110 protein-coding genes, 1 other RNA gene and 1 pseudogene (2 of these 112 only partly in view) are annotated in these 111,543 nt (G+C 64.7%); 37 read left to right on the top strand and 75 right to left on the bottom strand.

All coding sequences use genetic code 11. The features are described from left to right. From HPY67_14825 to HPY67_14745, 17 genes are all read right to left on the bottom strand, one after another. A protein-coding gene (locus HPY67_14825; GenBank protein NPV05991.1) for an NAD-dependent epimerase/dehydratase family protein crosses the window boundary here: on the bottom strand, nt 1–638 show its 5' portion. 325 nt of this gene lie to the left of the window's left edge; only the first 638 of its 963 coding nucleotides appear in the window; it begins with the start codon at nt 636–638; the stop codon falls past the left edge of the window. A 75-nt stretch (nt 639–713) separates the two neighbouring features. Next, nucleotides 714–1,916 carry an ABC transporter substrate-binding protein gene (locus HPY67_14820; GenBank protein ID NPV05990.1) on the bottom strand — a complete coding sequence of 401 codons (1,203 nt, stop codon included), beginning with the start codon at nt 1,914–1,916 and terminating at the stop codon, nt 714–716. Between the two features lie 196 nt (nt 1,917–2,112). Beyond that, on the bottom strand, nt 2,113–2,817 hold the full coding sequence (locus tag HPY67_14815) for an ABC transporter ATP-binding protein (protein NPV05989.1): 705 nt from the start codon (nt 2,815–2,817) through the stop codon (nt 2,113–2,115). A gap of 1 nt (nt 2,818) precedes the next feature. Next, complete coding sequence (locus HPY67_14810; GenBank protein NPV05988.1) at nt 2,819–3,562, bottom strand: ABC transporter ATP-binding protein; 744 nt, start codon at nt 3,560–3,562, stop codon at nt 2,819–2,821. Further along, nucleotides 3,559–4,557 carry a branched-chain amino acid ABC transporter permease gene (locus tag HPY67_14805; protein ID NPV05987.1) on the bottom strand — a complete coding sequence of 333 codons (999 nt, stop codon included), beginning with the start codon at nt 4,555–4,557 and terminating at the stop codon, nt 3,559–3,561. Before HPY67_14805 ends, HPY67_14810 begins: the two co-directional genes overlap by 4 nt. Then, entirely contained in the window at nt 4,557–5,417 is an 861-nt protein-coding gene (locus HPY67_14800; protein ID NPV05986.1) for a branched-chain amino acid ABC transporter permease, read from the bottom strand. Before HPY67_14800 ends, HPY67_14805 begins: the two co-directional genes overlap by 1 nt. 65 nt (nt 5,418–5,482) lie before the next feature. Continuing rightward, entirely contained in the window at nt 5,483–6,442 is a 960-nt protein-coding gene (locus HPY67_14795; GenBank protein ID NPV05985.1) for a 3-hydroxyacyl-CoA dehydrogenase family protein, read from the bottom strand. Nucleotides 6,443–6,444: 2 nt separating this feature from the next. Next, nucleotides 6,445–7,041, bottom strand: coding sequence for a helix-turn-helix transcriptional regulator (locus HPY67_14790; protein ID NPV05984.1), 597 nt, complete (start codon nt 7,039–7,041; stop codon nt 6,445–6,447). A gap of 179 nt (nt 7,042–7,220) precedes the next feature. Further along, nucleotides 7,221–8,144, bottom strand: coding sequence for a 3-keto-5-aminohexanoate cleavage protein (locus HPY67_14785; GenBank protein ID NPV05983.1), 924 nt, complete (start codon nt 8,142–8,144; stop codon nt 7,221–7,223). A 21-nt stretch (nt 8,145–8,165) separates the two neighbouring features. Further along, complete coding sequence (locus HPY67_14780) at nt 8,166–8,555, bottom strand: YkgJ family cysteine cluster protein (GenBank protein ID NPV05982.1); 390 nt, start codon at nt 8,553–8,555, stop codon at nt 8,166–8,168. Beyond that, nucleotides 8,539–9,288: a hypothetical protein gene (locus HPY67_14775; protein ID NPV05981.1), complete on the bottom strand. Its 750-nt coding sequence runs from the start codon at nt 9,286–9,288 to the stop codon at nt 8,539–8,541. Before HPY67_14775 ends, HPY67_14780 begins: the two co-directional genes overlap by 17 nt. Nucleotides 9,289–9,416: 128 nt before the next feature. Then, nucleotides 9,417–10,628 (bottom strand): hypothetical protein, encoded by a 1,212-nt coding sequence (locus HPY67_14770; GenBank protein ID NPV05980.1) that lies wholly within the window; start codon nt 10,626–10,628, stop codon nt 9,417–9,419. 126 nt (nt 10,629–10,754) lie between these two features. Continuing rightward, complete coding sequence (locus HPY67_14765) at nt 10,755–13,751, bottom strand: hypothetical protein (protein ID NPV05979.1); 2,997 nt, start codon at nt 13,749–13,751, stop codon at nt 10,755–10,757. A 9-nt stretch (nt 13,752–13,760) separates the two neighbouring features. Further along, on the bottom strand, nt 13,761–14,237 hold the full coding sequence (locus HPY67_14760; GenBank protein ID NPV05978.1) for a hypothetical protein: 477 nt from the start codon (nt 14,235–14,237) through the stop codon (nt 13,761–13,763). Nucleotides 14,238–14,252: 15 nt separating this feature from the next. Beyond that, nucleotides 14,253–14,972: a prepilin-type N-terminal cleavage/methylation domain-containing protein gene (locus tag HPY67_14755; GenBank protein NPV05977.1), complete on the bottom strand. Its 720-nt coding sequence runs from the start codon at nt 14,970–14,972 to the stop codon at nt 14,253–14,255. Further along, complete coding sequence (locus HPY67_14750) at nt 14,969–15,397, bottom strand: hypothetical protein (GenBank protein NPV05976.1); 429 nt, start codon at nt 15,395–15,397, stop codon at nt 14,969–14,971. Before HPY67_14750 ends, HPY67_14755 begins: the two co-directional genes overlap by 4 nt. Continuing rightward, entirely contained in the window at nt 15,375–15,857 is a 483-nt protein-coding gene (locus HPY67_14745; protein ID NPV05975.1) for a prepilin-type N-terminal cleavage/methylation domain-containing protein, read from the bottom strand. The genes HPY67_14750 and HPY67_14745 overlap by 23 nt, the downstream gene beginning before the upstream one ends. A 435-nt stretch (nt 15,858–16,292) precedes the next feature. Between HPY67_14745 and HPY67_14740 the strand changes: the two genes are divergently transcribed. Beyond that, nucleotides 16,293–16,709 carry a carboxypeptidase regulatory-like domain-containing protein gene (locus HPY67_14740; GenBank protein NPV05974.1) on the top strand — a complete coding sequence of 139 codons (417 nt, stop codon included), beginning with the start codon at nt 16,293–16,295 and terminating at the stop codon, nt 16,707–16,709. A gap of 198 nt (nt 16,710–16,907) precedes the next feature. Here HPY67_14740 and HPY67_14735 read toward each other — a convergent pair whose 3' ends face one another. From HPY67_14735 to HPY67_14725, 3 genes are all read right to left on the bottom strand, one after another. Beyond that, nucleotides 16,908–17,243: a hypothetical protein gene (locus tag HPY67_14735; GenBank protein ID NPV05973.1), complete on the bottom strand. Its 336-nt coding sequence runs from the start codon at nt 17,241–17,243 to the stop codon at nt 16,908–16,910. Between the two features lie 23 nt (nt 17,244–17,266). Then, nucleotides 17,267–17,554: a hypothetical protein gene (locus HPY67_14730; GenBank protein NPV05972.1), complete on the bottom strand. Its 288-nt coding sequence runs from the start codon at nt 17,552–17,554 to the stop codon at nt 17,267–17,269. A gap of 340 nt (nt 17,555–17,894) precedes the next feature. Continuing rightward, nucleotides 17,895–19,001, bottom strand: a complete 1,107-nt coding sequence (locus HPY67_14725; protein ID NPV05971.1) for an NAD(P)-dependent alcohol dehydrogenase — start codon at nt 18,999–19,001, stop codon at nt 17,895–17,897. Nucleotides 19,002–19,317: 316 nt separating this feature from the next. On the opposite strand from HPY67_14725, the gene hslO reads away from it, so the two are divergent. From hslO to HPY67_14705, 4 genes are read left to right on the top strand one after another with little or no spacing between them, the layout of a single operon-like run. After that, nucleotides 19,318–20,229: an Hsp33 family molecular chaperone HslO gene (gene hslO, locus HPY67_14720; protein NPV05970.1), complete on the top strand. Its 912-nt coding sequence runs from the start codon at nt 19,318–19,320 to the stop codon at nt 20,227–20,229. 32 nt (nt 20,230–20,261) lie between these two features. Next, nucleotides 20,262–21,245 carry an extracellular solute-binding protein gene (locus HPY67_14715; protein NPV05969.1) on the top strand — a complete coding sequence of 328 codons (984 nt, stop codon included), beginning with the start codon at nt 20,262–20,264 and terminating at the stop codon, nt 21,243–21,245. 7 nt (nt 21,246–21,252) lie between these two features. Beyond that, entirely contained in the window at nt 21,253–22,314 is a 1,062-nt protein-coding gene (locus HPY67_14710) for an ABC transporter ATP-binding protein (GenBank protein ID NPV05968.1), read from the top strand. A gap of 7 nt (nt 22,315–22,321) precedes the next feature. Continuing rightward, entirely contained in the window at nt 22,322–23,971 is a 1,650-nt protein-coding gene (locus HPY67_14705; protein ID NPV05967.1) for an iron ABC transporter permease, read from the top strand. A 246-nt stretch (nt 23,972–24,217) separates the two neighbouring features. On the opposite strand, the gene HPY67_14700 is transcribed toward HPY67_14705, so the two are convergent. Beyond that, the gene (locus tag HPY67_14700) at nt 24,218–25,552 is read right to left on the bottom strand and encodes a butyryl-CoA:acetate CoA-transferase (GenBank protein ID NPV05966.1); all 1,335 of its coding nucleotides are present in this window, start codon (nt 25,550–25,552) and stop codon (nt 24,218–24,220) included. Between the two features lie 327 nt (nt 25,553–25,879). Next, nucleotides 25,880–26,188, bottom strand: coding sequence for a glycoside hydrolase (locus tag HPY67_14695; protein ID NPV05965.1), 309 nt, complete (start codon nt 26,186–26,188; stop codon nt 25,880–25,882). Between the two features lie 170 nt (nt 26,189–26,358). Between HPY67_14695 and HPY67_14690 the strand changes: the two genes are divergently transcribed. Next, nucleotides 26,359–26,856, top strand: coding sequence for a rubrerythrin family protein (locus HPY67_14690; protein NPV05964.1), 498 nt, complete (start codon nt 26,359–26,361; stop codon nt 26,854–26,856). A 154-nt stretch (nt 26,857–27,010) separates the two neighbouring features. Beyond that, the gene (locus tag HPY67_14685; protein NPV05963.1) at nt 27,011–27,967 is read left to right on the top strand and encodes a Tim44 domain-containing protein; all 957 of its coding nucleotides are present in this window, start codon (nt 27,011–27,013) and stop codon (nt 27,965–27,967) included. Between the two features lie 87 nt (nt 27,968–28,054). Here HPY67_14685 and HPY67_14680 read toward each other — a convergent pair whose 3' ends face one another. Continuing rightward, nucleotides 28,055–28,456 carry a methylmalonyl-CoA mutase gene (locus HPY67_14680; protein NPV05962.1) on the bottom strand — a complete coding sequence of 134 codons (402 nt, stop codon included), beginning with the start codon at nt 28,454–28,456 and terminating at the stop codon, nt 28,055–28,057. A gap of 333 nt (nt 28,457–28,789) precedes the next feature. On the opposite strand from HPY67_14680, the gene HPY67_14675 reads away from it, so the two are divergent. Together HPY67_14675 and HPY67_14670 are read left to right on the top strand one after the other, a co-directional pair. Beyond that, nucleotides 28,790–30,007, top strand: coding sequence for a magnesium transporter (locus HPY67_14675; GenBank protein ID NPV05961.1), 1,218 nt, complete (start codon nt 28,790–28,792; stop codon nt 30,005–30,007). A gap of 3 nt (nt 30,008–30,010) precedes the next feature. Beyond that, the gene (locus tag HPY67_14670) at nt 30,011–31,267 is read left to right on the top strand and encodes an Nramp family divalent metal transporter (protein ID NPV05960.1); all 1,257 of its coding nucleotides are present in this window, start codon (nt 30,011–30,013) and stop codon (nt 31,265–31,267) included. A gap of 184 nt (nt 31,268–31,451) precedes the next feature. On the opposite strand, the gene HPY67_14665 is transcribed toward HPY67_14670, so the two are convergent. Next, nucleotides 31,452–31,691 (bottom strand): hypothetical protein, encoded by a 240-nt coding sequence (locus HPY67_14665; GenBank protein NPV05959.1) that lies wholly within the window; start codon nt 31,689–31,691, stop codon nt 31,452–31,454. A gap of 75 nt (nt 31,692–31,766) precedes the next feature. Here HPY67_14665 and HPY67_14660 point away from each other — a divergent pair, with 75 nt between their 5' ends. Next, nucleotides 31,767–31,925: a hypothetical protein gene (locus tag HPY67_14660; protein ID NPV05958.1), complete on the top strand. Its 159-nt coding sequence runs from the start codon at nt 31,767–31,769 to the stop codon at nt 31,923–31,925. 76 nt (nt 31,926–32,001) lie between these two features. Here the strand turns inward: HPY67_14660 and HPY67_14655 are convergent, their stop codons facing one another. The 10 genes from HPY67_14655 to HPY67_14610 all read right to left on the bottom strand — a co-directional run bounded on the left by HPY67_14655 (nt 32,002) and on the right by HPY67_14610 (nt 43,323). Further along, a complete protein-coding gene (locus tag HPY67_14655) occupies nt 32,002–32,715 on the bottom strand; it encodes a DUF3047 domain-containing protein (GenBank protein ID NPV05957.1) in 714 nt (237 codons plus the stop codon). Between the two features lie 38 nt (nt 32,716–32,753). Further along, a complete protein-coding gene (gene rpiA / locus HPY67_14650; protein NPV05956.1) occupies nt 32,754–33,488 on the bottom strand; it encodes a ribose-5-phosphate isomerase RpiA in 735 nt (244 codons plus the stop codon). Nucleotides 33,489–33,577: 89 nt separating this feature from the next. Continuing rightward, nucleotides 33,578–36,367 (bottom strand): bifunctional transaldolase/phosoglucose isomerase, encoded by a 2,790-nt coding sequence (locus tag HPY67_14645; GenBank protein ID NPV05955.1) that lies wholly within the window; start codon nt 36,365–36,367, stop codon nt 33,578–33,580. 206 nt (nt 36,368–36,573) lie between these two features. Beyond that, nucleotides 36,574–38,613 (bottom strand): transketolase, encoded by a 2,040-nt coding sequence (tkt, locus tag HPY67_14640; protein NPV05954.1) that lies wholly within the window; start codon nt 38,611–38,613, stop codon nt 36,574–36,576. Continuing rightward, on the bottom strand, nt 38,610–39,623 hold the full coding sequence (gene glk / locus HPY67_14635) for a glucokinase (GenBank protein NPV05953.1): 1,014 nt from the start codon (nt 39,621–39,623) through the stop codon (nt 38,610–38,612). Before glk ends, tkt begins: the two co-directional genes overlap by 4 nt. Nucleotides 39,624–39,641: 18 nt before the next feature. Then, on the bottom strand, nt 39,642–40,328 hold the full coding sequence (locus tag HPY67_14630; GenBank protein NPV05952.1) for a TVP38/TMEM64 family protein: 687 nt from the start codon (nt 40,326–40,328) through the stop codon (nt 39,642–39,644). Between the two features lie 9 nt (nt 40,329–40,337). After that, nucleotides 40,338–41,060: a glycosyltransferase family 2 protein gene (locus tag HPY67_14625; GenBank protein ID NPV05951.1), complete on the bottom strand. Its 723-nt coding sequence runs from the start codon at nt 41,058–41,060 to the stop codon at nt 40,338–40,340. Beyond that, entirely contained in the window at nt 41,057–41,503 is a 447-nt protein-coding gene (locus HPY67_14620; GenBank protein ID NPV05950.1) for a DUF1499 domain-containing protein, read from the bottom strand. Before HPY67_14620 ends, HPY67_14625 begins: the two co-directional genes overlap by 4 nt. Before the next feature lie 70 nt (nt 41,504–41,573). Further along, a complete protein-coding gene (gene mtgA / locus HPY67_14615) occupies nt 41,574–42,524 on the bottom strand; it encodes a monofunctional biosynthetic peptidoglycan transglycosylase (protein ID NPV05949.1) in 951 nt (316 codons plus the stop codon). A gap of 97 nt (nt 42,525–42,621) precedes the next feature. Next, on the bottom strand, nt 42,622–43,323 hold the full coding sequence (locus HPY67_14610; protein ID NPV05948.1) for a class I SAM-dependent methyltransferase: 702 nt from the start codon (nt 43,321–43,323) through the stop codon (nt 42,622–42,624). A gap of 121 nt (nt 43,324–43,444) precedes the next feature. Here HPY67_14610 and HPY67_14605 point away from each other — a divergent pair, with 121 nt between their 5' ends. Then, entirely contained in the window at nt 43,445–44,827 is a 1,383-nt protein-coding gene (locus HPY67_14605) for an MBL fold metallo-hydrolase (GenBank protein ID NPV05947.1), read from the top strand. 87 nt (nt 44,828–44,914) lie between these two features. On the opposite strand, the gene HPY67_14600 is transcribed toward HPY67_14605, so the two are convergent. Next, nucleotides 44,915–45,373 (bottom strand): LEA type 2 family protein, encoded by a 459-nt coding sequence (locus HPY67_14600; protein ID NPV05946.1) that lies wholly within the window; start codon nt 45,371–45,373, stop codon nt 44,915–44,917. Between the two features lie 65 nt (nt 45,374–45,438). Here HPY67_14600 and HPY67_14595 point away from each other — a divergent pair, with 65 nt between their 5' ends. Next, nucleotides 45,439–45,642 carry a hypothetical protein gene (locus tag HPY67_14595; protein NPV05945.1) on the top strand — a complete coding sequence of 68 codons (204 nt, stop codon included), beginning with the start codon at nt 45,439–45,441 and terminating at the stop codon, nt 45,640–45,642. Between the two features lie 70 nt (nt 45,643–45,712). Here HPY67_14595 and HPY67_14590 read toward each other — a convergent pair whose 3' ends face one another. Continuing rightward, nucleotides 45,713–45,943 (bottom strand): hypothetical protein, encoded by a 231-nt coding sequence (locus tag HPY67_14590; protein NPV05944.1) that lies wholly within the window; start codon nt 45,941–45,943, stop codon nt 45,713–45,715. Nucleotides 45,944–46,083: 140 nt separating this feature from the next. Here HPY67_14590 and HPY67_14585 point away from each other — a divergent pair, with 140 nt between their 5' ends. Both HPY67_14585 and HPY67_14580 read left to right on the top strand, forming a co-directional pair. Continuing rightward, complete coding sequence (locus HPY67_14585) at nt 46,084–46,911, top strand: SDR family NAD(P)-dependent oxidoreductase (GenBank protein NPV05943.1); 828 nt, start codon at nt 46,084–46,086, stop codon at nt 46,909–46,911. Nucleotides 46,912–47,102: 191 nt separating this feature from the next. Continuing rightward, the gene (locus HPY67_14580; GenBank protein ID NPV05942.1) at nt 47,103–47,753 is read left to right on the top strand and encodes a lytic transglycosylase domain-containing protein; all 651 of its coding nucleotides are present in this window, start codon (nt 47,103–47,105) and stop codon (nt 47,751–47,753) included. 75 nt (nt 47,754–47,828) lie between these two features. Here HPY67_14580 and HPY67_14575 read toward each other — a convergent pair whose 3' ends face one another. Together HPY67_14575 and HPY67_14570 are read right to left on the bottom strand one after the other, a co-directional pair. Then, nucleotides 47,829–48,905 (bottom strand): M48 family metalloprotease, encoded by a 1,077-nt coding sequence (locus tag HPY67_14575; GenBank protein ID NPV05941.1) that lies wholly within the window; start codon nt 48,903–48,905, stop codon nt 47,829–47,831. Nucleotides 48,906–49,171: 266 nt separating this feature from the next. Continuing rightward, nucleotides 49,172–49,639: a DUF2147 domain-containing protein gene (locus HPY67_14570; GenBank protein ID NPV05940.1), complete on the bottom strand. Its 468-nt coding sequence runs from the start codon at nt 49,637–49,639 to the stop codon at nt 49,172–49,174. A 119-nt stretch (nt 49,640–49,758) separates the two neighbouring features. On the opposite strand from HPY67_14570, the gene HPY67_14565 reads away from it, so the two are divergent. After that, nucleotides 49,759–49,914, top strand: a complete 156-nt coding sequence (locus tag HPY67_14565) for a hypothetical protein (GenBank protein ID NPV05939.1) — start codon at nt 49,759–49,761, stop codon at nt 49,912–49,914. A gap of 25 nt (nt 49,915–49,939) precedes the next feature. Here HPY67_14565 and HPY67_14560 read toward each other — a convergent pair whose 3' ends face one another. The 7 genes from HPY67_14560 to HPY67_14530 all read right to left on the bottom strand — a co-directional run bounded on the left by HPY67_14560 (nt 49,940) and on the right by HPY67_14530 (nt 56,698). Then, nucleotides 49,940–50,185 (bottom strand): hypothetical protein, encoded by a 246-nt coding sequence (locus HPY67_14560; protein ID NPV05938.1) that lies wholly within the window; start codon nt 50,183–50,185, stop codon nt 49,940–49,942. A gap of 103 nt (nt 50,186–50,288) precedes the next feature. After that, nucleotides 50,289–51,644: an FAD-dependent oxidoreductase gene (locus HPY67_14555; protein NPV05937.1), complete on the bottom strand. Its 1,356-nt coding sequence runs from the start codon at nt 51,642–51,644 to the stop codon at nt 50,289–50,291. A 66-nt stretch (nt 51,645–51,710) separates the two neighbouring features. Continuing rightward, nucleotides 51,711–52,451, bottom strand: a complete 741-nt coding sequence (locus HPY67_14550) for a hypothetical protein (GenBank protein NPV05936.1) — start codon at nt 52,449–52,451, stop codon at nt 51,711–51,713. Between the two features lie 34 nt (nt 52,452–52,485). Then, nucleotides 52,486–53,493, bottom strand: a complete 1,008-nt coding sequence (locus tag HPY67_14545; GenBank protein NPV05935.1) for an NAD(P)/FAD-dependent oxidoreductase — start codon at nt 53,491–53,493, stop codon at nt 52,486–52,488. Between the two features lie 149 nt (nt 53,494–53,642). After that, nucleotides 53,643–53,846, bottom strand: coding sequence for a hypothetical protein (locus HPY67_14540; protein ID NPV05934.1), 204 nt, complete (start codon nt 53,844–53,846; stop codon nt 53,643–53,645). Between the two features lie 11 nt (nt 53,847–53,857). Further along, complete coding sequence (locus HPY67_14535) at nt 53,858–55,360, bottom strand: bifunctional metallophosphatase/5'-nucleotidase (protein ID NPV05933.1); 1,503 nt, start codon at nt 55,358–55,360, stop codon at nt 53,858–53,860. Between the two features lie 213 nt (nt 55,361–55,573). Continuing rightward, on the bottom strand, nt 55,574–56,698 hold the full coding sequence (locus tag HPY67_14530; protein ID NPV05932.1) for a glycoside hydrolase family 3 protein: 1,125 nt from the start codon (nt 56,696–56,698) through the stop codon (nt 55,574–55,576). Between the two features lie 150 nt (nt 56,699–56,848). Here HPY67_14530 and HPY67_14525 point away from each other — a divergent pair, with 150 nt between their 5' ends. Continuing rightward, nucleotides 56,849–57,895, top strand: coding sequence for an MBL fold metallo-hydrolase (locus HPY67_14525; protein NPV05931.1), 1,047 nt, complete (start codon nt 56,849–56,851; stop codon nt 57,893–57,895). 96 nt (nt 57,896–57,991) lie between these two features. Here HPY67_14525 and HPY67_14520 read toward each other — a convergent pair whose 3' ends face one another. The 9 genes from HPY67_14520 to HPY67_14480 all read right to left on the bottom strand — a co-directional run bounded on the left by HPY67_14520 (nt 57,992) and on the right by HPY67_14480 (nt 64,627). After that, nucleotides 57,992–58,282 (bottom strand): DUF493 domain-containing protein, encoded by a 291-nt coding sequence (locus HPY67_14520; protein ID NPV05930.1) that lies wholly within the window; start codon nt 58,280–58,282, stop codon nt 57,992–57,994. Nucleotides 58,283–58,468: 186 nt separating this feature from the next. After that, nucleotides 58,469–58,777 (bottom strand): RNA-binding protein, encoded by a 309-nt coding sequence (locus HPY67_14515; protein ID NPV05929.1) that lies wholly within the window; start codon nt 58,775–58,777, stop codon nt 58,469–58,471. Nucleotides 58,778–58,919: 142 nt separating this feature from the next. Next, complete coding sequence (locus HPY67_14510; GenBank protein ID NPV05928.1) at nt 58,920–60,248, bottom strand: DEAD/DEAH box helicase; 1,329 nt, start codon at nt 60,246–60,248, stop codon at nt 58,920–58,922. Between the two features lie 83 nt (nt 60,249–60,331). After that, the gene (locus HPY67_14505) at nt 60,332–60,496 is read right to left on the bottom strand and encodes a hypothetical protein (protein ID NPV05927.1); all 165 of its coding nucleotides are present in this window, start codon (nt 60,494–60,496) and stop codon (nt 60,332–60,334) included. Between the two features lie 138 nt (nt 60,497–60,634). After that, on the bottom strand, nt 60,635–60,997 hold the full coding sequence (locus HPY67_14500) for a nitrous oxide-stimulated promoter family protein (protein ID NPV05926.1): 363 nt from the start codon (nt 60,995–60,997) through the stop codon (nt 60,635–60,637). Between the two features lie 62 nt (nt 60,998–61,059). Continuing rightward, nucleotides 61,060–62,166 carry an ABC transporter ATP-binding protein gene (locus tag HPY67_14495; GenBank protein ID NPV05925.1) on the bottom strand — a complete coding sequence of 369 codons (1,107 nt, stop codon included), beginning with the start codon at nt 62,164–62,166 and terminating at the stop codon, nt 61,060–61,062. Beyond that, a complete protein-coding gene (locus HPY67_14490; GenBank protein ID NPV05924.1) occupies nt 62,163–62,861 on the bottom strand; it encodes an ABC transporter permease in 699 nt (232 codons plus the stop codon). Before HPY67_14490 ends, HPY67_14495 begins: the two co-directional genes overlap by 4 nt. Beyond that, nucleotides 62,861–63,697 carry a solute-binding protein gene (locus tag HPY67_14485; GenBank protein ID NPV05923.1) on the bottom strand — a complete coding sequence of 279 codons (837 nt, stop codon included), beginning with the start codon at nt 63,695–63,697 and terminating at the stop codon, nt 62,861–62,863. The genes HPY67_14490 and HPY67_14485 overlap by 1 nt, the downstream gene beginning before the upstream one ends. 12 nt (nt 63,698–63,709) lie before the next feature. Beyond that, the gene (locus tag HPY67_14480; protein ID NPV05922.1) at nt 63,710–64,627 is read right to left on the bottom strand and encodes a helix-turn-helix transcriptional regulator; all 918 of its coding nucleotides are present in this window, start codon (nt 64,625–64,627) and stop codon (nt 63,710–63,712) included. Between the two features lie 159 nt (nt 64,628–64,786). On the opposite strand from HPY67_14480, the gene HPY67_14475 reads away from it, so the two are divergent. The 4 genes from HPY67_14475 to HPY67_14460 all read left to right on the top strand — a co-directional run bounded on the left by HPY67_14475 (nt 64,787) and on the right by HPY67_14460 (nt 68,972). Then, complete coding sequence (locus tag HPY67_14475; GenBank protein ID NPV05921.1) at nt 64,787–65,992, top strand: NAD(P)/FAD-dependent oxidoreductase; 1,206 nt, start codon at nt 64,787–64,789, stop codon at nt 65,990–65,992. A gap of 116 nt (nt 65,993–66,108) precedes the next feature. After that, entirely contained in the window at nt 66,109–66,963 is an 855-nt protein-coding gene (locus tag HPY67_14470; GenBank protein ID NPV05920.1) for a MoxR family ATPase, read from the top strand. Nucleotides 66,964–66,973: 10 nt separating this feature from the next. Further along, nucleotides 66,974–68,167: a hypothetical protein gene (locus HPY67_14465; protein NPV05919.1), complete on the top strand. Its 1,194-nt coding sequence runs from the start codon at nt 66,974–66,976 to the stop codon at nt 68,165–68,167. A gap of 133 nt (nt 68,168–68,300) precedes the next feature. Continuing rightward, the gene (locus HPY67_14460) at nt 68,301–68,972 is read left to right on the top strand and encodes a DnaJ domain-containing protein (protein ID NPV05918.1); all 672 of its coding nucleotides are present in this window, start codon (nt 68,301–68,303) and stop codon (nt 68,970–68,972) included. A gap of 70 nt (nt 68,973–69,042) precedes the next feature. Here HPY67_14460 and HPY67_14455 read toward each other — a convergent pair whose 3' ends face one another. From HPY67_14455 to hrpA, 8 genes are all read right to left on the bottom strand, one after another. Continuing rightward, a complete protein-coding gene (locus HPY67_14455) occupies nt 69,043–69,549 on the bottom strand; it encodes an Hsp20/alpha crystallin family protein (protein NPV05917.1) in 507 nt (168 codons plus the stop codon). A 19-nt stretch (nt 69,550–69,568) separates the two neighbouring features. Next, the gene (locus HPY67_14450; protein NPV05916.1) at nt 69,569–69,967 is read right to left on the bottom strand and encodes an Hsp20/alpha crystallin family protein; all 399 of its coding nucleotides are present in this window, start codon (nt 69,965–69,967) and stop codon (nt 69,569–69,571) included. A 13-nt stretch (nt 69,968–69,980) separates the two neighbouring features. Then, the gene (locus HPY67_14445) at nt 69,981–70,424 is read right to left on the bottom strand and encodes an Hsp20/alpha crystallin family protein (GenBank protein ID NPV05915.1); all 444 of its coding nucleotides are present in this window, start codon (nt 70,422–70,424) and stop codon (nt 69,981–69,983) included. 150 nt (nt 70,425–70,574) lie between these two features. Continuing rightward, nucleotides 70,575–71,237, bottom strand: a complete 663-nt coding sequence (locus HPY67_14440; GenBank protein ID NPV05914.1) for a hypothetical protein — start codon at nt 71,235–71,237, stop codon at nt 70,575–70,577. Between the two features lie 21 nt (nt 71,238–71,258). Beyond that, nucleotides 71,259–72,974 (bottom strand): hypothetical protein, encoded by a 1,716-nt coding sequence (locus HPY67_14435; GenBank protein NPV05913.1) that lies wholly within the window; start codon nt 72,972–72,974, stop codon nt 71,259–71,261. 121 nt (nt 72,975–73,095) lie between these two features. After that, nucleotides 73,096–74,694, bottom strand: a complete 1,599-nt coding sequence (groL, locus tag HPY67_14430; protein ID NPV05912.1) for a chaperonin GroEL — start codon at nt 74,692–74,694, stop codon at nt 73,096–73,098. 117 nt (nt 74,695–74,811) lie between these two features. After that, complete coding sequence (locus HPY67_14425; protein ID NPV05911.1) at nt 74,812–75,195, bottom strand: response regulator; 384 nt, start codon at nt 75,193–75,195, stop codon at nt 74,812–74,814. 102 nt (nt 75,196–75,297) lie between these two features. Next, nucleotides 75,298–79,290, bottom strand: coding sequence for an ATP-dependent RNA helicase HrpA (gene hrpA, locus HPY67_14420; protein ID NPV05910.1), 3,993 nt, complete (start codon nt 79,288–79,290; stop codon nt 75,298–75,300). Nucleotides 79,291–79,548: 258 nt separating this feature from the next. Here hrpA and HPY67_14415 point away from each other — a divergent pair, with 258 nt between their 5' ends. The 6 genes from HPY67_14415 to HPY67_14390 all read left to right on the top strand — a co-directional run bounded on the left by HPY67_14415 (nt 79,549) and on the right by HPY67_14390 (nt 85,688). Beyond that, nucleotides 79,549–80,856 (top strand): 4Fe-4S dicluster domain-containing protein, encoded by a 1,308-nt coding sequence (locus tag HPY67_14415; protein NPV05909.1) that lies wholly within the window; start codon nt 79,549–79,551, stop codon nt 80,854–80,856. A 33-nt stretch (nt 80,857–80,889) separates the two neighbouring features. Continuing rightward, on the top strand, nt 80,890–81,336 hold the full coding sequence (locus HPY67_14410) for a hypothetical protein (GenBank protein NPV05908.1): 447 nt from the start codon (nt 80,890–80,892) through the stop codon (nt 81,334–81,336). Nucleotides 81,337–81,418: 82 nt separating this feature from the next. Then, complete coding sequence (locus tag HPY67_14405; protein ID NPV05907.1) at nt 81,419–81,982, top strand: methyltransferase domain-containing protein; 564 nt, start codon at nt 81,419–81,421, stop codon at nt 81,980–81,982. A 562-nt stretch (nt 81,983–82,544) separates the two neighbouring features. Beyond that, nucleotides 82,545–83,933, top strand: a complete 1,389-nt coding sequence (locus HPY67_14400) for a hypothetical protein (protein NPV05906.1) — start codon at nt 82,545–82,547, stop codon at nt 83,931–83,933. 184 nt (nt 83,934–84,117) lie between these two features. Then, nucleotides 84,118–84,849, top strand: a complete 732-nt coding sequence (locus tag HPY67_14395; GenBank protein NPV05905.1) for a toxin-antitoxin system YwqK family antitoxin — start codon at nt 84,118–84,120, stop codon at nt 84,847–84,849. Continuing rightward, on the top strand, nt 84,849–85,688 hold the full coding sequence (locus HPY67_14390) for a universal stress protein (protein ID NPV05904.1): 840 nt from the start codon (nt 84,849–84,851) through the stop codon (nt 85,686–85,688). Before HPY67_14395 ends, HPY67_14390 begins: the two co-directional genes overlap by 1 nt. 86 nt (nt 85,689–85,774) lie before the next feature. Here the strand turns inward: HPY67_14390 and surE are convergent, their stop codons facing one another. The 7 genes from surE to HPY67_14355 form a co-directional block, all read right to left on the bottom strand. Beyond that, a complete protein-coding gene (gene surE / locus HPY67_14385; protein ID NPV05903.1) occupies nt 85,775–86,545 on the bottom strand; it encodes a 5'/3'-nucleotidase SurE in 771 nt (256 codons plus the stop codon). A 112-nt stretch (nt 86,546–86,657) separates the two neighbouring features. After that, nucleotides 86,658–87,848: a penicillin-binding protein activator gene (locus HPY67_14380; GenBank protein NPV05902.1), complete on the bottom strand. Its 1,191-nt coding sequence runs from the start codon at nt 87,846–87,848 to the stop codon at nt 86,658–86,660. Between the two features lie 122 nt (nt 87,849–87,970). Beyond that, nucleotides 87,971–89,887, bottom strand: coding sequence for a molecular chaperone DnaK (gene dnaK, locus HPY67_14375; GenBank protein NPV05901.1), 1,917 nt, complete (start codon nt 89,885–89,887; stop codon nt 87,971–87,973). 35 nt (nt 89,888–89,922) lie between these two features. Then, the gene (gene grpE / locus HPY67_14370; GenBank protein ID NPV05900.1) at nt 89,923–90,531 is read right to left on the bottom strand and encodes a nucleotide exchange factor GrpE; all 609 of its coding nucleotides are present in this window, start codon (nt 90,529–90,531) and stop codon (nt 89,923–89,925) included. Nucleotides 90,532–90,559: 28 nt separating this feature from the next. Further along, a complete protein-coding gene (locus HPY67_14365) occupies nt 90,560–91,132 on the bottom strand; it encodes a D-sedoheptulose 7-phosphate isomerase (GenBank protein NPV05899.1) in 573 nt (190 codons plus the stop codon). A 251-nt stretch (nt 91,133–91,383) separates the two neighbouring features. Beyond that, nucleotides 91,384–93,585, bottom strand: coding sequence for an anaerobic ribonucleoside-triphosphate reductase (gene nrdD / locus HPY67_14360; GenBank protein NPV05898.1), 2,202 nt, complete (start codon nt 93,583–93,585; stop codon nt 91,384–91,386). 70 nt (nt 93,586–93,655) lie between these two features. Then, nucleotides 93,656–95,074, bottom strand: a complete 1,419-nt coding sequence (locus tag HPY67_14355) for an HD domain-containing protein (GenBank protein NPV05897.1) — start codon at nt 95,072–95,074, stop codon at nt 93,656–93,658. Nucleotides 95,075–95,197: 123 nt separating this feature from the next. Between HPY67_14355 and HPY67_14350 the strand changes: the two genes are divergently transcribed. Next, the gene (locus tag HPY67_14350) at nt 95,198–96,190 is read left to right on the top strand and encodes a potassium channel protein (protein ID NPV05896.1); all 993 of its coding nucleotides are present in this window, start codon (nt 95,198–95,200) and stop codon (nt 96,188–96,190) included. Nucleotides 96,191–96,415: 225 nt separating this feature from the next. Here HPY67_14350 and purE read toward each other — a convergent pair whose 3' ends face one another. The 5 genes from purE to HPY67_14325 all read right to left on the bottom strand — a co-directional run bounded on the left by purE (nt 96,416) and on the right by HPY67_14325 (nt 101,422). Beyond that, the gene (gene purE / locus HPY67_14345; protein ID NPV05895.1) at nt 96,416–96,922 is read right to left on the bottom strand and encodes a 5-(carboxyamino)imidazole ribonucleotide mutase; all 507 of its coding nucleotides are present in this window, start codon (nt 96,920–96,922) and stop codon (nt 96,416–96,418) included. 116 nt (nt 96,923–97,038) lie between these two features. Further along, on the bottom strand, nt 97,039–98,604 hold the full coding sequence (purH, locus tag HPY67_14340; protein ID NPV05894.1) for a bifunctional phosphoribosylaminoimidazolecarboxamide formyltransferase/IMP cyclohydrolase: 1,566 nt from the start codon (nt 98,602–98,604) through the stop codon (nt 97,039–97,041). Between the two features lie 102 nt (nt 98,605–98,706). Continuing rightward, on the bottom strand, nt 98,707–100,032 hold the full coding sequence (gene purD / locus HPY67_14335; GenBank protein NPV05893.1) for a phosphoribosylamine--glycine ligase: 1,326 nt from the start codon (nt 100,030–100,032) through the stop codon (nt 98,707–98,709). 200 nt (nt 100,033–100,232) lie between these two features. After that, nucleotides 100,233–101,285: an IS256 family transposase gene (locus tag HPY67_14330; GenBank protein ID NPV05892.1), complete on the bottom strand. Its 1,053-nt coding sequence runs from the start codon at nt 101,283–101,285 to the stop codon at nt 100,233–100,235. Continuing rightward, nucleotides 101,282–101,422, bottom strand: coding sequence for a hypothetical protein (locus tag HPY67_14325; protein ID NPV05891.1), 141 nt, complete (start codon nt 101,420–101,422; stop codon nt 101,282–101,284). The genes HPY67_14330 and HPY67_14325 overlap by 4 nt, the downstream gene beginning before the upstream one ends. A 182-nt stretch (nt 101,423–101,604) precedes the next feature. Between HPY67_14325 and HPY67_14320 the strand changes: the two genes are divergently transcribed. Genes HPY67_14320 through HPY67_14310 form a run of 3 tightly spaced genes read left to right on the top strand, consistent with a single transcriptional unit; the run spans nt 101,605 to nt 104,985 of the window. Then, nucleotides 101,605–102,870 (top strand): HlyC/CorC family transporter, encoded by a 1,266-nt coding sequence (locus tag HPY67_14320; GenBank protein ID NPV05890.1) that lies wholly within the window; start codon nt 101,605–101,607, stop codon nt 102,868–102,870. Continuing rightward, complete coding sequence (locus tag HPY67_14315; protein ID NPV05889.1) at nt 102,867–104,171, top strand: HlyC/CorC family transporter; 1,305 nt, start codon at nt 102,867–102,869, stop codon at nt 104,169–104,171. The genes HPY67_14320 and HPY67_14315 overlap by 4 nt, the downstream gene beginning before the upstream one ends. Before the next feature lie 40 nt (nt 104,172–104,211). After that, nucleotides 104,212–104,985 (top strand): NTP transferase domain-containing protein, encoded by a 774-nt coding sequence (locus HPY67_14310; GenBank protein NPV05888.1) that lies wholly within the window; start codon nt 104,212–104,214, stop codon nt 104,983–104,985. Between the two features lie 106 nt (nt 104,986–105,091). On the opposite strand, the gene HPY67_14305 is transcribed toward HPY67_14310, so the two are convergent. Further along, a complete protein-coding gene (locus HPY67_14305; GenBank protein ID NPV05887.1) occupies nt 105,092–106,453 on the bottom strand; it encodes a phosphoglucosamine mutase in 1,362 nt (453 codons plus the stop codon). A 171-nt stretch (nt 106,454–106,624) separates the two neighbouring features. On the opposite strand from HPY67_14305, the gene dusB reads away from it, so the two are divergent. The 7 genes and pseudogenes from dusB to HPY67_14270 form a co-directional block, all read left to right on the top strand. After that, entirely contained in the window at nt 106,625–107,701 is a 1,077-nt protein-coding gene (dusB, locus tag HPY67_14300; GenBank protein NPV05886.1) for a tRNA dihydrouridine synthase DusB, read from the top strand. Between the two features lie 9 nt (nt 107,702–107,710). Continuing rightward, complete coding sequence (gene zapB / locus HPY67_14295; protein NPV05885.1) at nt 107,711–107,974, top strand: cell division protein ZapB; 264 nt, start codon at nt 107,711–107,713, stop codon at nt 107,972–107,974. A gap of 10 nt (nt 107,975–107,984) precedes the next feature. Beyond that, nucleotides 107,985–108,209, top strand: a pseudogene (locus tag HPY67_14290) (cell division protein ZapA). Nucleotides 108,210–108,245: 36 nt separating this feature from the next. Continuing rightward, nucleotides 108,246–108,422: non-coding RNA, 6S RNA (ssrS, locus tag HPY67_14285), on the top strand. A gap of 155 nt (nt 108,423–108,577) precedes the next feature. After that, nucleotides 108,578–110,134, top strand: a complete 1,557-nt coding sequence (rny, locus tag HPY67_14280; GenBank protein NPV05884.1) for a ribonuclease Y — start codon at nt 108,578–108,580, stop codon at nt 110,132–110,134. A gap of 10 nt (nt 110,135–110,144) precedes the next feature. Next, nucleotides 110,145–110,930: a TIGR00282 family metallophosphoesterase gene (locus tag HPY67_14275; GenBank protein NPV05883.1), complete on the top strand. Its 786-nt coding sequence runs from the start codon at nt 110,145–110,147 to the stop codon at nt 110,928–110,930. A 129-nt stretch (nt 110,931–111,059) separates the two neighbouring features. Next, nucleotides 111,060–111,543, top strand: the beginning of a protein-coding gene (locus HPY67_14270) for a tyrosine--tRNA ligase (protein ID NPV05882.1). The gene runs 800 nt beyond the window's last position; only the first 484 of its 1,284 coding nucleotides appear in the window; the start codon lies at nt 111,060–111,062; its stop codon lies off the right edge, out of view.

The following is a 111,543-nucleotide window of genomic DNA, read 5'->3' as shown; positions in this document are numbered from 1 at the left end:
TAAAGGGCGGGGCAGCGTGTTTCGGGAGCGCAGTTGATCTCGTAGGGGAGCCCCTTGAGGGGATACTCGATGGCCCAGGCGTTGTAGATGGACATGTGCGCCGTCTTCGCCCCCGGCCCCACGATGGAGGGCAGGCGAACGCCCCGGAAGTCCAGGCCGAAGCGCCGGTGGTACCACCTCCCCGCCAGCTCCCCGAAGGTCTTCGTGATGCCGTAGAAACTCGACGGCCGCTGGATGGTGCGGTCGTCGATCGTGTCGCCCGGGATGTCCCGGCTGTAGGTGGCGATGGTGCTGCCGTAGACGACCTGCTTCATCCTCTTGATGCGCGCAGCCTCCAGGATGTTGTAGGTGCCGACGACGTTGGCGTCGAAGGCCGCCGGGTGATTGTTCTCCGAGGGCAGCGAAAGCATTCCCCCCAGGTGAAAGATCCGGTCGACGCCGTGCCGCTCGATGCAGTCCATCAGGACGGGCAGGTGGGCGAGGCTTCCCTGCTCGTAGATGAAGCGCCCGAGCTGCCCGGCCAGCGGGCCCTCGACGGGAGCGATGTCGAATACGACGGGCTTCTCCCCGTCCTCGATGAGGAGTTGCGCGAGGCAGGACCCGATGAACCCCGCCCCGCCGGTGATCAGTGTGGCCATGGTTTACCTTGTGGATCTGCTGTCGGCCCGGGACGGGGCGCTCCTGCGACCCCGTCCCGGCGGCGCCGAACATCGTTACTTCATCTTGCAGCCCGTCTGCTCGCAGGGCACCGAGACGTCCTTTGCGGGGATCATCGTGGCGGGGCCCTCGAAGGCGTGCTCCTTGAAGAACTTGTTGTTCTTCACGATCTCGACGACCCAGTAGGGCGTCTGGGCCTGGTGGTCGCAGGCCCGCATCGTCCAGGTCCCGGCGATGCCGTCATAGGAGAGTCCTTCCCAGGCCTTGATGACGGCGGCCACGTCGGTCGTGCCCGCCTTTTTCACCGCCTCGGCCCAGAACATGGTCGCCATGTAGGCCTTGCCGCGCAGCCATGTCGGGTAGTAGCCCTTGTCCTTGTAGAATCTCTGCACGAACTCCTGGTTCTTCTTGTTGGGGATGGACAGCACGTAGACCTCGGCGCCCATGTCGCCGACGATGAGCTTGTCGTCGCCGAGCGTCTTGATCATGACCTCGTCGTTGATGTAGTAGGAGAAGACCTTCTGCTTCATGCCCATGGGGCGCCCCTGCTTGAGCAGCAGCGTCAGGTCGTTGCCCCAGTTGGGCGTGAAGATGACCTCGGGCTTGGCCGCGATCAGCTGGCTGGCGTAGGGGGCGTAGTCCTTCGTCCCCGCCGGGTGGTACAGCTCGGCGACGATTTTCGTCTTGGGCGCGATCTCGGCGAGCTTCTTCTTGAAGGCGGCCACGGCCTCCTTCCCGAAGGAGTAGTCCTGGGCGATGATGCCCACGCTCTTGTAGCCCTTCTGCGCGATGAGCTGCGCCAGCGCGAAGGAGCGGCCGTCGGTGCTCCCGCCGGGCCGGAAGAAGTTCTTGTTGCACTTCTCGCCGGTCATGCTGGAGGCGTCCATGCCGTAGGTGAACATGATGACGTTCTGCTTCTCCGCGAGCTGGGCCATGGCCGCCCCGACGGAGCTGCCCGTGCCGCCGGCGAAGAACTTCACGCCGTCCTTGAGGATCAGGTTCTGCGCCTTGCGCGTGGCCACGTCGGGCTTGAGCTCCGAGTCGATGGGGATGACCTCCACCTTCTTGCCGAGTAGCCCGCCGCTCTCGTTGATGACCTTGGCCGCGTACTGCACGCCCTCGAGGTAGCGCTCGCCGATGTCCTTGAACGTCCCGGAGAGCGGCTCCGTGACCCCGATCTTGATGGTGTCCTGCGCCGCCGCGGACCCCGCGAGCGCGAGCAGGACGGACAACACCGCCAGTCCGAACAGTTTCTTCATAAATCCATACCTCCCGTTTCTTTGACCCAAAGGCCTTGCTGTTATTCCTTCAAACCCCCAAAGGGGCGGGAAACAGTTTCTCAACGCCCGTTCAGCGCGACCCTGCCGCGGCCGGCGGTCGCTCCCCGGAACGGAAGCGAAGGACCGATCCCGCCTCCTTGCGGGATGCAGACCGTTGTCGGAATCGGCCTCTCGCTTACACCTCCAGATAGTTCTTCCGGATCTCCTCCGCCGCCAGCAGGGCCTCCGTGTCGCCCTCGAAGACCATGTGCCCCTTCCCCATGATGTAGAAGCGGTCGGCCACCTTGATGGAGGCCTTGAAGTTCTGCTCCACCATGAGCACCGTCACCCCCGATCTGCGGACGGCGGCGAGCATCTCCAGCACGTCGCGGACGATGAGGGGCGCCAGCCCTTCCGTGGGCTCGTCGACGAGGATGAGCCTGGGGTTTCCCATGAGGGTCCTCGCCACGGTGAGCATCTGCTGCTCGCCGCCCGAGAGGTGGCCGCCCTTGTTGTTGCGGCGTTCCCTCAGCTTGGGGAACTTTTCGTAGACCTGTTCGATGGTCCAGGCGCCGTTGCCGCCGCCCTTCGCCTCTTTCACCCCCATCAGGAGATTCTCATGGACCGTGAGGCTCCGGAAGATCCTCCGGTCCTCGGGAACGTACCCCACGCCCAGGCGGGCGATCTCGAAAGGCTGTTTCCCGACCAGCTCCTGCCCGCGGAACAGCACGCTCCCCTCGCTGGGCTTCACGAGGCCCATGATGCTCTTGAGCGTGGTGGACTTCCCCACGCCGTTTCGCCCGAGCAGGCATACGAGTTCGCCTTCGTTCAGCGACATGGAGACACCCTGCAGGATGTGGCTCTTTCCGTAGTAGCTGTGGATGTTTCTGACTTCCAGCATGTCATCCGTCCCCCAGGTAGGCGTCCTTCACCCGCTGATCGTTTCGGATCTCGTCGGGCTTGCCCGAGACGAGAATCGTGCCGTAGTGAAGGACCGAAATCGTGTCGGCCAGCGAGAACACCACGTCCATGTCGTGCTCGATGATGATCAGCGTCCGTCCCGCCGTGACGCGGTCGATCATCCGGATCGCCTGGCCCGTCTCCTCGCGGGTCATCCCCGCCGTGGGTTCGTCCAGCAGGATGAGCTCCGGCTCCGTGGAGAGGGTGATGCCGATCTCGAGGGCGCGCTGCTGGCCGTAGGACAGGGCGCTCACCGGCATGTGCATGACGTCCTTCAGCCCGACCTCCTCGACGATGGCCAGCGTGCGCTCGTTGATGTCCCGGTTGTGGTCGGGCCTGCGGAAGAAGTGATACCGCATGCCGTACCGGGAACGCACGCCGGAGCGGATGTTGTCGAAGACGGAGAGCTCCTGGAAGACGTTGGTGATCTGGAACGACCGCGAGAGGCCGATGCGGTTCAGCACGTGGGCCGGCTTGCCCGAAATGTCCTCGCCCTTGAACAGGATCGCCCCCGAAGACGCCTTGAATTTCCCGCTGATGATGTTGAAGAGCGTCGTCTTGCCCGCCCCGTTGGGGCCGATGACGGCGTGCCGCTCCTTTTCCCTCACGGTGATATCGACGCCGGTGAGGACCTTGAGCCCCGAGAAGTCTTTGTGAATGTCCTTGACGTGAAGGTATTCGCTCATGATGACGCTTCCTTGGCTGCCATGGGTTTTCCCGTCCCGCGCCTGCCGGCGATCAGGTCCCTGGCGGACTGGATGATCTGCGACAGCCCGCCCGGGATGAAGAGGACCATGAAGACGAAGATCAGTCCCATGAACAGGGGCCAGCGGTCCGTGATGTCGCTCAGGTAGTTCTGGAGGACGATGTAGACCAGCGCCCCCAGCATCGGTCCCCAGAAGGTCCCCGTACCGCCCACGAAGGTCATGAGCAGCACCGTCGTCGTCATGTCGACGCTGATGGCCGACTGGGAGCAGAACTGGAAGTGCAGCGTGTAGAATGCCCCCGCGAGCCCCGCCACGGCGCCCGTGAAGGTGAAGAGGATCAGGCGGCTGATGTTCGTGTTGTAGCCCAGAAACTTCATCCGCTCCTCGTTTTCGCGCATCATCAGCACCGTCTGCCCCATGGCCGTCTGCGTGAAGTACCAGCAGAACGCGATGGCCGAGCCGACGATGACGAGGGTGAACCCGTAGAAACTCTCGATCCCTGCCAGGCTCACCGTGGTGAACCCGAGCGCGAGATCGGGCCGCGTGACGCTCAGCCCGTCGTCGCCGCCCGTGATGGTGTGCCACTTCGTCGCCACGGCGTAGAAGAGCGAGTTGAAGGCCAGCGTCAGGAGGGCGAAGTAGGACCCCTTGTGCCGCAACAGCAGTCCCCCCGTGACGAAGCCGACGGCCGTCGTCATGGCCAGGGCCAGGCCGATGGCGCTCCAGATGGAGAGGCCCGGGATGTGAATCAGCGAGACGGCGACGGTGAAGGCGCCCATGCCGAAGAACATGGCGTGCCCGAAGGACAGCAGCCCCGCATAGCCGAGCAGGAGATTGTAGCTGACGGCGTAGAGGGCGAACAGGATGATCTCCGTCAGCATGTTGAGGTGGTAAGGCTTGAGCACGAACGGCATCGCGGCCCCCAGGACGAAGAGGGCGGCGATGAGGACAACGGGTGCGTTTCTCTGGTTCATCATTGTTTCTCACCAAAGAGTCCGGACGGTTTGACGATCAGGACGGCGGCCATGAGGAGGTAGACCAGGGCCACGGAGAGCTTCGGGAAGAGCAGGACCCCGAAGGACTGCAGCTCGCCGATGAGGAACGAGGCGACCACGGCGCCCCCGAGGCTGCCGAAGCCGCCCACGACGATCACCACGAAGGCGTCGATGAGGATGTCATGGGCCATCCCCGGGTACGTCGTCAGCAGCGGCCCCGCGATGACGCCCGCAAAGCCCGACAGGGCGGCGCCGAAGGCGAAGACGCCCATGAAGATGAGCGGCACGTTGAACCCGAGGGCGTTGACCATCTCGCTGTCGTTGACGGCGGCCCGGAGGATGATCCCGAGGCGCGTCTTGTACAGCACGAGGGCCATCACGGCCCCCACGAGGACGGCGCAGATGAAGATGAAAATCCGGTAGACGGGGTAGGTGATGCCGATGATCTCGACGGTGTCGCCCAGAAGGCCGCCGATGTTCACGGCAAGCGGGAAGTTGCCCCAGACCCACTTCACCACCTCCGTGATGATGTAGGCCAGCCCGAAGGTCAGGAGCAGCTCGTGCAGGTGGCCGAAGACGTGGACGCGCCGCAGCAGGAAGCGCTCGATGAGGGCGCCGATCGCAAACAGCAGGATCGGGCAGACCATCAGGGAGAGCCAGAACCGGTCCGTCGCCTGCAGCATCGTGTAGGAGAAGTAGGCGCCCAGCATGTACATGGCCGCGTGGGCGAAGTTCAGGACGTTCATCATCCCGAAGACCAGGGTCAGGCCCGCCGAGACGAGGAACAGCAGGCCCGCGTAGGCCAGTCCATGAAGGAAGAACACGGGGATGTCGCTCATGTGTTGAACCTCTTGGCAATGCCCTCCGCCCCTTGCCGGGGCCGGGGCGCCGATCGTTTTTCTGTTCAGCCCTGCTTCACGCCCCCGATGATCTCGCGGAGAATGCGCAGCAGGACCGTGTCGCGCTGCCGGATGATCTGCTCGATCTTCTCGGGCGTCCACTCGTAGAACCCCCGCCCGGCCTTGACGCCCGTGGCCCCCTCGGCGATGAGCTTCTCCAGGACAGGCGCCGGTGTTGTCGCCGATTCGAGATGGGGGAACAGGTACCGGTGGATGTCGCGGGTCAGGACGAGCCCGGCCAAATCCGCCGTCTCCATGGGGCCGATGAAGGGCATCCGCGCGCCGAAGCCGTACTTGACGACCTTGTCGATGTCCTCGGCGCTGGCGACCCCCTTGTCGCACAGCGACACCGCCTCCCGCCACATCGCGTGCTGGAGACGGTTGCCCAGAAAGCCCGGCACGTCCTTGAGGACGCGGACGGGCACCTTGCCGACCGCCTCCATGAGGGCGACGATCGTCTCGAAGGCGGCCTCCCCCGTCTCCTCGCCGCGGATCACCTCCACGCAGGGCAGAACGTGCGGGGGGTTCCAGAAGTGGGTCCCGAGGAAGCGGTCCCTCCTGTCCAGGGCGACGGCGATCTCGGTGATGCTGATGGCCGAGGTGTTGCTCGAGAAGATGGTGTCGGGGGCCGAGCAGCGCTCGACCTCGGCGAAGACCGTTCTTTTCAGCTCCAAATCCTCCAGGATGGCCTCGAGGATGTACTGGCAGCCGCCGCACAGGGCCTCGAGCGATTGACAGAGGGTGACCCGGCCGAGGCAGGCCGCCACATCCTCCGGGCGGGCCAGTCCGAGATCGATGAACACCTTGAAGTTTGACTCGATTCGTTCCTTCGCGGCTTCGAGCGTTTGCCGGTCCGAGTCGTAGAGGTTCACGTCGTAGCCCGCCGATGCAAAGACCTGCGCGATGCCGTGCCCCATGAGGCCGGCCCCGATGATGCCGATGCGCCGGATGTCCTTCACTTCCACGGCTACGCGTTCCTTTCCCTGCCGTTGGTGGGGTTCCAGATGACCATGAAACACTTCACCTCTTCAGGGCCGATGGCCTCCCCCCAGTGGGGAATGCCCGAATCGAAATAGATGCAGTCGCCCTCCTCGACGACATACTCCTCGTCGCCGTGCAGGAATCGCATCGTTCCCTGGATCACGAAGAGGATCTCCTCCCCCTCGTGCTGGTACAGGGTTCGCTTCTTCGGCTTGACGGGGAGGGTCAGGATAAAGGGTTCCATGGTCTTGTTCGGGAACCGGTAGGCCATGGCCTCGTAGGAATATCCGAAGGCCGTCCCGTTCCTCGCAATGAGGGGCCTCTCGTCCTTTCGAACAAGACAAAAGGATGTGCGGGGGGCCTCCTCGCCGAGGAGGGCCGATATGGTGACGCCGAGGGCACGGGCTATGATGCCGAGGGTGGAGACGGGGGGGGACTTCTTCGACTTTTCGACTTTCGAGAGGTAGCCCTTCGTAAAGCCCGTTTTCTGGGCGAGCCCCTCGAGGGTGATCCGCTTCTGCGTCCGGAAGGCCTTGATCCGCTTGCCGATTTCGGCCTCGACGATCGCCTGCTCCCGTTTCATTATAGATTACTTTCCTGGCTCACAAAGGCGCTTATTTTCGTAACTGCTTTATTTTATGAATGAAATGGATAAACAGAATGTATCCTGACAGGAAACTTCATAGTCCCAACAGGGCGGTTCTGTCAAGAATTATTTGACGGGCGATTCATTTTTTCGGATTGCGCTGGGATCTCGAAAAGCTAGAAATGAACCCGGTCAAGCCCTTTGAGGCCTAGGATCCGGCGCGCCTCGTCCGGCGTCGCCGGCTCGCTGCCGAGTTCCCGGATGATCCGGGCCATCTTCGACACCTGCTCGGCATTGCTCTTCGCGAGCCGTCCCTTTTCGAGGTAGAGGTTGTCCTCCAGCCCCACGCGGCAGTGTCCGCCCAGCAGGACCGACTGGGTGCAGATGGGGAACTGCGCCCTTCCCGCGACGCAGACGGAGAACTCGAATTCGCCGATCAGCTTCCGGGCATAGTCGTGCAGGAACATGAGGTTCTCGGGGCTCGGCGTGATGCCGCCGAGGACCCCCATGACGAATTGCAGATAGACGGGCCGCCCGATGTGGCCCCGCTGGATCATGACGGCCAGGTTGTTGACCATCCCGGCGTCGTAGATCTCGAACTCGGGCTTGGTCTCGTTCTGCCTGAAGATCCGGCAGAACTCCCGGATGGACTTGAAGGTGTTCGGGAAGATGAGGTCTTCCGTCATGGCGAGGTACTGCGGCTCCCAGTCATGCTTGAACTCCTTGTACTTGTCCAGCGCGGGGAAGAGCGCGAAATTCATCGAGCCGCCGTTCAGGGAGGCCATTTCGGGCCTATACAGCGCCACGGGGGCCACGCGCTGCTCAACCGTCATGCCGAGGCCTCCGCCGGTTGTGATGCAGATCACGGCGTTGCACGCCGCCTTGATCCTGCGGACGATCTGTCCCATGAGTTCCGGGTCAGGGGACGGCTGTCCCGTCTCGGGGTTTCTCCCGTGGACGTGAACGACGGCCGCCCCGGCCTCGCAGGCCGCCACGGCATCGTCGGCGATCTGCTCGGGCGTGATGGGCAGGTAGGGCGACATGGTGGGTGTGTGGATGCTTCCGGTGACGGCGGCGGTGATGATCGTCTTCTCCCTCATTCTCTCCCTCCTTGCGCGGCATCAGGCCTTGGAATCTTCTTCCGGAAGCGGCGGCAGTCCCAGGCGCCGCCTCGCTTCGAGGCATCGCGACCCCTCGCCCCCCGCCCTCCAGTGCGGTTCGAAGCTGCGGCACACGGATGGCCGGCGGTCGTATATGGAGCAAAAGACGCTGCGGCCCGGCTCCCCGCGGAGCGCCGCGCAGCGGCCGTCGGGATCCCGGCGCATGGCCCTGCGCAGGGCCCCCACACGCACGGTGAGGGCCGCGGGCACCCCTCCCCGGGTCGCGTCGTCCGCTTCGGCCCAGTAGAAGGAGGCACGGAAGACCGTGCAGCAGGCGCCGCAACGGAGGCAGGGGTTCTGCGGCGGCCGTCCGTCGGCGGTTCCCGCCCGGTTTTCACGAGCGTCGGCCATGACCTGCCATCCTCTGTTTTCCTGCGGCTATCACCTGATAGACGCGTGCCGCGAAATACAGCACCGCGACAAGGTAGGCCGGCACGAACAGCCACCAGGCAAAGGGGTTCGGGATGCCGCTGTACGACGTGCCGTCGGGCACGCGCAGGATGTTTCTCCAGTCCCAGCAGAAGGAGATGATGAGCAGTGCCGCGCAGCCAAGGGTGATGCCCCAGTCACCCCAGCGCCAGCGGATGCCGTATCCCCTCTCCTCGAGGAAGATCAGCAGCGTGCCTGCCGCCGTCATCGTCGCGGCGATAAGCACCGGCGCGATCACGGGTCCGACCCAGGGCAAGGGAATGTAGAACAGAAGGTCCCAGGTCATGAGGCTCTCGGGCCACCCGAGGATGACCTTCAGCCACAGGTAGTAGAAGATGTCCCAGACGCCGAAGGCGATCATGAAAAAGCAGAAACGCTGCAGTCCGTTTCGCCCTGCCAGGATCCCCGCCGCGGCGAGCATGACCAGGGTTGCCGCCTCGCGCCCCATCTCGACGGGGATCAGGGGGTCCACGATGCGGCGGCCGCCCTCCCAGACCGTGGCGAGGGGAAAGTCGAAGGAGCCCCCGAAGTAGATCTTGCGCAGGTAGACGACGACGGCGCTCTCGACATAGGCAAAGGCGATCGCGAACACCACGACCCAGGCCCACCTGTGCCGTGTATCGCGGGTGGAGCGAACGTCTCCTGCGTTCATCATCCGTCCTCTTCGGCCTTTGACGGGTCGTGAACGAGCGATGGAAGGATGTCACGCTGAAAGGATTATAAGGCAGGGCCACCCTGCGGTCCAGCCGGAAAATCGGCTGCGGCGCCCGCTCCGGGGTGGTCTCAGTGGACCGTGAACGGGTGCGCGGCCTTCCCGACGAGGACCCACTGGCCGTTGACCAGCTTCCAGGCATGCACCAGGACGGTATAGCGGCCGGGCGTCGTGACCGTCAGGTTTTGCGTGCCCGATGGGTTGCTGAAGGTCACGGGGCCCTGCGGGTCTCCCACGGCGCCCCAGGTGTACCCGTATGTCTGGCCCGGCACCTCGGGGGTGATCCTCGCTTCAAAGGTGCCCCGCGCCGCCCCGTCGCGGATCGTCATGGCCGACGGCCCCGCGATGGAGACGGTCGGCTGCACGCGTGCCCTGCCGGCGATCGCGCGGGAGGCCTCGGCCGCCTTGACCCACTGCCCGCCCGCCCATCTCCAGGCGACGACACGCACCGTGTTGGTCCCCTCGCCGGGGATCGCCGTCTTCACGCGATCCCCGTTTCCCCCGAAGACCTTACCGTTGAGGCTCCATACAAAGCCGTATTGCGCCCCCGCGACCGGCGCGGTCAACCGGGCGTACAGTGCGATCTCGTCGCCCACGAGGGCCTCCGGGGCCGAGACGGCGATTTCCAGCGCCGAGCGGGCTGCCTCGGGGTCGCGGGCCATCGACTCCTCCATCGCACGGCAGCGGGCTTCCTGCTCTTCGATCTGTCCATCTGCGGGCCGGTCCGCCCGGGCGACGTAGTTTCGCCGGGACTGCAGGTTCATCTGCAGAACGGACAGCGTGTTTTCCGCCTCCTGCCGTTCCTGCGCGAGGCGCGGCAGCTCGCCCCTCAGGCGGGCAAGCTCGGGGGGCAGCTCCTCGTGGAGCCTCCGTGCCGTCCGGTCACGGCGGCTGCACGCGCCGGACAGCGAGGGGAGCCATGCCTGCCTGCACTCCTCCTCGGCCCTCGGCAGGTCGGCCGAGAGGGCCTTCTGCTCCGATTCCAGCGCGGTGAGCCTCTGCACGGCGTCCCGGTGCCTCGGGATCAGGTCGCTCAGCCTCGCCTGCAGCTCGGCGGCCTGGGTCTCCATGCCGGCCAGGTCGGCCCGCATGCGGTCATAGTACCGGGCCTCGTCGATCATCTGGGCCAGCCTGTGCCGGCAGGCCACGGCCTCGACCCTGCCCGTGCGGGCCAGTCCGTCGTTTTTCTGGGTTTCCGCGGGTCCCGGACAGGGAAAGACCGCCAGGCAAAACAGGGCGAGCAGGACGAACGAAACCATGGATCGCGACCGGGCACGGATCATCGGCAGCCTCTCGGGCGGGGTTTATGCGCTCTGCCGCGGTTCATGCAGGAGCGGTGCCATCTGCACACTGCGAAAGGCAGCGCATTCTGCAGGGAAAGCAGGAAGATGACCCGGCCCTCTCGACGGCTACTGGATGCGCCGGTCGCGCCATAGCAGGACGTTGGCCCGGTTCGTCATGGCCGGCGGGTTGATCCCGATGCGGCGCGAGTGCACGCCGCCCACGGCACTGCTTGCCGTGACGAACAGGTCGGGCGATTTCGTGCTCGGGTTGTAGGAGATCATCGGCGCCGACGGCACTCCCGCCCCCAGGCTCATGCTCTTGGCCGACCCGGGCAGGATCCCCGTGCCGCCGACGAAGTCGATCCCGTAGAGAAGGCCCGTCCCGCCGGAGCCGCAGGCGCTCGCGGCCCCCGCGGTCGGCGTGAAGGTGGTGAAGTAGACCACCCCGCCGAAGACCGCCGAGTCGGAGAGCACCTTCTCCCCCGTGCCCGTCAGGTTGACATACCAGCCCTTCCGGGTGTCGCTGTCCGTGTAGCCCGACGAGGTGATGTTGATCAGGTCCGCGAGCGCCCGGGGCGCGGCGGCATCGGTGTCCTTGACGGCATAGAACTTGTCGGCGACAGTGGTGCCCGTCACGTCGACGCGGTCCCCCGTGCCCCAGAAGACCCAGAGGTTCCCCCTCGCGTCCCGGGCCGCCGAGGGGATGGCGTAGACGGCGCCCGCCGTGCCTGCGAAGAGCCGCCCACCCGTCCAGTGGGATGTGTTGCAGGAGGCGCCGCTCGCGTAGGAGCAGAACGTGAATCGCCACATCGTGCCGCCGAGGTCGCCGATGTAGACCCGGTCGATGAAGCCGTCGTTGTCCGTGTCGACCATGGCGGGCGAGCCCGGCAAAGCATAGTTCATGTTTGAGTCGTTTGCCCGGGTGTAGCTCCAGAGGATGCTCCCGTCGGCCAGGTCGACGACGAAGAAGCCCTTCCCCCGCTTGTCGCAGTCCGTGCCCGTGCAGGAGGACAGGTTCTGCCCCCCGCCCATGAAACCGACCCACTTCTCGAAGCCGTTGATCTTCACGCGGCCGATGTAGACCTTGCTCCAGGGCTCGCCCAGGTAAGGGGCCTGGGCCGCCGTGGGGTTGAGGCGCCACTTGTAGACGGGGGCTGCCGTGGTGTTCGTGATGTCCAGGGCGTGGTAGCCGCAGTAGTACGGGTAACTCGTCGAGTAGTTGCTGTCGAAACCGGAGGTGCAGTCGCTCGAGGAGCTCCAGAGGTAGCTCATGGCGCCGCGCCCCTCGGCGAGGATCAGCAGCGTCCTCCACTCCGACAGCAGTTTCACCCCTCCCGGGACGGCCGGGGGCACCGACGGCAGCCACACCTCGGCCACCGAGATGGGGCCGTCGACGAAGTACTGGTGCGACAGCCCCGTCGGGTGGACCTTGTGCGCGATGTTCTTGAGCTTGTGCAGGAAGTTAGGCGGGATGAAGCTCCAGAGCTCCGCCCCGTCGCTCGTCCGGAAGGCGTGGAGCTGGCCGTCGTTGGCCCCCGCCACGACGATCCGCTTGCCGTTGGCCGAGGTCCGCACGTTGGCCGTTCGGAAATCGTCGTAGGCCGTCGGGTTGCGGGCATCGAAGTTGTCCCGGAAGTACGGCGTCGGGGTCCCCACGGTCACCGGCGAGGAGCGGAAGATGTCGCCCAGCTTCCAGTTCTCGATGTTGTACGTGCTTTCGCCCCGCACATAGCCGACGATGTCGTCGCGCTCGCCCGTCGTCGTCACGCCCAGGTCCGCCGGGGCGATGTTCGCCGTGGTGAAGGCCGTGAGCGTGCTCGAGCCCTTGTAGGTGTAGATGTTCCGGCTCGCCGCCGTCGCGTTCTTGAGGACGGCCCCAGCGTCCCAGAGGGCCGCGCCCACGGACCCGTCGGCATTCAGGGAATACTTGGTCAGGTGCCCCGTCCACATGGGGTCCGTGCCCGCGGGCTGGAAGGAGGCCTCGTAGAGGTAGTTCTCGTCGGAGGCGCGCGCCGAGGCGACGGAGGCCGTCGCGAAGGACTGGCTCGACTCGCGGATCAGGTTCAGGGCCTGCTTGAGGGCCGTCTGGAGCTCGCCCCCGTTGTTGGCCATGAAGGCGTATCCCCCCAGCGGGATGTTGCCCGGATCGTTGTTGACGGCGAAGCAGAAGCCGTTCCCGTCGCACTGCCCCGTGAGCTGGGTCTCGTTGACGGTGCAGGGATCGGGCGAGAATGCCGCGAGATTGAGGGCCGACGTGCTGCCCGTGTTCGGCGCCAGCGGGTTGTCCGTGCCGGCGTGGTAGGCCATCCACTCGAGGGTGTACTTCTCGTGGGCCGGCATGTTGGAGCCGAAGCCCACGACGAAGACCTTGTACCCGGCATCCTTCAGGGCCTTGGCCCGCAGCACCGAGAGTCGCCGCTGCTTGTACTGCGTCACGCCCGTCCCGTCTCCGTAATCGCAGGAATTCGTGTCGCCCCCGTCGGATATGAGGATGACGAACTTCTGGCGGCAGTCCCGGTCGGGGTCTGCGGCCTTGTGGGCGTCGAGGTAGATCTTGGCGTCCCGCAGGGCGTTGTTCATCGGGGTGTTGGTGTAGGTTTTCTCGCAGTAGAAGCTCTTGGGCAGGCCCAGCGAGGCCATGGTGTCACAGACCGAGTCCTCCTTGGTCTTCGTGCAGGCCGTGCCGTTGTTGTTGGAATTGCAGTACAGGTCGGCGTAGGGGGTCCCGATGCCCCTGCGGATGCCCGTCACCTCGGTCCAAAAGTCCAGGTCCACGTAATACGCGACGTAGCCGAACCGGACGTTGAGGCTCGTTTCGTCGCTCGAGTCGATCTTGCCGTCGCGGTTGTCGTCCAGGAGGTTGAAGACGGCACGCTTGGCGATGATGTAGCGCCGGCAGTCGGTCCAGCCCATCCCGTCGACGATCGAGCAGTCCTCGTTTCCATAGATTTGGAAGACGCCCGCAGGGTTGCGCTTCATGCTGCCCGAGAGGTCGAGAAGGATGAGCACGTCCGGCGGGGTGGAGTTGAACAGGGCCGTCTCGTCCCCCCCGTGGCTCGCGGCGGGGGCAAACAGGCACGTGATCGCAAGCAGGGCTGCCGCAAAACGGTTCCGCAGGGTCATAAAACGCTCCTATCGGGACATGGTGGAGATCTCGACGGGGCCGTAGCCGATCTCCACGTCGATGGTCACGCTCGTGTTGTATGCCGTGTTCCTGCCCGTCACGGCGGCGCTGTAGCGGGACTGCCCCCACATCTGGGCCCCCCCGATGGCGTAGCCGTTGAGCTGCAGGGTCGACGAGCCCGTCTGGGGCACCGTCGGCTGGGCGATCGAGTACTGCGTCGTCGCGTCCTGCCCGCCGCTGAGGGACTGGAAGTTCACGGGAAACACCGTGCCGCCGAAGGCCGTGGCGGGGTCGAAGATCCTCGTGAGCTCGTGCACGCCCGTCTCGGCCGCATGGAGGGCCTTCTTGTCACCCACGGTCCGCATGCTGACCCGGATGTCCCCGCTGGAGAGGTTCACGGCCAGGATCCCCACGGCCAGCAGGATCAGGTTGGCCAGCAGTGCCGCGATGAGGGCGAAACCGTTTTCTCGCGCCAGGGCTCTCATTTCATCAAAACCCTCTCAGTACACGATGCCGTGGTTCCGGGGAACCACACCGGTCGAGTAGATCATCCTGCGCCGCTGGCCGCCAAGGGAGGGATCGGTGTCCTCGCTGTCCACGACGAGAGTGATCTCGATCCGCCGGATCTGGCCGATCGCGCCGGGCAGGCTGGCCGTGATGTCCGTGCCCGCGCTGTTGAAGTACCGCAGCAGCGGGGTCCCCGTGTCGCCGTTGACCACCCGGACCGTCTTCACCTCCCCGGCCGCCCCCCCGAGAAAGGACTGGGCGCCCGGCGTTGCGGGGGCGCCCGAACAGGTCCAGGTCTGCCTCGTGATGCGCTGGTTCGCCGTGTCGAGGGCGTACACGATGATCTCGTTTGCCACATCCCCGCAGGAGCCGTTCCCGTTGAGGTCCATCTGGATCTGGATCGTGTTGGCCGCCGCGTTCTGGATTCCGCGCCGCCCCGCGTCGCCCGCGTTGCAGCTTGAGATGTCCGTCCAGGGGTTGGTCACGGTGGAGTAATTGGGGTTGTAGGAGGCCATGCGCAGCTCCATGGCCATCACCTCCAGGGCCGCCCTCGCGTCCTGACCCGTCGTGACCTTCCGGTCGATGCCCGTGGCGGAGCGCTGCCCCGACCACACGGCCGTGTAGACGGCTGCGAGGATCGCCATGCCCACTGCGACGGCGATGATGCACTCGACGAGCGTGAACCCGCGATTGACGGTGATCGTCTTCGTCATTGCCGGAAGGTCTCCTGCCGGGTCACCGTCATCGATTCGGCGATGCCCCGGTTGTTGCCGGGCCAGGTGACCCTCACGTCCACCCGCCAGGCCGTCGGCCCGAGCGACGAGATCGTCGTTGCCACCGTGTAGGCCACATCGCCCGTCTGCGGCGTCGTGCCGCTGGTGAGGTTGCTGGGGTAGATCGTGCGGGTCGTCGTTCCCGTCGACACGGGGAGCAGAGGGTTCATGATCCGGATCTCGTTTCTCTCCAGCTCGCTCTGGAGGATGCCTGCCGCCCGTCCCATGAAGTCCGATCGCCCCGCCGTCTGCCACGAGATGGGCTGCATGGACAGCAGCGCCATGATGCCGACGGCCGTCAGGAAAAGCGTGATCAGGACCTCGATGATCGTGATCCCTTTTTCACTGCATGGTGTACTGGACATGAGTCCTGCCTGCCAGGTTCGAGGTGATTTGCGCCGTCGAGTTGCGGCTGTTTCTCAGCGTGATGGTCCTGTTGTCCTCGCTCAGGAGTCCGCGCGCGAGGAAATTCACCTGGTTTGCGGTGAACGTGGATGCCGTGATCCGAATGCCGCCCCCGTGTTCCGCCAGGGTCCGGTTCTGCGTCGCAGCCGGGGCCGTCACGCGTTCCACGGTGTACGTGTTCGCCGGATCGAGGCTCAGGGTGATCCGGTACTGCGCGTTTTCCGCCTTGGCGCGTTGCTGCGTCTCGGCGATGTCCGACATGATCTGTCGGGCGGCGGCCTTGAGCTTCGTGTTTTCGATGTACCCCCGGAAGGAGGGCAGTGCGATGGCCGTCACGATGGCGAAAAAGATCAGCGCGAGCACCAGCTCGACGAGAGTGAAGCCGTTCCTGCTGGAGATCACACTCCGGCCGTTTTCCATGTCCCTTCTTCCACCTCGGGTGCCCCGGCAGCATCGGGAACTCGAGCGCCTGAAACCCGGCCGTGCGGGGGAGCGGGCGTACGTTTCCGATCCCGGGCCGTGATGTCTCTACGTCTGTTATTCGGAAGGGAAGGGCCCGTACTTAAAGAAAATGTTTCACGTCGGCGTCCGTCTGGGTCTGCTGGCCCGAGCGCCGATGCAAAAACAGGGGCGTGTCAGTCAGCATCCGCCCGGCGCAGAGGCATAACTGCTTGGAAAGCAGGATGAAATGCCTCCGATGTCGCTCTTGGTTCCCGATGCTCCCGTCCGGAAAATGACCGGAGTCGCCGGACGCGTGATATCCGGCCGCACGCCGATCCCGCCCACCAGGTTGGTATTGTGCTTGCAGGGCAGGGGGCGGGGTTCGAATCACCCAATCCGCTGAGGAGGTTTTTCATGTCTCGCAAATCGATCGTTTTCTGTTTAACCCTCACCTTTGTCCTGTTCGCAGTCGGCGGCGCCTTTGCCGCAACGCTGAGCGGCACCGTCACCACGAGCAAGAAGGAGAGCCAGATGTCCCTGCCGAAGGATGTCCCCCTGGCCGGTGCGCAGGTCATCATCGGGAAGGACCTGCAGCTCGATGTCGGCGCCTCCGGCGCGGACACCGTCCGGGGCAAGGTGGCCGCCAAGGCGCTGACCGACGACAAGGGGAAGTTCACCGCCAATGTGCCGAACGGAAAGTACACCGTGATCGTGTGGAAGACCCGGTACACGCCTGCCACCTACACCGTCACCGTGCCGAAGACGGACTTCAATGGGCACATCAGCATCCAGAACGAGCGGATTCTCCACACGAGCCTGTCGTTCCGGTAGTCCGCCTGCCGACCGGTTCTCCGTCCGAGCGAATCGAGCGGGGCAGGGACGGCTGCGGCCGAACCTGCCCCCGCTTCATTGTCCCGTTGCTTTCCCGGGTCAAGGGTGCAGGGCCCGGAAGACGGCCCGGCGGTTTGATCGCGGTGAATCCCCCGCCATGACGATCCGGGCATCGCGTCGACGTCCGGCGGCTGCCCGTCATCGCCGATAAGCGCAGGCCGAAAAGTAGGAAAGAAAGACCGGGTTGCTTGTGAAGTCGAAGCCCTGGTTGCGCATCTTGAACTGGTGGAGGCCGAAGTCCACCTCCCGGTAGAGCTCCTTTGCGCGCAGTTCGCCGCGGAGAAAACGGATTTTCGTCTCCTCGATGAAGCCGATGAGCTCGACGATGTCCCGCCGCGTGGAGAGGGCCGTCACCCCATCATCGACGGGTGCGAGGATCCGGGCGATTTCGCGGGCCAGATCCCCCTTGAGATCCGTGTTGTCGATGTAGCGCAGGATCTCGTCGCGGATGACAAAAAGCTGTTCGAAGCGCATGGTTCCGGTACCCCTGTTTTCCGTCATTTCTGCCTAGGGAAGCCGAAGAAGAGGCAGATGCGCATGAAGAGCTTGTGCAGTTCCCTCTCTTCGGTGACCTTCACAGACACCTGCTTGCCCCTCAGGATCGCCTTCTGCAACTCGCCGACGCACGGGGGGTTCTCCTCGCCCATGATGACCGTTACCGCGTCGCCGGGCTTTTCCAGCACGATCAGCTCTCCCGACGGGCAATGCTCTTCCCCGACCAGAGATCGCAGTTCCGACGCTGTGTAGAAACGGGGAAACGGCAGGCTCTCGTTCAAATAGACCATGGAAACTTCCTGTTGCACCTTGACACCTCCCGGCGTTTCAAGCCGGCCGCTACGCCTGCGGCCGCTCCTGCTTTGCCCGTCTGCAAGGGGCAACCTGTGTGCCGTTGGGACGGTGTCGATGAATCTGCAATGATATCAAACGAGTCAGAGCGTTCCGGCTGGAAGTCACAAGTCCCCTTGAGGGACATTCCGCTCCACGATGGACTGGAAATTTTTGATTCTCAATACATTACGGCAGGTTACGCTGATGTGCCAAGAAGGGACAGTCTGTTTTGGGTCGGTTACCCCGAACAGCCCCGCCCGCTTCCACACGCGGGGGTTGTCCGGCGGGTCTGCACCTCTACGGTGCGCCGAACACCAGTACGGGCTTGACCGTCCGCCCGCACCGCGCATCGGCGATCGCCCGGTTGATCTGGCGGAACTCGTAGTGCCGCTGGAGACGCTCGAAGGGGAAGAGCCTCTTGAGGTGCAGATCGATGAGCTTGGGGATGAAGACCTGCGGGACGGCGTCACCCTGGATGACGCTCAACGCCCTGCGGCCCCCGGGCAGGGGGTCGGGCCCCTCCACCCCCGCCAGGTAGGCTGCCGTGCCGCCCGGGTTCAGCAGGACGACGGCAAGCCGGTAGAGCCTCTGGTTGCCGGAGGTTTCCACCACGTAGTCGACCCCGCTTCCGGTGATCGCCCGGATGCGGTCGGTCACGCCCTCGCGGCGGGTGTCGATCACGTCGGTCGCCCCGAGCTCCCGGGCCAGCTTGAGCCGGGCCGGGACCCTGTCGACCCCGATGATGGGGTGCGCCCCGGCGATGCGCGCCGCCATGACGGCCGCCAGGCCCACGGCCCCCGTGCCGAAGACGGCGATGCTCGCCCCCGCGGGGACCTTCAGGGAATTCATCACCGTGCCGGCCCCGGTCTGCATGCCGCAGCCCAGGGGCGCCAGGATTTCCAGCGGCAGCGTCTTCGGGACCTTGACGAGGTTGCGCTCCGTCGCCAGCGCGTGCGTCGAAAACGAGGACTGGCCGAAGAAGTGCCCCCGCACGCCGCTGCGGCGCAGGGCGTTGCTGCCGTCGGCCCGGTGGAACCCGAAGTTCAGATCGGCCAGGGACTCGCAGTCCGCCGGGTGCTCACGGCTGCAGGCCTCGCAGTGCCCGCAGGACTGGTAGGACAGGACGACGTGATCGCCGCGTTGAAAGCCCTTGACCCCGTCCCCGACACGCTCCACGACGCCTGCGCCCTCATGGCCCAGCACGAGCGGCCCGTCGGCATCCTCGTGCCAGTCATCGACATAGCGGATGTCGGTGTGGCAGATGCCGGTTGCGACGATGCGCACGAGGACTTCATCCTCCCGCGGCCCTTCCATCTCGAGGGCTTCGAGCGTCAGCGGCCCCCCTCTTCTCCGAAGGACGGCGGCACGGATCGGCACGGCGGCTGTGTCGTGTCTGCTAAGCATGGCGTTTGCCTTCTGCGGCAATCGAAACGGCCGGTTCGGACCGTGGCGCTGCTGACGGGGAAACCCCGCCTCTCGGCGCGAGGCATGGGGGATGCTGGATCCTGTCCACGGCCTTCTCCTTCCGGAGGGCTGGGAGGTTGGGCTGGTCGGGTTGACGGGTTGAGAACCGGCAGGTCTCATTAGAGGAAATCGCGGGGGGAAAGTCAAGGGCTTCGTGCCAGCCCCTTCTTTCATTTCCCCGCCCGGCATGATATGAAGATGACCTTCAGGAATTGGACGAACTCCCGAAATCCCTGTCCCCAATTCCTTCTTGGCGATGTCCGACTACCTCTTGCGCGTGCTGAGCGACAAGGCCAACGTCATCGGGCTGGCGTGCCGGACGACGGAACTGGTGAATCTCGCCTGCCGTCTCCACGGGACGACGCCGACGGCCTCGGCGGCCCTGGGGAGGGCCCTGACGGGGGGGCTGCTCCTGGGGGCGCTCGCAAAACCGGGCCTGCGCGTCGGGCTCAAGTTCGAGGGAAACGGCCCCCTGAAGAAGATCCTCGTCGAGGCCGACAGCGAGGGAAACGTCAGGGGCTTCGTGGGCGTGCCCAACGTCGACGTGATGGTGAAGGACGGAAAGCTCCATGTCTCGGGGGTCCTGGGGAAGGAAGGCCATCTCACCGTCTTCAAGGACGTCGGGCTCGACAAGCCCTACCAGGGCATCGTGAAGCTGCGCACGGGCGAGATCGCCGAAGACATCGCCTACTATCTGGCCGAGTCCGAGCAGATCCCGTCGGCCGTAGGCCTCGGGGTGTATGTGGAGACGGACGGACGCGTCTCGGCGGCCGGCGGTTTTCTCGTCCAGTCGCTGCCCCCCTCGGAGGAGGCGACCCTTGACCGGCTGATCGACAACATCGGCCGGGTCCGCTCGGTCACCGATGTCCTCAGGGACGGCAAGGCGCCCGAGGACCTTCTCGGCCTCATCTTCGAGGGGATTCCGTACAAGATCCTGGAAAAAAAGGGGCTATCCTTCCGGTGCAACTGCAGTCGCGACCGCATCGAGGAGGTCCTGATTTCACTCGGCTGCACCGAGCTGAGGCGCCTTGCCGAGGAGAAGGGCGAAGCCGAGGTGACCTGTGAATTCTGCCGGGCGGCGTACCGCTTCGACCGGACCGATCTCGAGCAACTGATTCGCGACATCGAGTGCGGCGGGACGCCGGATGCTCCGGTGCCGCCGAAATGAACAGACAGCATGTCTTCGGGAAGGAGGAAAAGATGAATCGAACCATCCGCACATTGGCCGCCGTCGCAGCGGCAATCTGCCTCGTCCTGCCGGGCGCGGCCTGGGCCGCAAAGGAAGTCGTCCTCTACTCTTCCAACCCGCCTGAGGCCATCGACCTCGTGAGCAAGGGCTTCGAGAAGAAGACGGGGATCAAGGTCTCCACGGTGCGGCTCGGCACCGGAGAGGCGATGAAGCGCATCCAGGCCGAGAAGGACCGGCCCCTGTGCGACATCTTCTGGAGCGGTGACGTGGCCGTCCTCGACGCGGCGAAGGAACACTTCATGCCCTACCGCTCGCCCCAGGCGAAGGTGCTGCCCGCGGGCTACGTCGACAAGACCGATCGCTGGACGAGCACCAACACCCACGTCATGATCATCATGGTCAACAAGTCCCTCGTGAAGGACGCCGATCGGCTCAAGGCCTGGAAAGACCTGCTGGATCCCAAATGGAAGGGCAAGGTCGTCATGGCCAACCCCGAGAAATCCGGCTCGGCCTACGCCCAAGTCTACGGGATCTGGAAGCTCTACGATTGGGACGGCGTCAAGAAGCTCATCGCCAACGCCAAGATCCTCGACAGCTCGAGCCTGATCTACAAGGGGGTTGCAGCCGGCGAGTACCCCGTGGGGATCACCATGGAGTACGCCGCCCACCGCTACATCGCGGGCGGCGACAAGAACGTGGCCATCGTCTATCCCTCGGACGGGGCCTTCCTCGCCCCCGAAGCGGCGGCGATCATCAAAGGTGCCCCGCATCCCGAGGAGGCGAAGAAGTTCTTCGACTACCTCCTCACCAAGGAGGTCCAGGACGAGATCTTCCGGCAGTTCTCGCGCCGTCCCGCCCGGCCCGACGCGGCGGCCGTCAAGGGGCTGCCCGCCCTCAAGAGCATCCCGGTGCTCAAGTCCTTCGATCCCCTGGAGGCCACGGCGAAGGAGAAGGAGATCCTCAGACAGTGGAAGCAGATCATCCTCTCGAAGTAGGCCGGGCATGCGGGTCGTCCTGAAGGGCATCAGCAAGGTATTCGGGAAGCTCAGGGCCGTGGACGATGTGAGCCTCGAGATCGGCGACGGGGATTTCTTCACCCTGCTCGGGCCCAGCGGCTGCGGCAAGACGACCCTGTTGCGCGTCATCGCCGGCTTCTACACCCCCGACGGGGGGGAGGTCTATTTCGGCGATCGGCTCGTCAACGACGTGCCGCCGCACCGGCGCGAGACGGGCATGGTCTTCCAGAGCTACGCCCTCTTTCCCCATCTGACCGTGTGGGAGAACATCGCCTACGGCCTGAGGGTCCGGAAGGTGGGCCGTGCCGAGATGGATGCCCGGATCGGGGACATGATCCGCAGCGTGCGTCTCGAGGGGCTCGAGAAGCGCTTCCCGAGCCAGCTCTCGGGCGGGCAGCAGCAGCGGGTGGCCCTCGCCCGGGCACTCGTCATCTCGCCGCAGATCCTTCTGATGGACGAGCCGCTCTCGAACCTCGACGCCAAGCTGCGCGTCGCCATGCGCGAGGAGATCCGCCGCATCCAGAAGCAGCTCGGGATCACCACGATCTACGTGACCCACGACCAGGAGGAGGCGATGGCCGTCTCGGACCGGATCGCCATCCTGAACCACGGGAGGCTCGAGCAGCTCGGGAGCCCCGACGAGATCTACTTCCGCCCCCGCAGCCGGTTTGCCGCCGAGTTCATGGGCGGCAGCAACATCCTCGAGCTGAGGGTGCTTTCCTATGACGAGGCCGCATCGACGCTCCGCGCGGAGACGGGAGGCAAGGTCCTCACGATGAGAGCCCCGCGGCCTGCCGGGGAGCGGGCGTATCTCTCCGTGCGGCCCGAGTGGGTCCGTATCGTCGACGGCAACGGCGGGGATGCCGTCGAGGGGACGGTGGAGAGCACGACCTTCCTGGGGGCCCTGGTACGCTACCGGGTGAAGGCCCTGGGCGGCAGGAGCATCACCGTCGAGGTCCACAACCCCCGCGCGGAGGACATCCGGCGGGAGGGAGCAGCCGTGCGGCTCCGCTTCGACCCGGAGCGCCTCGTGATCCTGGGGGATTGAGGAAGCCATGCCGCGCATCGTGAATGCCTGGAACGGGGTGTACGCCCTGGCCTTTGCCGTCATCGTCCTGGCCGTCGTCTACCCCATGTTCACCATCTTTCGGGCGAGCTTCGTGAGCCCCGAGACGGGCGCCTGGTCCCTGGAGAACTACCGGGCCATCTTCCTCTACCCCTTCTACCGGCGCTGCCTCGAGAACAGCCTCTTCGTGAGCGTGGTGTCCACAGTGCTCTCCGTGGCCATCGGCGTGCCCTTCGCCTTTTTCCTGTCGCGCTACGAGATGCCGGGCAAGAACGTCATCAAGACGCTCGCGACGCTGCCCCTGATCCTCCCCACCTTCATCGGGGCCGAGGCCTGGCTCCTTCTGGCCGGCCGAAACGGCCTGTTCTTCAACCTGTTCCAGAAGGTGGGGATCGAGCTGCCCAGCATCTACGGCTGGAAGGGAATCGTGCTCGTCTTCACCCTGCAGTTCTTTCCCTACGTCTTTCTCATGGTCTCGGCCGCCCTCCACTCCATCGACCGCACCCTCGAGGAGGCGGCCACCAACCTGGGTGCCGGCCGTTTGAGGGTTTTTCTCACCGTCACCGTTCCGGCCGTCACCCCGGCCGTCCTTGCCGGGGCACTCATCGTCTTCTATCTCTCCATCGAGAACTTCGGCGTGCCCATCCTCATCGGCGAGGACTTCCGGGTGCTCTCCGTGCAGGCCTACAATGAATTCATCAGCGAGATGGGCGGCAACCCCTCCATGGCGGGGGCCCTCAGCACCGTGCTGCTCGCGATCACCATGGGCCTCACCATCCTCCAGAAGTACTGGGTCGAGCGAAAGAGCTACGCCATGTCGGCCGTCCAGCGGCCCGAGGTCCTTCGCGCAAGACCCCTTTCCACGCTCCTGATGTGGCTGTTCTGCGCGGGGATCGTGTTCACGGCCCTCTTCCCCTTTGCCGTCGTCATGGTCTCCTCCGTCACCAAGACCTCCGGGCCCGTCATGTACTACGGGGAGTTCAGCCTGGAGAACTTCGTGAAGGCCTTCACCATCGCCCCGCGGCCCATCGTCAACTCCTTCTTCCTCGCCACGGTCTCGACCCTCGTGGGGATCGTCTTCGGCCTTCTGGTGAGCTATCTGCTGGTGAGGCGGCGCGGGAAGTTGAGCTACCTCCTCGACGCCATGGTCATGCTGCCCCTGGCCATCGCCGGGACCGTGCAGGGGATTGCCCTGGCGGCGACGTACAACACGGGGCTCATCGTGCTCACGGGGACCTGGATGATTCTGGCGCTGGCCTACTTCATCCGGAAGGTGCCCTTCTCGATCAAGACGACCTCGTCGCTGCTGGAGCAGATCGACAAGTCCGTCGAAGAGGCCTCGATCAACCTCGGAGTCCCTCCCTTCCGCTCCTTCCTCAAGGTCGTGGTCCCCACGATGCTTCCCGGAATCGTCGCCGGGGCCATCATCATGTGGGTGACCACCCTCGCGGAGCTGAGCTCCACCATCGTCCTGTACTACGGCCCCTGGGCGACGATGACCGTGGAGATCTTCCAGCGCATGGGCAGCGGCGAGTTCGGCCCCGCCTCGGCCTATGCCACCATTCTCATCCTCTCCGTCCTCGTCCCGCTGTTTTTCCTGCAGAGGGTTCTGGGCAAGGACTTGACGACGGCGCTGTAGCCGCGGGCCGCAAGGCATTGCGGCCTCGTCCCACGATGAGTCGTTCCGGACACAAGGGGAGGGAAGGGAAAAAGGTCTCGCCATCGGCCGGGAACAGTCGGCGGGCGGGCTGCAAGAAAGGGCCGCAGCTCTGCGGGTCAACGCCCGTGGGCGCAGCCGTTTGCCGCGCCGCATCGAAAAAAAGAGCCCCCGGGCCCGCAGACCCGGGGGCGTCGTATTCGCCGAGACGATGCGGCGGGATGACGATTACTTGTTGGCCTTGCGCCAGATGTTCATCTTCTCCGCCTCCCGGACGAGATCGTCGCGCAGGTCGGGGTGGGCGATGTTGATCAGGGCCTCGGCGCGCTGCCAGGTCGTCTTGCCGGCCAGGTCCGCAATGCCGTACTCGGTGACGATCATGTGGGCCTGTGTGCGCGGCACCGTCACGATCGAGCCGGGAGGCAGCGTGGGGACGATACGGGACTTCGTGTTGCCCTGCTTGTCCTTGTAGGAGGAGTTGCAGCAGATGAAGGACATGCCGCCCTCGGACATGTAGGCGCCGGTGGCGAAGTCGAGCTGCCCGCCCGTGCCGCTGATGTGCCGCGGCCCGGAGGACTCGGACGAGACCTGCCCGAAGAGGTCGACCTCGATGCAGGCGTTGATCGAGATCATGTTGTCGTGCTGGCACATGACGTGGGGGGCGTTGGTGTAGGACACGGGGTAGGAGGCCAGCGACGGGTTCCGGTCGATCCAGTCATAGAGAAATTGGCTGCCCGCGGCGAATGCGTAGGCGCTCTTCTTCTTGTCCACGCCCTTCTTCTTATTCGTCAGCTTGCCCGCCTGGGCCATGTGGTAGTAGGCATCGACGAGCATCTCCGTGTGGCAGCCCAGGTCCTTCAGGTCCGATTCGGCCAGCTGGCTGCCGATGAAGTTGGGCAGCCCGCCGATGCCCAGCTGGATGCAGGCGCCGTTGGGGATCATGGGGACGATATAGCCGGCGATCTTCTTGTCGATTTCCGTCGGGGCGGCGGGGGGGATGACCTCCACCTTGGATTCGAACTCGACGATGGCGTCGACTTCGGAAATATGCACGACCTCGTCACGCCCGCCCAGCGCCCAGGGAAGGAGCGGGTTGACTTCGAGGATGATCTTCTTGGCAACGTCGAGGGCCGCGCGGACCGATGCGTTCCCCAAGTGGAGGTTGAAAAAACCGTCCTTGTCCATTTTCGTCACGCGGATCATGGCCACGTCGACGCTCTTGATGCTCTTCTTGTAGAACAGGGGCTGGTTGCGGAAGATCATGGGGTGGTAGTAGCACCGGCCCCGGTCATGGAGCTTCCGGGAATAGCCCGAGAAATGCCAGTCCTGGAGGGTGAACACGTCCCCCTCGGGATCGGCTTCGATGCAGGCCTGGGGTGTCAGGCTCAGCGTGTGCCGGATGTTGATGTCCTTCAGTTCGTCTTTGCGAGCAGCAAGAGCCTTGTCCAGAGCGATCGGCTTGGTGTGGCCGAACCCGTAATCGATCCAGTCTCCGCTTTTCACCACCTTCACAGCTTCTTCCGGGGTTGTCAGTTTCCTCTTGTACTCTTCTGCGTACGACATCCTCTACCTCCCTGAAATATGGCGTCTCCCCCGACGGGCTCGGCGGTCCGGCCGATGCAGCGGGCCCTTCCCGGGCGCGCTTGCGGCATCGCACAGCCCGCCTCGGGGATCGCGGTCCGCTATCACGGGAACGAAAAAAATACAAGATTGCATTTCCTTCTCCGGCGTGATATTCGCGCTTGGCTCCCGTTTCCCCCGTGCGGCACGGGGGTGCGGATCGCCAAGCGCAGCCATGCCGGAGGGCGCACGCGCAGCGCGTTCGCCAAAACTCCTCAGGCAGGGTATCGCGCAGGGACGTGAGTGTGTGGCGAGGCGGTGAGGGGACGCCTACTCGACGACGAGGATGCAGTTCTCGCCGCCGTACTGGTTCCAGCAGCGTGTCGTGCAGCAGGGGTCGTCGGTCCAGATGCCGTCGACGACGAACCGGTATTCGTACCGTCCGGGCGGGAGATAAAAGACCGCCTTCCAGGTTCCCCCCGCCTCTCTCTTGAGGGGCCGGCTCGAGGGGTCCCAGTCGTTGAAGGTCCCGGCGACCGACACCTCGCGGGCGTGAGGGGCGTGCATGGAGAAAGTGACCCGTTTCTTGCCCATCCCGCCTGCCGACGCGCCGCCTTTCCGTGCACGGGTACGTGCCATGGCACACCTCCTTTTCTCATTTCCATCATAATCAGCCGTACCGAAAAGTTCAACCGCTTTGATGCATCGCAAGCGGTCCGGTCTACCCCGGGGCCGATTTGCGGGTTGCCGGAAACAGGGAAAAAAGGTTAAATGGTGGTTCCCGGCCGCCGGCCGAAAGGAGGACCCCCATGACCGAGCAGACGCGGAAGAATGTGGAAGCGGCCTTTGTCGGAGAGGCGAAGGCCTATTTCCGTCTCCTGGCCTTTGCCGGGAAGGCTGATGACGAGGGGTACCCTCAGGTGGCCCGGCTCTTTCGCGCCGTGGCGGCCGCGGAGGCCGTCCACGCACAGAGCCATTTCGAACTGCTGGAAACGGTCCGATCGACCGAGGAAAACCTCAAGCTGTCCTTCGAGAAAGAGACCTTCGTCAACGGGGTCGCCTACCCGGCGTTTCTGAAGCAGGCGTGGGCCGACGAGGACAAGCTCTCGGTCTGGTACTTCACGAAGGCCCGCAATGCCGAGGAGCGGCACGCCCACCTCTACAAGCTGGCCCTTTCCGACATGGCCAGTGACAAGGAAACGAAGTACTTCGTCTGTTCCTACTGCGGATGGATCGAAACGCTGTCCCGGCCCGAGACGTGCCCCAATTGCGGGCGCGCGCCGGAGCTCTACAGGGAGATCACCTGACGGGCGGTCAAGCCCACGCACGTTTTGCCGATAGGATGCAAGAAAGGGCCCCGTGTCATTTAACAAGCCTTGCGTGGCGTGTCAGGCACGACCGCCGGGACTGGATCAATGAAACGAGACGAAAAACGAGATCAACGAGTTTTCCGGAGGTGTTATGTCGAGCAATCGTTGGGTGACGAAAGGGATCATGTTCCTCACGTTGTTTTTCTTCCTGTGCTTCCTGATCCCCGATGAGGTCTTCGCAAGGGCGGGAGGCGGCCGTTCCTCCACCGGAAGCCGGGGATCGCGTACCTATTCGGCGCCCGCGAGCCCGTCTACCCCCTCGCCGGCGTCGCCTTCGCGCTCGGTCACATCACCGTCTTCTCCGACGGCTTCTGCGCCGTACAGCTTCTGGCGCAGCATGGCAGGCGGTATGGTGGGCGGACTCATCGGCGGCATGCTCTTCCGGAGCCTCGGGTTTGCCGGCGACGGTGCTTTCGGCGGAGGGGTCGGCCTTCTCGACATCGTCCTGATCGGGGCCATCCTCTATTTCATCTACCGTTTCATCAAGAGACGCCGCGAGCAGGAGGCCATGGCCGGCGCCTACTACCAGGGCGGCCCCGCGGGGACGTCCACACCGGGCTACACCCCGCCCATGGGAAGCCCTGCCGTTGAGGGCAACGACGTGGAGCGCGGGATTTCCCATGTCCGCCAGATGGACGCCGGGTTCGACGAGAAGGCGTTCACCGACGCCTGCATGGATGTGTTCTTCCGGGTTCAGGGGGCCTGGGCCAACCGAGACATGTCGACGGTAAGGGAGGTCCTGACCGACGAGATGTACGGGATTCTTTCGGAGGACGCCCGGAAGCTCAAGGCCGAGAGAAAGATCAACCGGCTGGAGAACATCGCCGTGCGGTCCGTCGAGATCACCGAGGCCTGGCAGGAGTCCGGGCAGGATTACATCACGGTGAAGTTCGCCGCCAACCTGCTGGACTACACGATCGACGAGTCGACGAAAGAGGTGCTCTCCGGCAGCCGGACGGAGCCCGTGAAGTTCGAGGAGTTCTGGACCTTTACGCGCCCTGTCGGGAGAAATGCCTGGAAGCTCTCGGCCATCCAGCAGCCGCAGTGACAACAGGGTCACGCGTACAGCAAAAAAAGCCCCCGCCGTTCCCGGCGGGGGCCCGTTTTTCTTGTCCCAAGTTTGACCCGGACCCTTTCAGTGCGTCTGCCTGATGTTGGCCTTGGCCCAGTCGATGAGCTCCTGAATCGTCGTGCCCATGGGGAAGAACTGCACGATTCCGACTTCCTTGAGTTTCGGGATGTCGTCGTAGCTGAGAAACCCGCCGGCCGTCACGCCGATATCACGCGCCCCCGCCTGGTCCAGCAGCTGAATGACGCGACGGATGTCGTCGATCTTGGCGCCGGGAAGGGTCGTGATCCCAATGTGGTCCACGTCCTCCTGGATGGCCGAGTTCACGATGGACTCCGGTGTCTGGGTCTCCGTGTAGATGATCTCGAAGCCCGACTCGCGAAAGGCGAGGGCGAGTCTGACCACGGCGTTCTCATGCCCCTCCCCGAACTTCGCCATGAGGATCCTCACCCGCTTCTCGTCCTGCATCTGCCCCTCCCTGAGGCCGCGGCGGAAAAGACACCCCGCGGGATGCCGGGTCCTTCGGTCCGCGCCTGATGGTTTTATAGAAAACCGCCTCTGGGGTGTCAAGCAAATTGAGGCCCGTCGCCCCCGGTGACGGCATGCGGCGGCCGACCGGGGAACAAGACGATTGACTTTCCCCTCTCTTCGGCTTATAGCCTTTCTCTGTCTTTGGGCCGGATCGGCGCCCAGCACCCAAGAAACATGACTTTTCCCGGGTCGATGCGGCCGGCAAAGACGGTGCTGCCCGGCGGCCGCGGCGATCGGCAGCAGCAGGATAACCGAGTGGGGGCGACCCGCATGATCACGGACAGCATTTATCTCAGCGAACTCCTGAACCGCCAGCTTCTGGACAGGAAAGGGGACCCGATCGGGAAGATCCGTGACCTCAGCGTCGCACCGGGCGACCCCTTCCCCTGCGTGGAGGGCCTCTACGTCAAGACCCCGCGGGGGATGGCATACATCCCGATGCCCGAGGTCCAAGTCCTGAACAAGCGCGTCGTCACGATCCGGGGGGACGCGGCCTCCATCACATACGCCGAGCCGCGCGAGAAGGAGATCCTCATCGCGAAGCACATCCTGGACAGGCAGATCGTCGACGTCAACGGTGTGAAGGTCGTCCGCGTCAACGACGTGCAGCTCGGCCGGGTCAACGACCACTTCGGCGTGCTCGCCATCGACGTGGGCTTCGGGGGGCTCATCCGGAGGCTCGGCTTCGGGAAGGCCCGAAAGGGCTCCCTCATCCCCTGGCGCTACGTGACGACGCTGGAACCCGGCCTCGACCGGCTCACGCTGACGATGACCCGCAAGAGCCTTGCCGAGATGCACCCCGTAGACATGGCCGAGATCCTCTCCCAGGTCTCGATGCAGGAGAGAACGGCCCTGCTGAGCAAGCTGGACGAGGAAACGGCGGGCGACGTCATCGGCGAGCTCGACGACAAGACGGCCGCCAAGATCATCAGCGAGATGGAGCCCGAGAAGGCCGCCGACGTGCTCGAGCACATGGACCCCGACGAGGCGGCCGACGTCCTGGGCGACCTGCCGGAGAAGAAGGCCGTGGAGCTGCTGAGCCGCATGGAGAAGGAAGAGGCCGAGGAGGTCCGGGAACTCCTCGAGCACGACGAGGACACGGCGGGCGGCCTCATGACGACGGACTACATCTGCTTCCCGCCCGACATGACGGCCGAGGAGGTCATGAAGGAGCTTCGGCTCGTGGCGCCCGACATCGAGATGATCTACTACCTCTACGTCGTGGACCGGGAGGAACGCCTGCTCGGGGTTCTGTCGCTCAAGGACCTGATCCTCGCCCCGCCGAAGGCGCCGCTCGAGAGCTTCATGGTGAGCAACCCCAAGAGGGTCGTCGCCACGGAAAACAAGAAAGAGGTGGCCGAGATGGTCTCGCGGTACAACCTCTTCGCCATCCCGGTCGTTGACGAGACGAATCGCCTGCTCGGCATCATCACCGTGGACGACGTGGTGGACATGCTTCTGCCCACGCCGCTGAGGAGGAAGCGCTAGGCCATGCTGAAATGGCTGAAGAGGATAGACCGGAAGAGCCTGCTGTTTTTCCTCAGCATCGTCGGTCCGGGGTTCATCACGGCCAACGTGGACAACGATGCCGCGGGCATCACCACCTACTCGGTGGCCGGCTCCCACTACGGCTACGCCCTGCTGTGGTCCTTCATCCCCATGCTCGCGCTGCTCGTCATCGTGCAGGAGATGGTCGCGCGGCTCGGCGTCGTGACGGGCAAGGGCCTCTCGGACCTGATCCGCGAGGAGTACGGCGTGAAGACCACCGTGTTCGTCATGCTTGCCCTGCTCCTGACCAACCTGGGGACCTGCGCCGCCGAGTTCGCCGGGCTTGCGGCCAGCCTCGAGATCTTCGGGGTGAGCCGCTACGTCTCGGTGCCCCTGGCCTGCGGCGTCATCTGGCTGCTCGTCGTGAGGGGAAACTACAGGACCGTCGAGCGGGTGTTTCTCGGGGCCTGCATCATCTACTTCTCCTACATCCTCTCGGGGTTCATGGCCCGGCCCGACTGGGGGGAGGTCGCCCGTCACACGGTCTGGCCGACGTTCCGCATGGACGCCGCCTTCATCGGGCTTCTCATCGGCATGGTGGGGACGACCATTTCGCCCTGGATGCAGTTTTACCAGCAGGCCTCCATCGTCGAGAAGAACGTCCGTATCGAGGACTACCGGTTCGTGCGCTGGGACGTGATTCTCGGCTGCATCATGGCCTCCACGGTGGCCTTCTTCATCGTCGTGGCCTGCGGGGCCACGCTGTTCAAGAGTGGGATCCTCATCGAGACGGCCGAGGACGCCGCCATGGCCCTCGAGCCCCTGGCCGGCGAGTTCGCGAAGACGCTCTTCGCCGTGGGCCTGGTGAACGCCTCGCTCTTCGCGGCGACGATCCTCCCCCTTTCGACGACCTACACGATCTGTGAAGGTATGGGGTGGGAGTCGGGCGTCAACAAGGACTTCAGCGAGGCGCCGCAGTTCATGGGCCTCTACACGGGCCTGATCCTCGTCAGCGGCGGGCTCATTCTCATCCCCGGGGCCCCCCTCATCAAGATCATGCTCGTCTCGCAGATCATCAACGGGATCCTGCTGCCCTTCGTCCTGATCTTCATCCTTCTGCTCATCAACAAGAGGGACCTCATGGGCCCTTATGTCAACGGCCGGCTCAACAACTGGGTCTCCTGGGGGTCCGTCGTCATCCTGATCGGTCTGAGCCTCGCGCTGATCTACCTCGGCGTTGCACAGATGCTGGCGGGCTGAACGCGGCCGATGGGGCCTGTTCCGTTTTGCCGGTCAAGCGTTTGTTCCGTTCGGCTGCCGGGAAGCGAAACCCGGCACGCGAAACGGAAAAAGAAAGCCCTGCCGGCCCCGAACACCGACGGGATGCTCACGGTCCCGGCAGGGGGCCTTCCACCCGCTGCCGCCGCCGGGAGAGCCCCGGCCGTCAATCGAGCTGCCTGTCCGTCCAGAACTCGTACTGCTCACCCCGGTCGTTGACCAGGATCGAGGTCACCTCGCCGAACCGGAGCCTGACGCGCTTTCCCTCGAATTCGTAGCCCCAGGGGCACCAGCCCCTCTTGGCATCGAGGAGCCATCTCTCCCCGTTTGCACGCTCGATGATCAATTCCCCCGTGTGGAGGTCTTCGACGAGGATCGCTTCCTCGAGGGCCTCGGCATCATTCATGGGCGCATTCCTCGCGCGGATTTCCGTTGACGGTTCGACCGCCGTCCGTTACAGAGAGATGCGAAGGGGGCCGCGATGAAAACCGGCAGCGACAAAACCTGCGAGAACTGTGTGTTCCACAGTCCCCGGACCGAGGCCGAACCGGAGAAGTGCTGGCGTTTCGCCCGCTTTGTCGAGCACGTCCTCAGCGACGCCACGAGGGACTGCGAGTACTGCACGCCCGCGGCGCAGTGAGCGCGGCGGGCGGCGGCCGGGGGCGCGTCCGCCCGACGCTTCCTGCGGCCGTTTCCCCGACGTTGCCGCGTTCCGGTCACCGAAAGACCTCGATGAACCCCACGTAGGCGACCGACGCCTCCCCCGTGTTGTCCGAATCGCTCATGATCCCGAGGGTCGCCCTGGCCGGCGGGTCGGTCCCGAAGGCCATGCGGTAGTCGTCGAGGATGTTGCGCTCCTCCACGATCCACCGACCGAGATTTCTCTTCCCTTTTTGCAGGACGATCATCTTCGCGCTCGACGCGTAGGGGTTCGTGAGGATGCCTCCTTCGTCCTCGCGGCTGGCCCAGACGTAGTTGAGCGCGCTGTGCGGCGGGTATTCCCCGTAGAGGGCCTTGGCGAGACCGTATTTCGCCCGGTCGAAGGCCGAGGCCGTCGACGGGTCGTACTCGAACAGGACGTAGATCCTCAGCGGGTAATCGTCCCCTTCCCTGGTGCGGGCATTGCCCTTGGCGTAGACGTTTTCCACCTTCCATTTCCAGCGCAGGCGGGGGTAGTCGTAGACGCGGAAGGGGCTCCGGTAGACGATGGCCGAGGCCGAGGCACGGCTCTCGGCCCTGAGCACCGACTCCCGTTCCTGTTGCTCGATCGTGTAGTGGGTGTGTTCCCGGATCTTCGGGAACGTCACGGGACGCCAGTTGGCCAGATCGGTGAATTCCTCCCGCAGCAAAACCCCTTCCTGCGCGGCCCCGAGGGCCGGCAGCAGCGCGAGACCCAGCAAAACCAGGATCGCCCCTGCGGCGCGGTTCATCGTTTTGCGTTTCTGCCCGGCTGCAGCCGTGGCGGGCTTCAGAATTCCTTGCCGAAGTCGCTCGGCGAGACCCCACCCTCGCCCCGCTTGATGTGACGCACCCCCTTCGGGCCCGCGATGACCACGTCGGAGGCCAGGCCCATGAAGAGCCCGTGCTCCACGACCCCGGCGCGGGCCTTGATCCGCTCCGCCAGAACGTGGGGCCTCTCGATCGGCCCGAAGTTGCACTCCAGGATCCAGTTGCCGCAGTCCGTGTGGTAGGGGCTCCGATCGGCGTTCCGGCGCAGCGAAACCTTGGCCCCCAGGGACTCGAGGAACATCGCCTGGGAGCGCCAGCCGAAGGGGATCACCTCCACGGGAACGCAGCGCTTCCGGCCGAGGACGGGTGTGAGCTTGGATTCGTCGACCACGATCACCTCGCGCCGGCTGGCCTGGGCGATGATCTTCTCCCGCAGCAGCGCCCCTCCGCCCCCCTTGATCATGTTGAGCTGCGGGTCCACCTCGTCGGCGCCGTCGATCGTGAGGTCGATGACGGGGATCTCGTCGAAGGCCCTCAGCGGCATGCCGCACCGCATGGCCTCCTCCTCGACCTGGTACGAGCAGGGCACGCCGATCACGTCCTTCAGCTGTCCCGCTTTCAGCTTGTCCGCGAGGATTGCCACGGCGTGGATGGCCGTGCTGCCGTGGCCGAGCCCGACGATCATCCCCGACTGCACGAGATCGGCGGCGTACGCCGCCGACTGCCGCTTGAGTTGGATCGTGTCGATGGTCATGACTGCCTCCTTTTTTCTGTTCCTTGCCGCCTCCGGGGCGGATGCACGCGGATGTCCGGCCCGCGCGTCCCTGTGCCGGCGGCCCGGGGCTACTGGATCCCCTCGGTGAGCAAGGCAAGCCGCCCGCCGATATCCGGGCCGAGGTGCAGCCGCATGACCCTGCGCCCCCGGGCGAGCAGGGCCTGCCGGTCGCCCGCGGCCTGGGCGGCCTCGAGAATGCCGAACGTCAGGGCAGGCGCCGTTGCCCCCGGGCCGTCCGGGATCGGGACATCCTCCTCGAAATCCGCCGTGAGCTGGATGAAGACCCCCCGGCCCCCGTCGCCCTTGTGGAGCTGACCCGTGGAGTGCAGGAAGCGGGGCCCGTAGCCCACGGTCACGGGCACCCGGTAACGGTCACGCAGCCTCGTGCGGAAGATCTGGAGCAGGACGTCCGTCTCGTCCGTGGGCGGCAGCCAGGCCATGATCGAGATGTAGCCCCCGCGCGGGATGTCCTCCAGGAAGCTCTCCAGAGCACTCATCGTGTCCGCCCCCTTCACGGGGCCGTACACCTCGATGCCCCCGAACCTCAGCGACGGCTCCTCGTGCGGCAGTCTCCCGCTGGTCCGGAAGGCCTCCATGGCCTCGCGGGCGCCGGCCTTGGCGGCCTCCACGTCGGGCTGGTCGAAGGGGTTGACCCCGAGAAAGCGGCCCGCCACGGCGGTGGCCATCATCCACAGGAAGAACTGGCCGCCCAGGTCGACGGGGTCGCGGACCCGGATGATCTCCACGGGGTGCCCCGCATCCTCGAGCGAGCGGATGAACGTTGCGCGAAGCGGCTCCCCGGCCGCCTCGAGCCCCACGAAGAGGCGGTCCGCCCCGTACACCTCCGGCCTGCCCGGCGCCTCGCGCAGCACCGGGAGGATCCCCTTTCCCTCCTTGCCGGTGCTCTCGGCGACGAGCTGCTCCACCCAATCGCCGAAGTGCTGCAGCGAGGGCGAGGTGATGAGCGTGAGCTTGTCGCGGCCGAGCTGCGCGAGCCTTCCCAGGTATGCGCCCAGGCGGGCCCCGCGGTTGTCGCCCGCCACGGGGCAGTTGCCGGCGTCGCAGTTGGCGGCCATCGTCGCCGCCCGCCCGAGGATCGTCCGCACGTCGACGCCGATCAGCGCCGCGGGCACAAGGCCGAAGAATGAAAGGGCCGAGAACCGCCCGCCGATGTTCGGGTCGTTCAGGAAGACCCGGCGAAACCCGTGCTCCCTGGCGAGCCCCTCGAGCGCGGAGCCCGGGTCCGTGACGGCCGCAAAGTGCCGCCCGGCCCTGTCCCGGCCCAGCCTCTCGACGGCCCACCGGTGAAAGAACGTGAACAGCGAGAGGACCTCGACGGTCGTCCCCGATTTCGACGAGACGATGAAGAGCGTCCGGTCGGCGTCGAGATCGAGCGCGGCGCGCAGCACGGCCCCCGGGTCCGTGCTGTCCAGGATGGAAAGCCTCGGGCAGCCGGGCGCGCTGCCGAAGGTCTTCGCGAAAACCTCCGGTGCGAGGCTCGATCCTCCCATCCCCAGGAGCAGCACCCGCGTGAACCCCTCCGAGCGGATCTCCTTCGCAAAGGCCTCGATGTCGTCCACGTGCTCCACCATGTCCGAGGGGCTCGAGAGCCACCCGAGGCGGTTCGCGATCTCCCTGGGGTCGGGTTTCCAGACGGTGTGATCCTTCGCCCAGATACGGCCCATGACGCGCTCCTTCCGCAGCTCGGCCAGCGCTTCGTCGATCCGGTCCTGCAGGGAGCCCGCCTCGGTGGACTCGGGCATCCAGCCGGCCCTGAGCTCGTCGCGCTTCGAGCGGATGCTCCCCATCAGGGCGTCGAAGGACGTCTCGAAGGCCAGCACGCCCTCGCGCTGCAGCGCCTCGGCGATCTCGTCCATGCGGATCCCCAGGCTCTCGATCCGGTCGAGCACCCGGCGGGCCTCCCGCACGCCCCGGCAGAGCGTGGGCGCGACCTTCCCGTGGTCAAGGAAGGCCTCCAGGGTCGCAGGCGGAAGGGTGTTGACCGTGTCCGGGCCGATGAGCCCGTCGACGTAGAGCGTGTCGGGGTAGAGGGGGTTTTTCGTGCCCGTGCTTCCCCAGAGCAGCCGCTGCACCCGGGCGCCTTTCGCCGCGAGCGTCTTCCATCGCTTCCAGGCGCAGATCGCCCGGAAGCGGCTGTAGGCGAGCTTCGCGCAGGCGATGGCTGCCTTCCCCTGCAGCGCCCTGTCCCCTAGGGCCTCGAGCCTCCGGTCCACGGCCGTGTCGATCCGGCTCACGAAGAAGGAGGCCACCGAGGCCACGCGCCGCAGATCGCCCCCTCGGGCGGCGAGCTGCTCGAGCCCCGCGATGTAGGCCCGGACAGCGGCCTCGTAGTGGGCCAGCGAGAAGATGAGAGTCACGTTGACGTTGACCCCCAACCCGATCAGGGCCTCGACGGCGGGGATGCCCTCCGGTGTCGCGGGGATCTTGATCATCACGTTGGGCCTGTCCAGGGCCTTGAAGAGCGTCCTGGCCTCGGCGACGGTCTCCCCGGTGTCGCGGGCGAGCTTCGGGTTGGCCTCGAGGCTCACGTAGCCGTCGGCGCCCCCCGTGGCCTCCCAGACGGGCCGCAGGCAATCGGCCGCGCGGCGGATGTCGTCGAGGGCCAGGGCGAGGTAGATCTCCTCGTTGGTCTTGCCCTCCGCCGCGAGTTCCCGGAGAGCCCCGTCGTAGTCCGCGCTGCCCGCGATGGCCTTCTCGAAGATGGTGGGGTTGGATGTGACGCCGGAGACGCCCCGGGCGACGAGGGCCTCCAGCTCGCCGGAATCGAGCAGCGAGCGGCGGATGAAATCCAGCCAGATGGACTGGCCGAGCCGGTTGACGTCCTTGATCGTGTTCATCCGGGGGCCCTCCTCGGGCAAGACGGGCACTCAGGGTGTTCAGGCATGGAAGGTCCGGTGCGGGAAGCGCGGACACCCGCGGGTCGACATCCGAGCAGGAAAAAGCAGCGCACCGGCGCGCTGCTTTCTGTATACACAATCTTTTCGGATTCGGCAAGCGGACCGACGGCGGTTTCCCCGGGGCCGACGCGCCCGGTCCGGGTTTCCTAGTCCCTGCCCAGGAGCTTGAGCGCCCTTGCGACGACGTTCTCCACGGTGAACCCGAACTTCTCCATGAGCACGTCGCCCGGTGCCGAGGCCCCGAAGCGGTCGATCCCGATCACGTCGCCCTCGTCTCCTACCCATTTCCACCACCCCAGGGTGGCCCCGGCCTCGATGGCCAGCCGCTTCTTCACCGCGGGGGGGATCACGGCGTCGCGGTAGCCCCTGGGCTGCTCGCCGAAAAGCTCCCACGAAGGCATGGAGACGACGCGGGCCCGCACTCTTTTCACCGCCAGCTCGTCGGCCGCCCGGAGCGCGAGCGCCACCTCGGAGCCCGTCGCGATGAGGACGATGTCGGGGCTGTCGCCCCCGTCGACGAGAACATAGGCCCCGCGGGCGACCCCCTCGGCGACGGGGTACTTCGAGGCGTCGAGGACGGGCAGGTTCTGACGGGAGAAGACGAAGACCGTCGGGTTGCGCCGCCCGAGGGCCACCTTCCAGGCCGCCAGCGTCTCGTTGGCATCGGCCGGCCGCAGGACCGTGAGGTTCGGGACGGCCCGCAGGGCCATGAGGTGCTCGATGGGCTGGTGCGTGGGACCGTCCTCGCCCACGCCGATGCTGTCGTGGGAGAAGATGAACAGGACCTTGAGGTGCGAGAGCGCCGCAAGCCGGATCGGCGGGCGCATGTAGTCGGAAAAGACGAGGAAGGTCCCCGTGAAGGGGAGGATCCCGCCGTAGGCGGCAAGCCCGTTGGCGATGGCGCCCATGGCGTGTTCGCGCACCCCGAAGTGGATGTTTCTCCCCCCGTAGCCCCACTCGCCGCCGACGGCGCCCTGCACGCCGGCGGGCTTCTCCCCGGGCCGCTGGAAGTCACCCATGCCCTTGAGCCAGGCGAAGACGGAGTTGTTGAGATCGGCCGTGCCGCCCATCAGCTCGGGGATGTTCCTCCCGAGGACCTGCAGGATCTCCTCGGAGGCCTTGCGCGTGGCGATGGACTTCCCCGCCGGGTACGCGGCAAGCCCGCTGTCCCAGCCCTCCGGCAAAAGGTCGGCCTTGCGCCGCTTGAACTCGTCGGCCAGCTCGGGGAAGGCCTTCTCGTAGCGTTCGAGCAGGCCCGTCCAGCGGCCCTCGAGCTGCCTGCCCCTCGACTGGGCCCAGCGGAAGACCTTCAGGGCCTCGTCGGGCACGTGGAATGGCGGCTCCGGGGGCCAGCCGAGATTCTTCCGGGTTTCCTCGGCCTCCTGGGGCCCCAGGGGCGCGCCGTGAGCCTCGTAGCGGCCCTGCTTGTGGGGCGCACCGTACCCGATGACCGTTCGGACGCAGATGAGGGAGGGCCTGCCCGTTTCCTTTTTCGCCGCCTCGATCGCCTCGTCGATGGCGGCGAGGTCGTTTCCGTCTTCGACCGCCTGCACGTGCCAGCCGTAAGCCCCGTAGTGCTGGGCCAGGTTCTCCGTGAAGGTCAGATCGGTTGTGCCGGCCAGCGAGACCCGGTTGTCGTCGTGCAGGACGATGAGCTTGCCCAGGCCCAGGTGGCCCGCCAGGGCGCAGGCCTCGTTGGCCACCCCCTCCATCAGGTCCCCGTCGCTGGCCAGCACGTAGGTGTAGTGATCAACCAGGGGGAACCCCTCGCGGTTGAACCGGGCCGCCAAGTGGGCCTCGCCGATGGCCAGCCCCACGGCATTCGAGATTCCCTGCCCCAGCGGCCCCGTGGTGACCTCGACCCCGTTGTGGCCGTGCTCGGGGTGACCGGGCGTGAGGCTGTCCCACTGGCGGAATTTCTTGATTTCCGCAAGCGAAAGCTCGTAGCCCGACAGGTGCAGAAGCGCATAGAGCAGCATGGAGCCGTGCCCCCCGGACAGAACGAAACGGTCCCGGTTGGGCCAGCGGGGGTTTGCCGGGTTGAACCGCAGGTGCCGCGTCCACAGGACGTAGGCCATGGGCGCCGCCCCCAGCGGCAGGCCGGGGTGCCCGGATTTCGCCTGCTCGATGGCATCGACGGCGAGCATGCGGATGGTGTTGATGCAAAGCGTGTCGGTCTGGTTCATCGGGTCGATCGGCTCCTTGCTCTGGTTTCGGCCCCGAGCCCCTGCACCGCAGCCCCCAGGAGGGCCGCATCCGGGTTCGTGATTACATGCACGGGGATCCGCGCGACGAGATCCCGCATCCGTCCCTTCCGCAGGAAGGCCTCCGTGAAATCCCTCTTTTTCAGGAAGGGGAGCACCCGCGGCGGGATCCCTCCCCCGAGGTAGATGCCGCCCGTGGCCAGGGTTTTCAGGGCCAGGTTGCCCGCCTCGGCGCCCAGGATGGAGGCGAAGAGGTCGAGGGCCCTGACACAGATATCACAGGGATTTTCCGGGTCAAGCGCTTTTTCGACGATGACGGGCACCGGGTCGGGGGCCCGGGCCAGCGCCTCGGCGAGATGCGGGGGCTCTTCGGCGCGGCCTTCGTCCCGTAAAAACCGGTAGAGGTTCGCAATCCCGATGCCCGAGCAGACCCGCTCGACGCTCACGTGGCCGTGGACGCCCCTGAGGAAGGCAAGGAGAGCATCCTGCTGCGGCGTGGCCGGGGCGAAGTCGGCATGCCCCCCCTCGGTGGCGAAGGCCCGGTAGCGCTTCCCGTCCCAGGTCACGAAGGCCTCTCCGAGGCCCGTCCCCGGCGCGATGACGGCCCGGTTTCCGCGTCGGGCGGCCGTGCCCTCCCGCACGCGGGTGAGATCCGACCGGCGCAGGAAGGGCAGGGCCATGGCGATGGCCTCGACGTCGTTGAGCAGGGTCACCGTCGCGACACGGAGCGCCCTGCGGATGCGTCGCCCGTCGACGACCCACGGCAGGTTCGTGATCTTCGCGCGCCCCCCCAGCACCGGACCCGCCACGGCCAGGACGGCCTTCGTTGCGGCATGGCCCGCCTTGCCGAGGAAATGCCGGGCTGCGCCCTCGAGGCTGTCGTGATCGGCACTGCGGTAGACCGCCTGGGCCAGGGGGCGGCGCGGCCCCCGCTGCCTGGAGAAGAGGCCGAAGCGGAGATGGGTGCCGCCGATGTCACCGGCCAGCAGCATGAGTCACCTCCTTAGCGGTTATTCCTGCAGCCGCCCCCGGGCGATGCGCACGGCCAGGACGACGACGGCAAGCGCGGCGACGAACACCCCGGCAATCGCCCAGGGGACCTCTCCCGTCGTGACGGCGCTGATGACGGCGTCGGTCCCCGCGAGATAGACGATGGTCCCGGGGAGCATGCAGAGCCACGACCAGAAGACGAACGTCCAGAAGGGGACGCGCGTAAGGCCGAAGCCGTAATTGAGCAGGTTGAAGGGGAACAGGGGCACGAGGCGGGTGAAGGCGACGATCAGCGCCCCGTGCTTCTCCGTCAGCCGGTCGAGGCGCTGGAACTTCTCGTTTGCCGAGAGCCAGCGCGCCACGGCGTCGCGGGCGAGGTATCGGGCCGTGAGGAAGGCGAGGCTCGCCCCCACGGTGGACCCGATGCTCACCAGGATGACCCCGCGGAAGGCCCCGAAAATCGCCGCCCCGGCGATGGAGATGGGCAGTCCCGGCAGGGCGGCCAGGACGGCCACGATGTAGAGGCCCACGTAGAGCGCCATCCCGCCCGGGCCCATGGCCGCGATCCAGTCGCGAAGCTCCTGGATGCGCCCGCCGAGCCCGAAGAAGCGGGCAAGGGCGATCAGCGACAGGACGATCGCTGCGAAGAGGGCGAATTTCCAGAGGTCTCTCCTTCGCGCCCCCGATGCGTCCTGCCCGCCTGCCATGCCCTTGCCTCATTGGTGCTTGCGATAGAACCGCGCCAGCCGCCCGGGCGAAACCCCCATGCAGTAAAGGGCGATGATCACCCAGTTTCGCAGGGTGCAGTACAGGACGCCCTCGCTCTCCTGGCGCCGCGCCGATGTGACCACGGGATCGGGCAGGATGCAGATGCGCCCGCCCCGGGCCTTGATGCGGCGCATGATCTCCACGTCCTCCAGGAAGGGGATATCCGCGTAGCCGCCGTTCGCCTCGAAATAATCCCGCCGGAAAAAATGAGCCTGGTCGCCGTAGGGGATCCGCGTGATCCGCGATCGCAGGCAGGCCGCCCGGGCGATGATCCGCACCGACGGCCTGTCCGAGTCGTAGCGCAGATCGAAGGCGCCCGCCGCATGGCGGCCGTCCGACAGGGTCTCCGCGATGCGCCGGAAGGCACCCGCCGGGAGTCGCGTGTCGGCATGGAGGAAGAGAAGAACATCCCCCTGTGCCGCGGCGGCACCCGCGTTCATCTGGTGCGCCCTGCCGGCCGGGGCCGTCAGGAGGGTCACACCCCCGCGGGTCACGGTGCGGATCGAATCCCCGTCGGGGCTCCCGTCGACGAGGATCAGCTCGACGGGCTCCGCACCGGCAATCTGCCGGACGTGGTCGATGAGCGGATCGAGGCGGCCGGCTTCGTGCAGGACGGGGACGATGACGGAAACCGTGGGGCTTTTCCCCGGTAACAGCCCGTCGAGGCTCATCGGGGCCCCGCGAAGCGCTTGCGGATGTCCTCCATCCGCTTGCGGTTTACGTTGAAATCATAGTACCCCGTGCGCGAGGCGGACCGGAAGTGGATGAGCTTGGCGTCGTCGTCGAAAAGGAACTCCACGTCGTCCACGAAGCGGAAGAACGCCGAACGGAACTCGGCATGCAGGTACCCGGCATCGGCCTTCACGAGGGTCGCGCGATCCATCTGCCGGATAACCCCCAGGAGCCTTTCCCGGGCCTCCTCCTTCGCGCCCGCGTAGCGGATCGGCTCGATGCGGTGACGGTCGCCGGTATCCTGCGTGGAGACGCAGTTGGGCTTGTCCGGGCAGGGCCGGAGCCTGCCATCCCTCAAGCCCGCCGTTTCCGCAACCGACTTGCTGCAACCGCTCAGCGTCATCAGAACAATCATCAGGAAAGGAACGAATGGGTGTCTCATCGCTCACCCCCGGCAGCGGCCGTCTCCCGGCGATCACGATACCATCAAGCACGGTCTGGTTCAACGGGTCTCACTTGCCCTGATCCCGTGCGTTCGGCGGCCGGCCCACGTCCGCCTCCGCCCGTTCCCCTTGCGACGGGGACGGGCCCCGCCTTTCCTCCGCGGCGCTGCCTTCCCTCTTTTCCGGGTCGGTGTCCCTCCGCCCGGCCGTATTCACCGCCCCGGAGGTCTGCCCGGGGGGCCTGGGCGCGCCCGTGTCGGCAGGAGGCTCATCGGCCGGCGACTGCATGAGATCCTCGTACTCCTCGACCACGATGCCCCGCCTCACCATGATCCCGTAGACGATCTCGGCCCGCTTCTCCACGTACTTCGACGTCCCCGCCGGATTGAGCTTCAGGGGATTGGGCAGGACGACGGCGAGCCGCGCCGCCTCCATGGGCGACAGGTCGGCGGCCGATTTCCCGAAATAGTGGCGCGAGGCGGCCTCGATCCCGAAGATCCCGTCGCCCCACTCGGCCACATTCAGGTAGATTTCCAGGATTCGCCGCTTGGACAGGTTGTTCTCGATGCGCCAGGTGAGGATGGCTTCCTTGAGCTTCCTCAGGGGGTTTTTTGACGGTGAGAGGAAGAGGTTCTTGGCAAGCTGCTGGCTGATCGTGCTGCCGCCGTACTTGAGCCTGCCCAGCTTGATGTCCTTCTCGATGGCCTTCTGCATCGCCTCGAAATCGAACCCCTCGTGGGCGAAGAACTTGTCGTCCTCGGCGATGAGGACGGCCTTGACGGCATAGGGCGAGATGTCCGGGAGGGACACCCAGTGCTGCTGGATTTTCTTGTTCTTGAGACCCTTGAATTCCCATTCGATCTCCCTGTGGGTCATGAAGGCGGTCTTGCCGGGGTTCTTTCTCTGCAGCGACGCGACGTCGTCATAGTAGAAGGCCGTGGAGACGTAGACGAGCGCCGCCCCCGCGATAAGGAAAAAACCGACGACGAGAAAACGGAACAACTTCTTCAGCAGGGCCATGTCTTGCGTTCACCTCGGGTGTGGACGGCAGGTTCTATCGTCATTCTGCAAGAAAATCAACCATCGAGTCTCACGGCCGCGTGAAGGCCGGCAGGCTTTACCCGGGACGGTTCCCGGTCGGGGTGAGGCGGCGGTTGCCATCGGGCCCTGGCGCGAGAACGCGCGAGTGATCGGGCCGGGCGGCGATGAGCTGGAACACCCCCATCGGTCCGCAGCGCCGGCTCTCCACGATCTCGAGACCGGCGGCGCGCGCGAGCTCCTCCGTCCGGTGGGTGATGTGCTCCGCGGCGAACCGCACGGTGAGACGGTTGAGAAGATCCATCAGGGGGCCGATGAGCGGGCGGTCGACCCGGACGTGGTCGAGCAGAAGGATCCGGCCGCCGGGCCTCGTCACCCGCCCCATCTCGCGCAGGCACGGGACGGGGTCCTCGAGGGAGCACAGGACGAAGGTCTCCGCCGTCGTGTCGAAGAGGCCCCCGGCAAAGGGCAGGCTGCACAGGTCCGCCTCGTGGAACGTGATGCGAAGCGGCATCCCGCGGGCTCGCTCCCGGGCCTTGCGGAGCATGGCGCCCGAAAGGTCGCAGGCCGTGATCTCGGCGCCGGCCGGGTAAAATTCGAGGTTGAGCCCCGTGCCGGCGCCGACCTCGAGGATCCGGCCCGACGCCTGGCGCCAGAGCACCGCCCGCCAGGGACGAAGGTGCCGCTCCGAGAGCATCTCGACGAGGCCGTAGTGCCGGGCCAGGCGGTCCCAGCGCGCCTTCGTTTGGCGGGGATGATTCACGCACTGCCTGCTGTCCACGTGTTCCTTCTCCGGCTTCAATTCGGTTGCACGCCCGCGCTATCTGGTATATGAATCATTTGTTGCCGCCTGTCCAGCTTGCATCTCCACGGCACCCTGCAACCGACTGCGAGGCTTCCCCATGAAGATCACCTTCCTCGGCGCGGCGCGAAAAGTCACGGGCTCGTGCTTCCACCTCTCCGTCGACGGCCTGCAGTTCCTCGTGGACTGCGGGATGCACCAGGGTCTCGATTCCGACACCCTGAACCGGCAACCCTTCCGGTTCGACCCGAAGGCGATCGCCGCCGTCTTCCTGACCCATGCCCACATCGACCACACGGGGCTCGTCCCGCGCCTGGTCCGCGAGGGCTTCAAGGGCAGGATCATCGCGACGGCCGCCACGGCGGAACTGTCCCGGGTCATGCTGGCCGACTCGGCCCACATCCAGGAGATGGACGCCCGGTGGATGACGAAGAAGAACCTGCGGGCGGGCATCGACACGCCTGCCGAGCCTCTCTACACCGTCGAGGATGCCATCGCATCCATCCCGTTTTTCGAGAGGAAGCAGTACGGCGAGATCTATGCCCTCGACAGCCTGATCCGGTACCGTTTCTGCGACGCGGGACACATCCTCGGCTCCGGGACGCTGGAGGTCTGGTACCGGGACAACCCCGAGAGGAAAATCCTCTTCTCCGGCGACATCGGCAAGAAGGGCAACCCCATCTTGCAGGACCCCCAGCACGCGGCCCGGGCGGACTACGTTGTCGTCGAGTCCACCTACGGCAACCGGCTCCACAAGAGCGCCGAGGACAGCCTCGAGGAGCTCGCCGATGCCGTCCGCACGACCTTCAAGCGGGGCGGAAAGGTCCTCATCCCTTCCTTCGCCGTGGGCCGCACGCAGGATCTGCTCTACATCTTCAACAAGCTCGTTCGCGAGGGGCGGCTCTCCGTGCCGCTGGACATCTACATCGACAGCCCCCTGGCCGAGGAGGCCACCAAGGTCTACTTCGCGCATCCCGAGCTCTTCGACGAGGAGGCGAAGAGCCTCTTCGGCACGAAGGCGAAAAAGACCGTCCGCGTCCACTACACCACCTCCGTCCAGGAATCCATGAAGATCAACCAGATCCCCTCGAACATCATCGTCATGGCCGGAAGCGGGATGTGCGAGGGGGGCCGCATCCGCCACCACCTCAAGCACAACCTCTGGCGGCCGGAGTGCAGCGTCGTCTTCGTCGGCTTCCAGGCTCGCGGCACCCTCGGGCGGCTCATCGTGGACGGCGCAAAGGAGATCAACATCCTGGGCGACCGGGTTGCCGTCCGGGCACGCATCTACACGATCGGCGGCTTCTCGGCCCATGCCGACCAGAAGGAGCTGCTGGAGTGGCTGGGGCTGTTCCGGAACAGGCCCGAGGTCTTCATCGTCCACGGCGAGGAGGCGAGCGTCCTGGAGTTCGAGAGGAAGGTGCAGGAGACGCTGGGCTTTGCGACGAAGGTGCCGGCGATGGGGGACACCTTTGAAATTTGAAGCTGGGAAATTGCGAAGCCGTGAAGTTGGGAAATGGAGAATGGGAAGCATGTTCGATTGTTCCGAACTTCTTAGCTTCTCAACTTCTTAACTTCCTGTCTTTTTAGGGGAAAGCGTACCGGTCCGGGAGAAGGGGAAGGTCCGGTCGAAGAGGCCGGCCTTCACGAGCGCCTTGCCCTCGATTCTGTAGGGCAGTTCCCGGCCGGTGACATAGAGCTTCACGACGCCCCCCAGGCTGCCGAATCGCGCCGTGACGGGGATCTCGACGGGGGCCGAGGAAGAGGCGGGGACGGCAACCTCCCTTTCGAGCGACCCGCTGCCGGCCTCGCGCCCGCCGAGGTGGACCGTGTAGTCGAGCGATTTCAACCGGAGCTCGTAGCCGTTGGGGTTCCGGATCTCGGCGACGAAGACGAGCGAGGCGTCGTTCAGGGTGAGCTGCCGCAGGTGGATCTCCTTGAGGGTGATGACGGGCTCCTCGAAGAAAAGACCCGCGCAGCCCGCAAGCAGCAGCGCAACCAGGGGGATCGAACGGTTTGCCTTTCGCATGGCAACCGTTCTAGGGGAAAGAGGGCGGGCTGTCAACACGCAATCCGATTTGTCGAGGTCCTGTGATGGAACCCCGCTGGCGGTCATGGCTGAGAAACGCGAGATTCGCCTACTGGCTGATCGTGTGGGGGCTTGTGTTCTTTGCCGTCGTGATCGCCCTGGGGATGGCGGGGATCCTCTCGACGCAGCAGATCCTGCTGATCGGCCGGGTGTATTTCTTTCTGCTCATCGCCGGCACGGTGCTGCAGATGATCGCCAGGAGGCTCTAGGCCCCTCGCGGGCGGGTCAGCCGGGTTGCCGCACGGCCGAAAACCGTGCAGCCTGCAGACGCTGACGGAGTCAGTCCTCCTGCAGGATCTTCACCTTGGCCACGATGGACGTGTCGATTCTCTGGTTGAGCTCGGCGTACTGCCACTCCATGTCCTCCACGTAGCAGCGGATGTTGCTGTGGCCGGGGATGCTTAGGCAGATCCGGTCGCCGTTGCGGGGCAGGACGGACGTGGGGATTTCGCAGTTGTAGAGGAAATTCCTGTTCGTCCCCGAGAAGATCACGTTGACTCTGTCGCTCATGTTCTCTCCTTGCGCGGTTTGCGCAGACAGTGCGAATCGCCGGGTCTCTTGAAGGGTATATCGGCAACCGGTTCGATTTCATTAAGGATTGATTCAGGCCGTCCGGGTCGGGGAGTTGAACCCGGGAAGGAGGGGATCGAATGGATCTGAAGGGCAAGGGGGCCGTCGTCACGGGCGGGGCCATGGGGATCGGCCTGGCCACCTCGAAGAGGCTTGTCCGGGAGGGATGCGCCGTGACCCTCTGGGACCTCAACGCCCCGGCGCTGGAGGGGGCAAAGAGTGAGCTGGGGGCGATGGGCGGGAAGGTCTTCGCCCACGTCTGCGATGTGACGGACAAGACCCGTGTCTACGAGCTGGCCAAGACGGCCGCCGCGGAAATGGGACAGGTCGACATCCTCATCAACAACGCCGGCTACGTCATGGGGGGAGATTTCCTCGATCAGCCCGACGAGGCCTGGGAGAAGACCATCGCCGTCAACCTGACCTCCATGATCTACACGATCCGGGCCTTCCTGCCCGCGATGTACGAGCGCAACAGCGGCCACATCGTGAACATCTCCTCTGCCTCGGCCACCCTTGGGGTCCCCTCGCTTGCCATGTACGCCGCCACGAAGTGGGCCGTCTGGGGCCTCACGGAGTCCATGCGCTTCGAGGCATGGGAGCGGGGAAAGAAGGGCGTGCGGTGGTCCTCCATCCACCCGAGCTACATCGCCAAGGGGATGTTCGAGGGCGCAAAGCTCGGTTTCCTCGGCAACCTGATCGCGCCGCTGCTGAAGGATCACGACGTGATCGCCGAGGCGATCGTGGAGTCGGCCCTGAAAAAGGGCAGGTATTCCCCGAAGCGCCCCCTCACGGTGCACCTGATCCCGCGGTTGAGGCTTTTGCCCGATTCCTGGTTCCAGGCTCTCGTCGTCATCCTGGGTGTCACGGGCAGCATGAAGACCTGGGTGGGACGGGGGCAGAAATAGAGGGCAAGAAGGCAAGAGGGCAGGACGGCATTCAGGTTATGGCCGCTTGTGCCGATAACCATAGAGGTGGTACGGTTCTTGAAGCCTTTTTCGCGCGGAAAGGACCTCGCATGTTTCGGCTTTCTCCGAAAGCCTAAATTTGATAGAAGAAGCAGCCGGATATGAACACCTCGAACCCGTCGGGGCGTCGAATGCGCCTCATCGCCAAACCCGTTTTCTGCGCCGCGGTGCTGGTCGGCATGACGCTGGGGACCCTCTTCCCGGCTGCGGAGGCCCGCGCCGACATCTACCGCTACACCGACGAGAACGGGGTCATGCACATCACCAACCTGCCCACCAGCCCCAACTACAAGCTCTGGATCAAGGAGCGGCGGGTGATCATCAAGGCGGGCATCGACATGACCAAGTACGGGCCCCTGATCCAGAAGGCCTCGGAGAAGTACAAGGTCGACTACTCCCTCGTCAAGGCCGTCATCAAGGCCGAGTCCAACTTCAACCACAAGGCCGTCTCGCCCAAGGGTGCCCAGGGCCTCATGCAGCTCATGCCCAAGACCGCCTCGACCCTTCAGGTGAAGGACAGCTTCGAGCCCGAGTCCAACATCGAGGGCGGCGTCAAGTACCTGCGCTATCTCATGAACGTCTACAACGGCCACCTGCCCCTGGCCCTCGCGGCCTACAACGCGGGCGAGAAGGCCGTGGCCCGGTACGGCGGCATCCCCCCCTACGCAGAGACGCAGGGCTATGTCAAGCGGGTCCTGGCCCTGTACAAGCAGTACAGCGCGGAGCCCAAGGAGGGCCGGACGGCGATCGTGTCGATGCGGCCCGAGGTCGTCTCGGATTAGGGTGTCGACTGCATGTAAAAAAAGAAATGACAAGATCGGAGACTCTGTGCCATCGATCTTGTCATTTTTTTGTTTTTATTCCGATCGTTTATCGGGAATCAACGGCTTGTTTTCTTTACGCTTAGATTCGATTTCGATAATCGTTTTTTCCATGGCAAGGTAACGCTCTGGAGAACTCGGATGGCTTGAGAAATAAGATTTTTCCTTGATGCTTCCAGGATTCAAAACAGCCATCTTTCTCCACATGTCCGCAGCCTGTTTTATGTCAAACCCAGCACGTGCGGACAAATACAACCCCATGTAATCCGCTTCACCCTCAAATTCTTTTGAATATACTGTCGCCCCAACATTGGTGAACGCACCTCTTGTGCTAATCGGTGTTCTTGCTGCGAATGAAAGTAAGCCGGAAACGATGACATCCGCAACTGTTCCAAGCGCTGCATTACCCCGTGTCTTAGAAACATGTTCGAGTAAATTGTGTGCCACTTCGTGTCCGACAATGATTGATATTTCTTCATCAGAAAGCGCATTCATAATACCCATGAAAATTACAACATTTGTCCCATCTGCATATGCGTTAATTCTCTGATCAGAACTGAGCAATACTGCTGAAGAATAAGATGGAATACCATTCAATGTAACGCTCTTGACTTCTTTTTCTCTGGAAACAGTGAGGTTAATGTTTGTTGACTTCTTTCTTTCCTCTGCCCAAATTTTGTAAATTTCTTTTCCATTAAAGGATTTGCCATTGATTTTCAAAATCTCATCACCGTTTTTGATACCTCCTTTTTCTGCTGGAGAATCAGGAGCTATATAGAGAACTTTTGGATTTTCACCAAGCCCATACATCCTCACAAATGTATTTTTCATTTCCTGCGAAATGATGTCCTTGTGGATAAAAAATAAACCATAATATGCATTCACCTTTTCAGCAGGTGCAAATTCGGCCGCAGAACATAAAATTGGCCCAGATATTCTCATGAGACGGGATTGTTGTTTTAGGAAATTTTCGGCGAGTAACTGCTGTTGTTTTTCACGTTCCGCTCTTACCGCGGGATCCGAAATGTCAATTTTCTTCAATTTAGGTCCACAGCCAAACAAAACAAGAAGAGAGAGCCAAACAATAAGCAATTTGATTGAAAATTTTATCATACTTTTCCCCCCCTCGAAAAAGTAATTAAAATTCTCATTTATGATCCATAAGTCACTTAAGTAATAGAAATTCCCCTTGGTTTTCTAATGTGCCTCCCTTTTTATTTATTGATAATGAGAGCATATAATTTTTGAATACTTTACATTTGAGGACATGGACGAATGCGGTGATTTGCAAAGGGGGTGCCATTCCCCCCTCATCCTATTCAGCATACAACTTATTGTGGGCGGGATTTTTCACGATCTATACGTGACCAATCAATGAACTATTTGACTCTTGTCCATGTGTTTGTCTTTCCCAACAGAGAGAATCCAATAAATCCACGAACATTCAAAATATCTGGCGATTCTAATGTCATTTTGCATTTGTATGTTTTACCATCGCGGGGGTCATAGATGGTTCCGTTTTCCCAAAGGTTGTCCCCAGTATAGGTGAAGTTTGATAGCAAAACTAGCCCTATTAAAGGGGTATTTCTTTTATTTACGTCTGGATTCTTCCTGTCTACTTTCGTTTTTCCCGCCATCCCTTCCGGATCATTTGCGGGATATACAGGTTCTTTCAGATAGACGATTTTCCCAAAATATTTACCATCGGTTTTGTAAATTTCGATCTGGGATTCCTTTTCCTGGTTCCACCATTTCCCCACAATTGCATCCGTGTCTGCTGCATGGACCGCGGAGTACGCGGACAGACACGCCACGATCAACCCCAGAGCGATTCCAATCCTCTTCATCATTCCCCTCCTTATCAAGAGATACGGCGGATTTTCCTTGACACGGGCCGCTTCCTGCGGCAAAACGCTGCCGGGTCTGTCAGGGGTGCGCCGCCGTGCAGACGGCAGGGAGGACCCCCATGACATTCGTATCGATCGACGAGCAGCATACCGAAGAAGCCCTCGAAAAGAAAGAGAAAAAGCTCAACCTGTGCGGTGCCTGGGAGATCCGCGATCTCTTCGACGGGATCGACGGCGACCTGCGGATCAGCCTGGTCCTCAACGGGCGCCTGTAAGCAGGCCCTCCCGGGAGTCATCCGGCTAGCGCAGGACGAGCGGCACCAGAAAGGCCGCCAGGACCGCAAGGGCGGTGACAATCAGGGCTGCCATGAGGAACCGGTGCGGCACGAATCGGACCGGGGCGGTATTCATTTCTTCCGCTTCGGCTGCACACCCCGTGCCCCACTGCCGAAGCAGGGCGAACGCGACCAGGCCGAGTAGCAGGGCGAAGCCGAAGAAGAGCGTGGCCCCGCCGACGTCGCCGGCCTGAAGGGCCGAAAAAACCATCCACAGACTTGCCAGGCCCGCAACGGCGAGCCATATCCCCAGTCATCTCATCGACACACCTCCGTCGCTTCGTGAATCCCGAACGTCATGCGGCGGCCGTGACCTACCCGCTGAGACCGAGACGCGCGGCGATCGCCCGCGCGGCCAGGATGCCGCTGGCCGAGGCCTGCAGAAGCCCCCGCGTGATGCCTGCCCCGTCGCCGACGGTGAAGAGGTTGGCGACTCGCGTCTCGAGTTCCTTCGACACTTCGATGCGGTTTGAATAGAACTTGACCTCCACCCCGTAGAGCAGCGTGTGGCGGGAACTGACGCCCGGGGCCAGGCTGTCCATGGCCTGAAGCATCTCGATGATGTTCTTGAGGTGCCGGTACGGGAACACGAAGCTCAGGTCCCCCGGGGTGGCATCGCCCAAGGTCGGGCGGGTGAGGCATTTCGCGATGCGGTCCTTCGTGGATCGGCGGCCCTGCATCAGGTCGCCCAGACGCTGGACAATGACCCCCTGGCCCAGGAGATTCGCGAGCTGGGCGATATAGCGGCCGTAGGCGATGGGGTCGTCGAAGGGCTCCGTGAAGGAGCTGCTCACCAGAATCGCGAAGTTGGTGTTTTCGGACTTCCTGGACGCGTAGCTGTGGCCGTTGACCGTGACGAGCCCCTCGTTGCTCTCGGCCACCACCTCCCCGTACGGGTTCATGCAGAAGGTGCGCACCCGGTCGTCGAAGCTCTTCGAGTAGTAGACGAGCTTCGACTCGTAGCTCACGTCGGTGAGAGGCTTGAGGACCGTGGCGGGAAGCTCGACGCGGACCCCGATGTCGACGGCGCTGGCCCTCGTCCGGATCCCCAGGGCTTTTGCCTCCTCCTTCATCCACGCGGCCCCCGAGCGGCCGGGCGCCACGATCACGTGGCGGCCGCAGCGGGTCTCGCCGTCGGCGAGCTTCACCCCGGTGACCCGGCCCTCCCGGGCCAGGATCGACTGCACACGGCAGTCCGTGCAGATCTCGATCCTGCCCGCGAGCGACTCGTACATCCTTCCCAGCACGTTGACGCAGTTCTCCGTGCCGATGTGGCGGATCCGGGAGGGGATGAACTCGAGACCGGCAAGGCGGGCCTTCTCTGCAAGCTCCTCCACCGCGGGAGAGAGATCGCCGAACAGCCGGTCCGGGGCCCCGTGCTCCACGTAGATGCGGTCGGCCTCGGCGAGGAGGGCAAAAAGGGACTTGTCGTCGAGAAATTCCCCGAGGTGCCCCCCCACCTCCGTCGAAAGGGTCAGCTTGCCGTCACTGTAGGCCCCTGCACCGCCCCAACCGCAGAGCATGTCGCCGGCGCAGCTGCGGCTGCGGTCCCCGATCCCCTTGCCCTGTTCGAGCAGCAGGACGTCCCTCGCGCCGCCTGCGGCCAGCGTCAAGGCGGCGAAGATCCCCGCGGGGCCGCCGCCGACGATGATGACCTCGTACTCTTTCATGACCGCCTCCCGCTGGAAGGGTGACCCCACCCTTCGGGCTCGTGCATGGACTGTGCCCGTATCGGTTCAGGGAGGGCCTGCAAGCGCGTTGACGCGGGCCGTGACGACATTGAGCTCGCCGAAAAGCCCGAGCACGGCACCGGTGCTCAGCGCGGCCGCGGGCATGAACACCGCGGCGAAGTGGTGTCTGCCGTCCAGGGGACTGCCCGGGTTCCTGACGATCCCCCTCATGCAGTTGATGCCGAGCCGGTCCAGAGCCGCCGCAAGGGATTCCCCCAGCGCCGCGTCACGGAAGGGCAGGAAGATCAGGATCGACGCGCTGCGCCTGCGTGCCGCGGCTCTGGTGATGACTCCCTCCCAGTCGGCCCATGTGTCGCCGTAGGGGTCGAGAAAGATCAGGTCAAAGGGATCGTCCGTTTCGAGTATATCACAGCCCGACCGCATTTCCAGCAGATCGGCGTGCCCGGCGGGGAAACTGGCGAGGGCCTCGGGATCGGTGTCGAACAGAAACGGCCTGAGGCGGCCCTCCGCGGCCAGCCCGGCGAGGGTGACGCTGCCGGCGTACTTCCCGCGGGCGAGGAAGGGCTCCTGGAGCCTGCGGAAATGCAGGACGTGGAATCGTTCCCGGATGCGTTCCGCCAACGCCGCTGCGATGTCATACTCCGCATAGCCGCAGAACGTGTCGGCATACCGCAGGGGGATGCCCGGGCTGTGCCGATCGAGGAACCGGACGATCTCCACGAGCCAGCCGTGCTTGAGCAGATCCCCGAGATTGCCCGGCTTGTAGCGGACGTTTGTGCTCTTCATCTTTCCGATGCCCGGTTCCCTCATCCCCCGACTGTTAATATCCCATGTAGGCCTGCATCCACGGCCTTTTCATCATCGTGAGATACGCGGCCAGCAGCGTCTTCTGCGCCCGGGGCAGGGCCTCGAAAAGGCCCCAGTATCTCTCCTGCCTGCGCTTGAAGGCGAGCATCCGGGAAAGCTCGGGCATCCGGTAGCCGGGCTCGAGCAGGGCCCGCCCGATTTCACGGCCACTCACGAGGGCGAACGGGATGCCTTCGCCGGTTGCCCTCGACGCCAGTCCCGCCGCGTCGCCCGCGAGGAAGATGTTCCCGAAACGCAAGCCCCGGTACAGGTGGCTGATCGTCCCGCCCTTGAGGCGGACACCGTCTGCGGCAAACCCCATCTCCTTGACGAACTGCTGGAGGATCACCTTGGCAAGTCCCGCCGTGAGCCTCTCGGGGTTGAACCCGATCCCGACGTTCGTGCAGTCGCGGTGCGGGAAGACCCACAGGAACCCCGAGCGGAAGATCGTCGGCTTGAAGTGAAACCGGACCTCGTCGGCAAGCCGGGGCACTTCGTAGTACAGGCCGACGCCGAACCGGGTAGGGAGCCCGAGATGTCTTCTCACGAGGGACTGCGAGCCGTCGGCGGCCACGAGGTGCCGAAAGGAAAAGGCACCCCGGGTGGTCGAGACCGTGCCGTCGGAAAGGCCGGTCGCTTTCACCCCCGCAGCGATTTCGATGTTGGGAGCCTTTTCGAGCCCGGCGAGGTGATGACGGGCAAGATCCGCCCGGCTCACCGTCACCATCGGGTGGTTCAGCGCGATGCGGAAGGGCGGCAGGTCCCCGATGCAGATGACCTGCTCGGGAAACAGGCGGGCGCGGTCCCGCGGGACCCCGAACCCGACCGCCGTGCGTGTCAGACCGCCCGCGCAGGCCTTGGGGCCGATCGTCTCGTTCTTCTCGAGCACCAGGACGCTGAGGCGCGAGCCCGCCAGCGCTTGCGCGCAGGCGATTCCCGCCGGTCCCGCACCGATGATGATCACGTCGAACCGGTTGCCCACCTGCTCACCAAGACAGACAAGAGAGCTTCCTCAGGCTGGTCAAAAAGGGCCATATGCAAGGCGTCCGTCATTTCGAGGAGCGCAGACGTACGTCGAACGAAGGGGGAGGGGAACAACGCAGCAGATGGCTCTTTTCCTCCAGCCTGCCTTCACTCGTCGGGCTTGCCGGTAAAGAGCTTCGCCCCGTCGCGCAGCGACCCCTCGAGGCCCACGACGAACCCGCTGGCGTCGCGCACGGCCAGCTCGCCGGATTCCGCGGCGTCGTAGAGGGACTGGTCGCAGGCAATGAGGGCGTGCTTCACCTTCATGCCCCGGTGGAGCTCAACGGCGCTGCCGTTGACATAGACGGTGATCTTGTCTGTGCTCATGGCGTCACCACGATCCTTCCTTCCGTTCGGGGCGAGACGGGGGAGTGTCTCTTGAGGTAATCGAGAAACGCGTCCCGCACGTTGTCCCCGACGACGGCGTTCTTCCCCTCGCGGAACATGCCGAAGCGGTCCCCGCCTGCCGCGAGGAAATCGTTCGTCGTCACCCGGTAGGTTTTCGAGTGCTCTGCGGGCTTCCCGTCGATGAACAGCTCCTTGACCCGGGAACCTTCCGGCGCCGCCATGTCGTACACCACCCTGAGCCCCGACACCTGCAGCATGCCCTCCGTCTTCGCGTTGTGCTCGAGGATCTCCGCGACCTGGGACCCCGTGAGCTCCAGGGTCATGAGGTTGTTGTCGAAGGGCAGCAGCATGTAAACCTGCTCCAGGGTGATCTTCCCCCTCGGCACGGTCGTCCGGATCCCCCCGTTGTTCTGGATCGCCGCATCGGCTCCCGTCGCCTCGCGCATGGCATCCGTGACGAGGTTGCCCAGGTTGGACTCGAAGGGCCGCTTGGCAAGGTCGACCCGTGTCTCTCCGACGATGCGCCCGAATTCCTCGCGGATCTGGCTGTCGTACCTCCTCACGATCGATTCCACCTTCTCATCCACGGGGTCCGCCGGGCCCGACCGGACCTTCCGCAGGATCCCCCGCGCGGGGTGCCGGACGATCTTCCCCGAAGCCTTGTCCACGGATATCTTCAGGACCCCGAGGTGCTGCCCGTAGTAGCCGGCCTGGACGATGATCGTCGAGCCGACGACCACCGGCGTTTTCACCTCGGTGTGGCTGTGTCCGCCCACGATGAGATCGATGCCGCCGACCTTCGAGGCCATCTCCCTGTCCTCGTCGAGTCCCAGGTGCGACAGGACGATCACCGTGCCGGCCCCTTCCTGCCTGACTTTCCCGATCAGCGCCGGGAGGACCTTCTCGACGGCGATCACCCGATACCCCTGGAGATTCCCCGGCTTTGTCGCGTAGTGCGTCTCGGGTGTCGTGATGCCGATGACGGCGATCTTCAGCCCCTTTCTGGGGACGAGGATATAGGGCTTGACCCCCGGCAGCAGTGCCCCCTGACCGTCGACGATGTTGGCCGACAGGAAGGGGAAGGCCGCCGCCTGCCTCAGGTCGTGGAAGGCCTCCATCCCCCAGTCGAACTCGTGATTGCCCACGGTCATGGCGTCGAGCCCCATGCGGTTCATGGCCTCGATGACGGGCCTGCCCCGGAAGAGGTTCGAGATGGGCGTGCCCTGGAACATGTCACCCGCGGAGAGCAGGAGCGTTCCGTCGGGGTTCTGTTCCCGCTCCTCGGCGACCATCTTCGCGATCCGGGAGATGCCGCCTGTTGCCGGCCTGCCCTCCTTGCCCGGCTTGGGGAGGAGATTGCCGTGGAAGTCGTTGATGTGAAGGACGGTGAGGTCGACCGTTTCGGCCGCCGCCGCGCCGGGAAACGAAGAGGAGAGGAGGATCAGCAATGCAGCGAGAACCGCGGGGATTCTTTTCATGCCGTGACACCGCCCGTGTGGTTGTTTCCTGCGAACGAGATGCAGTGCCGACCCGATGCAAGGGCCGCGCCGCAAGCCTCACTGTAATTGACGGGATTCGGCGGATCAAGCAAAAAAGCCCTGGTTTTTCGACACCGGCCGCCGGGCCCGGGGGACACATCCCGTGACGGAAACGAGACGCGGTCGTTCTGTTTCGCTGCTCCCTGCGCTCCCTCACCTCTTTCGCATGGACAGGCGTTCCTTGAGCTTCATGATCCGCCGGTAGGACTCGTCGATCCGCTCCCGGGGGATCACGCCCTTTTCGACGAGGGCGCGGATCGCCGCCGCGGCCCGGGCGGCGACGTCTTCCTCGTAGACGGAATTGTTGGCGAACAGCAGGATGTCGGCGCCGGCGAGGATCGTCCGCCCGATGACCGTCTCGAAGTCGTAGCGGGCGGCGATGGCCCTCATCTGCAGATCATCGGTGATCACCACCCCCGCAAACCCCATGTCGCGCCGCAGCAGATCGGTCAGGGTCTTCCGGGAGAGGGTCGAAGGCCACTCGGGGTCGAGATCGCCGTTGAAGACATGGGCGGTCATGATCAGGTCGGCCCGGCCGCTGCGGATCAGGCGCTCGAAGGGCTTCAACTCCACGGCCGACCAACGGCCCGTCACGTCGACGAACCCCTCGTGGGTGTCCCCCGCGGCGCTCCCGTGACCCGGGAAGTGTTTCGGCGCCGTCAGGACGCCGTGGCGCCGATGGGCCTCGATAACGGCCAGGGCGTGGCGGCTGACCGTATCGGGGTCGCGGGAAAAGCTCCTCTCGAGCTTTCCGATGACCGGGTTTGCCGGGTCGAGATCGAGGTCCACCACGGGGGCGAAGTTGAGGTTGATGCCCAGACCCGCCAGCGTCTTCGCCGTGCGCTCCGCCTGTCTTGCCGTGCCGCCGGGGTCGCCCCGGGCGCCGAGTCTTTTCTGGGACTGCGTCGCGGGAAAGCCTGCCTTCTCCTTCAGCCGGGCGACCTTTCCCCCCTCCTGGTCGACGGCGACGAACAGGGGGGTCGCAGCCGCTTCCTGCAGGGCGCCGATGAGCCGGCGAAGCTGGCCGGGGGAAGCGATGTTGCGACCCCAGGTGCCCGTTGGGACGTCATAGTCGAAGAGGATCACGCCCCCGATGTGACGCTTGCGGATATCCTGCACGATGGGAGCCCCGTCGGTCACGCTGAGGCCCCGGAACCCCACCATGATCATCTGGCCGATTTTTGCATCGAGGCTTGGCTCCGTACCGGTGCCGGCCGCCGCGGGCGCTGCCCCGAAAAGCAGTGCGAGTGCGATCAGAAAAGGGATGAGCCGACGCATGGACCTTTCTTAACGGATAACCGGCCAAAAAGATAGGGGGTCGCGCGGTGACGGAAGATTTCTGTTGCCTCAGGCGGCCTCGGGATTGTAATAAATGCCCTGTCGCCGGGGACCGGCGGGTTCAGGGACATTCCAACGGGACACAGGGGCATGCAGGCACGGTCGGCACTGATCGGGTTCGTCCTACTGCTGGCGTTCGTTTCGTGCACAGCGAATCCGGCCTGGGGGCAGACAAAGGATATCGAGACGCTTGCGCGCGAGAGGGCCCATCACACCAACCCGGGCTTTCGCAATCCCTGGCTGCCGGAAGAGCGGGCGGGAAGCACGCTGCGGCTCCTCGAATGGAAGTTCAGTCCCAACCCCTTCCGGAAGGAAAAGCGCCAGCGGCCCTACTTCCCCGTTACACGGCCCGACGTTCCCGCCATCTTGAGCGCGGAGGACTCCGTCACCTACCTGGGGCACGCCACCCTCTGGATACGGGTCAACGGCCAGAACATCCTGACAGACCCCGTGTTCGGGGATATCGTGTATTTCATCAGCCGCCATGCGCCGTTTCCGCTGCCGCCGGAGGAACTCCCCCCGATGCAGGTGATCCTCATCTCTCACAGCCACTACGACCATCTCGACAAGGACAGCATCCGGAAAATCGGCACGGGGCCGCTCTACCTGACGCCTCTCGGCTACCGGGACTGGCTGGAGAGTGTCCTGCCCGGCGCGAGGGTCATCGAGCTGGACTGGTTCCAGAAATACACGATCCACGGTGTGACCTACCGGCTCCTGCCCGCGCAGCACTGGACGAAGCGGACCCCCTGGGACACCAACAGGCGGCTCTGGGGGTCCTGGCTCATCGAGTCGGCGAACCGCAAGGTTTTCTTCGCGGGAGATTCCGGCTATTTCCCGGGTTTTGCCGAGATCGGCCGCAAGTTCGGGCCCATCGACGCGGCGCTGCTCCCGATTGGGGCCTACGAGCCCCGCTGGTTCATGTCGGTCTACCACATCGACCCCGAAGAGGCCGTGCTGGCATCCAAGGAGCTTCGGGCCAGGGTGCTCATCCCCCAGCAGTGGGGGGTCTTCGACCTGACCGACGAGCCGATGGATCTTCCCGTCAAAGACTATCGCAAGGCGGCCGAGAGGGCGGGGCTGACGGAACAGCAGGCGCTGCTGATCCCCCACGGGGGCACCTACTATTTTCCGTGATTGATCGACGGAAGAGTTGAAAAAGGCCCCGGTCGATCCCCGGCCGGGTTTTTTGATGCCCTGTCGCCTCGATCCGTGCCGCTCGAGGCTGTCCGCTTACAGGACGATCTTCACGGCGGGGTGACGGCGCAGACCCTCGTAGATCGAGAGGCGGCATTCCTCGCTTGTAACGACGATCTCCACGTCGAGGCAGTGGTACTTGCCCGTAAGGCTCCGGTGGGACGGGGTGACGGTGTGCGGAAGCTCCTGGAGCACCTCGGCGATGGCGTTTTGCAGGCGTTCCAAGTCCGCGCCGATCACCTTGTAGCCCCAGGGGCAGGGGTACTGGATGTCGGGGCCGCGGCCCCAGCGGCTGATGATCATGAAGCGGTCCCGGGGTGGTTTCACGGAATGAATTCCGGCGTTGCATCCCTGTCAAGGGAGGCGCGGCCGCCGCATGCATCTCGATGCACGGGGCCGTCCGGATGACAACCCTGCTGCAAGACGGGAGTCTGCCTATGAGACGTTCCGGGGCCTCCCGTTTCCGGGAGACCCCGAGTTCCTGCGGTTGATGCGAAAGAGAAAAGCCGGGGTCTAGTAACGGGGCCTTCCGCCACCGCCGCCGCCGGGGCGCCGCATGCCGCCGCCGCGCCCGTCGTCCTGGCGGGGACGCGCCTCGTTGACGTTGAGTTTCCGTCCCTTCATATCCTTTCCGTTCATCCCGCTGATGGCGGCTTGGGCCTGGTCTGCCGAGCCCATTTCGACGAAGCCGAAACCCTTGGACTGTCCGCTCATCTTGTCCTTGATGATCGTCACGGACTCAACCTGCCCGAATGCTTCGAAGGCCTGCTTGAGATCCTCTTCCGTGATGCTGTAGGGCATGTTCCCGACGTAAATCTTCATCGACCTCTCCTGGATAAAGTCTGTCCTGTTCTGATACCCCGATCCTGTTACCGGCTTCGACGACAAGTTCAACGAGTGGTTATCACAACCGGGGCCCGACTGCAATGCCAATCATGGCCCCCCTTTTTTCCGCACGGCCTGCTCAGCGCACGCTGCGCAGCCGGCGTGATCTCGATCGGGGCGTCGAAAAGAGGGTGACCTTCCGAGCCTTCTCCGGGAAGCCCGCGGCGGCGTGGAATCCGGCGAACACCGACAGATCGCGCTGCATCGGGAGGGGTCTCGGGGCCTCCTCCTCACGCTCGCGGCCCGGGTGCCTTCCGCGCCCGTCCCTGCCGGCGGGTCTCGGCGGCGCGGTGTAATCGAAGTCTTCCAGCGTCCGCCGCTCGATCTGCTCGCCCAGCACCCGTTCGATCTCCCAGACGAACGCCCGGTCCTCGCGGGTGACGAAGGTGAAGGCGTCCCCGGTCCGCTCGGCCCGTCCCGTCCGCCCTATGCGGTGGATGTAGGCATCGACCGTGTCGGGCATGTCGTAGTTGATCACGTGGGAGATCCGCGAGATGTCGAGACCCCGGGCCGCGATGTCCGTAGCCACGAGGATCCTGTATTTCCCCTTCCGGAATCCGTTGATCGCTTCCTGCCGCTGGCTCTGGGAGAGGTCCCCCTGGAGGAACGTGACGGGGAAACCCGCCTTCTTGAGGTGCTTGGCCACGCGCGTCGCCCGGTCCTTCGTGCGGGTGAACACGAGGACGGAGTCCGTGTCCGTGCGCTCCAGGATCTTCACGAGCAGCGCCGTCTTGAGGTGCTGCTCCACGGGGTACAGGGCGTGGGAGACCGTGGACACCGGGGCCGCCTCGCCCACCTGCACGGTGACGGGGTCTTTCAGGATGTCCCGGGCCAGCTCGCGGATCTCCTCGGGGATGGTGGCCGAGAACAGCAGGGTCTGCCGTTCGGCGGGGATCCGGCTCAGGATTCTTCGGACATCGGGCAGGAATCCCATGTCGAACATGCGGTCCGCCTCGTCGAGGACCAGCACTTCGATGTGGGACAGGTCAATGACCCCCTGGTCCATGAGGTCCAGAAGCCTGCCCGGGCAGGCCACGACGATCTCGGCACCCTCCTTGAGTTTCCTGACCTGGGGGTTCTGCTTCACGCCGCCGTACACGGTGACGCTCTTCACTTTCGTCTTGCGGCCCAGCTGGCCGATGGCCTCGTGGATCTGCTCGGCCAGCTCACGGGTCGGGGCGATGATCAGGGCGCGGACCCGCCTGCGCGGCCCCGACATCAGCCTCTGCAGGATCGGGAGGCCGAAGGCGGCCGTTTTCCCCGTCCCGGTCTGGGCCATTCCCATGACGTCCCGGCCCTGCAGGATGAGCGGGATGCACTGGGTCTGGATCGGCGTGGGTTCCTCGTAGCCGAGGGCCTCGACGCCCGCTAGAATCTGTGGATGCAACTCGAACGACTTGAAACTCATGAACGAAAAAACCTCTTTTCTGACAAAGCCGACGGGATGAAACCCGCGGCGCCCGCCTCCGGCGGGCCATGATGCATCTTTGTTTACGCCTCGGCCTCGGCCGCTACAGGTTCCGTGCCGGCGGCCTCGACCGCGGGCTCGCCCCTTGCGCGTTTCCCCTGGCGCCGGGCCATCTTCTCGGCTGCTTTTCGCTGACGTTCCAGCTCTTTTTGCCGCTTGATGAACTGGTTGTGATTTCTTTTTCCCATTTTCCTCCTGTGGTGAAACGGTCAGGCCCGCATCGCCGGGGCCAAAAAAAATCCCCGAGGCCTCTCACGGGCTCAGGGGACAATATGTGTCAAAACCGTTTCAAAGCACGCATAACATAAAGATTTTTCAAGGACTTGTCAAGGGTTATTTCGCGGTCCCGTCCTGCGGGCCGGAAGTGGCGGCGCTTCCCTGCGGCCGTCCACAAGGTGAAGGGCGGCCAGGACGGGGTGTCTCCAGATCATGCGCGGCCCCGCGTATCGCATCACCTCCCGGACCTGTTCACGCATGTCGACTCTGTAGCAGTGGATCGGGCAGTTGGCGCAGGTGGGTTTCCCCGCGCCGAAGGGGCACTTCCCAAGACGCCTTTCGGCATAGGCGCGAAGCTCCGCGCATTGGCTGCACAGCTCCCCTGTGCTGCCATGGCGACCCCGGCAATAGATCCGGATCATGGCCCCAAGGGTCTTGATCTCTCGTGCGATTCGGGCGCTGGTTTTTGCCATGGGTCTCATAACATGCCGCCGGCGGGCGACGGGGCCGTTTCCCCGGGCGGGGTCCCTGAAGCTCAGCGCGTGCCGGCGGGGCTTCTGCCGTGCCGGATGACATGGATGGCCGTCGCCTTGACAAAGGCCGCGACCTGGAGGCCCTCGATCAGCCCCATGCCATCGAGGGATTGACTGGTCACATAGGCCACGAGAGGGAACCCGCAATCGAGGTGGACCCGCTGGTACGGCCCCATGGGCACGATCCGCTCTATCCTGCCGGTGAAGGTGTTCCTTGCACTCGTCGCCTTGGTTTGCCCGCTCATCGCCAGCGTCACGTTCTCCGGACGGATGCACAGGACCACCTCTTCCCCCGGCGGGGCCTCGCCGACCGCCTCGATCTCCGTGCCGTTGACCGTGATTGCGAGGGTCCCCCGGCGGTTCTCCCTGATTCGCCCGGACAGGATCGTCTCCGTCCCCACGAAGGAGGCAACGAACTCGTCGACGGGCCGGTTCATGACGGCTGTCGGGCGGTCGACCTGCGCAATCCGCCCCCCCTGCATGACGGCGATGCGGTCCGAGAGGCGCAGGGCCTCGTTGCGGTCGTGGGTGGCCATGATGGTGGTCGTCCCCGTCTCGGCCAGCACTCTTTCCAGGTCCGAAACGATCGCCTCCCGTGTCGGGGGGTCCAACGACGCGAAGGGCTCGTCGAGGAAGAGGATCTCCGGCGAGACGGCAAATGCCCGGGCGAGGCTTGCCCGCTGGGCCTCCCCCCCGGAGAGGGTTTTCGCCGACCGGTCGCCGAGGTGCGCGATGCCGAAGCGCTCGAGCTGCGACTCCGCGATGCGACGCGCTTCCTTGCCCCCGATGCCCCGGATCCTGAGCCCCGAGACGACGTTTCCGAGGACCGTCGTGTCGAACAGCAGCGGCTCCTGGAAGACCATGGCGATCCGGCGCCTGTATTCCAGCACGCGCTGCTCCGCCCCCACCGCCCGCCCGCGGAACACGATCTGTCCCGCCGAGGGTTTCGTCAGGACGGACAGGGCCTGCAGGAGGGTCGTCTTGCCGGCCCCGTTGGGCCCGATGAGCGAGAGCGTCTCGCCCTCGAAGATCGTCAGCTCGGGGACATCGACCAGCGAATGTCCCCCGCGGGTGACCTTCAGGTTTCTTGCCTCGAGGATCGTCGTCATCGCGGCCTCTCCCTCTGCTGAATGCCCGTGAGGACGAGATTGATCAGGTAGGCGAAGAGAAGCAGGATGATGCTCAGCGCGATGGCGAGGTCGAAGTTGCCCCGGCTCGTCTCCATGACCGTGGCCGTCGTGAGGACGCGGGTGTAGCCCTTGATGTTGCCGCCCACCATGATGGAGGCCCCCACCTCGGAGATGACGCCCCCGAAGCCCGCCATGACGGCTGCCAGCAGGGGGAGACGGGCCTCGCGGATGAGGATGCGGACCATCTGCAGCCGCGTGGCCCCGAGGGCGAGGATCTGCAGACGGAGCTTTTGCGGCAGCTGCTGCATGGCCGCAAGGGAGATCCCCGTGATGATGGGGGTTGCGATGACGGCCTGGGCGAGGATCATGGCCGCCGGGGTGTAGAGGATCTCCAGGAAGCCCAGCGGCCCGTTTCGCCACAGGAAGATCGTCACGAAGAGCCCCACCACCACGGGGGGCAGGGCCATGCCCGTGTTGATGAGGCTCACGACGAACCGGCGGCCCGGAAACTGCGTGAGGGCCACCATGGTCCCCACGGACATCCCGATCAGCAGGCTGATCAGGGTCGCCGTACCCGAGACCTTCAGGGAAAGCCACGTGATCCCGATGACCTCGGGGTCGAAGGTGAAAAGCAGGACGAAAGCCTGGCGGATGCCTTCCAGAATGATTTCCATTACCGGCCCAGGGCCTCCTCTTTCTTTCCGGCATCGGGGGAGAAGAGCGGCGTGCCGAATCTCTCGACGCCGAAGGTCTTGATCACGGACTGGGCCTCCTGTGAGACCAGGAAGTCGGCGAAGGCCCTGGCCCCCGTGAAGTTGGCCCTCGGCCACTTCCCGGGGCTCACCTCGATGACATGGTAGATGTTGCGCAGGATCCCGTCGCCCTCGGCAAGGACATCGAGGCCGAGGCTTTTCTTCAAGGCCATGTAGGTCCCGCGGTCGGTCAGCACGTAGGTCTTCTTCTCTGCCGCCACGGCCAGCGTCTGACCCATGCCGAGGCCCGTCTGCTGGTACCATCTCCTGCCTTCATAAGGCACGCCGGCGGCTTTCCAGATCTCCTGCTCCTTGGCGTGGGTGCCCGAGTGGTCGCCGCGGGACGTGAATAGGCTTCCCGATGCGGCGATCTTCCTGAAGGCCTCCGCGGCGGTCCTCGTTCCCCGAATCTTTGCCGGGTCGGAGGGCGGGCCCACGATGACGAAGTCGTTGTGCATGACGAGCCTGCGTGCCACGCCGTTGCCGTCGGCCATGAATTTCCTTTCGGCCGCGGGCGAGTGGACGAGCAGCACGTCGGCCTCGCCCCTGGCGCCCATGGCCATGGCCTGCCCGGAGCCCACGGCGATCGTCTTCACGAAGATGCCCGTCTGCCTCTCGAAGATCGGCAGCAGGACGTCGAGAAGGCCCGAGTCCTGGGTGCTCGTCGTCGTGGCCAGGATCAGGCTCCTCTTGGCCCAGCAGGGGCCCGGTGCGAGTAGCAGCAGGCCCAGCAGAAGACAAACCAGCCTTTTCCCCATCGCGCGCCTTTCTCAGATGTTCGAATAGAGAATCCTGCCCGAGTCCTCGAACCCGTAGCCCCCGAGACGCTCGAAACGCTCGCGGAACGCCGGCGAGCGCAGGGTCTCCACGAGCGCCTGAACGGCCCTGTGGAAGAACGTCGACTGCCCCAGGGCCATGTCGAAGTCCTCGCGGGCGACGGGGATGAAGTGAAGCCCCATGAGCCGCGAGACGGCCACCGTGGCGAGCCCCGCGTCGGCCTCGCCGGCGAGGATGGAGAGCCCCACCTCGACGTGGGTGCAGACCTCCCGGTCGTACCCGCTGACCTCCCCGGCCGGGATGCCGGCGCTCTTCAGACGGTCATCGAGGAGCACCCTCGTTCCCGAGCCCTCCTGCCGGTTGACGAACCGCACCCGTTTGCCTGCGATGTCCTCGATGCCGGCGATTCCGAGGGGATTGGCGGGGGCCGTGACCAATCCGATCTCCCGGCGGAAGAGGTGCACGAGCACCACTTTCATGTCGGGCAGGTATTTCGGGAGGAAGGGGACGTTGTAGCGGCCGCTCTCCCGGTCAAGGAGGTGGGTCCAGGCGATGTCGGTGTAGCCGCCGCCGAGCGCCCTGAGCCCGTCGGTGCTCCCCGTGTTAGCGCAGAAGAAGTAGAATTCCGGGTGCGAGTGCCGCATGCCGGAGAGCAGAGAGTCGAGCACCGGGTCGTTGCTCCCCGACGCCAGAAGCGCCCCCTCCATGCCGCGGCTCTTTTCCCGCGCCTCCTTGAGCCCCCTGCGGGCCCCGCCTTCAATCCACTCGTCGACGAGTTTCTTCGGGAAGACCCACTTCCCCGTGAGCCGTGTCCCCGGCATCCGCCCAGACTTGATCAGGGCATAGACCTGTTTCTCGTTGATCCCGAGATAGGCGGCGACCTCCCTCGTGTTCATCATCTCTGCGGACATGCTTCCCTCCGGCTGACAGAGCATAAGAAATAAAATGACATAAAGCAACTAAAAATTACATAATATAACCAATTCTTACCAATTGTGGCGGCTTGACGGGTCGTCTTCCGCGGTGTAAACTGGCTGAAACTCAAGTGCCTGAAAAAAAAGGAAAAAGAAATGAGCCGTTATGTGATCGTCGGCTGCGGGGCGGCGGGCAATGCCGCCGCGGAAACCATCCGGAAGCTCGAACCGGAAGCGGAAATCCGGATGTTCAGCCGGGAGGGCCGTCACTACTATTACCGGCCCGCCCTGCCCGAGTACCTGGCGGGCGAAAAGACCCTCAGGGGCTTTACCCTGCACGACGGCGCCTGGTATGAAAAAAACGGCATCGAGGTCCACCTCTCCACGGAAATCGTCGATATCCGGGCACCCGAAAAAACCGTTCAGGCCTCTGACGGCAAGACCTACCCCTACGACCGGCTCCTGTTGGCGACAGGCAGCCGTGCCGTCGTTCCCGACGTACCGGGCAGGGACATCGAGGGGGTCTTCACCCTGCACACCGCCGACGATGCAGACGCCATGCTGAGGCGGGCCGAGACGGCGATGAGCCTGGTCGTCATCGGCGGGGGAATCCTCGGGATCGAGGCGGGCAACGGGCTCCGCAAGCGCGGCCTGCAGGTGGCCGTCGTGGGCCGCAACAAGCGCCTGCTGCCCAAGCAGATGGATGCCGCCGGCGCCGTTTTCCTCCAGAGACGCCTCGAGGAGATGGGCTTTACGTTCCATCTCGGCGTCACGCCCCGCGAGATTGCCCGGCTCGACGGGCGCCTGGCCGTCCGCCTCCAGGACGGCAGGGCCCTGGAGACGGACATGGTCCTGCTGTCGGCGGGGGCCGTACCCGACCTTGCATTGGCCAGGAAACTCGGCCTTGCGATCGGGAAGGCCGTGCAGGTCGACGACCGGCTCCGGACGAGCCTCGACGATATCTTTGCCGCCGGGGACCTGGTCGAGCACCGGGGCGTCTATTACGGGATCTGGCCCGCCGCCATGGCCCAAGGCCGCGCCGCCGGGGCCAACATGGCCGGCAAGGAGACGATCTACGAGGGGACGCTGCAGTCGCACCGGCTCAAGGTCGCGGGGATCGATCTCGTCTCCATGGGCGACATCGACGCCGAGGGCGGCGATGCGTGCGTCGTCCGGTCGGACGAGGAGAAATGCATCTACCGGAAGCTCGTCATCGAGAACCGCACCGTCGCCGGGGCCATCCTCCTGGGCGATCTGCAGGGCGTCAAGGAGATCCAGGCGGCCGTCGAGGGACGCAAGGCCCTCGCGGCGGTCCGCGAGACGATGCAAGAGCAGGGGTTCGATCTCTCCGGGATTGAGTGACGCCCCCCTGTCCGATATGGAAAAATTCCCGGTTTTGGAGTAGAACCATTCACCCCCGGGGCCTCTCTCCGGGGGTTTGCCGTGCCGCCGCACGAAAACCGAAGCAGGAGCGAACCATGAAGGAGCAGGAAAAGACCCCCCGGGCCTTCCGGGGCGCACCGAAATACGTGCTCGACGAGGAGCTTGCGAAGATCGTGAACGTCTCCATCGCCCTGGAGATGCCGCTTCTTCTCAAGGGCGAGCCGGGCACGGGCAAGACGATGCTGGCCCACGCCATCGCCGAGAGCCTCGGCATGCCGCTGATCACCCTCAACGTCAAGTCGAGCATGAAGCTCGTCGAGGCCCTGTACCAGTACGACACGCTCACGCGCCTCAACGACAGCCGCTTCGGCGACTCCCGGCGCGATGTCAGCGACATCGAGGCCTACATCCGCATGGGCAAGATCGGGCAGTCCTTCGTCGCCGACGAAAAGACGGTCCTGCTCATCGACGAGATCGACAAGGCCGACACGGATTTCCAGGACGACATGCTCGACGTGCTCGACCAGATGTCCTTCGACATCATCGAGATCGACAAGACCGTGAGGGCGAAGCACCGACCCGTCGTCATCATCACCTCCAACGCCAAGAAGGACCTCTCGGACCCCTTCCTGGGGCGGTGCAATTTCCACCACATCGCCTTCCCCGAGCCGGAGATGATGCGCCGGATCGTGGACGTCCACTTCCCGAGGCTCAGCGAGGAGACGGCGCAGGCCTGCATCCAGACGTTCTACCGGCTGCGGGAGATCGGGGGCGTCGAGAAGAAGCCCGCCACGCGGGAGCTCATCAACTGGATCCGGGCCCTGCGGTCGGACCCCGATTTCCGGCCGGCCCTGCTCCAGAGGGGCGAGGTGCCCTACCTGGGGGTTCTCTACAAGAAGAGCGCCGATCTCACCCTCGCCGCCAGGGCCATCGCGAAATTCAAGCGATAAAGGGGGCGGTGTGTTCGTCCAGTTCTTCTACACGCTGCGCGACAGGGGCATCCCCGTGACGCCCACCTCCTACCTGCGCCTGCAGAAGGCGCTGTCGATGGGGCTCGTGACCTCGCTCGACGATTTCTACACCGTCGCCCGGGCGCTGCTGGTGAAGAGCGAGCGCTACTTCGATCTCTACGACCAGGTCTTTTTGCACCACTTCCGGGGCGTCGAGCTGAAGGACCCCGAGACCCACGAACTCACCGACATCGCAAAGGCCCTGCTCGAGGAGTGGCTGAAGGACCCCGGCGCGGTCGCCTCGGCCTTCGGGGTGGACGAAAAGAAATTGAAGAAGATGACCCCCGAGGAACTCATCCAGTATTTTCTCGACCGTCTCAAGGAGCAGACCGAAGCCCACCACGGGGGCAACCGCTGGATCGGCACCCGGGGCACCTCGCCCGTCGGCCACTCGGGCCATCACCCGGAGGGGATGCGCGTGGGCGGCGTGTCGCGCGGCAAGTCGGCCGTCAAGGTGGCCATGGACCGGCGCTGGCGGGACTACTCGCAGGACGGGCCCCTCACGCAGGCCCAGATGGGCGAGGCCCTCAAGCGGCTGCGCCGGATGGTGCCGGCAGGCCCGAAGGACCTCGTCAACGTGGACAAGACCATCCGCGAGACGATGCGCAACGCCGGCGAGATCGAGATCGTCTTCGACCGCAGGCTTACGGACCGGCTGAAGGTCATCCTCATGATCGACAACGGCGGCTGGTCCATGGAGCCCTACGCGGACCTCGTGCAGACCCTGTTCAACTACGCCCGCTCGCAGTTCAAGGACCTCCGGACGTACTACTTCCACAACACCGTCTACGACGTGGTCTGGCAGGACCCCCAGAGGTACTACCGGCCCGAGCGGCTTGACGATTTTGCCCTGCGCGACCCCGAAACACGGCTCATCATCCTCGGCGACGCCAGCATGTCGCCCTATGAGCTCATGTATGCCGGCGGCGCCATCGACTACACGCAGCGCAGCACCCGCCCGAGCATCGACCGGCTCAAGTTTCTCGCGAGCCTTTTCCGTCATGCCGTCTGGCTGAACCCCGCCTCGCCGTGGGAATGGGAGAGGGTCCGCACCATCGGCATCGTCCGCCAGGTCTTCCCCATGTACGAACTTACCCTCGACGGGCTGGAAGCGGCGGTGCGGCGCCTCCTGGCAAAGAACTAGCGCGGCGGGTCCTGGCAGGACAACGGATGGCGGAAAACCGCGCCCGCCTTCCCCCGGTGAGGTCCCGGTCTTGACAGCGGGCGTCCCTTCTTTTTATTGTTAACGTGAAAACGCTGCCGGAATGAAGGGCGCCGTGGCGACGAGGAAGAAGAATTACTACAAGGTGCTGGGGGTCTCCCCGCAGGAAGGCGAGGCCGGCATCCGCCGGGCATACCGGGAAAAGGCCAAGAAGCACCACCCCGACAGGGCCGGGAAGGATTCCACGGCCCGGTTCCAGGAAATCGCCGAGGCCTACGAGGTGCTCTCCAGCCCGAAGAAGCGCGAGGAATACGACCGCGACCTTGCGGCATCGCGAAGCCGACCGCGTGTGCAGCCGAACCCCGTGTCGGCCGCAAGAGTGCGGCCCGAGCCACTCGTGCCCCGGCGGGGCGGGCATCGGGGCCCGGGATACCGCACCCCGGCGGAGGAGATCTTCCGGTTTCTCTTCGAGAGAGAAGCGCCGGGGTATGGCGGCGTTGCCGAGACCCTGGAATTCGAACTGATCCTGGACCGTCTGGAGGCCGTGCCCGGCGCCATCGTCGAGTTCGAGCTTCCCCTCCATGCTTCCTGCCGGTTCTGCGGCGGCACGGGCCGGGACTGGATGTTTCCCTGCATGGCCTGCCTGGGAAGCGGGACCGCGGTGTCGTCGCCGCGCATCGCCCTGCGTCTGCCTGCGTTTGTCCGGGACGGGTCCCGGCTGGAAATTCCCGCCGAGGCCGCCGGTCTCGATTCGGGCATCATCCGCCTGGTGTTGCGGATTGCATGAAAAAAAAGGGCCCTGCCGCCCTGCGGCAGGGCCCCTGCGCAAACATCGCGCGCGATTGGCGGCTGCTGCGCTAGTGGGTCTTGATGGGGATCTTCTTCATCTGCTTCTTCGCCTCTTCCGTCTTCGGCAGGGTGATGGTCAGCACCCCGTCCTTGAACTCCGCTTTGACCTTCGACTCGTCGACCCCGCCCTCCGGCAGAGGGATCTCCCGACGGAAGGATCCGAAGCGTCTCTCGGAATGCCAGTAATTCTTTCCTTTTTCCTCTTTCTCCTCCCTCTTCTCACCCTTCAGGATCAGGGTGTCTTTCTCGAGGGTGATCTCGACGTCCTTCTCGGAGAGCCCCGGAAGCTCGGCGGTGACCTTCACCAGCTCGCCGCTGTCGGAGACGTCGATCTCGGGCCAGAAGGCCCCGGGCCACTCCGCCGCCACCCTCGAGGGAGTCCAGGCGAAATCCCTGAAAAAGGAATCGAAGAGCTCATTCACCCTCTGCTGCAGGGGATAGAAGGGGAATTCCCGGTCGCGGGCGATCGGGATATTTTCGGTCTTACGCCAAGGAATCAGGTCTCTGAATGTCATGACGCAAACCTCCTCTTGCTCAGTGGATTGTCTTGACGGGGATCCTCCTGGCGCGGGCGGCCTCGGTTTTCGGGAGGACCAGCCGCAGGACCCCGTTCTTCACGGTCGCCTCGATCCGATCCTGGTCGATCTCGTCGGACAGGGTGAAGGCGCGCTCGTAGTCGCCGATTTCGTACTCCGCGTAGGCGATCTTGCGGTCCTTCACAAAAGCCGGTTCGACTTCGCCCAGGACGGAGAGAACGCCTTTCTCCAACGTTACGCTCACATTCTTCTCGTCCACGCCCGGCATGTCGGCCGTGAGAATGATGGCATCATTCGACTCGACGATGTCCACGGGCGGGATGAAGACCTTGCGGTCCCTGGTATGCTCGGCCCCTGCCGGGGACTGTGTTTTGACTGCCTGAATCTCGTTTGCCATCGCACTCACCCCCTCAGGTCGATTTGATCTGGATCTTCTTCGGCTTCTCTTCCTCGTGCCGGGGCAGCCGAACGCTCAGGACGCCCCGTTCGAAGGTGGCTTCGACACCCTTCTCATCGACGCGGAACGGCAGCTTGACGATTCTCGTGAACCGCCCGTGCCTGCGTTCCTGGCGGTGATAGGTCTCGCCCTCCCGCAGGGTTTCCGGCTCCCGGGAGCCAGAAATGGTGAGGGTGTCTCCCTGGGCGGACAGCTCGATCTTGTCGGGATCGACCCCGGGCAGCTCCGCGGTCACGACCGCATCGTCCTCGCCTTCCCAGATGTTGACGGCGGGGAAGCTGCGCTCATAGGGCAGGCTCAGGCCTGCGAAGAGACGGTCCATCTCCCGCTGCAGGCGTTCCACCCCGTTCCACACATCCGGAGACAACGCCATTCTTCTGAATTCGGGCCAGAACATAGATCCAACCTCCCTTCAAGAGATGATTGACACAAATTGTAGCGGTTAGTTTTCCTGCAGGGCATATCGACAGCCAGATACATCTAACATGCCGATATGGTTGAGAAACTTCTGATTTTGCCCTTAATATTAATCACGGATCGGCGGTTGTCAAGGGCAGCGTGCGTCCGATCTGCCCTTGCCTTCCACCTTGCTGATGACGGTGATGTGATCTTCCGTCTGCGCCGAGGTCGGGCCCTTGAGATGAAGGCTGTAGCGGCTCAGCAGCCAGATTTCGGGCAGGATTTCCGAGACGATCTCCCCGTTGTCGAAGATCCGCACGATGGAGCTTTCTGAGACGACGATGGCGATCGCATTGGTGTGCTTCGTGATCGATGCGGCCGCCATGTGACGGCTGCCCAGTCCGAGCGGGAGCGAGACGTCACGGGACGGGGCATCGATGTAGCGGCAGGCGGACAGGACGATCCCCTCGTCCGAGACGACAAAGGCCCCGTCGAGCTGGGCGAGCTCCTTGACCGTCTCGCGGAGGTCCGGGTCGTCGATGTGCCGCTTGCTTTCCGGATGACCCATCAGGGGGTCCAGGATGAGGCAGCGCGAGTTCGCCATGACGGCATCGGAGTCGGAAATGACGAACATCGTTCCCACCTTCCTGCCCTCGCGCCCCTCCCGGGCGATCTCTACGGCCAGGAGGATGACCTTCTCCAGCGTCTCGTTGTTGATCCCCCGGGCATCCGTGAGAATGTCCTGGAGGAGGTGGCTCGGCGCCGTGGCCGATCCCTTTCTCTGCGTTGGGCTTTTTTTTCTTCTCTTCACGGCGAACCTCCCGAACGGGTGCTACTCGATGATCAGGAAGGGGTTGTGCCTCATGTCCGTGTCGGCCGGGGGGACCTCCTCGTACTCGGAACGGAAGGCCTCCCAGATTGCGGAGAGCTCCTCCCGGAGGGCTGACCGGAGATCGTCGGGCAGCGACGGGGCAAGGGAGAGCATCTCCTCGAGGAAGACGTCCCGGAAGCGGGCCATCCGGTAGGGAGGCGCCGTCTCCCCCTCGCGGAGCATCGCAAAAAGGGCACGGGCCTCTTCGCCCGAGATGGCCGCGACGTCCGGCCCTAGACCGAGGCGGAGCCGTGCCCAGTAGGTCAGCAGCAGGTGAAAGCAGGTCGATTCGCCACGGCCCGCCGGTGCGCGCTCAATCGGGACCTTCCGTGCCAGGGCATCCATGAGCCCGTCCAGCGCGATGAGCCGCATCAGCGCCTTGCCGGCCCCCGACAGGTCCTCGGCCCCGGCAAAGTCCCGGTACAGGGCGCCGTCCTTTTCCGCCCAACCCGCGTAGAGCAGGGGCCTCTTCATCAGAAGGCCCGACAGCAGGCCCGCACGCTCCTCCCCCCAGAAGCCGTGATCGAAGCCCGACTTGCGGAACCAGGCGATTCTCAGCCAATTCTCCGCCACGTGCTTCAACCGCAGAACGAATCCGAATCCGACGCGAAAGACCGATTCCAGCGGGTTCTTCTCCAGCAGCGCCGCCGCCCGCAGCCGGTCCCTCCCCGCCAGTTCCTCCAGGGCGATGTTGAGATAGCCCGCCGTCCTGCGGGCCGTCCCCACGAGCCCGTCCATCTCCATGCGGGCAAGGCCCTCGACCGACGCCAGCCGGTTCGCCAGTCCGGCGAACTCCAACTGCAGCCGCTCCAGGACAAGAGGGTTCTGTACGGCAGCGAGGGCCTCCCTCAGGAAGCCCACCTGTCCGCCCTCGTGGAGCGGCAGGAAGGGGATGAGCGCCCCGGCTTCGCCGTCGGCCGCGACGTCGATGACCGGTGCGTCCGGCTCCCCCTCACGGTTCAACTGCTCGGGGGTCAGGGGGGAAAAAACGGAAACGGCCTCCTCGAAGGGCAGAAACCCGCACTCGGCCAGGCGCACGCTGCGCATCCGGTACATCCCCTCCTCCACCTCGGCCGGCACGGCGGCGGCGAGACTCGACAGGAGAGTCTGATAGGCCGGCAGGCTCGCCGCGGCGATGGCGCCGGTCAATTCGCGGATGAAGGGCTCCTGTTCCGGGTCGCGCACGCCGAGGTACAGGACCCCGTCGTGGGTGAAGAACCCCTCGGGAATCTCGAACTCCTTGTCGTCCTCCTCCCGGACCATCACCTCGATGCTTTTCTGAAGGATGAAATAGACCAGGGCGTTGCCCTCGTTGAAAAGCCACTGGACGGTCCTGCGCGGATCGGCCTCGAAGAGGCGCCTGAGCCAGCAGAGGGCCTCTGCGCAATTGATCTCGTCGCGGTCCCAGATCTCCAGGTCGAGCAGGTACTGCCACTGGTCCGTGGTGGCCAGCTCGAGCAGGGCGAGGCTGTCGTCAGCCCCGACCTTCTTGACGATCCAGTAGAGGTCTTGGGCGGGGAGCATCTCGACCGCCTCGCGGGGGCTGCCCGCCCCGAGGATCCGCTCCAGGATCTCACGGCCGCCGAGACGGTCGAATTCCCGGAGAAGCGCCTTCCCCTGCGTGTCGGGCTTCCCGGCGGCATGGTCCATGGACGGGGATTTTGCTTCGGTAGGCATGGTTCGTCCTGTTGCTCCTCCCGGGCGTCTTGACTGTTCGTTGAGAGAGGAGCCCCCGGGGAGGACCGGGCCTCCCCGGGGGCAGGAACGCTTCTAGCGGTACTGATGTTTTCTGAGGTTGCTAGGCCCTGGCTTCCTCTTCCTTCTCGGCCTTCTTCCCCACCATGGTCCGCGTGGTGATGAGCAGCGAGGCCACCGACGCCGCATTCTGAAGGGCCAGCCGCGTGACCTTGGCGGGGTCGATGATGCCCGCCTTCATCATGTCGACATACTCGCCGCTGTCGGCGTCGAAGCCGAAGGCCCCCTTCTTCTCGCGGACTTTCTCCACGACGACGGAGCCCTCGTAACCCGCGTTTTTCGCGATCATCTTCAAGGGCTCCTCGATGGCCTTGCGGACGATCTCGATGCCGTAGCGGGCGTCGCCCTCGAGATTGGCCTTTTCGAGTGCAGCGGCGCATCGGATGAAGGCCACGCCCCCGCCCGGCACGATTCCCTCCTGGACGGCCGCGCGGGTCGCATTGAGGGCGTCTTCGATGCGGGCCTTTTTCTCCTTCATCTCGATCTCCGTGGCGGCGCCCGCCTTGATGATCGCGACGCCGCTGGTGAGCTTGGCGAGGCGCTCCATCGCCTTCTCGCGGTCGTAATCCATCTGGATGGTCTCGATCTCCTTCTTCAGCTGCCGGACGCGCTCCTCGATGTCCGCCTTCTTGCCCGCCCCGTCGATGAAGGTCGTGTTGTCCTTGTCGACGACGATCCGGCGAGCCCTTCCGAGGTCTTTGATGGTCGCCGACTCGAGCTTGACCCCCATCTCCTCGGAGATCACCCTGCCTCCCGTGACGACGGCGATGTCCTGCAGGGCCCCCTTGCGGCGGTCCCCGAAATACGGGGCCTTGATGGCGCAGCTCTTGAGAACGCCGCGGACCTTGTTGACGACGAGCGTCGCCAGGGCCTCGCCCTCGACGTCATCGGCAACGATCATGAGGGGCTTGCCGGTCTTCGCCACCTGCTCGAGCAGCGGCAGGATCTCCTTCAGGCTGCTGATCTTCTTGTCGGTGATCAGGATGTGGGCGTCTTCGAGGACGGCCTCCATCTTCTCCGTGTTGGTGACGAAGTACGGCGAGATGAACCCGCGGTCGAACTTCATGCCCTCGACGTATTCCAGCACCGTGTCGATGGACTTGTTGTCCTCGACGGTGATGACGCCCTGCCTGCCGACCTTGTCCATGGCATCGGAGATGATGGTGCCGATCTCGGTGTCGTTGTTGGCCGAGATGGTGCCGACCTGGGTGATCTCCTGCTTGTCCTTGACGGGCTTGGCGATCTTCTCGAGCTCTTCGACGATCAGCTCGACGCCCCGGTCAATCCCTTTCTTGAGCTCCATGGGGTTCATGCCCGCCGCCACGAGCTTGGCCCCTTCGCGGAAGATGGCCTGCGCGAGGATGGTCGCCGTCGTCGTGCCGTCGCCGGCCTCGTCCGACGTCTTGGAGGCCACTTCCTTGACCATCTGGGCCCCCATGTTCTCGAAGATGTCCTCCATCTCGATTTCCTTGGCCACCGTGACGCCGTCCTTGGTGATCGTGGGGGCCCCCCACTTCTTCTCCAGGACCACGTTTCGGCCCCTGGGGCCCAAGGTCACCTTGACCGCATCGGCCAGGGTATTGACTCCCCTGGCGATTTTCTCCCGCGCGTGAGCGTCATACAGGATTTCCTTCGCTGGCATGATCGACTCCTCCTCCGTGTTCTGCGATGTGGGATGATATTGATGTTCAGGCGCAAATGAGCCGGGCGCAGTAAAAATAATGACGACTTGCCGGTTGTCAAGATGGGGTCGGGTGCCCTACCGCTTCCGCCATCGCTCGACCCGTTCGAAGGCGTCCGCGACGGCCTTCTCGAGCATCCCGAACTCCACGGGCTTGATGAAGAAATCGTCGAAGCCCGCCTCCCGGCACTCCTCGACCTCGAAGAGGCCGGCCCACCCCGTGATGGCAAAGAGGATGGACAGGGGCTTTTCCCTCCGGATCCTGCGGCCCAGTTCGAGCCCGTTGGTCCCGAACAGGCGCAGGTCGAGGAAGATCACATCGACATCCTGTTCGTTGAGGATCTCGATGGCGTTGTCGGCCCCTTCCGCCGTCAGGACCCGGTACCCGGCGGCGCCGAAGAAATCCTTGAAGATCTCACGCACGGTGATCTCGTCGTCCACGATCAGGATCGATTTTTCCACGGCCCGCCGTCCTCATCGGCCGCCCCGGCACGACCCGGGGACCGCCGGTCTTGAAAACGTTATCTTTTATTATATCCGCCCCCGAAATCCCAGCAAAATCTTTTACGCCGTTTGCTCGATCTGCCGCAGTTTCTCGCGCAGCCGCTTCGGCGACACCGGGTAGGGAGTCCTGATCTCCTGGGCAAAGACCGACACCCGGTACTCTTCGACCATCCATCGGTACTCTTCGACGGCCTTGACCCTTTCAGGCGACGCCCCGCGGACGGTAACCTTCTGGAGCTCTTCGAGTTTTTCCTCGAAGGGCCGGATCTCGGCGGCCCGGACCCTGTCCCGGTCGAGATGGACGGCGCCCCTGTCCGCCCGGATCTGCAGCGCCTTGAGGTAGCGGGGGAGCTGGGCGAGGCGATCCGGGTCATACCGCTCCAGGAACGAAAGAGGGACGATGCGGTCGAGCTCGGCGCGCATCTCCCCGAGGAAACCGGTCACGCTGCGGTTTGCCCGGTTTGCCGCCTCGAGGGCGGATAGGGCCTGGCGTGTTTCGTGATAGGCGCGCAGTACGGGTTCCACCTGCGCGAGCAGCTGCCCGGGCGCTTGAAGCAGCACCGGCCTCAGAGAACGGGCGTAATCCTCGAAATCCTGTCGCGTCCGGATATCCTTCTCGAGCAGGCGGCGGATCAGCCCCTGATGGAGGATGTCCTCCAGGGCCGCGGCCCCCCCGAAGTAGACGGACCAGACCTTCATCTCGCCCCGCAGGGCGAGGCAGCGGCGAATCGCCCCGAGCTCCTTCCGGAATTGCAGGGCCAGAAGCGTCCTGACGCCGGCCCGGTGCGCCGCCTCGGCCTCCCCGCGGTCTCTCAGCAGTCGCAGATCGACGGCCTCGCCCGCCGGCACGAGGGCCGGGTAGGCGACTCCCTCGAGGACGTTGTGTTCATCCAGCGGGATTTCCGCCGGGATTGCATCGGGCAGCCCCGGCGCCTCCCAGCGGGTGACCCCCGTCCGTTCCCAGGCCTCCTTCGCCCGGTGGAAGGCCCGCGATGCCTGCTCTTCCAGGCGGTCCCTCTGCAGGGACTCGATGTCCCTCGCCGACCGGATCTCCTTCCCCTTGGCGTCCACGACGGCATAGCGGAGTTTGAGGTGATCGGGAAGCCCCTCCAGGTCCCATGCCGAGGGGGGCACGTCGAGCCGGAACCGGCGCTTGAGGCTCTCCGAGAGGGCCGCCGGAAGCGGGCCTTTGCTTTTCTCGACGTCCCGCACGATGAGCTCCGCCGACTGCGGGAGCGGGACGAGATGCCGCCTGACCTCGCGGGGAAGGGCCTTGAGGAGGGCCGTCACCCTCTCGCGCAGCAGTCCCGGCACGGCCCGCTCCAGGATTTCGGCCCGGAGGCCGGCAAGCGCGCTGGCCGGGAGCTTCAGCGTCACGCCGTCGGCGGCATCACCCGGGCTGAACCGATAGCTCAGGGGAAGCGAAAGCCTCCCCGCCTGCAGGGCATCGGGGTAGAGGGCAAGCTCGCCGGGGTCGGGGGCCTGACGGAGCACGTCCTCCTCGGTCATCCGGAGAAAGGCGTCGCCCCCCCGCTCGCGGATGATCCTCTGGAGGGTCCGTACATCGGAGACGTCCCGCAGCCTCTCCTCGTAAAAGGCGGCCAGGACGTCGTCCGTGGCGAGCAGGGTGCGCCTGCGGAGCCTGTTTTCCATGTCCCTCACCCGTTCGATGAGGGCGCGGTTGTGGGCGAGGAAAGCCGGGGGCCTGTCGATCTCCCCGGGCACGAGGGCCTCGCGGATGAACACCTGCGTGGCCGCGGCGGGGTCGATGCGGCCGTAGGAGACGCGTCGCTCCTCGACGATGACGAGGCCGTAGAGGCTCACGCGCTCGGTGGCCGTCACCTCGCCGCGCCTGCGGTCCCAGCGGGGGTTGAGATAGGTGGAACGGCAAAGGCTTCCGCCCAGGGGCTCGAGCCAGTCCCGGTCGATGTTGGCGGCCGTCCGGGCGAAGAGCTGGGTCGTCTCCACGAGCTCCGCCGCCACGATCCAGTCGCCGCCGCGGTTGTAGAGGCCCGAACCGGGAAAGAGCACGACCTGCCTCCCGCCCGCGGCGGTGTAGGTGTTCTTCTCCTTCTTCACGGCGATGTTCGAGAGGTAGCCGCTGAGCACCGCACGGTGGATCCGGCCGTACCAGGCCTGGGGATCGCCGCCGCCTGTCTTGCCGCGGGTCTTTTCCTGGGGCGCCGGGCCCTCCTCCTCGACGATCTCCTTGAGCTGGCTGTGGACGTCCCGCCACTCCTTCATCCGCCGGAAGGAGAGGAAATGGTCGCGGCAGAACCGCCTGAGCCGCCCTGCGGATCTTGCGTTCGGGGCGTTTTCGTGGAAGCGCCCCCAGAGGGTCAGCAGGGTGAGAAAGTCCGATGCAGGGTTGACGAATCGGGCATGGGCGGCGTCCGCCTCCTTCTCCTTCCCGGCGGGGCGCTCCCGCGGGTCCTGGGTGCCGAGCGCCGCAGCGAGAACCAGGATTTCCTCAAGACAGCCTTCCCTTTCGGACTCGAGGATCATCCGCGCGATCCGGGGGTCCAGCGGCAGCCGGGCCATCCGGCGGCCCCGCTCGGTGAGACGCCAGCGGGCCGCGCCGCTGCCGTCATCCGCGCGCTCGATGGCGCCGAGTTCCTCGAGGATGTCGTATCCGCCCCGGATGCTCTTCGGCGCGGGCGGGTCCACGAAGGGGAAGGCCGCGGGGTCGTCGATCCGCAGGGCGAGCATCCGGAGGATGACCTCGGCGAGGTTGGAGCGCAGGATCTCGGGCGGCGTGTAGAGGGGTCGGCTCTCGTAGTCCTCGCGGGAATAGAGGCGGATGCACACGCCGTTTTCCACGCGGCCGCAGCGGCCCGCCCGCTGATCGGCGCTGCTCCGGGAAATAGGCCGGACGGGCAGCCCCGAGGTCCTCGTGCGGGGGTTGTAGTACGAGATGCGGGCCAGCCCCGTGTCGACGACATAGCGGATCCCGGGGATCGTGACGGACGTCTCGGCGACGTTGGTGGCCACGACGACCTTCCTCTCCGGGATCGGGACGAAGACGCGCCGCTGTTCCTGCGAGGGCAGTCTCGCGTACAGGGGCAGAATCTTCACGCCCCGGCGGCCGCGCCCCTCGAGCATCTCGCAGGCATCGCGGATGTCCTGCTCCGTGGGCATGAAGACGAGGATGTCCCCGCCCCCGCCGCCGTCGAGCAGATCGTCGACGACGCGGACGGCGGCCTCGACGTGGGTGACCTCCTCGGGGTCTTCCTCGAGGGGCTCGTAGCGGATCTCCACGGGGTAGAGCCGCCCCGAGACCTCGATGATGGGCGCACCCCCGAAGGCGGCGGAGAATTTTTCCGTGTCGATCGTGGCGGAGGTGATGACGACCTTGAGGTCCCTGCGCCTTCGCAGGAGGGTTTTCAGCATGCCCAGGACGAAATCGATGTTGAGGCTGCGCTCGTGCGCCTCGTCGACGATGATCGTGTCGTACTCGTTGAGATGGGGGTCGGCCTGGGCCTCCATGAGGAGGATGCCGTCCGTCATGATCTTGATGAACCCCTCGGGCGAGGTGCGCTCCTCGAAGCGGATCTTGTAGCCCACCGAGCGGCCGGGCTCCTCGCCCATCTCCTCGGCGATGCGCTGGCTCACCGTGACGGCGGCCACCCTGCGGGGCTGCGTGCAGCCGATCCGGCCGTCGATGCCCCGGCCCGCCTCGATGCACATCTTGGGGATCTGCGTGGTCTTGCCCGAGCCCGTCTCGCCGGTGATGACGACGACGGGGTTTTCGCGGATGGCCTCGACGATGTCGGCCCGCCGGGCTGTGATCGGCAGGGCCGCGGGGTAGCGCACCGGCGGGAGGCCCGCCCGGCGCCTGTCCTTCTTCGCGGAAGCCCGCTCGAGCCGCCTCTCGAGCCGGTCGATTGCGTGCTCGAGACCCTCGGGGCTTTTCGCGGACTGCAGCTTTCCGATCTCCCTCAGCAGGGCGACGCGGTCGGCCCGCATGACGGCGTGCAGTCTCGCCCGGAGGCGCTTCAGTCTGTCCGATGGCGACGGCAATGGTCTCAACCCCTTCTTTGCTTTGGACCTCATATAGGTTGACGGGGGATCTGTCAACGGGTGTCGCCTGTCCATGTTCGTCCTGCTGATGACGAATGCTGACATGCAAATCAGAAAGTGAGAGGGTAAGAGGGTATGAAGGTTGGAGCAGCGGGGAGAAATCTGTTCACCCCTGCCATATCCACCCTTCTCACCTTCTTACCGTCTCAACCTCGTCTGTTCATAGCCGGTTGTAAACGGGCCTTATTCTGGTAGAATGATGAAACTCATCCCAAGGACCGGAGCCCGGCCGTGGCCCATCAGCGACTCAAAAACGCCTACCACCGTCTCGCGGAGCGAATCAACCAGTTCCCCCAGGGTGCCCCGCCTTCGGAGCTTCTCTACGGAATCCTCCGCATGCTCTTTTCGGAGCGGGAGGCAGAGCTCGTCTCGCTGCTGCCCATCCGGCCCTTTGATGCGAAGAAGGCCGCCGCGGTCTGGAACATGCCGGAGAAGAAGGCCGCAGGCGTCCTGGACGGACTTGCCGACCGGGGGATTCTCCTCGACATCGAGCGGGACGGCGGCCGCGTCTATGTTCTGCCGCCCCCGATGGCGGGTTTCTTCGAGTTCTCGATGATGCGCCTGCGGGCCGACCTCGACCAGAAGGCCTTGAGCGAGCTGTACTACCAGTACATCAACGTGGAGGAGGATTTCATCAAGGCCCTCTTCGTGGCGGGCAAGACCCAGCTGGGGCGCGTCCTCGTTCACGAACCGGCTCTGCCGACCGACAGCGGCCTTCACGTCCTGGACTACGAGCGGGCCAGCCGCGTCATCCAGACGGCGTCCCACATCGGGATCGCCATGTGCTACTGCCGGCACAAGATGGGTCACGTGGGAAGGGCCTGCGACGCCCCCATGGACATCTGCATGACCTTCAACCGCGCCGCCGATTCCCTCATCCGCCACGGGATCGTCCGGCCCGTCACGGCGGCGGAGTGCATGGGCCTGCTGGAAACGGCCTACGAGCACAACCTCGTCCAGTTCGGCGAGAACGTCCAGCGCCAGGTGAGCTTCATCTGCAACTGCTGCGGCTGCTGCTGCGAGGCCATGATCGCCGCCCGGAAGTTCGTCCACCTGCACCCCGTCCACACGACGAACTTCCTGCCCGTCGTGGACGGGAGCAAATGCACGGGCTGCGGCCTCTGCGTCGGCGTCTGCCCGGTCGGGGCGGTCGCCCTCCGGTCCGCCGCGGACCCGAAGAAGCGCACGAAGAAGAAGGCCGCGGTGGACGACGACGCCTGCCTGGGTTGCGGCGTCTGTGTCCGGAGCTGCAAGACAGGCGCCATGGCCCTGGCGAGCCGCCCCGAGCGGGTGATCACGCCCGTCGACTCGGCGCGCAGGCTGATTCTCATGGCCCTGGAGCGGGGAAAGCTCCAGAACCTGATTTTCGACACCCAGGCCCTGCTGAGCCACCGCGTGATGGCGGCGATCCTGGGGGCCGTCCTGAGGCTGCCCCCGGTGAAGCGGGCGCTTGCCTCGACACAGATGAACTCGCGGTACCTGGATCGCCTCATCGAACACTATGACGAATACCGGCTTGCAGAACGAAACGAGGCGTGAGATAATAAAAAATTGGAGGGGGACTCCATAGCCATGAACGCAGCCCGCTTCGGGAAGGCCCTCTGTTTGCTCCTGCTGACAGTCCTGTGCGGTTGTGCCGGCGTCCTGCAGGAGGAGCCTGTGAGGGCCCGGGAGCCGTCCGTCCCGCCGGCCGCCGTTGCGCCGCCCCCGGCCGCCCCCGTGCCGGATGAAGCGGAGACGGCAAGGATCCAGGCCCGGGAGATGCTCCTCGGCAAATGGGTGCGGATCCAGGGTGCCGACACGATCGAGTTTCTCGAGGACGACACGGTCAGGCTCTACAGCGCCGTCGAGAAGGTCGCCTACACGGGGAGCTACAGGGTGATCGACCGGCACCAGATCGAGATCACCATGAAGAAAGGGGATCCCCTGACATGGGGATACGCCTGCACGAAGGGAGAGCTCACCCTCACGACCCCGACGGGGGTGGGCATGAGGTACAAACGCTACAGGGGGAAATAAGGGGTTGCGCCCGCTGAAGGGCCGGAAGGGCATTTTGACTCGCCCCTTCCGTGCACCCCGCCGATGCGCCAGGAGTCCGATTATGACCGCATTCGCCTATCTGAGCAATCTGTTGCAGGACCGGTATATCGCTTCCGTGATGCCCACGTCCCGGTTCGCCGTGGAGAAAATCTGCTCCCGCGTCGATCCTCAATCGGCTCGAATCGTGATCGAGTACGGGCCGGGGACGGGGGTCCTCACGCGCTCGCTCCTGCATCGGCTGGGCCCCGACGCCCGCCTGATCGCAATCGAGCGTAACGAAGCCCTCGCCGAACTGCTGCGCCGGAATTGCAAAGACCCCAGGTTGCAGATTTACCAGGAATGCGCGGGGAACGTCCTCGACATCGCCAGCCGCAGCGGCATCGGGGAGGTGGACTGCGTGGTCTCCGGGATTCCCTTTTCCTTTCTGTCGGCCGAGGCCCGCATGGGGATCCTCCGGGACACGCACAGCATCCTCCGGCAGGGCGGCAAATTCCTTGCATATCAGACCTTTTATCAGCCCCCCAGTTGTCTCCGGGCACCGCTGCGGGAACTTTTTTCCACGGTCAACACGGACTTTGCCGTCCTCTGCGTTCCCCCGCTTCTGCTCGTCGAGGCTGTCAAGTAGCCCGGCCCCGGCGGCGACAGCCGCCAGCGCGTCCGGACCTTGCACGCGGGTTGCGCGCTCAAGGTTCGGTGCAGCGATCCGATGTAAAAAGAAGGGGCTGTCCGGGACCGCCTGATTCGAAGCGGTTTCTCCCGGGCGAATCGAAGTCGAGGTGCAACACGTGAGGCGAAAGGCGATCTACTGGCTGTTCTGGCTGTTTCTCATGGGGGGGATGATGCTCTCCGTGATTCACTCGTCCCCGTTGTAGACGATCGGCCGGCGTGCGCAGGGGCGAGCGGCCCCCCGGTTATTCCCGCTGCCCGAATGCCCCGAAAGGCCTGTTCGGCGCCTCCCTTTTTATCATCTAACCCTTTGAGCTGAATAGCGAAAAGGCCTCTCTTTTTTTTCTCGACAGTCCCATCGAAATGCGATAACCTTCAGCCATCCATGATATGAAACCAACACGAAAGGGGGTCTGTCATATCAGGATGTAGAGCCGCAGCGCCGGCTCGCCGAAGTGCCGCCAGCCGGGGGCCGTCGGCGCGAGGCTTTATGTTCGATTGCAACAGGAGGTCATCCAGACATGTCAACGGCTGATCGCGGAGGTTCCCCCTCCGGGCAGGGCGACGCTTTCGAAAGCCGGGTCGCCCGGATCATCGATTTCGATCTGGCCCGCTGCAGGAGGATCATTTCCGATCTCCACTACCGGCTTACCCGTTTTTCCAATTCCGACCGGTTTTACGAGGAGTACGAACTCGCCCTCTATGAATACTTCGAGGGGCGCGGCGTCTACGGCGAAGACGAAGACGATCTCTACGATAATTTCCAGAGCGAGGAAGAGTTTTCCCGGTTTCTCTCCTGGTATTCGCTGTATTTCGTCACCGACGAGTACGACAAGACGTTCCCGGAGCTATATCTCGATCGCCGCAGGAACCAGCTCTCCGCGCTCGAGAGGGAGATCCTGCAGAGTTATTCCCGCTCCGTGCTGAGCGTGTACGAGGTGCAGCGGATCGACCCGGGACAGGGGGTCGAGATCCGGGATATCTTCGCCGACCGGGCCTTTTCGCTTGCCGACCCTGCCGCCGCGCAGACGCTCTGCAAGTGGGATCTCTTCTACGGCGGCCTGATCGAGGTCCGCGGCTACCAGATCCTCGGCGGCATGCCCATCACCGTCATCCCGCAGAAACTCAGGCGCTTCATCGAGGTCAACCTCCTCGAGATCTACAACGAGGAGCGGGAGAACTACCGCAACTTCCGGGATTACCTGAAGCGCGCCACGGCGGAGATCTGCGCCCTCGTCGAAAATGCCGTGCGAAACCTCGAGCGGCCCGAGACGGCGGCCGACCCCGAGGCGGAAAAGGCCTCCCTCACAAGCCTTCTGTACCGGGTGGACGACTACGATGCCTTCCTGCAGATCATCGATCGATCCCCCGTGTTTGCGGCCGCGGAGCCGCGCAAACCCGGCGCTGCCCTGCCGGCCAAGGTGCTGCGCTTCCATTGGCTCCCGAGGGAAGGGGCGGTCGGGCCCTCCCGCGGTGCGCCGGGGACCCTCTTCCTCAAGCGGGACTCCCTGCTGGCCCAATGCGCGTCGGCCCAGCGGGCAGAAACCCTGCGTTCCATCCTGGACAGGATGTTCGGCAAGGCGATCACGTACCGGACGACCGTCCACAAGAACGTCGACAGGCAGGCAGACCCGGCTGCGCCGGACCGGGCCCCCAGTTCCCCGGAGGGCGTCTTCGCCGGGCGCGAGACGCCGGAGCGGCCCTTCGACAACTGGATCGACGAGAAGATCTCCGCCATCGGCAACATCACACCGCGGGAGGCCGTCAAGACCCCCGAGGGCAAGAGGCGGCTGATCGATCTCCTCAAGGAGTTCGAGAACCAGAACGAGAGGGCCCTGCGCAGGGGGCTCAAAGGCCAGGACACCGTCTTTTTCCCCGTCGAGCAGATACGCAAGGAGCTGGGGCTGTAGCGGCTACGTTCTGCACGAGCGGAAGTTGTGCAGTGGAGAGGGTGAGAAGCTCGGGCGGGCCGGGAGACCACCGTCTGCATCCCGTTTGCCCAAGTTCCTCCCTTCACAGCTTCGAGGTTTTCTTCTCGCGCGCGCCCCGTATCCGATCGACGTCCATGCTTTCAAGGAAACGAACCGGCCGGCCATGAAATGGGATTTCTTCGCCCCGCGACGCAAGGACGGGGAACATCTTTCCTATTACCGCAAGGGACAGCTGCGCGAGAGGCGCAACTACCGGAAGGGAAAGCTCGACGGAATCTACGAATCCTATTACGAGAACGGCCAGCTCCTCGTGCGGATGTCCTTCAAGGCCGGTCAGCGGCACGGGGAGGCAACGTCCTATTATCGCGACGGCACGCTCCGGGAGAAGTGCACCTTCGAGAAGGACAAGATCGTCGGCGAATACACGTCCTACTACGAGACGGGGCAGCTTCGGGAGAAGGAGTTCTACAACCGCGAGGGGCGGCTCGAGGGCGAGTATCTCCTCTACTACCGCAACGGCCAGCTGAAGGAAAAGGAGACCTTCGTCGACGGGAAGTTCGAAGGGGACTACGTCTCCTACTACAAGAACGGGCAGATCCGCGAGAAGGGCACCTTTCGCGGCGAAAAGCGCGAAGGCCCCTACGTCGCCTATGACCGCGACGGCCGGCTGCTGGAGCAGGCGGTGTTCAAGGCCGGCAAGCCGGTCGGCGCCCACACGCTGCTGGCCGCAGGGTCGGCCGCGGCCCTGACCATCGGCCAGGGCGACGAGGACCTCGACGAGCACGAGTTCGACCGGATGCTCAGGAAGATGGGCGACTTCGGGAAAAAGACCGACAACGGCGCAGCGCCGAAGGCGTTGACGGACGAGGACGAGGACGAGGAGGAGGACGGCTGATGTTCCGCAGCATCCTCATCCCCACGGACGGGTCCGATTACAGCCGCACGGCACTCGAGTACGGGATCTACATTGCGAAGAAGCTCGACGCCCGCATCACCGGTCTCCACGTGATCGACATCAAGGTGCTCCAGGGGCCCGTACTCAACGACATCTGCAGCGCGGCAAGCCTCTGTCCCGGCCCCGAGTTCTTCTCCGTGATCGAAAAGGCCCTCGAGTCGCGTGCGGACAAGATCCTGCGCGAATTCCGCGAGCGCTGCGAGACGCAGGGGCTCACCCCCGACGTGAAGAAGGTGTCGGGGATCATCGACGAGGAGATCATCCGCGAGGGGCAGGGGGCCGATCTCATCCTGCTCGCCCAGCGGGGCGAGCACTACCCCCTGAGCCGCAGCGTGCTGCTGGGATCCACGGCCGAGGCGGTGGTCCGGAAGGCCGGCAAGCCCGTCCTGGTCACTCCCGCTTCGTTCATCGAGATCGAGAGCATGGGTGTCGCCTACGACGGAAGCCCCCCCGCCGATCGCGCCCTCAAGATCGCCGCCGAGCTTTCCGACAAGTGCCGCTGGCCGCTCACGGTGCTCATCGTGACGGACCAGGCAAGGGTCTCGGCCGACCTGAGCGCGAAGGTGGAGGCGGCCCTCGACGAAACCCTCATCGACAAGGACACCATCGTTCTCGGGGGGAAAGAGGAAAAGGAGATCCTCAAGTTCATCGACGAGGGGGCCGTCGAGCTGATGCTGATGGGCACCCACGGGCACAGCCGGTTCAAGGAGCTCCTGCTCGGCAGCACCACCTCGCACGTCGTGCGCAAGAGCAAAATCCCGGTCCTGCTGACCCGCTAAAAAACCCCCTCATTCCCTCTTTTCTAGAGGGGGACGCAAGGGGGATTTTCTTTGCCTTGTCGCTTGCTGCTGAGCGCTTGCGGCTCTCAGGGCGTGAGATTCCCGATGACCCCCCTGAGCTCCTCCATCACGTCATAGCGGGTCAGGTCGTAGTAGATCGGCGTGATCGAGATCATGCCGCTGCGCAGGGCGAGGAAATCGGTCCCGTTGTCCTCCTGGTCCGTGATCTGCGTCTCCCCCGCCAGCCAGTAGTACACATTCTCCCGGGGATCGGTGCGCCGCTCGAACTGCTCCATGAGCCGGGCCTGCCCCTGGCGGGTCACGACGACACCCTTGATGTCCTTCTCCGGGATGGCCGGGACGTTCACGTTCAGGGGGATGTGGCGGTTCGGGTTGTGGTCGAGCATGAACCGGGCGACCTTCCGGGCGAAGCGCGCCGCAAAACCGAAATCCGCGTCTCGGCTGTGGGTCCCCAGCGAGACGGCGATGGAGGGGACCCCCAGGATCGCGCCTTCCGTCGCGGCGGAGACGGTGCCGGAATACAGCACGTTGATCCCCACGTTGGCCCCGAGGTTGATGCCCGAGACGACGAGGTCCACCGGCCTGTCCGAGAGCTCCCGGATGCCGATCTTGACGCAGTCCGCCGGTGTCCCGGTGACGGCCCAGCCCAGGAACTGTCCGTTCTTCCTGGCGGGCCTGACCATGAGGGGCCGCGAGATGGTGATCGCGTGCCCCACGGCGCTCTGCTCCACCTCAGGGGCCACGACGAGGCAGTCGGCGTCTTTCGACAACTCCTGGTACAGCGCGCTCAGCCCGCGCGCGTAGATCCCGTCATCGTTGGTCAGCAAGAATCGCATCGCCTGAATGCACAGTCCTTTCTGCGTCTACCTGTTACCTGTCATCTGCCACCGGCCACCTGATACCTTCAGCGGTATCAGAGCGCCCGGGTGACCATGGAGTGTTGAGTCATCAGTACGCCGGAGTGATATCGACGATGGTCTTCCCCTCCACCTTCAGGATGAACGACCGCCTGAGCATTTCCCCCGCCTTGTTGACGCTTACCGAGCCGGTCACGCCTTCGAAGGCCTCGATCTTTTTAAGGCGGTCCCGCAGCGATTTTCGATCCCTGACGCTCCGGTCCCGGAGGGCATCCCCCAGCATCCTGGCCGTGTCGAAGGCCAGGGCTTCGCGGTAATCCGGCTCCCGCCCCGTCGCCCCGAAGAGGGTGTCCGAAAAGTCCCGCACCGCCGGTTTGTCGCTTTCGGCGAAGAAGGGCGCCGCCAGGATGGCGCCCTCGAAGACGTCCGCTTCCCTGCGGATCCCCTCCGGGGAGTACCACAGAGACGTGCCGAGGAGCTGAACGCCCCGGACGTCGTGAAACGCGAGCTGGGGCAGGATCATCCGCAGCCTCGGGAAGGCATCGGGGATGAAGAGCGCCTCGAAATCGGGCGCCGGCGGCGGAAGGGGCTTCGCCGCCTCGGCCCCTTTCTTTTTCGCCGGGGGGCGCGGGGCCTTGAAGGCCGCCAGCTTCCGGATCTCGGCCGAGAAATCCGTCTGGTCCGTCCTGTAGGGCTGGACGCGGCGGACCTTGCCTCCCAGCCGCTGGGCTTCCGCCCGGAATGCGTTCATCATGGCCGTTCCATATGCATTGTCCGGGTAGAAGATCGCGAGGCGGGTCAGGCCGAGGTCCTTGACGGCATAGGATGCCAGGGTGACGGCTTCACGCAGCTCGGAGCGATGCTCGCTGAACACGAAATCCCGGTGACCCTCGGGCAGGTCAACGGGGCCTAGGACGAGCAGGGGGATCTGTGCCGCCTGCGCGGCACGGGCGGCCTGGCGCGCCGCCTCGGTCTCGGGGGGGCCGATGACGGCCATCACGGCCGGCACGGCGGCGAGGCGTTCCACGGCTCGTGCCGCGGCCGCGGGGTCGTCGCCGTAGTTCTCGATGCGGAGCGTCACCGGCACGCCCCGTTTCCCGTCGAAGAGCCCCAGCCCCGCGATGATCCCGTCTAGGGACCGGTTTCCCAGGGCCGCCGGCTTTCCCGTCAGCGGGAGCACCGCCCCGACGGCGGCCCGCTCGTCGACCGCCGCGGCTGTCCCCGCGGCCGGAATCGAAATCGCAAGGGCAAGGAGAAAAATCTGAAGGGGGTTTCGCGTCATCTTGGGCCTTCTATATACCCTTTTGCGGGGGGATTTCAACCGCTCCTTCCCCTTCGCCTGACGCCGGCCGACAAAAAAGCCTGACACCCCGGAGGATGTCAGGCTTTTTCGGTGAGGCCTGCTTACTTGTTCTCTTCGAACTCGGCGTCGACGACGTTGTCGTCCTTCTTGCCGCCTGCGGCCTTGGGCCCGGCCCCGGGACCCGCGCCCGCCGACGCGCCGGCCTGCTGGCCGGCCGTCTTGGCGTACATGGCCTCGGCGAGCTTGTGGGATGCACGCGCCAGCTCGTCCTGGGCGCTGCGGATGGCACCCGCGTCATCGCCCTCCATGGCCTTCTTGACCCGGGCGACGTGCTCCTCGATCTTGGCCTTCTCCGAGGCGTCGATCTTGTCGCCGAATTCCCGGATGTTCTTTTCGATCTGGTAGACGAGCGAATCGGCCTGGTTGCGAGCCTCGATGAGATCCTTCTTGCGCCTGTCCTCCTCCATGTGGGCCTCGGCCTCGCGCACGAGTTTCTCGATCTCCTCCTTGGAGAGACCGCTCGAGGCGGTGATCCGGATGCTCTGCTCCTTGCCGGTGCCGAGGTCCTTGGCGGAGACGTGCACGATGCCGTTGGCGTCGATGTCGAAGGTCACCTCGATCTGCGGCACCCCCCGCGGCGCCGGCGGGATCCCGACGAGCTCAAAGCGCCCGAGCGTCTTGTTGTCCGCCGCCATGGCCCGTTCGCCCTGGAGCACGTGGATGCTCACGGCGGGCTGGTTGTCCGCGGCCGTGGAGAAGATCTGGCTCTTGCGGGTGGGGATGGTCGTGTTCTTCTCGATGAGCTTCGTCATCACGCCGCCGAGCGTCTCGATGCCCAGGGAAAGGGGCGTGACATCCAGCAGCAGGACGTCCTTCACCTCGCCGGCCAGCACCCCCGCCTGGATGGCGGCGCCCACGGCGACGACCTCGTCGGGGTTGACGCCCTTGTGGGGCTCCTTGCCGAAGATCTCACGGACTTTCTGCTGGACACGGGGCATGCGGGTCATGCCGCCCACGAGGATCACCTCGTCGATGTCCTTGGGCGTGAGGCCCGCGTCCTTCAGGGCCGTCTGGCAGGGGGGGACGAGCTTCTGGATGAGCTCCTCCACCAGCGCCTCGAGCTTGGCCCGGGTGAGCTTCATCAGGAGGTGCTTGGGCCCGGAGGCGTCGGCCGTGATGAAGGGCAGGTTGATGTCCGTCTCCATGGCCGTCGAGAGCTCCATCTTGGCCTTCTCGGCGGCTTCCTTGATCCGCTGCAGGGCCATGCGGTCCTTGCGCAGGTTGATGCCCTGCTCCTTCTGGAACTCGTCGCAGATGTAGTCCATCAGGCGCTGGTCGAAGTCCTCGCCGCCCAGGTGGGTGTCGCCGTTGGTCGACTTCACCTCGAAGACGCCCTCGCCCAGCTCGAGGATGGAGATGTCGAAGGTCCCGCCGCCCAGGTCGAAGACGGCGATCTTCTCGTCCTTCTTCTTGTCGAGGCCGTAGGCCAGCGACGCGGCCGTCGGCTCGTTGATGATGCGCAGGACGTTGAGACCGGCAATCTTCCCGGCGTCCTTCGTGGCCTGGCGCTGTGAGTCATCGAAGTAAGCGGGGACGGTGATCACGGCGTCGGTCACCTTTTCTCCCAGGTAGTCCTCGGCGGTCTGCTTCATCTTCATGAGGATGAAGGCCGAGATCTCCGCCGGGCTGTAGTTGCGGCCCCGGATGGTGACCTGGGCATCGCCGTTGGGCGCCTCGGTGATCTTGTAGGCGACGATTCCCTTGTCGTACTGGACCTCCTTGGAGGTGAACTTGCGGCCGATGAGCCGCTTGATGGCGTAGACGGTGTTCTCGGGGTTTGTGACGGCCTGCCGCTTGGCGGCCTGCCCCACGAGCCTCTCCCCCTTGTCGGTGAAGGCCACCATCGACGGCGTGGTCCGGCTGCCCTCCTGGTTCGGGATGACGACAGGGTCACCGCCTTCCATGACGGCCACGCAGGAGTTCGTCGTGCCCAAATCGATTCCGATCACTTTTCCCATGATGCTCAAACCTCCTGTACTGCTCAAATGCTGGGTTACTGTCCCTCGCTGTCCCGTGCAACGTTTTTCGAAACGGATACCTTCGACGGTCTCAGCAGGCGTCCGTGCAGCGTGTAGCCGCTCTCGTATTCGTCGATGACCCGGTTGCTCTCGACCTCCGGCGTCTCCACCTGCAAGAGCGCCTGGTGCCTCTCCGGGTCAAACGGCTCTCCCTTGGCCGCGATCTTCGCCACCCCATGCCTCTCCAGGCAGCCGAGGATCTGCGTGTGGATCATCTCGAGCCCCTGCAGGAAAGCCTCGAAATTGTTCCGCGCCTGCAGATCCGCTGCCTGCTGAAGGGCCCGGTCGAGGCTGTCCAGAATGGGGAGGATGTCCCGGATCAGTTTTTCGTTGCCGTACTTGATCGCCTCTTCCCTCTCCCGCGCCGCCCGCTTGCGGTAGTTGTCCAGCTCCGCCGCGGCCCGCAGGTAGCGGTCGTAATTCTCCGCGGCCTCTTTCTCCTTGGCCTCCAGGCGCGTGCGGAGATCCTCATCGGGCTTGGTCTCCGGGGCCGCGGTCTCGGCCGCCGTCTCCACGGGCGTCGCCTCCGGCGCGTCGGTCTTTACGGTTTCGTTCTCCTTGCGGTGCTTCGATTTGCTTCCCATGATCCTCCGGTGTCTCTTCCCTTTCCTGCTATCGGTGATCGGGCCGCTGGAACAGGCGCCAGTCCACCAGCTCACAGATCGCGTGCGCCGCGACGATGTGCACCTCCTGCACGCGGGGCGTGACGCTGGAGGGCACATTGAGGTGATGGTCCGCAATCATCCCCACCCTGCCGCCGTCGCGACCCGTGAACCCGATCGTGACGAGCCCCATCTTCTTGGCGGCCTCCAGGGCCCGGATGACATTGACGGAGCCGCCGCTGGTGCTGAACCCCCAGGCAATGTCCCCCTCTTGACCCAGGGCCCGGATCTGCTTGGAGAAGACCTCCGCAAAATCGTAGTCATTGCCGATGCTCGTGAGCACCGACGTGTCCGTCGTCAGCGCGATGGCCGGCAGCGGGGGCCGCTCGATCAGGAAGCGGTTCACGAACTCCCCGGCGACGTGCTGCGCATCGGCGGCGCTGCCGCCGTTTCCGAACAGGAGGATCTTGTTGCCCTTCTTGAGGGCTTCCGTGATCACGTCGACGACCCGGGCGATCCGTTCGAGGTTGTCCCGAAGAAACGTTTCCTTGATCTGGACGCTCTCCCGGAAAATTCGCCTGATGATGTCGTCGACGGTCTCCATTCGGGGCCTCTGCGCAAAAAATTCAGCCCGCCCGATCCCCCCTCCGTGGAGAGGGCGATTGTATGTCGTTGATTTGAGTCGGGTTTGTTCCTGAGCAACCGGAGTGCCCGGCGTTCTCGACCTGCAATTTAGGCATCGGCAGGGGTGATGTCAAGGAAGCCCGGAACATGAAAGCGGATTCATCGTCCGGGGTCGGAGGTGCCGGCCGTTTCGTCGCACGGCCCGGCCGCCTACCGGAGGGTGCCGGTGCGATGGGTTTCGCGCAACTCGGCGAGCTTGCCCCGGTTGAGCCGGGAGGTGTGCGTCAGGTACCCGCCCACGCGGCTGATTCCCTCGACGCGGGTGGAGCCGCAGCGGGGGCAGGCCGGCTTCAGGCCCCGCGCCGTCTGCCGGCAGGAGGGGCAGACGGTGAATTCGGGCGAGAAGACGATCTGGCTGCTCGTCGTTTCGCGGAAGACCCGCTCGACGAACCGGGCGAGAGCGCCGGCGTCCGGCCTGGATTCCCCGAGCCATATCGAGGTGATGGCATTGCCCTCGATGAAGGGGTGGAAGAGGCCCTCGCTGGCGACGCGGGCAAAGGGCTCGGTCTTTGCCGCGATGTTGAGCTGCGTCGAGTTGGTGTAGTAGAGCGCACCCCGGGCGACATCGCCCCGGACAAGGCTCCCGGACCGCGGGGAGTGGTACTTCAGGTCGAGCCGGGCGAAGCGGTACGCGGTGCTCTCGGCGGGGCTCTGCTCGAGGATGAACCGCAGGTTGTGCCTCCGCCCGAGCTTGGCCGCCGTCTTTTGAATGTGGCCGAGCACCCGGAGGCCGAACTGCAGGGCCCGATCCCCCTCGTGGAGCTGCGTCCCCCGGTGCGCCTGGACGAGCTCGTTGAGGCCCACCATGCCGATGAGATGGGTGGCGTCCTCGAGCCGCAGGTAGGCCGAGCCCTCGCAGTCCATCGACAGAAGGGCCAGGGGGCCGCCCTCGCCGAGGGCGAGGAGCTTTTCGATGAACTGCCGCTTCTGGGCATGGGCCCGGGCGATGAGCTCCATGCGTTCCGTGAGCAGGGAAAAGAGAAGCCTGTCGTCGCCCCCGGAGAGCATCCCTAGCCGCGGGAGGTTGAGGGTCACGTTCTGGATCGACGCGTAGCGCATCTGCCAGGGCTTGCGGGCGTCCTCCCGGGCCCGGGGATCGCCCTTGAAATCGAGAAGGCGGCAGCGCAGGATCTTGTGCGTCCCGTCCCGGTCGAAGAGGAAGTGGGGATTTCCCTTCTCCGCGGCTGCCTCGCAGACGAGCAGGAGAAACTCCTCGTGCCCCGGCGTTTCGAAAAAGTCCTGCGTGATCCTCAGCAGGGGCTTGGGAAAGAAGAAGGGGCTTCCCATCGCGTCGCCCTCCCGGTAGATCTCGAACAGGGCGCGTGCGAACCGCTGGGCGGCCTTTTCGTACTCCCCGTAGGTCCTGCCCGTGAACGCACCCCCTGGCCCGATGGCCGGCACGTCCCGGAGGTGCCGCGGAACTTCCCAGCAGATGCCGATCTCGGTGAAGATGGCCTGTCCGCCCCGCGAGACGGCGAGCTGGGAGAACTCGAAGACGAGCATCTGGGCGATCTGCTCGATGTCCCGGTCGGACAGGGACTCCAGGTAGGGGGCGAAAAAGACGTTCAGCGCCTCCCAGCCGATCGTCCCCGAGAAGTGCCCCTGCAGGACGGCGCTGTAGCGGACCATGTGGGCCAGGAGGACCTCGGCGTGCCGGGCCGGCTTCGAGGCCGAGAAGGTGTTGGGGAGGCAGAGGCCGAACCGTTTGACGAACTCCAGGGTCTGGCTCGAGCAGTAGGGCCTGTCGACATAGCCGAGGTCGTGCAGGTGGATGTCGCCCCGGACGTGGGCATCCCCGACCTCGTGGGTGAAGACGCCGTGCAGCGCGTACTCCTTCTTGATGCCCTCGGCGAGAATGAGGTTGGACGCCTCGGGACCGTGGGGCAGGTTGGCGTTCTCCTTGTTTTGGTGGAGGAGAATCTGGCTGACGTCGTAGAGCGGGAAGCCGAGGCGGGTGTGCATGCTGCGGGCCTGCTCGAGGCCCCTCTCCATCAGCTTCGCGTCGACGAGCTCGCGGATCAGGGGTGCCGTGAGGCGCGTGAGCCCGGAGGCCATGATCTGCTTTTCGACGTCGAGACTGATCGCCTCGGCCGTGGGGGCATCGACGTTGGTTTCCAGCAAGAGGGCATCGACGATGCGCCTGCGGTCCCAGTGGGCGATCTCCTCGTCGGAGGTGCGGACGAAGAGCGTGATGTCGGTGGATTCCTTTACGGCCACGTGGTTTCCTCTCGGCAAACACGATCTTGTAACAGCTTGGAGGAGGGCTGTCAATTGCGGGTGCAGAATGTAAGAGGGTATGAAGGTGAGAAGGTTGGAGAAGCAGAGAGGACAGAATTCCGGCTGCCGACTCATCCAACCGTCTTACCCTCTCACCTTCTTAGCTTCTCGGATTGGCCGGATGAGGTCCTGTGTCACCAGCTTGTCAGATATTTGTCCTGGACTGTCCCGCCAGCGACCCTAGTGCCTTCTCGGCGGCCTCGGCCATCGCCTCGTCGTGCTCGTGGGTGAGGGCGAAGACCCGGAAGTGGACGACCCGCGCCGGGATGAACCGGTAGAGGTCGACGAGCGGCTCCGGCGACGTGATTCCCGTCGCGGGGTTGTAGATGTTGATCCGCTTGTTTTCCTCCGTGATGGGATTGAGCGGCCTTGGGTCCTGCGTGGCGAGATCGACGCGGAACGGCTTCCTGCGAAGTTCACGGGGCAGGTGCCTGCGGATCTCGTCCTCGTAGTCCTTTTCCCCGGAGAAGCGGATGCCGCGCGGCAGCTCGTCGATGGAGAGCTCCGTGACGAAGGACATCTTCCACTTGACCTCCCGGTTGTGGAGCTTTTCCCACTCCCGTCCCAGCGCCCGCTTCTGGGGGTCCTCGTCGCGCGGCCACCGCTGGACATCGCGGAAGAGGGTCCACTCGTCGCACTCGAGGTAGTCGTCGAGAAACTTCGAGGGGTCCCCCGGCAGAAGGCGGTTCATCGTGTCGCGGAAGATCTCCTGCAGGTGCAGGTCCAGGGCCCTCGTGGTGCGGTGGTAATACACGTTGCGGTAGAGGTTGAGCCTTGCGTTGAGGAACCGCGAAAGGGCGGAGATGCCGGCCTGGTGGAGGGTGATCCCCTTCTCGGTGAAGAACGTGTAGAAGCGCAGGCGCGAGATGTCCACCATGTCCAGGGAGAAGCCCGTCATGAAGGCGTCCCGCTGAACATAGTCGAGGTTGTCGGCCGTGTAGACGCCTGAGAAGAGCTGCCGGAGAAGCTCGAGCCACCGCGGCTGCCTGCCGTCCCGCCCCTCGGGCATCTTGATGAGGTAGGCCACGTGGGCCGGGTCGATCGCCTCCCCCTGTTCGAAGGGGCCCGTCGGGCTGCGCCGCAGGGCGGCAATCGTTTTGGCCAGCTTCTTCAGGATGATTTTCTGGCCGAGGTCTTCGTGCGTGATGCCGTACTGATCGAGAAAATGATCGTCGAAGAAGTGTCCGAAGGGGCCGTGCCCCACGTCGTGCAGGAGCCCTGCAAGGCGCGCCAGCTCCTCGATCAGGTTGACCGAGGGGGCATCGGGGCAGACGCTCTTGAGGCTGGGGTAGAGATGCCGGCTGAATTCCCCGGCCATGTGCATGGTGCCCAGGGAGTGCTGGAACCGGCTGTGCTCCGCGGCGGGATAAACCCAACGGGCGCTCTGGAGCTGGTGAATTCTCCTGAGGCGCTGGAGCCAGGGCGTGTCGAGGAGGTCCTTTTCCGTCTTTTCGCCCGGGCAGGCGGGGTCGGGCACGGTGAACCATGCGTACTGGTGAATGGGGTCGGCGATGAGCGCCTTGCCCGCGTAAATGTTCGCAAACTCGAGGCCCTTCCTGCGCATGCCGGATTTTGTATCGGAAATCGGCGCAATCTTCAATCGCTAATCGCCCCAGGGCGGAAAAAGGGTTTAAATCCGCTGAATTGTCTGATAAATAGACGGCAGGCGAAGGGGGGAACGGACAGGATGCCCACCAATCTCAAGATCGCCCTCATCTTCATCGGGGTCCTTGTCGCAATCGGAACGGCCGGTTTTCACGCCATCGAGGGATGGGACTGGCTCGAGTCCGCCTACATGACGGTCATGACCCTCACCACCGTCGGCTACGGGGACTTCGCGCCGCAGAGCCGCGCCGGCAAGGTCTTCACCGTGGCGCTCGTGGCCATCGGCGTCGGCACCATGCTCTACACGGTCGGCCTCGTGGCCCAGACCATGGTCGAAGGCCGCCTGATGAATCTCTTGGGGAGGGGCAGGATGGAAAAGACCATCGAAAAGATGAGCAACCATTACATCGTCTGCGGGTGCGGCCGCATCGGTACGCTCATCGCCCGGGAACTGGCCGCGGAGAAGGTGCCCTTCGTCGTCGTGGACAACCGGCCCGGGGTGATCCAGAGGCTTCAGGAGGAAGGGTTCCCTTACTTTCAGGGCGACGCCACCCACGACAAATCCCTCATCGGGGCGGGGATCCGGCGGGCCAAGGGGATCGTGTGCGTGCTGCCCACCGATGCCCAGAATCTCTACGTGATCCTCACGGCCAAGGAGCTGAACCCCGACATCTGGGTTCTCGCGCGCTCCGAGGAGGAGGCCTCGGAGCGCCGGCTGCTTCGGGCCGGCGCCGATCGGGTGATCTCACCGTACACGCTGGGCGGCAACCGGATGGCCATGGCCATCCTGCGGCCCGCCATGCTGGATTTCATCGAGATCACCACGCGCAGGCAGAGCCTGGAGCTGCGCATGGACGAACTGGCCATCGGCGACCGGTCCACCCTGATCGGCAAGACCCTCGAGGAGTCGGGGATCCGGCATCGCTACGGGCTCATCATCGTCGCGGTGAAGAAGGACTCGGGCAAGATGATCTTCAACCCTGCGGCGGGCTACACGATCGAGAGGGGCGACAAGCTGATCGCCCTCGGGGAAGAGGACAACGTCTCGAGGTTGTCGAAAGAGTGTCTCGCATGAGAATCGGGGGATCACCCCGTCATGTCCCCTCGAGGGGACGTGAGCGCATCCGCCGCCGAAGCGCACGCCGGCGCGCCTGCGACTCGAGCGCGCGGCCGTCGGCGGTCCTCCGGGCTCACCGGCATTTCACCGGCGACGGGGCGGCCGGTGATCCGGGTGCCGATCCTTCACCGCCCGCCGAGCAGTCTCTTCCCTTGCCTTGAGCCCCGTGCCCTTCTTCGCGTCTCACAGACACTCCAGCTTCCTGTGCTTCTCCTCCACCTCGCGGGCCATCTGCTCGGTGTGCTGCTGCAGCTTCCCCCGCAGCGCCTCGTCGTTCAGGGCGAGAATCCTCGCCGCCATGAGCGCGGCGTTGCGCGCCCCGGCCTTGCCGATGGCCATGGTTGCCACCGGGATCCCTCCGGGCATCTGTACGGTGGAGAGAAGCGCGTCGAGGCCCCCCAGGGAGGTCGAGTCGATGGGCACGCCGATGACGGGAAGCCGGGTCAGCGAGGCGACGACCCCGGCCAGGTGGGCGGCCGCGCCGGCGCCCACGATCAGGACCTTCACGCCCCGGCCTTCCGCCTTCTGTGCGAACTCCTTCGTTCGATCCGGCGTGCGGTGGGCCGAGGTGAGGTAGAGTTCATAGGGGATGCCGAACTTCTTGAGCGTCTCCAGGGCATCCTTCATGACGGAAAGGTCCGAATCGCTTCCCATCAGGACGCTGACCAGCACGTCACCTTTCTTTTTCATACGCTCGCTCCGCTCGATGGCTTGGGGCAAAGGGCTGAAGGCTAGAGGCAAAGGGCAGCGGCGGTGAGCATCGTTCTTCACCTTATGCCTTATGCCATCAGCCTTTCGCCTGCTTTTTAATGTTTGAAATGCCTGACGCCGGTGAACACCATCGCAATCCCGTGCTCGTCGGCCGCCTGGATCGACTCCTCGTCGCGGATCGAACCGCCGGGCTGGACGATGGCCGTCACGCCGGCCTTCGCCGCCGTGTCGACGACGTCCCGGAAGGGGAAGAAGGCGTCGGAGCCCATCACGGTCCCCTGCGTGGGGGCCGTGGCCTTCATGATGGCGATCTTGACCGAGTCGACGCGGCTCATCTGGCCTGCGCCCACGCCCACGAGCCTGTCCTTCGTGGTGAGCACGATGGCGTTGGACTTCACGTGCTTGACGACCCTCCAGGCGAAGTCCAGGGCCTGGTACTCCTCCTCGGTCGGCGCGCGCTTCGTCACGACCTTTGCCTTCCGGATGTCCGTGGCGTCGGCGTCGCGCTCCTGGACGAGGAGCCCGCCGACGACTCGCCGGAAGTCATACCCGGCCTTCCCGGCGGCGCAGGCGGGGTCCACCTCGATGAGGCGCAGGTTCTTCTTCGACGCGAGCACCTCCAGGGCCTCGGGCTCGAACTTCGGGGCGATCACGACCTCGAGGAAGAGCTTGGCGATCTCCTCGGCGGCCTTCCGGTCGACGGGCCGGTTGACGGCCACGATGCCGCCGAAGGCCGAGACGGGGTCCGTCTCGAGGGCCTTCCGGTAGGCCTCGCAGATGTCGCCCGCGGACGTGGCGGCCCCGCAGGGGTTGGCGTGCTTCATGATGACGGCCGTCGGCAGCTCGAAGTCGCAGGCCATCTGCCAGGCGGCATCGCTGTCCATGATGTTGTTGTACGAGAGCTCCTTGCCCTGCAGCTGCCTGCCGCCGGCGATGCCGGCCGCCAGGGGGGCCTCTTCCCGGTAGAAGACGGCCTTCTGGTGGGGGTTCTCGCCGTAGCGCAGGTCCTGCGCCTTCCGGAACTGCAGCGTGTAGACATCGGGGAAGTCCTTCCTGCCGTCTCCCGGCACGATGGTGCCCAGCCAGTTGGAGATGGCGGCGTCGTAGCGCGCCGTGAGCTGGAAGGCCTTGGTGGAGAGGGCGAAGTTGGTCGTTTCGGAGACCTCGCCGCCCGTGCGCTTCATCTCGTCGAGGATCATCGGGTAGTCCGCGGGGTCCGTGACGATGCTGACGAAGCGGTAGTTCTTTGCCGCCGAGCGGACCATCGTCGGGCCGCCGATGTCGATGTTCTCGATGGCCTCATCGAGCGTGCAGCCCGGCTTGGCCACGGTGTCCTCGAAGCGGTAGAGGTTGACGACGACCATGTCGATCATCTCGATGCCATGCTCCTTGGCCGACTGCATGTGCTCCCGGTGGTCGCGAAGGGCCAGCAATCCCCCGTGGACCTTCGGGTGCAGGGTCTTGAGCCTTCCGTCCATCATCTCGGGGAACCCCGTGTACGCCGAGACGTCGGTGACGTCGATGCCCGCCGCCTTGAGCTGGGCCGCCGTGCCCCCCGTCGAGAGGATCTCGACGCCGAAGGCCTTCAGCCCCTTTGCAAACTCCACGATGCCCGTCTTGTCGGTGACGCTGATCAACGCCCTCTTGATCTTGTTGCCCATTCGCTGCTCCTCTGCTTCTGAATCATGGAATGATGGGGTGGTGGAATGGTGGAATCATGGGGCGCGGACAATGTCTTTGCCCCGTATTCAGGAATATTCCAATCACCCCCGTATGTTCTTCATGTGGTCGATGCGTCTCTGGATGAGCGCCCTCGTGCCGATGTCGGGCCGGTGATCGACGGGGCCCTTCACGGCCGAGATGGCGCTCTCGGCGATCCTTTCGGCCTCGTCGAGGCTCTCGGCGATGCCGACGACGCCGATGGCCCTCGAGGAGGTCATGTAGAGCCCGTCGACCCGCTTGTCGACCGATGCGTAGTAGAGCCTCGCGTCGCCCACGTCGCCCACGTCGATCTTCGCCGACGTCGACTTTGCGTCGGGGTGGTCCTTGGGCAGGCCGTAGCCCTTCGGCACGATGTACTTGCACACGGTGGCCTTTCTCTCGAACTCGACGGCGAGACGGTCGAGCGTGCCGCTCACGACGGCCCGGCAGATCTCGACGAAGTCGGTCTTCAGAAGCGGCAGGATGTTCATCGCCTCGGGGTCCCCGAATCGGGCATTGTATTCCACGAGCCGCACGCCGTCGCGGGTGATCATGAAGCCGCCGTACATGATGCCCTTGTAGTAGTCGCCCGTCTCCCTGTGGATGGCCTCGGCCACCCTTTGCGTGATGGCAAGCCCCTCTGCCGCGTCCTCGGGCCGCATGAACGGCAGACTGTGGTCGGCGTCGGAGTAGGAGCCCATGCCGCCCGTGTTGGGGCCCCTGTCGCCGACGAAGCGCCGCTTGTGGTCCTGCACGGGTGGGGTGGCCACGACGGTCTTCCCGTCGGTGATGCACTGCAGGGAGAACTCCTCGCCCTCGAGCTTTTCCTCGATCACCACGGCGGGGTGCTCCCGAAGGACCTCCTTGCAGTACTCGAAGGCCTCTTCCCTCGTCTGGAAGTGATCGCCCTGGACCTTCACGCCCTTGCCGCCGGTCAGCCCGTCGGGCTTCACGACGATGCCCGGGAGGTCTTTCAGGAACGACTCGATCCCGGCAATGGACGTGAACGTCTCGTAGCGGGGGTTGCCGGGGATGCCGTATTTCCGCAGCAGGTCCCGCGTGAAGGACTTCGATGTCTCGAGACGCGAAAGCCCTTTCTTGGGGCCCACGGCGGGAATCCCGGCGGCGAGGAGCGCGTCGACGGCCCCGAGATTCAGGGGGTCTTCGGGCCCGACGACGGCGAACTCGCAGCCGTTGGCCTTGGCGAAGGCCATGAGAGCCGGCAGGTCCTCGTAGGGCCCGACGAGGAACTTCGCGGACAGGGCGGCGATCCCGGGGTTGTTTGTCTTCATGTAGGAAAAGAGTTTCGGGTCATGGCGGGAGCGCATGATCGCCTCGGCGATGGCATGCTCCCGGGCCCCGTTTCCGACCAGCAGCACACCCGGCATGAAACACCTCCTCCCGGTCGCCCGTTGACCGCGGAAATTATTGAATATAAAGGGGAAATAGTCAAAACGATGGGCTGCATCATAGCGGAAACGGGCCGTCAAGTCAATGAAAACGGTTGCGCACGCGTCGCTGGAGACAGGCCTCGTGCGGCCTGTGGGGGCCTTCCGCCCCGCCCGGCTTGCCTCCGCAATCGGTAACGTCAAGTGTTATGTGTCATGACGAGGAAAGGGGTCATGGTTTTTTCTTTCAGGTTCTCATGGGTAAAGATGGCATAGAGGATTCTCTCCATGCTGGTTCGATCGGAGAAGACGCCCATGGGGCGGGTTCTCCTGCGGACCTCGCGGAATCTGCGTTCGATGAGGTTGGTGGTCCGGATCGTGGGCCAGAGCTTGGGATGGGGCAGCCGGAAGAACGCCAGGAGTTCTTCCTCGTGGCTCATGAGGCTCTTGACGGCCTTGGGATAGAGCGGGCGCCAGATGCGGCAGAAGCGCTGCAGGACGGCTTGGGCCTCGCGCAGAGAGGCGGCATGGCTGATGGCGTGCAGGTCCTTCTTCATGGCGGCCTGGTCGCTCTTGCGGGCGTAGTTGAGGACGTTGCGGGTTTTATGCACCCAGCAGCGCTGCAGGGGCACCTGCGGATAGACAAAGGGCAGGGCGGCCAGCAGGCCCCGGCCCCCGTCGGTGATGATCATCTCGAGCCCCTCGCCCGTGAGTCCCCGTCGATACAGATCCGTGAGGAAGACCTCCCAGGCGCTCTGTGACTCGGCGTGGGCGATCCGGAAGTCGATGATCTCCTTGCGGCCCTGGGCCGTCACCCCCAGGACCACCAGGACGACGCGCGTGGAGGCCCCGGCTCCGGTTCTGCGCTTGAGCACCACCCCGTCGAACAGCAGGAACCGGTAGGCTCGGCGCAGCGGCCGTCTGTGGAAGGCGCTCACGGCCGCATCGAGCCTCCGGGCCACCCGGCTCACCGTCGTGGCGCTGACGGGCTCGCCCAGAACCGGCATCAGGGCGTGGGCGATCTTGCGGGTGGAGATCCCGAGGACAAAGCACGCCAGGATCATCCGCTCCACGCAGCCGATGCGGCGGGCGTAGGCCCGGACCACCCCGATCATGCTGGTCTTGCGGCTCCGGGGCACCCGCAGCTCGATATCCCCCAGCTCGGTGAGCAGGTGACGGCAGTAGCTGCCGTTGCGCCGGTCCGCCAGCGAGCGGCCCACCTCGTCGAGATAGCGGTCCAGCCGGTCGTTCACTGGTCTTCCAAGATCCCGACCAGGGCCTGACGGGCCGCAGAGCGGTAATCCGCATCCCACTCCGGCGACAGGTTCATCTCCTTGATTATCCGGTGCGCTTGTGACAAACTCTTGATCGGCAAACCAACTGTCCTCATGGGGTACCTCCTTATGGGATGTCGCAATCTTGGGGGTACCCCTTTCCTGTCTCTGACACAAGATATGATACGCTACCTCCGCAATCCCTATCCTTGACTTTTCAGGGAATGTCCGATACACTCCAGCTGTCTTTAACCCGTCGATTCCGCTGAATAATTTCTAGCCCCGGGTACACGGCCCCTTGGACCCCTACGTCACATTCAAACTCGTCCTGATGGGACTCTGCCTGCTCCTGTCGGGTTTCTTCTCGTCCTCCGAGGCCGCCCTTTTCTCCCTGACGCCCCTTCACCTGCACAAGATGCGGGAAGAGCGCTTTCCCTTCTTCTCCACCGTCGAGAGGCTGCTCGAGACGCCGCGGCGGCTGCTGGTCACCATCCTGGCGGGCAACGAGGCCGTCAACGTCATCCTGTCGGCCACGGCCACGGCCCTGTTCATCAGCCTCTACGGCGAGCAGGGCAAGTGGCTGACCGTCGCCGCCGTGAGCCCGCTGCTGTTCCTGTTCGGCGAGGCCGCCCCGAAAATCTTCGGCAAGACCTACTCCATGCGGCTCTCCTCGTTCGTGGCGCCGCTGATGGCCCTCGTGCAGAAAGTGGAGTTCCCGCTGGTCTGGCTCCTGGAGAAGATCTCCCTGTTCATCCTCGGGCCCCTGCGGGAAAGGCAGCCGACGGAGGGTGAGGCACTCATGGAAAATGAGTTTCGCAGCCTCGTCGACGCGGGGCACCAAGAGGGGATCCTGGATGAAGGCCAGCGGGACCTGATCCACCGGGTCTTCGACCTGGCCGACACGCCCGTCTGCGACATCATGACCCCGAGGGTCGACATGTTCTGCCTGTCGATATCCGAGAGCCCCGCGGCCATGCGGCAAAAAATCATCGAGCAGGGCTACTCGCGCATCCCCATCGTCGGAACGGGTCCCGATGACATCGTCGGGGTCCTCTACGCGAGGGATCTGCTGGGGCTGATGGCGGAAGGCAGATCGCCGCAATCGGTGGAGCCCCTGCTGCGCAAGGCCTACTTCGTTCCCGAGGAGCGCAGCGCCGAGCAGGTTCTGCGGGATTTCCAGAAGCGCAACATGCACCTGGCCTTCGTCGTGGACGAGTACGGGGGCATCTCGGGCCTTGTCACGATGGAGGACATCCTGGAAGAGCTCTTCGGGGACATTTACGACGAGCGGGACACGCGCGAGAGGCCGTTCCACCGAATCGACGAGAAAACCCTGACGGTCTCGGGCGCCCTCTCGATCAACGCCTTCAACGAAGCAGCCGGCACCGCCATCCCGTCGCAGGACTTCGGGACCATCGGCGGCTACGTGCTGCATCTCTTCGGCGCCTTGCCCGCGCGGGGGGATCGGGTCACCGCCGACGGGCTGACTTTCGTCGTGCGGAAAATCCGGGGGACGCGGATCCTGAGCCTCCGTGTGACACGGCAGGAGGATGTATACCCGTGAGCGAGTTCTTCCTGGTCCCGCTGATCCTGGGCTGCATCGCCCTGGAGGGGCTGTTCTCCGGCGGGGAGATCGCCCTCATCTCCGCCGACATCCACCGCATCCGCCAGCGGGCGGAGGCCGAGTCCCGGCCGGCGGCGATCGCCCTGAGGCTGCTCGAAAACCCGGAGTGGTTTCTGACCACGTGCCTGATGGGGACGAACCTTTGCGTCATCACCAGCACGGCCCTGGCCACATCGTTCTTCATGCAGATCCTCGGGCCGGCCCGGGGCGAGTGGGTCTCCGTGGCCGTCATGATCCCCTCGATCCTGATCTTCGGCGAGATCGTGCCGAAGAGCTATTTCCGACACCGCGCCGAGAACAAGGCCGTCCTCATCGCCCCCTTCATCTGGGCGGCCTCGTGGGTCTTCTGGCCCTTCGTCTTCGCGATCTCGAAGATCGCCCGCGGCGCCCTGTACGCGCTGGCCGGTCAGAGGGGGAGGCTCTCCCTTCCCTACATCACCAAGGACGGGTTGAAGTACCTCCTGCACGAGGAGGCCGTTCAGACCGACGTCAAGCGCTCGGAGAAGGAGATGGTCGACCGCATCTTCGACTTCTCCGAAACGAGCGTCGGCCGCGTCATGGTCCCTCTCTCGAACGTGGCGGCCATCGGCGAGGAGGCCGCCTTCGGGGATGCGGCGCGGCTTTTCTCCGAGACCGGCTTCTCCCGGGTTCCGGTCTATCAGGGCAGCGTGATCAACGTGATCGGGATCGTGCATGCCTTCGATGTCCTCAAGGACATGCCGGCCTCGGCCTCGCGGCCCGTCCGCGCGGCGATGCGCCAGGCGCTCTTCGTGCCGGTCAGCAAGCCCATCGACGACCTCCTGCCGGAGATGCAGCGCCGCGGCGAGCCGATGGCCGTGGTGGTCGACGAGTACGGCGGCGCCGTGGGCATCGTGACGATCGAGGATATCCTCGAGGAGATCGTGGGCGACATCCGCGATGAGTACGACAAGCGCGAGCGGGACGTGCGCAGGCTCGCCCCCGGACGGTACCTGGTGAACGCCCGGATCGGCATCAAGAGGCTGCAGGAGGTCGTCCCCCTGCGCCTGCCGGAGGGCCCGTACGAGACGCTCGCCGGCTACCTGCTGCACCAGATCGGCCGGATCCCGCGCAGGCTGGAGCAGTTCCACGCAGGCGGAATCCAGTATGTCATCGAGGATGCCGACGTGAAGTCGATCAAGCAGGTGCAGATCATCCTTCCCGCGGGAACCGCAGCTGCAAAGAAAGAGGATGGGCCGGCCGAGCAGCCGAAAGGGGCATGAGACGGCACCGTCCGGAAAGAACGAACAAGAGAGGATTGGGATGAAGACGGAAGGCAGAGCGTTTGCGACGCTGATCCTTGCGGCCGGCAAGGGCACGCGGATGAAATCGGACCTGGTGAAAATCCTCCACCCCGTGGCCGGAAGGCCGATGCTGGACTACGTCCTCAGCCTCGCCGAGCAATTGGGCTCCTCCCGCATCGCCGTCGTCATCGGCCACCAGGCCGAGCTGGTGGAGGCGCGCTACGCCAACCGCGGCCTCACGTTCGTCTACCAGCGCGAGCAGCTCGGCACCGGCCACGCCGTGCTGCAGGCCGCAGGCGCGTTCGAGGGTTACCGGGGAACGATCCTGATCCTCTGCGGCGACGTGCCCCTGCTGCAGACCGCAACGGTCAGCGGGCTGATGGAGCACCACCGCGCCGCCGGGGCGGCCGTCACGGTTCTGACGACTCTCCTCGATGACCCATCCGGCTACGGCAGGGTCGTGAAGGACGACGGGGGCAACGTGCTGGGCATCGTGGAACACCGCGATGCCACGGAGGCGCAGAGGAGGATCCGCGAGATCAACACGGGGATCTACTGCGCCGAGAACCCTTTTCTCTTCGATGCGGTCCGCGAGATCGGCAACGACAACGCCCAGGGGGAGTACTACTTCACGGACATCTTCGCCATCGCCCGCCGCAGGGGGGTCCGCACGGCCTCCGTCGTCGCGCCCGACCCCGGCGAGGTCATGGGCATCAATTCGCCCGAGGACCTCGACCGGGCCACAAAGATCGTGCAGGAGCGGCTGCAGGAGAAGCTCAAGGACAGCCGGTGATAACAACAAAAGGCCCGCGGCGCGGGCCCCTGCAAGCAAAAACGGCGGGATGCGTTCCCGCCGTTTCTGCTTGCCCGATACCCCGGACCCTGTGCCCGAGCCCTGCTCATTTCATGTTCTTCCGGATCAGCTCCGCGAGCTCGTTGGCCATGGCCGTGATCTCCTTCTGCGACGGGCCCTCGACCATGACGCGGCACAGGGACTGGGTTCCCGAGAAACGCACCAGGACCCGCCCCTTGCCGGCGAGCTTCCTCTCGGCATCGGCGATGGCCTTGCGGACGGCGGGGGACGAATCGAGATCCTTCCGTTTCTCCACGGTGACGTTGACCAGCACCTGCGGCAGGGTCGTCATGACAGCGGCCAGCTCTGACAGGGGCTTTTCTTTCCGTTTCATCACGGCGAGGACCTGCAGCGCCGACAGGATCCCGTCGCCCGTCGTCGTGTGATCGAGGAAGATGAGGTGCCCGGACTGCTCTCCCCCGAGGTTGTACCCGTTCTTCAGCATGCGCTCCAGGATGTATCGGTCACCCACCTGCGTGCGGATGAGCCTGATGCCGGCCGCCTGCATGGCGATCTCGAAGCCCATGTTGCTCATCACGGTGGCCACGACGGTGTTCTTCCTGAGCTGCCGCCGAGCCTTCATGTCGAGCGCGCAGATCGCCATCAGGTGATCGCCGTCGACGACGCCGCCCTTCTCGTCGGCAAAGATCACGCGGTCGGCGTCGCCGTCGAGCGCGATCCCCGCGTGGGCCCTGTGCCTGCGGACCGCCGCGGCGACGGCATCGGGGTGAGTGGCCCCGCACTTGAGGTTGATGTTCTTTCCGTCGGGGCTGTTGGCGATGGGGATCACCTCGGCACCCAGCTCCTCGAGGACGAGCGGGGCAATGCGGTACCCCGCGCCGTGTGCGCAGTCGACGACCACCCGGAGCCCCTCCAGCGAGAGGGTCTTGGGGAAGGCGTTCTTCAGGAACACGGCGTAACGCCCCTCGGCCCCGGCAATCTCCCTCGTGCGGCCGATCGAGGCGCCGGACGGCGCCGACTCGCCGAGGCTGCCGGAGGCCATGAGGGCCTCGATGCGCGCCTCGGCGGCATCGGGGAGCTTGAGGCCGTTGCCCTGGAAGATCTTGATCCCGTTGTCCTCGAAGGGATTGTGGGAGGCCGAGATCATGATGGCGGCGTCCGCCTTCATGTCCTGGGTGAGAAAGGCCACCGCGGGCGTGGGGAGCACCCCCACGGTCAGCGCGTCGACGCCCATGGAGCAGATCCCCGCCGCGAGGGCATCCTCGATCATGGGGCCGGAGAGCCGCGTGTCACGGCCGATGAGAATGCGGTGCCTGCGGGCGGCGTTGCGGTAGAGGCTCGCAACGGCCATGCCGGCCCGAAGCATGAGCGCCGGCGTCATGGGGTGACGGTTGGCGACACCCCGAATCCCGTCGGTGCCGAACAGCGTTCTTTCCGTCTCTGCCATAGGGGACAACCTCCGCCCGAAGGCGCCGGATTCATGCGTGAAAACCCATTGCGGCAACCTTGCAAAAAGCGGCCCGTTTATAGCACGGACACCGGCGGATGAGAAGTTTTTTCCTTGCAATGGCGCCCCTTGCCCCCTAAGGTAGAAGCGAAATCCGAAGGGTGTGAACCGATGAAAATCGCAGCCCTCGATCTGCCCAACAACCTCATCCTGGCCCCGCTGGCGGGGATTTCGGACCTTCCGTTCCGGACGATCGTCCGGCGCTTCGGCTGCGGTCTGTGCTACACGGAGATGGTCAGCGCCGACGGGATCGTGCGGGGACAGAGGAAGACCCTCGACCTGCTGCGCAGCGGCCCGGGCGACCGGCCCCTGACCGCCCAGATCTTCGGGTCCGATCCCGGCGTGCTGGCCGCGGCGGCTTCGATCATCGAAGAACGGGGGCTTGCGGACGCCGTGGACATCAACATGGGCTGCCCCGTGAAGCCCGTGATCCGCAGGGGTGCCGGCGCGGCCCTGATGCGGGACCCCGGGCGGGTCCGCCTCATCGTTCGGGAGGCTCGCCGCTCCGTCCGGATCCCCCTGACCGTCAAGATTCGGGCAGGCTGGTCGCCGAAGGAGAAAAACGCCCTCGAGATCGCCCGGATCGCCGAGGGGGAAGGCGCCGACGCCATTGCCGTTCACCCGCGGACGGCCCTGCAGGGGTTCGGCGGGCGGTCGGACTGGTCCGTGATCGCCGAGGTCAAGGCGGCCTTGAAAATCCCGGTCATCGGCAACGGGGACGTCGCGACCCCCGGGGATGCCTCGGCCCTGCTCGGGCAGACGGGGTGCGACGGGATCATGATCGGGCGGGGGGCCCTGGGGAACCCCTGGATCTTCCGGAACACGCTCAGGCACCTGGCAGGCGAGGGCATCGAACTTGCAAACCTCGATGAAAAGCGCTCGGTCATCGGGGAGCATCTCGAATTGTCCGTTGCGCGATACGGGGAACTCACGGGCATAAAGAGTTTCCGGAAGCACCTGTTCTGGTACACCAGGGGGCTCAGGGGGAGCGCGGCCTTCCGGAAGGGAGCGGGGACGATTACCGGAAAGGACAATGTTCTCGCGGCCGTTTCGGCCTACTTCCAGACCCTCGGGGACAGGGAACCGGCAGAGAAAAAGCCGCTTGACTTTTTGGAAAAATTGAACATAAGCTTCAATCAAAGCACGACTTTTTCCCGGCCGGATCCGGGAGGCACGGAGGAGAGGTAGAACGGCATCGTGGAACTCGTCAAGTTCAGGGAACTCGAGCAGAGGATAAAGGGACTCGTCGAGGAACATCAGGCACTGAGGAAGAGATTAAAGGAGTTAGAAGAGCTAGTCGAAATAAAGAGCGGAGAAGTCAGGGAGGCAAACAGCAAGATCGCCAAACTCAACGAGGAAAGGGATTCCGTCAGACAGAAGGTGGACACGCTACTGGATTTGCTGGAGGATATAAACGCATCAGAGCAGACATCGGGGTTGTTGTTTGAAAAAAAGGTTTGATCTCAAAATCATGGGTCATAACGTCTCCGTGCTGAGTGATGCCAGTGATGACCATGTTTTGAGGATCGTGGAGCAGATCAACAACAAAGCGGAGGAAATCAAACGCGCCTCAAGGAACTTGACGACTCTGAACATCGTCATGCTGGTCGCCCTGAATCTGGCCGATGAGCTGATTCGGCTTCGGGGCGAACAGGAGACGATCTGCAATCAGCTGGAAACCCGGTCGGAGGAACTGATCCACCTCATCGACCGGGAAGGTAACGGGAAGAACATTCCCCTGCGATGTGCGTGATTAACAAAATCCTTTGAGCTAACACCTGATGACAGGGAGCCCTCCCTGGTAGGAAGTGTGCAGGTCCCGAGAGGAAAGCCTGACTCCACACACAGGGCGCCCACCTTGTTGACAAGGTTCAAGGTTATTCGTTAACACGGCATAGGCGGGGGATTCTTTTTTGCCCCGCTCCAAAAGAATAACCCCCCGACATTGCTCATGTTTGTCCCGCCTCGACTCCCGTCTGAATGGATTCCAAGGCACTGAAGCGGAAGGATCGACATCCACGCATCGGTCTTCCCTTGCCATCATGGATAAGGAGGTGACCTCGTTTGGACTTTTTACCTGTCATCATCGCCATCGCATCGCTGATCGCCGGTATCGCCTTCGGATACCTGATCCGGAAGATGATCACGCGGGAAATGCAGTCCTCCGAGAATCTTGCCGTCCGGATCGTCGAGGAGGCCAAGAAGGAGGCCGACAACATCAAGAAGGAGGCGGTTCTCCAGGCCAAGGAGAGCCTGCTGAAGACGAAGGCCGAGTTCGAGCGGGAGGCGCGGGACCGCAAGGCCGAGCTCGACAAGCTCGAGGCGCGCCTGCGCTCCAAGGAGGAGAACCAGGAAAAGCGGATCGACATGCTCGTACAGAAGGAGAGCAACATCGAGAACCGCGAGAAGGCCCTCCAGCAGAAGGAAAGCGCGCTGCAGGAGAAGCACGAGCGCCTCAACCGGATCATCGATGACCAGAAGGAGAAGCTCGAAAAGATCGCCGGGCTCACGGCCGAGGAGGCCAAGGCCCAGCTCATCCAGTCCCTCGAGGCGGAGGCCAAGCGCGAGGCGGCCATCCTCATCCGAAAGGCCGAAGAGGAGGCCAAGCGCATCGCAGACAAGAAGGCCCAGGAGATCCTCGCCTACTCCATCCAGCGCTACGCCGGGGATTTCGTGGCCGAGAGCACCGTGTCGGTGGTCAGTCTCCCGACGGACGAAATGAAGGGCCGGATCATCGGCCGCGAGGGCCGCAACATCCGCGCCATCGAGGCCGCCACGGGGGTCGATCTGATCATCGACGACACGCCGGAGGCCGTGGTGCTCTCCGCCTTCGATCCCGTGCGCAGGGAGGTGGCGAAGATCTCCCTCGAGCGCCTCATCAGCGACGGCCGGATCCACCCGGGCCGCATCGAGGAAGTGGTCCGCAAGGTGCAGAGCGAGGTGGACAAGATCATCCAGGAGACGGGGGAGCGGGCCTCCTTCGACGTCGGGGCGCATGACATCCATCCCGAGCTCATCACCTTGCTCGGCAAGCTGAAGTACCGCTCCAGCTTCTCCCAGAACGTTCTCCAGCACTCCATCGAGGTGGCCCACCTGACGGGCATGATGGCCTCGGAGCTGGGGCTCGATGTGCGGGAAGCGAAGCGGGCCGGGCTGCTGCACGACATCGGCAAGGCCGTGGACCACAAGCTGGAGGGCACGCACGCCGAGCTCGGGGCCGAGTACGCCAAGCGCTTCGGGGAGCACGAGCGCATCGTCGAGGCCATCGCGACCCATCACGACGACGGCCGCAACAACAGCATCCTGGGCGTCCTCGTGCAGGTGGCGGACACCCTCTCGGCGGCCCGCCCGGGCGCCCGCAGGGAGATGCTCGAGACCTACGTGAAGCGGCTCCAGGAACTCGAAGGTATCGCCAAGTCCTTCAACGGCGTCGAGTCGTGCTTCGCCATCCAGGCGGGCCGGGAAATCCGGATCCTTGTGCAGAACGACAAGATCTCCGATGACGAATCCCTCATCCTCTGCAAGGACATCGTCAAGAAGATCGAGTCCGAACTGACCTACCCGGGTCAGATCAAGGTGACCGTCATCCGGGAAACGAGGGTGACGGACTTCGCGAGATAAGACGGGTCCCATGCAGATCCTGTTCATCGGGGATATTGTCGGGCGGCCGGGGCGCCGCGCCGTGCGGGAGCTCCTGCCGGGGCTCGTGAGAGAACGCGGCATCGATCTGGTCGTGGCCAACGGCGAAAATGCCGCCGCGGGCTTCGGCATCACGCGGGACACCGTGGACGAGCTCCTGGAATGCGGGATTCACGTGCTCACCACGGGAAACCACGTCTGGGACAAGAGAGAAGTCCTGGGCTTCATCGACGAGTACCCGAACCTCCTGCGGCCCGCCAACTATCCCGAGGCCTGCCCCGGGATCGGCCATGCCGTCGTGCATACGGCCGCGGGGAATCCCGTCGCGGTGGTGAGCCTCGCAGGACGGGTCTTCATGCACCCCGCCGACTGTCCCTTCCGCACGGTCAAAGGCCTTCTGGAGGGCCTCCGGCGGCAGACGCCCGTCATCATTGTGGACATGCACGCCGAGGCCACCTCGGAGAAACAGTCCATGGGCTGGTACCTGGACGGGGAAGCCAGCGCCGTCCTGGGAAGCCACACACACGTTCAGACCGCGGACGAGACGATCCTTCCGGGGGGCACGGCCTACATCTCCGACGTGGGCATGACGGGACCGCACAACTCGGTCATCGGCATCGAGAAAGCGATGATCATCGACCGGTTCCTCACGGGGATGCCCTGCCGCTTCGAGGTCGCCCGCGGCGACACCCGCCTCCAGGGTGTCGTCGTTGCGGTGGACCCGCAGAACGGGAGGGCCCGGTCCATCGAGCGGGTGAATGTGAGAATCAAGGAATAACACAGTCGGGGAAGCTGAGAAGCCCGGGAAATCAGCAGCCATGAGCGCAAACGAAAAAAGGGATTGAAAAACCCCCATTTTTTTCGTATCTTCCCTTCTTTCTAACTTCTCAACTTCGCGGTTGTTTTTATGAAGAGCGTCTACGATGTACTGGCGGAGAGAGGCTTCATCGAGCAGGTGACCGACGAGGCCGAGGCCCGCCGGATCCTGGCCGGCGAGAAGGTGACCTGCTACATCGGGTTCGACCCGACGGCAACGAGCCTCCACATCGGGAGCCTCGTGCCCATCATGTCCCTTGCCCACATGCAGCGAAGCGGCCATAGGCCCATCGCGCTGGTCGGCGGAGGGACGGCCATGATCGGCGACCCCAGCGGCAAGACCGAGATGCGCCAGGTCCTCTCGAGGGAGAAGGTCGAAGAAAACGCCGAGGCCATCAAGAGGCAGCTCTCCCAATACCTGGATTTCGGGGAGGGGAGGGCCCTGCTGGTCAACAACGCGGACTGGCTGCTGCCGCTCAAATACATCGAGTTCCTCCGGGACATCGGGCGTCACTTCAGCGTCAACCGGATGCTGGCGGCCGAGAGCTACCGGATGCGCCTCGAGACAGGTCTGA

It is taken from the genome of Syntrophaceae bacterium, assembly GCA_013177795.1.
Lineage (GTDB): Bacteria > Desulfobacterota > Syntrophia > Syntrophales > UBA2192 > UBA2192.
The sequence above is the reverse complement of the archived record's forward strand: the minus strand, read 5'-3'. Positions and strand labels throughout refer to the sequence as shown.

What these genes read in the sequence shown, in the direction of transcription:
- HPY67_14820 (NPV05990.1), bottom strand. Translation starts at nt 1,916, where the DNA reads ATGAAGAAACTGTTCGGACTGGCGGTGTTGTCCGTCCTGCTCGCGCTC.
- HPY67_14815 (NPV05989.1), bottom strand. Translation starts at nt 2,817, where the DNA reads ATGCTGGAAGTCAGAAACATCCACAGCTACTACGGAAAGAGCCACATC.
- HPY67_14810 (NPV05988.1), bottom strand. Translation starts at nt 3,562, where the DNA reads ATGAGCGAATACCTTCACGTCAAGGACATTCACAAAGACTTCTCGGGG.
- HPY67_14805 (NPV05987.1), bottom strand. Translation starts at nt 4,557, where the DNA reads ATGAACCAGAGAAACGCACCCGTTGTCCTCATCGCCGCCCTCTTCGTC.
- HPY67_14800 (NPV05986.1), bottom strand. Translation starts at nt 5,417, where the DNA reads ATGAGCGACATCCCCGTGTTCTTCCTTCATGGACTGGCCTACGCGGGC.
- HPY67_14790 (NPV05984.1), bottom strand. Translation starts at nt 7,041, where the DNA reads ATGAAACGGGAGCAGGCGATCGTCGAGGCCGAAATCGGCAAGCGGATC.
- HPY67_14785 (NPV05983.1), bottom strand. Translation starts at nt 8,144, where the DNA reads ATGAGGGAGAAGACGATCATCACCGCCGCCGTCACCGGAAGCATCCAC.
- HPY67_14780 (NPV05982.1), bottom strand. Translation starts at nt 8,555, where the DNA reads ATGGCCGACGCTCGTGAAAACCGGGCGGGAACCGCCGACGGACGGCCG.
- HPY67_14775 (NPV05981.1), bottom strand. Translation starts at nt 9,288, where the DNA reads ATGATGAACGCAGGAGACGTTCGCTCCACCCGCGATACACGGCACAGG.
- HPY67_14770 (NPV05980.1), bottom strand. Translation starts at nt 10,628, where the DNA reads ATGATCCGTGCCCGGTCGCGATCCATGGTTTCGTTCGTCCTGCTCGCC.
- HPY67_14765 (NPV05979.1), bottom strand. Translation starts at nt 13,751, where the DNA reads ATGACCCTGCGGAACCGTTTTGCGGCAGCCCTGCTTGCGATCACGTGC.
- HPY67_14760 (NPV05978.1), bottom strand. Translation starts at nt 14,237, where the DNA reads ATGAGAGCCCTGGCGCGAGAAAACGGTTTCGCCCTCATCGCGGCACTG.
- HPY67_14755 (NPV05977.1), bottom strand. Translation starts at nt 14,972, where the DNA reads ATGACGAAGACGATCACCGTCAATCGCGGGTTCACGCTCGTCGAGTGC.
- HPY67_14750 (NPV05976.1), bottom strand. Translation starts at nt 15,397, where the DNA reads ATGTCCAGTACACCATGCAGTGAAAAAGGGATCACGATCATCGAGGTC.
- HPY67_14745 (NPV05975.1), bottom strand. Translation starts at nt 15,857, where the DNA reads ATGGAAAACGGCCGGAGTGTGATCTCCAGCAGGAACGGCTTCACTCTC.
- HPY67_14740 (NPV05974.1), top strand. Translation starts at nt 16,293, where the DNA reads ATGTCTCGCAAATCGATCGTTTTCTGTTTAACCCTCACCTTTGTCCTG.
- HPY67_14735 (NPV05973.1), bottom strand. Translation starts at nt 17,243, where the DNA reads ATGCGCTTCGAACAGCTTTTTGTCATCCGCGACGAGATCCTGCGCTAC.
- HPY67_14730 (NPV05972.1), bottom strand. Translation starts at nt 17,554, where the DNA reads ATGGTCTATTTGAACGAGAGCCTGCCGTTTCCCCGTTTCTACACAGCG.
- HPY67_14725 (NPV05971.1), bottom strand. Translation starts at nt 19,001, where the DNA reads ATGCTTAGCAGACACGACACAGCCGCCGTGCCGATCCGTGCCGCCGTC.
- hslO (NPV05970.1), top strand. Translation starts at nt 19,318, where the DNA reads ATGTCCGACTACCTCTTGCGCGTGCTGAGCGACAAGGCCAACGTCATC.
- HPY67_14715 (NPV05969.1), top strand. Translation starts at nt 20,262, where the DNA reads ATGAATCGAACCATCCGCACATTGGCCGCCGTCGCAGCGGCAATCTGC.
- HPY67_14710 (NPV05968.1), top strand. Translation starts at nt 21,253, where the DNA reads ATGCGGGTCGTCCTGAAGGGCATCAGCAAGGTATTCGGGAAGCTCAGG.
- HPY67_14705 (NPV05967.1), top strand. Translation starts at nt 22,322, where the DNA reads ATGCCGCGCATCGTGAATGCCTGGAACGGGGTGTACGCCCTGGCCTTT.
- HPY67_14700 (NPV05966.1), bottom strand. Translation starts at nt 25,552, where the DNA reads ATGTCGTACGCAGAAGAGTACAAGAGGAAACTGACAACCCCGGAAGAA.
- HPY67_14695 (NPV05965.1), bottom strand. Translation starts at nt 26,188, where the DNA reads ATGGCACGTACCCGTGCACGGAAAGGCGGCGCGTCGGCAGGCGGGATG.
- HPY67_14690 (NPV05964.1), top strand. Translation starts at nt 26,359, where the DNA reads ATGACCGAGCAGACGCGGAAGAATGTGGAAGCGGCCTTTGTCGGAGAG.
- HPY67_14685 (NPV05963.1), top strand. Translation starts at nt 27,011, where the DNA reads ATGTCGAGCAATCGTTGGGTGACGAAAGGGATCATGTTCCTCACGTTG.
- HPY67_14680 (NPV05962.1), bottom strand. Translation starts at nt 28,456, where the DNA reads ATGCAGGACGAGAAGCGGGTGAGGATCCTCATGGCGAAGTTCGGGGAG.
- HPY67_14675 (NPV05961.1), top strand. Translation starts at nt 28,790, where the DNA reads ATGATCACGGACAGCATTTATCTCAGCGAACTCCTGAACCGCCAGCTT.
- HPY67_14670 (NPV05960.1), top strand. Translation starts at nt 30,011, where the DNA reads ATGCTGAAATGGCTGAAGAGGATAGACCGGAAGAGCCTGCTGTTTTTC.
- HPY67_14665 (NPV05959.1), bottom strand. Translation starts at nt 31,691, where the DNA reads ATGAATGATGCCGAGGCCCTCGAGGAAGCGATCCTCGTCGAAGACCTC.
- HPY67_14660 (NPV05958.1), top strand. Translation starts at nt 31,767, where the DNA reads ATGAAAACCGGCAGCGACAAAACCTGCGAGAACTGTGTGTTCCACAGT.
- HPY67_14655 (NPV05957.1), bottom strand. Translation starts at nt 32,715, where the DNA reads ATGAACCGCGCCGCAGGGGCGATCCTGGTTTTGCTGGGTCTCGCGCTG.
- rpiA (NPV05956.1), bottom strand. Translation starts at nt 33,488, where the DNA reads ATGACCATCGACACGATCCAACTCAAGCGGCAGTCGGCGGCGTACGCC.
- HPY67_14645 (NPV05955.1), bottom strand. Translation starts at nt 36,367, where the DNA reads ATGAACACGATCAAGGACGTCAACCGGCTCGGCCAGTCCATCTGGCTG.
- tkt (NPV05954.1), bottom strand. Translation starts at nt 38,613, where the DNA reads ATGAACCAGACCGACACGCTTTGCATCAACACCATCCGCATGCTCGCC.
- glk (NPV05953.1), bottom strand. Translation starts at nt 39,623, where the DNA reads ATGCTGCTGGCCGGTGACATCGGCGGCACCCATCTCCGCTTCGGCCTC.
- HPY67_14630 (NPV05952.1), bottom strand. Translation starts at nt 40,328, where the DNA reads ATGGCAGGCGGGCAGGACGCATCGGGGGCGCGAAGGAGAGACCTCTGG.
- HPY67_14625 (NPV05951.1), bottom strand. Translation starts at nt 41,060, where the DNA reads ATGAGCCTCGACGGGCTGTTACCGGGGAAAAGCCCCACGGTTTCCGTC.
- HPY67_14620 (NPV05950.1), bottom strand. Translation starts at nt 41,503, where the DNA reads ATGAGACACCCATTCGTTCCTTTCCTGATGATTGTTCTGATGACGCTG.
- mtgA (NPV05949.1), bottom strand. Translation starts at nt 42,524, where the DNA reads ATGGCCCTGCTGAAGAAGTTGTTCCGTTTTCTCGTCGTCGGTTTTTTC.
- HPY67_14605 (NPV05947.1), top strand. Translation starts at nt 43,445, where the DNA reads ATGAAGATCACCTTCCTCGGCGCGGCGCGAAAAGTCACGGGCTCGTGC.
- HPY67_14600 (NPV05946.1), bottom strand. Translation starts at nt 45,373, where the DNA reads ATGCGAAAGGCAAACCGTTCGATCCCCCTGGTTGCGCTGCTGCTTGCG.
- HPY67_14595 (NPV05945.1), top strand. Translation starts at nt 45,439, where the DNA reads ATGGAACCCCGCTGGCGGTCATGGCTGAGAAACGCGAGATTCGCCTAC.
- HPY67_14590 (NPV05944.1), bottom strand. Translation starts at nt 45,943, where the DNA reads ATGAGCGACAGAGTCAACGTGATCTTCTCGGGGACGAACAGGAATTTC.
- HPY67_14585 (NPV05943.1), top strand. Translation starts at nt 46,084, where the DNA reads ATGGATCTGAAGGGCAAGGGGGCCGTCGTCACGGGCGGGGCCATGGGG.
- HPY67_14580 (NPV05942.1), top strand. Translation starts at nt 47,103, where the DNA reads ATGCGCCTCATCGCCAAACCCGTTTTCTGCGCCGCGGTGCTGGTCGGC.
- HPY67_14575 (NPV05941.1), bottom strand. Translation starts at nt 48,905, where the DNA reads ATGATAAAATTTTCAATCAAATTGCTTATTGTTTGGCTCTCTCTTCTT.
- HPY67_14570 (NPV05940.1), bottom strand. Translation starts at nt 49,639, where the DNA reads ATGAAGAGGATTGGAATCGCTCTGGGGTTGATCGTGGCGTGTCTGTCC.
- HPY67_14565 (NPV05939.1), top strand. Translation starts at nt 49,759, where the DNA reads ATGACATTCGTATCGATCGACGAGCAGCATACCGAAGAAGCCCTCGAA.
- HPY67_14560 (NPV05938.1), bottom strand. Translation starts at nt 50,185, where the DNA reads ATGGTTTTTTCGGCCCTTCAGGCCGGCGACGTCGGCGGGGCCACGCTC.
- HPY67_14555 (NPV05937.1), bottom strand. Translation starts at nt 51,644, where the DNA reads ATGAAAGAGTACGAGGTCATCATCGTCGGCGGCGGCCCCGCGGGGATC.
- HPY67_14550 (NPV05936.1), bottom strand. Translation starts at nt 52,451, where the DNA reads ATGAAGAGCACAAACGTCCGCTACAAGCCGGGCAATCTCGGGGATCTG.
- HPY67_14535 (NPV05933.1), bottom strand. Translation starts at nt 55,360, where the DNA reads ATGAAAAGAATCCCCGCGGTTCTCGCTGCATTGCTGATCCTCCTCTCC.
- HPY67_14530 (NPV05932.1), bottom strand. Translation starts at nt 56,698, where the DNA reads ATGCGTCGGCTCATCCCTTTTCTGATCGCACTCGCACTGCTTTTCGGG.
- HPY67_14525 (NPV05931.1), top strand. Translation starts at nt 56,849, where the DNA reads ATGCAGGCACGGTCGGCACTGATCGGGTTCGTCCTACTGCTGGCGTTC.
- HPY67_14515 (NPV05929.1), bottom strand. Translation starts at nt 58,777, where the DNA reads ATGAAGATTTACGTCGGGAACATGCCCTACAGCATCACGGAAGAGGAT.
- HPY67_14510 (NPV05928.1), bottom strand. Translation starts at nt 60,248, where the DNA reads ATGAGTTTCAAGTCGTTCGAGTTGCATCCACAGATTCTAGCGGGCGTC.
- HPY67_14505 (NPV05927.1), bottom strand. Translation starts at nt 60,496, where the DNA reads ATGGGAAAAAGAAATCACAACCAGTTCATCAAGCGGCAAAAAGAGCTG.
- HPY67_14500 (NPV05926.1), bottom strand. Translation starts at nt 60,997, where the DNA reads ATGGCAAAAACCAGCGCCCGAATCGCACGAGAGATCAAGACCCTTGGG.
- HPY67_14495 (NPV05925.1), bottom strand. Translation starts at nt 62,166, where the DNA reads ATGACGACGATCCTCGAGGCAAGAAACCTGAAGGTCACCCGCGGGGGA.
- HPY67_14490 (NPV05924.1), bottom strand. Translation starts at nt 62,861, where the DNA reads ATGGAAATCATTCTGGAAGGCATCCGCCAGGCTTTCGTCCTGCTTTTC.
- HPY67_14485 (NPV05923.1), bottom strand. Translation starts at nt 63,697, where the DNA reads ATGGGGAAAAGGCTGGTTTGTCTTCTGCTGGGCCTGCTGCTACTCGCA.
- HPY67_14480 (NPV05922.1), bottom strand. Translation starts at nt 64,627, where the DNA reads ATGTCCGCAGAGATGATGAACACGAGGGAGGTCGCCGCCTATCTCGGG.
- HPY67_14475 (NPV05921.1), top strand. Translation starts at nt 64,787, where the DNA reads ATGAGCCGTTATGTGATCGTCGGCTGCGGGGCGGCGGGCAATGCCGCC.
- HPY67_14470 (NPV05920.1), top strand. Translation starts at nt 66,109, where the DNA reads ATGAAGGAGCAGGAAAAGACCCCCCGGGCCTTCCGGGGCGCACCGAAA.
- HPY67_14455 (NPV05917.1), bottom strand. Translation starts at nt 69,549, where the DNA reads ATGACATTCAGAGACCTGATTCCTTGGCGTAAGACCGAAAATATCCCG.
- HPY67_14450 (NPV05916.1), bottom strand. Translation starts at nt 69,967, where the DNA reads ATGGCAAACGAGATTCAGGCAGTCAAAACACAGTCCCCGGCAGGGGCC.
- HPY67_14445 (NPV05915.1), bottom strand. Translation starts at nt 70,424, where the DNA reads ATGTTCTGGCCCGAATTCAGAAGAATGGCGTTGTCTCCGGATGTGTGG.
- HPY67_14435 (NPV05913.1), bottom strand. Translation starts at nt 72,974, where the DNA reads ATGCCTACCGAAGCAAAATCCCCGTCCATGGACCATGCCGCCGGGAAG.
- groL (NPV05912.1), bottom strand. Translation starts at nt 74,694, where the DNA reads ATGCCAGCGAAGGAAATCCTGTATGACGCTCACGCGCGGGAGAAAATC.
- hrpA (NPV05910.1), bottom strand. Translation starts at nt 79,290, where the DNA reads ATGAGGTCCAAAGCAAAGAAGGGGTTGAGACCATTGCCGTCGCCATCG.
- HPY67_14410 (NPV05908.1), top strand. Translation starts at nt 80,890, where the DNA reads ATGAACGCAGCCCGCTTCGGGAAGGCCCTCTGTTTGCTCCTGCTGACA.
- HPY67_14405 (NPV05907.1), top strand. Translation starts at nt 81,419, where the DNA reads ATGACCGCATTCGCCTATCTGAGCAATCTGTTGCAGGACCGGTATATC.
- HPY67_14400 (NPV05906.1), top strand. Translation starts at nt 82,545, where the DNA reads ATGTCAACGGCTGATCGCGGAGGTTCCCCCTCCGGGCAGGGCGACGCT.
- HPY67_14395 (NPV05905.1), top strand. Translation starts at nt 84,118, where the DNA reads ATGAAATGGGATTTCTTCGCCCCGCGACGCAAGGACGGGGAACATCTT.
- HPY67_14390 (NPV05904.1), top strand. Translation starts at nt 84,849, where the DNA reads ATGTTCCGCAGCATCCTCATCCCCACGGACGGGTCCGATTACAGCCGC.
- surE (NPV05903.1), bottom strand. Translation starts at nt 86,545, where the DNA reads ATGCGATTCTTGCTGACCAACGATGACGGGATCTACGCGCGCGGGCTG.
- HPY67_14380 (NPV05902.1), bottom strand. Translation starts at nt 87,848, where the DNA reads ATGACGCGAAACCCCCTTCAGATTTTTCTCCTTGCCCTTGCGATTTCG.
- dnaK (NPV05901.1), bottom strand. Translation starts at nt 89,887, where the DNA reads ATGGGAAAAGTGATCGGAATCGATTTGGGCACGACGAACTCCTGCGTG.
- grpE (NPV05900.1), bottom strand. Translation starts at nt 90,531, where the DNA reads ATGGGAAGCAAATCGAAGCACCGCAAGGAGAACGAAACCGTAAAGACC.
- nrdD (NPV05898.1), bottom strand. Translation starts at nt 93,585, where the DNA reads ATGAGTCGGCAGCCGGAATTCTGTCCTCTCTGCTTCTCCAACCTTCTC.
- HPY67_14355 (NPV05897.1), bottom strand. Translation starts at nt 95,074, where the DNA reads ATGCGCAGGAAGGGCCTCGAGTTTGCGAACATTTACGCGGGCAAGGCG.
- HPY67_14350 (NPV05896.1), top strand. Translation starts at nt 95,198, where the DNA reads ATGCCCACCAATCTCAAGATCGCCCTCATCTTCATCGGGGTCCTTGTC.
- purE (NPV05895.1), bottom strand. Translation starts at nt 96,922, where the DNA reads ATGAAAAAGAAAGGTGACGTGCTGGTCAGCGTCCTGATGGGAAGCGAT.
- purH (NPV05894.1), bottom strand. Translation starts at nt 98,604, where the DNA reads ATGGGCAACAAGATCAAGAGGGCGTTGATCAGCGTCACCGACAAGACG.
- purD (NPV05893.1), bottom strand. Translation starts at nt 100,032, where the DNA reads ATGCCGGGTGTGCTGCTGGTCGGAAACGGGGCCCGGGAGCATGCCATC.
- HPY67_14325 (NPV05891.1), bottom strand. Translation starts at nt 101,422, where the DNA reads ATGAGGACAGTTGGTTTGCCGATCAAGAGTTTGTCACAAGCGCACCGG.
- HPY67_14310 (NPV05888.1), top strand. Translation starts at nt 104,212, where the DNA reads ATGAAGACGGAAGGCAGAGCGTTTGCGACGCTGATCCTTGCGGCCGGC.
- HPY67_14305 (NPV05887.1), bottom strand. Translation starts at nt 106,453, where the DNA reads ATGGCAGAGACGGAAAGAACGCTGTTCGGCACCGACGGGATTCGGGGT.
- dusB (NPV05886.1), top strand. Translation starts at nt 106,625, where the DNA reads ATGAAAATCGCAGCCCTCGATCTGCCCAACAACCTCATCCTGGCCCCG.
- HPY67_14275 (NPV05883.1), top strand. Translation starts at nt 110,145, where the DNA reads ATGCAGATCCTGTTCATCGGGGATATTGTCGGGCGGCCGGGGCGCCGC.